This window comes from Variovorax sp. HJSM1_2 (genome assembly GCF_049316285.1).
Lineage (GTDB): Bacteria > Pseudomonadota > Gammaproteobacteria > Burkholderiales > Burkholderiaceae_C > Rhodoferax_B.
In genome coordinates this window covers 1-114,006 of record NZ_JBMOXA010000005.1, presented here as the reverse complement: position 1 = coordinate 114,006, position 114,006 = coordinate 1, and the positions used below count along the sequence as shown (strand labels likewise).

Here is a 114,006-nt window from a genome sequence, read left to right as displayed (position 1 = left end):
GGCAGGTGGCATTGGCCGCGGCATCGCCGCCAACCTGTTTGGCCGGGGCTTCGACATCGTCGCCTGCGACCGCGCATTTGATGCCGACGCCCGCGATGCACTTGGCCAACTCGCCAGCCAAGCCCAGGCCAGGCTGGCCTTTGTGAGCGCAGATCTGGCGGCGCTCACCGACTTTGCGCCGCTGGTGGAGCAGATCCACGGCGCCTTCGACCGCATCGACTGCCTGGTGAACAACGCCGGTGTCTCGGTCAAGTCGCGCGGCGACCTGCTGGATGTCGCCATGGACAGCTACGACCAGAACTTTGCGGTCAACACCCGCGCCGCGTTTTTCCTGACGCAGGCCGTCACGCGGCGCATGTTGGCCGAGCAGAAACAAAGCGCAGAAGGCGCGCGTTCGGTGGTCTTCATCTCGTCGTCGAACGCGGTGATCGCGGCCATAGACCGGGGCGAATACTCCATGTCCAAGGCCTCGGTGTCGATGATGAGCAAACTTTTCGCGCTGCGCCTGGCGCCGCACGGCATCGCCGTGTACGAGGTCCGCCCGGGCCTGATCGAAACCCCCATGACCGCCGTGGCGCAGACGCGGTTCGACCAGATGCTGGCGGACGGCTTCACGCCCATCAACCGCTGGGGCCAACCCCAGGACGTGGGGCGCGCCGTCGCGGCCCTGGCCGCGGGCGAGCTGCCGTTCTCGACCGGCGTGGCCGTACAGATCGACGGCGGCATGCACATCCACCAGTACTGATCGCCCACCGGACACCACACCATGAACGCCAAGCCCCACGCCTCTGCCCCCGCCCATGACCAGGACCAGTCCAGAAAAGCCACCGCCAGCGGCTGGATAGGCTCGGTCCTGGAGTACTACGACTTCTTCATCTACGCCACCGCGGCAGCCTTGATCTTTCCGCAGATCTTCTTTCCCAAGGGTGATCCGCAAACCGCCATCATCGCCTCGCTGGCAACCTATGGCGCCGGTTATGTGGCGCGGCCCATAGGCGCCATCGTGCTCGGCCATTGGGGCGACACCCATGGCCGCAAGTTCGTGCTGCTGGTGTGTATGTTCCTCATGGGCTTTTCCACCGTGGCGGTGGGCTTGCTGCCCACCTACGAACAGGTGGGTCTGTGGGCACCGGCGCTGCTGGTGGCCATGCGCCTGGTCCAGGGTTTTGCCGTGGCCGGCGAGATTTCGGGCGCCAGTTCCATGATCCTGGAACACGCACCTTTTGGCCGCCGTGGCTTCTTTGCCAGCTTCGCGCTCCAGGGTGTGCAGGCCGGGCAGATTCTGGCCGCTGGCGTGTTTCTGCCCCTGGTGCATTTCCTGCCGGAAGAGGACTTCAACAGCTGGGGCTGGCGCATCCCGTTTCTGCTGAGCTTTCTGGTGATCATTGTGGGCTACATCATCCGCCGCGAAGTCCACGAAACACCGGCGTTCACCGAAGCCGACAACAATGGCGCCATTCCCAAGGCGCCGGTGCTGCAAGCCATTGCGGAAAGCTGGCGCGACATGCTGCGCGTGATGGTCTGCTCGCTGATGAACGTGATCCCGGTGGTCGCCACCATCTTCGGCGCGGCCTACGCCGTGCAGCCGGGCTACGGCATCAACTTCAACAAAGACATCTATCTGTGGATTCCGGTGCTCGGCAACTTTGTCGCCGTGTGTGTGATCCCCATGGTTGGCCACCTCTCCGACAAGATAGGCCGCCGCCCGCCCATCATGGTCGGCGCTATCGCTGCCGGGCTGATGTCGTTCGGCTACCTGTATGCCATCAGCATCCACAACGTGCCGCTGGCCATCGTGATGTCGCTGCTGATGTGGGGCGTGGCGTTCCAGGGCTACAACGGTTCGTTTCCGAGCTTCTTCCCGGAGATGTTCCCCACCCGCACCCGCGTGTCAGGCATGGCCATCTCGCAAAACATCGGCACGGCCATCACCGCCATGCTGCCGGCCTTGTTCGTCGCCGTGGCGCCACCCGGCACCGCCCATATCCCGCTGATCGTGGGCGGCATCACCTTTGCCATCACCATCCTGGTGGCGATGGCGGCCTGGGGCTCGCGCGAGACCTACCGCATCCCCATGAAGGACCTCGGCAACCCACATGCCGTGCCCCTGTCCGAGGCCGAATACAAGCGCCTGCGCGCCGAGCACATGGCCGCCAGACGTGGCGCCAAGACATCGGAGCCAAGCCGAGGCGCGGCCACCAAATAACACACAGGCAGCACCCCGCAAACCAACCACGGGCACCCAAACCCTCTCTTGAACATGAACAACACCCAACCCGCCTCTCTCATCCTGCTCGGCTACGGCGCCATGGCGCGCGGGCTGCACGCCGCGCTGCGCGAGCGGCCCACGGCTGCGCGTGTCGCGGCCGTCGTGGTGCCCGCCTCGGCGCTACACGACACCCAGGCCGAATTAAGCGCCATGGGCGCGGCAGACATTCGCGTGGCGACCGAGCTGCCTGCCGTGCTCGCGCCACACACCAGCATGGTCGTGGAATGCGCCGGCCATGCGGCTTTGCAGATACACGCCCCGCATGCCCTGCAGTCCGGTGTCGATGTGCTGGTGGCCTCGGTTGGTGCGCTGGCCAACCCAACCATTGAAGCAGAACTACGCCGCGCAGCCAGTGCCGGCGGCGCACGGGTATTGATTCCGTCGGGCGCGCTGGGCGGGCTGGACGCGTTGGCCGCCGCAGCGCTGGCGGGCCTGGACGAGGTCACCTGCAGCTCGACCAAGGCCCCCGCCGCCTGGCGTGGCACGGCTGCGGAAAGCATGGTTGATCTGGCCGCGTTGACACAAGCCACCACGTTTTTCCGCGGCACCGCCCGCGAGGCGGCCCTGAGCTTTCCGCAGAACGCCAACGTGGCGGCGGCGCTGGCGCTGGCCGGCGTGGGCTTCGAGCGCACACATATCGAACTGCGCGCCGACCCTGCAGCACAAGGCAACACACACCGCGTGCGCGCCAAAGGCGCCTTTGGGCATCTGGACAGCACGGTGCAGGCGCTGACCCTGGCCGCCAACCCCAAAACCTCGATGCTGGCGCCCATGAGCCTGCTGCAGGCCATCCTCAAGCGCAGCTGCGTCGTCGGCATGTCCTAGGGCAACACACACGCCCGACCTGATTCATCCCTCACTTCAAGGAACCACTCCATGGCAATCACCGGCTTGGACCACTTCGCCATTCTTTCATCCGACGCGGAGCGTACAACCCGCTTCTATACCGACATCGTCGGCCTGCGCGTGGGCTTTCGCCCCAGCGACTTGAGCTTTCCGGGCATCTGGCTCTACGCCGAAGAAACGCCCATCGTGCACGTGGTGTTCGAGCGCGAGATCCCGTCCTTCACCACCGGCGCGGTAGACCACCTGTCGTTCCGCGCCAGCGGCAGCGCCGACGACATGGCGGCCCTGCTGACCGAGCGCGGCATCGAATTCAGCAAACGCACACTGGTGCGCACCGGCATCACGCAAATCTTCTGCCGCGACCCGGACAACGTGGGTGTGGAGTTCAACTACCCGCCGGCCGCCAAAGCCGGCACACCGGAAAGCCCAGCCAATGCCTAGCCCACCCGCCATCCCGCCCAGCCTGCGCCAGTTGATGGCCGAGGTCGGCCCGATCTGGGGCAGCGCCGTCCAGGCACACGTGAAGCTGATGACGCAGGAATTCAGCGCAGTGTTACGCAGTGCCTCGCGGCCCACCTGTGCCGTCAGCCGCAACATCGCCTACGGCGAACATGCGCGGCAAGTGCTCGATGTTTATACCCCCGAGCCCTCGCAAAGCGCGGCCCCGGTGCTGATGTTTGTGCATGGCGGCGCCTTCGTCGACGGCGACAAAGACCGCACCGACGAGGTCTACTCCAATGTCTGCCGTTACTTCGCCCGCCACGGCGTCGTCGGCATCAACGTGGAATTCCGCCTGGCCCCGGAGAGCATGTTTCCCGGTGGCACCCAGGACATGGCAGCCGCCGTGGCTTGGGCGCGATCCCAGGTCAAGGCTTTCGGCGGCGACCCCGAGCGGATCTTTCTCATGGGCCATTCGGCCGGCGCAGCACACGCCGCGCACTATGCCTACGACCAGGCCTTTCACCCGCCCGAGGGCTCGGGCCTGGCGGGTCTGGTCGTGGTCTCGGGCCGTGTGCGGTCCGAGAACAGCGCTGCCAACCCCAACGCCAGCCGCGTCGAAGCCTATTACGGCAAAGACCTGGACAAGATGAACCAGGGTTCGGCCGTCAACCATGTGGGGCCGCATTGTGTGCCAACACTGATCGCCATCGCCGAGTTCGAAAACCCCTTGCTGGACGTGCATTGCAGCGAGCTGTTCCACAAGCTCTCGGCCCTGCGCCAAAAGGCGCCGCGTTTCCTGCAGCTCAAGGGGCACAACCACACGTCCATGGTGGCGCACTTCGACACTGCAGAAGACACTCTGGGCCGCGAAATCCTGGCCTTCATGGAAGGCGACTGAAGCCCCGGCCCGGCTCTCAGGCAGCGCCCAGATAAGCCTTTACCAGGGCCCCATCCGCCGCCAGCGCCTGCGCCGAACCCTGCGCCACCACTTCACCGGCCTCCAGCACATAGGCATGGTCGGCCAGCGACAAGGCCAGCGCGGCCATCTGGTCGACCAGCAGCACGGTCATGGATTCAGCGCGCAGGGCATCCAGCGTGGCAAACAGCTCCTCGATGATCTTGGGCGCCAGGCCCAGCGAAGGTTCGTCTAGCAGCAGCACTTGCGGGCGGCTCATCAGGCCGCGCGCCACGGCCAGCATTTGTTGTTCGCCGCCAGACAGCAGCCCGGCGCGTTGGTGCAGGCGTTCACGCAGGCGCGGAAAACGTTGCAGCATCTGCTCCAGCCCGGCCTTGGCTTCAGCCGGGTGCAAAAACGCACCGAGCAGGATGTTGTCGCGCACACTCAGCTCGGGGAATACCTGCCGGCCCTCGGGCACCAGCACCAGGCCGCGCGCGACGATTTGCTCGGCCTCCAGCCCGCCAAGTTCCTGCCCTTGCAAGTGAATGCCGCCCTGCACCGGGCGCTGCAGCCCGGCCAGCGCGCGCATGAGGGTGGACTTGCCTGCACCGTTGGCGCCCAGCAGCGCCACCAGCTCACCACGGCGCACCTGTATGCTCACACCCTTGAGCACCGGTGCGGCGCCATAGCCGGTCTGCAACTGGCCCACGCCCAGCCATTCGGCCGCAGCCGGGTTGCGCACACGGGTGTTGACGGGCTGGTCCGCCGCTTCGGCTTCACCCCCGGAATCACCCAGGTAAGCGCGCCGCACCACCGGGTTGGCGCGCACTTCGGCGGGGCTGCCCACGGCCAGCAATTGGCCGGCGTCAATCACCACAATGCGATCGGACACGGCCATCACCAGGCTCATGTCGTGCTCGACCACCACCACACCAATGCCAGACGCGGCGATGCTGCGCAGCAGGCCGCCCAGGCGTTCCTTGTCTTCCGTGGACAAGCCAGCGGCGGGCTCATCCAGCAGCAGCACCTGCGGCTGTGTGGCAAGCGCGCGGGCGATCTCCACCAGGCGGCGGTCTACGTGTGGCAGGTCGGCGGCCAGCGCATCCGGCGCACCGCTGTAGCCGCAGCGTGCCAGCAGCACACGGGCGGCCTGGCGTAGCGCGGGGGCGTGAAAGTGTGCCGCCTGCAGCAGGCCACCAAGCTTGCCGCCGCCGAGTGCCAGGGCGACGTTGTCCTCCACACTCAGCGCGCCAAACAGCTGCGAGGTTTGGTAGGTGCGTGCCACGCCCGCGCGGGCAATCTGCCAGGCGGCCTGGCGCAACGCTTTGTCGTTGACCTCACCCGCCAAGGGCTTGCCTTCCAGCGCAAACGAGCCAGTGGTGGGTTGGTAAAAGCCGCTCAGCATGTTGAGCACCGTGGTTTTGCCGGCGCCGTTGGGACCGATCAAACTGGTGACGCCACCGGCCAGGGTGTCGAAGCTCAGGTCGTGCACCGCACGCACGCCACCGAACACCCGGCCCAGGCCACGCACCGACAAGGCGCCGCGTGCTGCGGCTGGTGTGGTGGAGGCTGCAGCGGGCAGCACATCGGCAGGTGTTGCAGACGGTTTTGCGGCGGGGCGCAAACGACGCATAACACCCGCCCCCAAACCCGCCACCCCTTGCGGAGCGGCCCACAACACCACCAGCAGCATGCAGCCGAAAAACAGCAGGCGGTACTCTTCCAGGCTGGCCAGCAGCTCGGGCAAGACCCCCACCACCAGCGCGCCAATCAAGGGCCCAACAATGCTGCCCGCGCCGCCAATCATCACCACCAGCACAAACAGAATCGACTGCAACATGCCAAAACCCTGCGGTGTGACAAAGCCCGAGAGCGGCGCAAACAAGCCCCCGGCGAGTCCGGCAAATGCGGCCGAGATGGCAAACGCCACGGCCTTGATGCGCACCGGATTCACACCAATCGATTCACAGGCGGTTTCGCTGTCCTTGACGGCACGCATGGCCGCACCCCAGGCGCTGCGCGACAGCCAGGTGTAGAGCACCAGGCCAACCCCGCACGCCAGCAACGCCAGCGAGGCCACACCACGTTCGCCCAAGGCCAGGCCAATGAGCTTGGGCGAGGGCACACCCATGATGCCGTTTTGCCCGCCGGTCAGGCTGCGCCATTCCACAATGCCGTGCTCCACGATGAAGCCGAAGGCGATGGTGACCATGGCCAGGTAAGGCCCTTTCACACGCATGGCCGGCAGCGCCAGGAAGAAACCCAGCACGGCGCTCAGCGCCACGCCTATGGGCCAGGCCAGCCAGAAGCTCAGTCCAAAACTGGTGCTGAGCACGGCCACCACATAAGCGCCCAATGCATAAAAGCCGGCGTGGCCAAACGACACCTGGCCGGTCAGGCCGAGCAAGACATTGAGCCCAATGCCTACCAGCGCCAGCAGCGCCACGTTGGCCAACACGTAGACAAAGTAGCCGTTGACCAACCAGGCCAGGCCCAGCGCGGCCAGCAGCGTGGCCGCTACCAGGGCGATGGCCGTGGGCGAGCCCAGCGACAGAAACGGTGCGCCGGATACCGTCGTCTGAACTGGTGGCGTCAACTTTGGGGAAACGATGGCCTGCGGCATATCGATGCTCTCGCGCTTCATACCTTCTTCACCTCCATGCGGCCAAACAAACCATTCGGCCGCAGTGCCAGCACCAGAATCACCAGCGAGAACATGATGATCTGGGTGTAGCTGGACCCCAAGGTAGACGTGATCAAGGCCTCGCCAATGCCAAACAAGAACCCGGCCAGCACCACACCCCAGGCGCTGGTGATGCCGCCCAGAATCGCCACGGCAAAAGCCTTGAGGCCAAACAAGGTGCCCATGTCGGAATGCACGTTGAACAGCGGCGCCACCAGCGCCCCGGCCACACCGGCCAATACGGTGGACAACGCAAACGCACACAGCACCACACGTTTCACCGGAATGCCCATGAGCCGCGCCGCATCGCGGTTTTGCTGCGTGGCCAACAGCGCCACGCCCCAGCGCGTATGCCGCGCCACAAAATGCAGGGTGGCGGCCAACGCCAGCCCCACCAGCGGAATCAACAACTGCAGCGGGTACACACCGAGGCCAATGTCACCCAACTGAATCGGCGTCACGGCCAAGGGCGAGGTGAGATTGCGTGGCTCTTTGCCAAAACCAAACATCACCAGGTTGTCGAGCACAATGCCCAGCGCCACCGTGGCCATGAGCCAGGCGTTGGAGCCACGTTTCACAAACGGCCGCACGGCCAGAAATTCCACCAGCACGCCATACAGCGCACACAACGCCAACGCACAGGGCAGGCCCACCAGCCAAGGCCAGCCCATGGTTTGCACAAAGGTGAAGGTGAGCACGGCGCCCAGCATCATCGAGCTGCCCTGCGCAAAGTTCACCGTGGCCGACACGGCATAGGTGATGTGAAAGCCCAGGGCCATGAGCCCATACATACTGCCCAGCCCCAGGCCGCTGATCAGCGCCGACATCAATAACATCAGATTCTCCAGAGTCGTCTACACGGCCGGTGGAACAACCTGGCGCTGTGCGTTAAATCATCAGCCCGGGCTAACAACAGCCCGGGCATCACTTCAGCAGGGACGCTTAGTTGGTGGCCATGCCCACCGGCAGGATGCGGTTGTCGATGAACTGCGCCCAGACATAGTCGTTTTCGGTCACAGCGTCGTGCACTTCTGCGGTGAAGGGTTTGACGTAGGTCTTGATCAGGCCTTCATAACGGTCGATCTTGTAGAAGCCTTCGCGCACGGCGTCGCCGTTGGTGCTGCCGGCCTTGCTGATGGCCAGGGCCGCCAGTTGCATGGCGTCGTAGGCGTTGGCCACACCCACGGCGGGGGTCACGTCGTCGGCGCCCTTCACGTCGGGGTACTTGGCGACCAGCGCCTTCATCACCTTCTCGCCCACCGGGCCTTGTTTGCCGAAGAAGCTATAGGTCTGCACAAAGTGCACGGTCTTGGCGTTGGGGCCGGCCAGCTCGGTGAAGCGACCACCTGCTGGGCCCCAATGCGACACCACGGGCACCTTCCAACCCATGCGGTCCAGCGACTTCACCACTTGTGCGGATGGGCCTACGTTGCCCACCAGGAACAGGGTGTCGGCACCAGCCGCCTTAAGCTTGGTGAGCTGCGGCACCACATCCAGGTCGTTAGCTTCGAACTTCTCTATACCGGCGGGTGTCATCTTCTGCGCGGCCAGCGCGGCGCTCAGGCCTTTTTCATTCGACTCGCCCCAAGGGTTGTTCACCAGAATCATGCCGGGCTTGGTCGACTTGAAGGTCTTCTGCGCGTACTGCAACATGGCCTTGTTGACGATTTCATCGACGGCCGAGACACGGAACACGTAGTTCGGGTTGGCACCGTTTTTGGTGATCGGTGTGCCTGCGGCCCAGGGCCCGACAAACGGCACTTTCTCCTGGTTGGCCAGGGGCACGATGGCCATGGACACCGGGGTGTCGAGCCCGCCCACCAGCACCGCCACCTTTTCCTTGAAGATCAGTTCACGTGCGGCCACCACACCTTTGGCCGGACTGCCTTCGTCGTCACGGCGCACCAGTTCCAGCTTCTTGCCGCCAAGCAGGCCGCCCTTGGCGTTGATCTCATCAATGGCCACCACCAGGCCACGCGTGATGGCTTCACCGGCCTTGGCCGACTGGCCCGACATGGCGGTGACCAGGCCTATGCGTATGGTGTCTTGGGCCTGGGCCGAGAAAGAGGTGAGTGTCAGCGTGCTGGCCAGCGCTGCGGCGGCGACTAAAGTTTTTTGAAGCAGGGACATGGGGATCTCCGGTCAATGGGTTGAGGTTGAAACAGGCGACAGATCAAACCCGCTGCACAACGCAATCTCCATGCCAATTGTTAAGTTTTGCAAACAAGCACTGAAATTTATTGATAACAAAGTGAATTTAAAGTTGTCAACAATCTTGATTCACGATTGTTTGGCACAGGCACCAAAATTGCTCATCAGCAGTACGCTGCATCGTTGTGCAGCAAGCCCCTGAAAACCGCACCAACAACATACAGGCCTCGCACAAAAAAAGTGCACGCAACCCGTCATGAACTTCCAAGCCTCGCACGGCCATGCCTCGCGCCCCCTTGCCCACCACGGCTTGTTTCCGTATAGCGCCATCACCGACAAGGCCCAGCGGCCGGACTACCACTGGCCCGGCGGCGCCAGGCTGGCGGTCTACATAGGTTTTAATCTGGAGCACTTTGCGTTTGCTGAAGGCCTGGGCGCCAACTTGGGTCCGGTGTCGCCGCACCCCGACGTGCTGAACTACGCCTGGCGCGAATACGGCAACCGCGTGGGCGCCTGGCGCTGCCTTGAATTGTTTGACGAACTGCGCCTGCCGGCCGCCACCCTGCTCAACACCGCCTTGTTGGACCACTGCCCCGAATTGGTGGACGCCTGCATGGCGCGCGGCGACGAAATCGTCGGCCACGGCCACACCAACGCCGAGCGCCAGGGCGACATGCCCGCCCAGCAGGAGCACGACTTGCTGACCGACTGCGCGCGTCGCATCGCCCACACCACCGGCCGTGCACCGGCGGGCTGGTTGTCGCCGTGGATCTCGGAGAGCCGTGACACCCCGCACCTGCTGGCCCGCACCGGCTACCGCTACACGCTGAACTGGTGCCACGACGACCAGCCCGTGCGCATGCAAACCCAAAACGGTCCGTTGTGGGCCGTGCCCTATCCGCAGGAGTTGAATGACATTCCCATGATCATGGGCCGCCAGCTCGACGCCAAGGACTTCGCGCAGATGATCGTGGACAACACCGACGAGATGCTGGCCCAGTCGGCGCGCCAGCCGCTGGTGATGGGCATTGCGCTGCACCCCTACATCGTGGGCCAACCCTATCGGCTGCGCCACCTGCGCCGCGCCCTGGCTTACCTGGCGCAACTGCGCGACGCGGGGCAGATATGGTTCACCACGCCGGGCGCCATTTGCGAGCACATGGAACAATTGGGCCATCCGGCTTAAGCACAATCCCCATCCATGAGCACACGCAAACGCAACCTTCCGGCAACCGCCTCGGCCGCAGCCGTAGACACCAGCGCCGAGTTGATCACCGGCCTGAACGACAACGAAAGCCGCATCTACCGCTCGGTGTTCGAGAGCGTGATGAACCAGCGCATCGCCCCCGGCACCAAGCTGCCCGAGCAGGCGCTGTGCGCGCTGTTCGACGTGAACCGCGCCACCGTGCGCAAGGTGCTGCAACGCCTGGCGCACGACCATATTGTGGACCTGCGGCCCAACCGTGGCGCCGTGGTGGCCGCGCCCACGCCCGAGGAAACCCGGCAGATTTTTGAGGCGCGCCAGCAACTGGAGGCCGCCGTGGTGCCGCTGGTGGCGCAGCGCATCACCAAGGCCGAGATTGGCCAGCTGCGCAAACAACTGCGCGAGGAACATGCCGCCCTGCACCGCGCCGACCAGCCGGCCTGGGCGCGCCTGGCCAGCGGCTTTCATCTGCGGCTGGCCGAGCTGTCGGGCAACGCCATCCTGCACCGCTACCTGCATGAGCTGATCTCGCGCTGCTCACTCATCGTGGCGCTGTATGAACCACCGGGCAATGCCGCCTGTGAACACGAAGAACACGCACGCATCGTCGACCACATTGAAAACGGCGAGCCGGCCAAGGCGGTGAAAGTGATGCAGGAACACTTGCTCGACCTGGAGCAACGCATCTGCCTGGACAAACCGCAATCCGAGAAGAGCCTGGCGCAAATGCTGGGCTTAGTTTGAAGAGTATTGAATGGACATCGACTTCACCCAGATCACCGAATACCAGCGCTACAAACTCATGGCGAGTTTGATCGTGCCGCGGCCGATTGCGTTGATCACCACGGTCAACGAAGACGGCGTGGTCAACGCTGCGCCTTTCAGCATGTTCAACATGCTGGGTGAAGAACCGCCGATTGTCATGGTCAGCATCAACCGCCTGCAGGACGGGCTGATGAAACACACGGCCGCCAACATCGTGCGCAGCCGCGAGTTTGTGGTGCACCTGCCCGACGAAGCCATGGCCGAACAAATGCACCGCTGCGGCGATAACTTTCCGGCCGACGTGAGTGAGCTGGCCGCCGTGGGGCTGACGCCTGTGCCGTCCAAACAGGTGGCGCCGCCGCGCATTGCCGAAGCGCCGGTGGCGTTTGAATGCACCTTGTATGAGCTGCTGGAGACCACCAGCCGGCAGATCTTCATCGGCCAGGTGCGCTCGCTGCACGCGCGCGAAGGGCTGATAGACACCGCGTCGTGGCGCGTGCGGCTGCAGAATTATTTTCCGGTGGGGCGGTTTGGCGCGAGCTTTTATGTGAACACACGCGATCGTTTTTCGATTGATGGCAAGGGCAGCGAAACGGCGTCGGCGCATTCCACCGCCATAGACGAAATTTGAGAACCCACCCGAGACATACTCTGACCAAAGGGATATTCGCGGGCGTGCTGTAATTCACGCATGGTTCGACCCACCCAACGCATCCATTCCCTCGCCGCTTCCAGCCCGGCCGCCACGTCACAGCACACACTTGTCGGCAGCCTTGGCGGCACCGAGGCAAGCTTCCAAGAACACGAACAGCCCTACGGTGAACTGGCCCTGGTGGGCTCGAGCCGCGAGTCGCTGCACCCGCTCGACTGGCAAACCGAGCACCCGGTTGCGCTGACAAAAAACGTGTTGCGCCTGACCGCGCCCAACCCCGGCATGATGACCGGCCCCGGCACCAACAGCTACCTGGTGGGTGATGCCGACAGCGGCTACATCGGCATAGACCCCGGCCCCAACGACCCCGCGCATCTGCAGCGCCTGTGGCAAGCGGCGGGTGGCGACATCCGCAGCATCGTCTGCAGCCACTCACACCCCGACCACTCGCCCGGTGCCCGTCCGCTGCAGGCACTGGTGGCCGAGGCGGGCCGTCCCACGCCGCCGATTCTGGGGCTGCCTTCAGCCGCCACCGCGCGCGCCGACAGCCAGTTCACGCCCGATCACATCCTGCAACACCAGGAGCAACTCACACTCCAAAGCCCAACCACCGAACACAGCCTGCTGGCCCTCCACACACCCGGCCACGCGGCCAACCATGTGTGCCTGGTGCTGCTGCAGGACGGCCTGCTGTTTTCGGGCGACCACGTGCTCAACGGCAGCACCACCGTCATCAGCCCGCCCGACGGCAACATGGCCGCCTACCTGGACTCACTCGACCTGCTGACTGCCAGCTGTGCGGCGCACAACATTGCGTTCATCCTGCCCGCACACGGCTACGTGCTGGGTGCGGCCACCCGGGCGATTGCACAACTCAAAAACCACCGGCTGCAACGCGAAGCCAAGGTCCTGGCCGCCATGCAGGCCGCGCCAAACGCCACGCCGCGCGAGTGGGTGGCACAGGTCTATGGCGACGTGCCCGAGCGCCTGTGGCCGGTGGCCGAGCGCTCGCTGATGGCGCACTTGGAGCGCATCCACACGCTGAATCTTTTGCGAACCTAGGACAAGGTCAACACACTGCATGCTCAACGCCACAGCCAACCCAACATCACCCCGCCCCCGCGTCGTCATCATTGGTTGCGGATTTGGCGGCTTGGAAGCCACGCGCAAATTGCAGCACGCGGACGTGGATGTCACCGTCATAGACCGCACCAACCACCATTTGTTCCAGCCCCTGCTCTACCAGGTGGCCACCTCGGGCCTGGCCGCGCCCTCCATCGCCGCGCCCACACGCTCCCTGTTCCGCAACCTGCCACGTGTGACCACGCTGATGGCCGAGGTCACGGGTGTGGACGTGCAGGCCCGCAGCGTGCAGTTGAAAGACGCCGCAGCCGTGCCCTACGACCATTTGATCGTGGCGGCTGGCGCCACCCACAGCTACTTTGGCCGTGACGAATGGGCGCCCATGGCGCCGGGCCTGAAGACCTTGGCCGATGCCTTCGACATCCGGGGCCGCACCCTGATGGCGTTTGAAGCCGCCGAGAAAGAAACCGACCCGGCGCGCATCAAGGCCCTGCTGACCTTTGTGGTGATAGGCGCCGGACCCACGGGTGTGGAAATGGCCGGCACCCTGATAGAGATTGCGCGCCACAGCCTCAAGGGTGAGTTCCGCCACATCGACCCGGCACACGCCCAGGTGTTGCTGATCGAAGGCAGCCCGCGTGTGCTGCAGGCCATGCCGGAAAGTTTGAGCCACAAGGCGCAAGTGCAGCTGGAACAACTGGGTGTGCAGGTGCGCGTGAACGCCCGCGTGGTGCACATAGACGCCACCGGCCTGCAAGTCGAAACGCCCTCCAGCACACCCGGGGCGGGCGCAGAAAGCTACCGAATCGATAGCAGCTGCATCGTCTGGGCGGCGGGCGTGGCAGCGTCCCCCCTGGGCAAGTTGATCGCCACCGCTACCGGCGCCACGGTAGACCGCGCCGGCCGCGTCAGCGTAGCGCCCGACCTGAGCCTGCCCGGCCACCCCGAGATCAGCGTCATCGGCGACCTGGCTGCCGCCCAGAGCCACGTGCCCGGCCAGCCCCCCAAGCCCGTGCCCGGCGTGTCGCCCGGCGCCAAACAAATGGGCCGCACCGCCGCCGAGAACATCCTGCACCGCATCGCCGGGCGGAGCACCCAGGCTTTTCGCTACCGCGACTACGGCAACCTGGCCACCATAGGCCGCAACTCCGCCGTGGTCGACCTGCCCACACCCTTGGGTCCGCTGCGCTTTTCCGGGCGCGTGGCGTGGTTGTTCTGGTTGTTTGTGCACGTCTACTTCCTGATCGGCTTCCGCAACCGCCTCATCGTGCTGATGGACTGGGCCAGTGCCTACCTGCACTTCCGCCGCAACGCACGTGTGGTGGTGGGCAATAAAACCGATGAGGGCAGGCAAACGCCCGCTGCGCGCACACCGTAGCTCAAATGCTGAGGGCTGGAGCCAACGGACCATTCCGTTGGCGAAGTGAATAGTGTGAAGCTCACCTATAAGCCGGATTCTGTGCACCCACGCCGCCTTGCGGCTGCGTGGGCGTGACCGCCATTAATCTTGGCCGAGAGTCGCCCCTCGGCTCAGTGCTACCTACCCGCCAACTCCGGGGGCCCCGTCAACGTTGGCCTACTTGGTATTGCTGCGCGTAGAGATTGCCCGTTTCACCTTGGGCGGTTTCACCGCCCAAGGTGGCTGTGGACATCACGCTCACGCGTGGGCCGCATGGCTTGCACCATGCGGCGACGGCTTGCGCCGCCTCCACAGAACACCCGTCATTGGACAGATCTTCCGCTCAAACTCGTCTCTGTTGCTCTAATCCTCACCTCACGGTGGACAGCCGTTAGCTGCTACGCTGCCCTATGCAGTCCGGACGTTCCTCCAGTGCCATGTTTCCATGATTGCACCAGCGGCGGTCTGGCGAGCTTCACGGGCTGGATTATCGTGCATTGGCGGCCGCAAATCGGCTCACCCAAAATCTAAGCTTATGGACGACAGCACCGCTGGCTTCCCTTATGCTGTGGGCCAGATATTTCACCCGCCCAGGAGACCTGCACCATGAAAGCCGACAACGTTCTGCAAACCATAGGCAACACGCCGCATATCCGCATCAACCGCCTGTTTGGCGCCGGGGCGCAGGTGTGGATCAAGTCGGAGCGCAGCAACCCCGGCGGCTCGATCAAAGACCGGATCGCGCTCTCCATGGTCGAGGCCGCTGAAAAATCAGGCGCCTTGCAGCCGGGTGGCACCATCATCGAACCGACCTCGGGCAACACCGGCATAGGCCTGGCGATGGTGGCCGCCGTCAAGGGTTACAAGCTAGTGCTGGTCATGCCCGACAGCATGTCGATCGAGCGCCGCCGCCTGATGCTGGCTTACGGCGCCAGCTTCGACCTAACGCCGCGCGAGAAGGGCATGAAAGGCTCCATCGCCCGCGCCGAAGAATTGGTGAAAAACACGCCCGGTGCGTGGATGCCGCAGCAGTTTGAAAACCCGGCCAACATCGACGTGCACGTGCGCACCACGGCGCAGGAAATCATCGCCGACTTTCCCGACGGGCTGGACGCGCTGATCACCGGCGTGGGCACAGGCGGGCATATCACCGGCTGTGCGCGGGTGTTGAAGGAACGCTTCCCCAAACTCAAAGTGTTTGCCGTCGAGCCTGTGGCGTCGCCAGTGATTTCTGGCGGTGCGCCGGCGCCGCACCCTATACAGGGTATTGGTGCCGGTTTTATCCCCAAGAACCTGGACACCGCGCTGCTCGACGGCGTGATCCAGGTCGATGCCGAACCGGCGCGCGAAATGGCACGCCGTGCGGCGCGCGAAGAGGGCTTGCTGGTCGGTATTTCATCGGGTGCCACGCTGGCCGCGATTGCGCAGAAACTGCCCGAGCTAGGCGCGGGCGCACGGGTGCTGGGTTTCAACTACGACACCGGCGAACGTTACCTGTCGATCGACGGCTTCCTGCCGCTCTGATCCAGCCACAGCGCACTGCCGGCATGCGCCGACAGTGCACAGCGGAATGGCCACCCGTCCTACAGGCGGGCCCAGGGCCGACTCGGACAATCCATTCATTGCCACGCTTCATGTGCCATCATGAATCACCGTGAACACCGATTGCCTTTCATGACCCATTCCGCTCCAGCCGGCGTCTCGCTCAAGGTTTTGACCGTGAACGTGCACAAGGGCTTTACCTCGTTCAACCGCCGCTTCATGCTGCACGACCTGCGCGAAGCCGTGCGCAGTGTTGGTGCCGACCTGGTGTTTTTGCAGGAAGTGCTGGGCACGCACCAGCGCCACATGGCACGTGTGGAAAACTTTCCGCAAGAGCCGCACTACGAGTTTTTGGCCGACACCCTGTGGTCGCAATACGCCTATGGCCGCAATGCCGTGTACGACCACGGCCACCACGGCAATGCGCTGCTGTCCAAGTTTCCCATCGTGAAAGCGGAAAACCACGACATTTCCATCAGCGGCCCGGAGCGCCGCGGCATGTTGCATTGCATTGTGCAGCCGCCCGGCGAACATCCGCCCATCCATGCGATTTGTGTGCACCTGGGGCTGCGCGAGTCACACCGCCAGCGCCAGCTGCACAAGGTGGCGGCGCTGGTCAGAACCTTTCCGGCACACGAACCGGTGGTGCTGGCCGGCGACTTCAACGACTGGCGTGGCCACGCCCACGGCATACTGCACCGGGAGGCCGGCTTGCACGAGATCTTTCTGCAGGCCGGTGGACGCGCCATCCGCACCTTCCCCGCCGCCCTGCCCATGCTGGCGCTGGACCGCATCTATGTGCGCAACACCCGCACCCATGTGCCGCTGCCACTGCCGCGCCACCCCTGGCACAAGCTGTCAGACCACGCTCCCCTCGCTGCGGAGATCGCCTTGTGAAACCCTTGCGCCGCACCAACCGCTGGACCCGGGGCAACCGGTTCACCTTGCTGGAAAACGGCGAGGCGTTTTTCCCACGCGTGTTTGAAGCGATTGCGGCGGCGCGCCACGAGGTGATGCTGGAGACCTTCATCCTGTTCGACGACAAGGTAGGCCAGGGTTTACACGCCGCGTTATTGCAGGCCGCGCAGCGTGGTGTGAGGGTGCATGTCCTGGTCGATGGCTTCGGTTCGCCCGATCTGCCGCCCGCCTTCGTCGACCCGCTGGTGCAGGCCGGCGTGTTCTTTCGCATGTTCGACCCCGGCCGTGCCATCCTCGGCCAAAGGCTGAATGTGCTGCGCCGTATGCACCGCAAAATTGTGGTGGTCGACGGCACGATTGGCTTCATTGGCGGCATCAATTATTCGGCCGACCACCTGGCCGACTTTGGCCCGGAAGCCAAGCAGGATTATTCGGTAGAAGTGCGCGGCCCCATCGTGGCGCAACTGCACCAGTTCACCCACGCGGTGGTGGCCTCAGCCAACTCCGCCAGTACCCACAGCCGCAGCAAAGCGGCCCGTAACAAGGCCGCCAGCACACCTGCCGAAGCCGCCGAAGCTGGTCCAGCCCAAGCGCTGTTTGTCACACGCGACAACCACCGCCACCGCAACGACATCGAGCGCCACTACCGCCTGGCCCTGCGTGCCGCGCGCCATCGCGTGGTGATTGCCAACGCCTATTTCTTCCCCGGCTACCGCCTGATCCGCGAAATGCGCCGCGCCGCCAAACGTGGCGTGGACGTGCGCCTGGTGCTGCAGGGTCAACCCGACATGGCGATTGTGCGCACGGCGGCCGAACTGCTCTACGACCATCTCTTGCGCGCCGGGGTGCGCATCTTTGAGTATTGCGACCGTCCGCTGCACGGCAAGGTGGCCTTGATGGACCAGGAGTGGTCCACCGTGGGGTCGAGCAATCTAGACCCCTTGAGCCTGTCGCTCAACCTCGAGGCCAACGTCATCATTCGCGACCGCGAATTCAACCAGCACTTGTTTGAACGCCTGTCGCACTTGATGGAAAACAGTTGCCGCCAGGTAGAGGCCCCAGAGCCTAGCCGCTGGGACAGCCTACGTGTGGCCCGCAGTGTGCTGGTGTTTCACTTGATGCGCTGGTTCCCGACTTGGGCCGGATGGTTGCCCAAACATGCGCCGGTGATCACCAAGCTTGGACCTCAAGCACAGGCGCCAGAGCCCACACAGCGCTTGACGCCCAGCGCCTGATCCAATGCCCGCCAACATGCAGCCGCGCCATGCCTAGCTCCACCGCCAGCCCCGCAAACACGGCGCCGCCCCACCGCACACCGTGGCAACGCCTGCAGCAGTTGCGCCGCCACCCCGCCGGCCCCTGGCTGGCAAGTGGCTTGGGTGCTGTGTTTGCGTTGTTTATCGTCTACCTGCTGGTGCAGAACGCACGCAGCATAGACTGGGCTGCGGTATGGTCGGCTTGCCTGGCTCTGCCGGTGCCCGCATTGGTCGCCGGTGGTGTGCTGGCGCTGGCCAGTCACCTGGTCTACAGCAGCTTCGACCTGTTTGGCCGCAAATACACCAACACCGGCCTCAGCGTGAGCCGCACTGTGGCCATCACGCTGGTGGCCTATCCTTTCGCACTCAACATAGGCTCGATTCTGGGTGGCGCAGCGGTGCGCCTGCGTCTTTATGGGCGCCAGGGCATAGGGGCGTTGCAACTCGGGCAGATCCTGGGCTTGTCCATCATCACCAACTGGCTGGGCTATTTGTTGTTGGCCGGCGCACTGTTGTGGGCCTGGACACCTCAGCTGCCAGAAGCCTGGGGGCTGAGCACCAGCGCATTGCCATGGACAGGTGTGGTCCTCTTCACATTACCCCTGCTGTACATCGCGGCCTGCCAGCGGCGCGGGGGCCGCGCGCTGCAATGGCGCGATCACCATTTCCCTCTGCCCCATGCGCCGGGCGGCGCGCTGCAGGTGCTGCTATCAGCGGTGAACTGGGCGTTGATGGGTGGTGCCGTGTGGCTGCTTTGTGGCCAAGAGGTGCCCTACGCTGCAGCCCTGGCGGCCGTGCTGCTGGGTGCGGTCGCGGGCTTGATTTCGCGCATCCCAGCCGGGCTGGGTGTGCTGGAAACCGTGGGGGTGGCCGTGCTGTCGCCCTACATGCCGCAGCCCGAGGCGCTGGCCGCCATCTTGGCCTACCGCTTGTTGTACTTCTTCCTGCCGCTGGGGCTGGCCATCATGGCCTTTGGCATCAGTGAAATTCTGAATAAAAATGGCAGTTCAGGGAAGCAGGACGAGCGGCAGACGCTCTCTAATCAATAGCAGAAGAAACCCTCTGCCTTGCGCAATCCAGTTGCATCCAGTTGCATGTCGTTGCGCCAAATCAACGTTCACATTGAGAGCCTGAAGTCTTAGATGCGCGCAGGCCGTGCGCTGTATAGTTGACTCAATGTTGCAGCGCAACATAAAACCGTGCAAGCTTTCACCCTTCACACGCCGAGGACACGCCATGCTGAATTTTGAAAACATCGCCGCCCACCAGAAATCCGCCGCCAACAACTTGTTCGCCCTGTCAAACAGCCTGTTCGACAGTGCCCAGTCGCTGGTGCAGTTGAACCTGCAAGTGGCCAAAACCACGCTGCAGGAAGCCCATGCCACAAGCACCGCCGCTTTGGCCGCCACGACCCCCAACGACCTGATAGAACTGGTGACCAGCGCCGCCAAGGCCGCGCCTGAAAAAGCCGCCGCCTACCTGCAGCACGTGCAAACCATTGCCACGGCCAGCAGCACTGACGTGCGCAGCTTTGCCGAGACGGCCGCCAGCGGCGCCAAAGCCGAGTTCGCAGCCATTGTCGAAGCCGCCGCGAAGAGCGCCCCGGCCGGCAGCGAAAACGGCCTGGCCCTGGTGAAGTCCCTGGTGACCGCCGCCAGCACCGCGTTTGAAACCGCCCAGGCCTCGGCCAAGGAAGCCACCGACAAGGCGCTGCAGACCGTGACTTCCCGCTTGGAAGCCAAGGCTTAAATCAACGGCAAAGCCCCGCCCAGCACAGCCCCGACTGCGCATCGGGGACAATAGCGACAATATCGCCTCACGGCCTGGTTTTACCGGGCCGTTTGTCTTTGTAGAAAGCCAACCACATGACCACCTCCCCCTCCTTCTTCGCGCGCCTGGCCCTGGGTTTTGCCGTGATCGCCAACGCCCGCCTGGCCGCGCAGGTACAAGACGTGCGCGACGGTGTTTTGCCCGCCGCACCGGCACCCGTTGCTGCTCCGGCCCCGGCACCCGTTGCCGCTCCAGCTCCAGCCCCCGTGGCCCCACCGCCCGCGCCCGTGTTGAAAGTCGCCACGCCCGATGCGGCCCTGCAACTGCTGGGCCTGCTGCAACGCGAAGCCCGTTTTGTCGACTTCATCCAGGAAGACGTGGCCAGCTACTCGGATGCCGACATCGGCGGCGCCGCGCGCCAGGTGCACGCCGGCTGCCGCAAGGTACTGCAAGAGCACTTCACCCTGGCACCCGCACGCACTGAAGCCGAAGGCAGCCGCGTGGTGCTGGAAGCCGGTTTCGACACCAGCGCCAACCGCCTCACCGGCAACGTTGTCGGCCAGGCACCGTTCCGTGGCACGCTGCGCCACCCCGGCTGGAAGGCCACCGACGTGCGCCTGCCGCGCACCAGCGAAGGCCACAACCCGAACATCATCGCCGCCGCCGAGGTGGAGCTATGAGCACGATAGACGCGACCAGCCCGCCGCCGGGCCGCCCCGAGGCGGGCGACGCCCCCGCGGGGGGCAGCGCAGCACACGCAGTGGCAGGCGTGGGGGCCAAATTCTCCATTGGCATCGACCTGGGCACCACACATTGCGCGCTGTCGTGGGTAGACCTGGCCAGCCCAGAAGCCACACCGCAAATCCTGCCCATTGCGCAGCAAAGCGCCCCCGGCGCAGTGCAGGACTACGCGCTGCTGCCGTCCTTCATCTACCTGCCACATGCCAGCGAGTTTGCCGAGGGCGACCTGGCCCTGCCCTGGAACGGCCAACCCGGCGCCGTGGTTGGTGAATGGGCGCGCAGCCACGGCGCACAAACACCGATTCGCCTGGTGTCCAGCGCCAAAAGCTGGCTGGGCCACGCCGGGGTGGACCGTCGCGCCGGCATCCTGCCCGCCGATGTGCCGGGCGCTGCCGCAGACGACGTCACACGCATCTCCCCGCTGGAAGCCAGCACACGTTACCTGGCGCACCTGCGCGATGCGTGGAACCACAGCCACCCCGATGCGCCGTTTGGCCAGCAGGCGCTGACGGTCACCATCCCCGCCTCGTTCGATCCGGCCGCGCGCGAACTCACGGCCGAGGCCGCACAGGCCGCTGGCTACAGCGGCGTGACCCTGCTCGAAGAACCCCAGGCCGCGCTCTACAGCTGGATCGCTCAAAGTGATGGCGGCTGGCGCAAGCAGGTCAAGGTGGGCGACGTGATCCTGGTGGTCGACGTGGGCGGCGGCACCAGCGACTTCTCGCTCATCGCCGTGGTCGAGCAGGAAGGCAATCTGCAATTGCACCGTGTGGCCGTGGGGGAGCACATTCTGCTGGGCGGCGACAACATGGACCTGGCGCTGGCCCATATGGTGGCGCGCCAACTTGCGGCCGAGGGCAAGACGCTGGACGCCTGGCAGATGCGCGCCCTGACCTATGCCTGCCGCCTCGCCAAGGAAAAGCTGCTGAGCGACGCCGAGGTGCAAACCGTGCCGCTGACCATTCCGAGCCGGGGCACACGCCTGATCGGTGGATCGCTACACGCCGAACTCACGCGCGAAGTGCTTTCCACGACCATTCTGGAAGGCTTTTTTCCGCAGGTGGAAAGCCATGCCCGCCCCGTGAGCCGAGCCCGCGCGGGCCTCACACAACTCGGCCTGCCCTACGCGCAAGACGCGGCCATCACGCGCCACCTGGCCGCGCTGCTGGGTCGCCAGGTGGGGGCCACGGCTGCATTGCAAGGTTTCGCAGCGCCAGCAGACGCGCGTTTCCTGCACCCCACCGCCGTGTTGTTCAACGGTGGTGTGTTCAAGTCCGAGCTGCTGGTGCAACGCACCCTGGCCACACTCAATAGCTGGCTGCAGGCCGATGGCGCACCCGCAGCCCGCCTGCTCGACGGCGCCGACCTCGATTTTGCGGTGGCCCGCGGCGCGGCCTACTACGGTAGCGTGCGCGGCGGCCAGGGCATTCGCATCCGTGGCGGCACCGCCATGGCTTACTACGTGGGCGTGGAGTCCGCCATGCCCGCCGTCCCCGGCCTGGAGCCGCCCATCCAGGCCCTGTGTGTAGCGCCCTTTGGCATGGAAGAAGGCACCGAGGCCAAGTTGCCACCGCAGGAGTTCGGCCTGGTGGTGGGCGAGGCCGTGCGTTTTCGCTTCTTCGGCTCTAGCGTGCGCCGCGACGACAGCGTGGGCACCCTGCTCGACTTCTGGTCGGCCGACGAATTGCAGGAACTCGCCGAAATCGAAGCCACCCTGCCCGCCGAGGGCCGGTCAGTCGGTGAAGTGGTGCCGGTGAAGTTACACGCGCGGGTGTCGGAAATCGGCACGCTGGAACTGCTGGCCGTGCCACGCTCGGGCGAAGAAAGCGCTGCAGGCTGGAAGGTCGAGTTCGAGGTTCGCGCGGAAAACTGATGGCCCGTCCCAAGGCTGCCGCCGATACCGCCAACACCGCCTACACCGTTGGCATAGACCTGGGCACCACCCATACGGTTGTGGCCTACGCCCAGCGCGGGTCAGCCCAGGTGCAGGTGTTGCCGATTGCGCAGCTGATTGCGGCGGGTCAGGTGGCTGCATTGCCCATGTTGCCTTCGGTGCGGTTTCACCCTGCGCCCGGCACGCTGCGTCCCGCGGACGTGCAATTGCCCTGGCCATCCAATGAACAAGCCGTGTTGGGCCGCTTCGCACTGGAACTCGGTGCCCAGGTGCCGGGCCGTCTGGTGGCCAGCGCCAAAAGCTGGCTGTCGCACGCCGCCGTGGACCGCACCGCGCCCATATTGCCCTGGGGCGCGGCAGACGACATCGCCAAGGTTTCGCCGCTGGCCGCCAGCGCCAGTTGCCTGGCGCATGTGCGCGCCGCGTGGGATGCGCAGCACAACCACGCCCCGCTGGCGCAGCAGGAAATTGTGCTCACCGTGCCGGCCTCGTTCGACGAAGGCGCACGCGCGCTCACGCTCGAGGCGGCCAGGCTGGCCGGTCTGCCCAAGGTGCGGCTCATCGAAGAACCGCAGGCCGCGTTTTACGACTGGGTCTATGCCCATCGCGAGACACTGACCGACGATCTCCAACACACGCACCGGGTGTTGGTGGTCGACGTGGGTGGCGGCACCACCGATCTGACGCTGATCGACGTGGACATGCTGGACGCAGAGCCCAGGCTCACACGCAGCGGTGTGGGCGACCACCTGGTGCTGGGCGGCGACAACATGGACCTGGCGCTGGCGCACCTGGTGGAATCACGCCTGGGCGGCAGCGAGCGCTTGAGCGCCCCCCAGTTGGCGCAACTCACACAACGCTGCCGCGCCGCCAAAGAGCTGCTGTGGAGCCCGGGCGCGCCGGAGAGCACCAGCGTCACGCTATTGGGCAGCGGCAGCAAACTCATAGGCGGCGCGCGTTCGGCGCCGTTGTCGCGCGCCGATCTGCAACAGATTCTGGTCGACGGCTTTTTTCCATGCGTCACCGCCGACGCCGTGCCACAACGCTCACGCAGCGGCTTGCAGGCGTTTGGCCTGCCCTATGCCAGCGACGCTGCCATCACGCGCCACATCGCCGCCTTCCTGCAACGCCACCCGGGCCAACCGCCCGATGCCCTGCTGCTCAACGGCGGCGTGTTCCATGCTGAAGCGCTGGTGCAGCGCCTGCACCAGACGCTGAACCGCTGGGTCGCCAAACCCCTGCAGTTGCTGCACACACCACAACTCGATGCCGCTGTGGCACGTGGTGCCGTGGCCTATGCGTTGGCGCGTGCCGGCCAGGCCCCGCGCATAGGCGGCGGCTCGGCGCGCAGCTACAGCCTGGTGCTGGATAACGAAACCAAGAATCAACGCGGCATCTGTGTGCTGCCCCTGGGTGCGGAAGAAGGCAAGGCCGTGACCCTGGCCAAGCGCACTTTTGCGCTGCGCCTGGGCCGGCCCGTGCGCTTTTTCCTGGCCAGCAGCGTGAGCGACACACAGGCCCAGGCCGGTGACCTGGTCGACCTGTCGCAACCCGGCTTTGTGCGCCTACCGCCCATCGCCACCGTGGTGCAAGGCCAGGGCCATGCGCATGAAGTGCTGGTGCAGCTCAGCACCGCGCTCACTGAAGTCGGCACGCTGGAGATGTATTGTGTTGCCGTGGCAGACCCCAAGCAACGCTGGCAGCTTGAGTTTCAACTGCGCGGCGATGCCCCCGATGCGGAGGAAGCTGCCAGCGCCACCCACCCTCGCCTGGCGGACGCCAGTGCCGCCATCGCCCGTGTCTTTGGTGACCGGGGCCAGGCCGTGGACGCCAAAGAGGTCAAACAATTACGCGCCACGCTGGAGCGCCTGCTGGGCCCGCGCGACGGCTGGGACAGCGCGCTGCTGCGCACACTGTTCAGCCAGTTGTTAGACAGCGCAAAGCGCCGCCGCCGCACCGCACAACACGAGCGTCAGTGGTTCAACCTCACCGGCTACGCGCTGCGCCCCGGTTTCGGCCACGCGCTGGACGAATGGCGTGTACAGCAGATGTGGGAACTCTTCGGCCCCGGCATCGCCCACAGCCACGAGCCGCAGCAGTGGTCGGAGTGGTGGATTCTGTGGCGCCGCATCGCCGGTGGACTCACGGCCGAGCAGCAAGACATGGTGTTTGACGCCATCGCCTTCTACCTGCAGCCCGTGGGCGGCCAGGACATCCCCGCGCCCGAAGGCCCGCGCATGCTGGCGCTGGACGACATGCTGCGCATGGCTGCGTCGTTCGAGCGTTTATCTGTGGCCAACAAAGTGCAACTCGGCAACTGGTTGCTGCAACGCCTGCAAAAGCCCGGTGAGACCGCTCAAACCTGGGGGGCGATTTCCTGGGCGCTTGGCCGCATAGGCGCACGCCAGCCGCTGTACGCCAGCCTGCACCACGTGGTGCCGCCCGAAGTCGCCGCCATGTGGCTGCAGGCCCTGCTCGCCACCGACTGGTCACAAGCCGAACCCGCCGCCTTCGCCGCCACCCAGATCGCGCGCGCCACCGGCGACCGCGCGCGCGACATCCCCGACGCCCTGCGCCAGCAAGTGCTGGACAAGCTCACCGCCGCCCGCGTGCCAGCCGCGTGGATAACGACGGTGCGTGAAGTCACCGAACTCGACGCGGCGGACACCAAACGCGTGTTTGGTGAATCGCTGCCGGTGGGGTTGAAACTGGTGGATTAGCTGGCAGGTGAACAAGCGCATGGCATAGGCCAAGCGTTTATCCGGCGCCTCCCTTAAAATCACAGCCCCACAAATGGCATACGCCCGATAACCACGGGCCAACACACCATGATTCGCATCTCAGAAATCAAGCTGCCGCTTTCGGCCGCTGAAGCGGGCGACGACGCGCTCAACAAGTCCCTCATCGAAGCTGCGGCCGGCATACTGCATATCCCGCAAACGGCGCTTGCGTCCTTGAGCATCTTCAAGCGCAGCTTCGACGCACGCAAGGTCAACCTGCTGGCGGTCTACATCGTTGACGTGACGCTGGCAGACACCAACACCGAGCCGGCGCTGCTGGAAAAGTACGCCAGCAACTCGCATATCCAGCCCACACCCGACATGGCCTGGCACCCCATAGGCCAGGCGCCCGCAGACCTGGCCCTGCGCCCGGTGGTGGTGGGCTTCGGCCCCTGCGGCATTTTTGCGGCGCTGATGCTTGCGCGCATGGGCTTCAAGCCCATCGTGCTGGAGCGCGGCAAAACCGTGCGTGAACGCACCAAGGACACCTGGGGCCTGTGGCGCAAAAGTGAGCTGCACCCCGAGTCGAACGTGCAGTTTGGCGAAGGCGGTGCGGGCACTTTCTCCGACGGCAAGCTCTACAGCCAGATCAAGGACCCGCGTTACCTGGGCCGCACGGTGATGCGCGAGTTTGTGCAGGCCGGTGCCCCCGAAGACATTCTGATCGCCGCACATCCACACATCGGCACCTTCAAATTGGTGAAGGTGGTGGAAAACATGCGCGAACAAATCATTGCGCTGGGCGGCGAGATCCGCTTCGAGCAACGGCTCACCAATTTGCAGATCGAAGACGGTCCCAATGGCAAGGAACTGGTGCGCGCCAGCATCCACGACCAGGCCAGCGGCCAGCACTACGACATTCCGGTGCGCCACCTGGTGCTGGCCCTGGGCCACAGCTCGCGCGACACCTTTGCCATGCTGCACGCACGTGGTGTGTACCTGGAAGCCAAGCCCTTCTCCATAGGCTTCCGTGTGGAGCATCCGCAGGGCCTGATAGACCGCGCACGCTGGGGCCGCCACGCCGGGCATCCGTTGCTGGGGGCGGCCGATTACAAGCTGGTACACCACGCGCAAAACGGCCGCGCGGTCTACAGCTTTTGCATGTGCCCGGGCGGCACGGTGGTGGCCGCCACGTCGGAGCCGGGCCGCGTGGTCACCAACGGCATGAGCCAGTATTCGCGCAACGAACGCAACGCCAATGCCGGCATCGTGGTGGGCATCACCCCGGCAGACTTTCCGCAAGACGCCGAGAGCCTGCGTGTCGCCATTGGCCCCGATGTCGACGTGCGAATCCCCGAGGGGCAAAGTGTGCACCCGCTCGCCGGCATTGCGCTGCAGCGCCAGCTGGAATCGCGAGCCTATGTGCTCGGCGGCAGCAGCTACGAAGCGCCGGGCCAACTGGTCGGCGACTTTGTGGCCGGCAAACCTTCCACCGCCTTTGGCAGCGTCGAGCCTTCGTACAAACCCGGCGTGCACCTGGGCGATTTGCACCAGGCCTTGCCGGCCTATGCGATTGAAGCCATGCGCGAGGCCTTCCCCGCATTCGGCCGCAAGATCAAGGGTTTTGACCTGCACGACGCCGTGCTCACCGGTGTGGAAACACGCACCTCATCGCCACTGAAAATCAGCCGCGACGAAACCTACCAAAGCCTGAACCTGCGCGGCCTGTACCCCGCTGGCGAAGGCGCGAGTTATGCGGGCGGCATCCTGTCGGCCGGGGTGGACGGCATCAAGGTGGCCGAGGCCGTGGCCTGCAGTGTGCTCGGCTTGCCCGTGCCACCATCGCGCCAAAGCAGGGGCGAGTCCACCGGGCTTGAGGGGATGTAAGCCGGCATGTCTCACACCTCACTCCACCACCCATCCCGCGCCAGCTGGCGCGCGCTGGCACTGGCGATCTGCGCCATGGGTGTGATTGTGCTGGCGTCCAATATTCTGGTGCAGTTCCCCCTCAACGACTGGCTCACCTGGGGCGCTTTCACCTACCCTGCGGCCTTTTTGGTGAGTGAACTGATCAACCGCTGGTTTGGCCCTGGCCTGGCGCGGCGTGTGGCCTGGGCCGGTTTTGCGGTGGCGATTGTCGCCTCGCTGCTACTGGCACCAGCGCGCATTGCGCTGGCCTCGGCCTGCGCCTTTATTGCTGCGCAGTTGCTCGACATCCAGGTGTTCGACCGCCTGCGCCACGGCAGCTGGTGGCGCGCCCCGGCAGTCGCCACAGTGTTGGCGGCGGTGCTCGACACGGCGGTGTTCTGGAGCCTGGCCTTTGCCGGTGAAGACCTGCCCTGGCTCACCTGGGCCGCAGGCGACCTGAGTGTGAAGCTGGCCGTAGGCGTGGGCCTGCTGCTGCCGTTTCGCTTGCTGATGCGCCGGCACCTGGCCTTGCCCGCCTAGTCTTTCAGACCCTGTTCAGGTTCTTCCCGTCAGTCCCATACGGTGCGACTGGCGACCTACTCTTGGCCCAGTCCTTGCGTAAGCCCAGCAGCTTGCGCAAGCAGCGGCCCGGTTTGGTGCATGCCTACGGGTTGTCTTGTATATACATGTACGTTTACGCAAGCCCAAAATGCGGCGTCCGGCTGATCCAGCTGGCCCGGTCGATGACTTTCAATTTCGCTGAACTCACAGGAGTAGGACATGAGCAAGATGGGCAAGAGCTTCAAGAAGATGACTTCGCTGCTGGCCGCCACGACATTCGGTGTTTTGGCCATGGCGGGCAGCGCCCAGGCGCAGGAAACCAAGATCGTGTTGGGCATGTCGGGCTGGACCGGTTTTGCGCCGCTGTCGCTGGCCGACAAGGCCGGCATCTTCAAGAAAAACGGGCTGGACGTGGAGATCAAGTTCATTCCACAAAAAGACCGCCACCTGGCCCTGGCCTCCAAGGCCATACAGTGCGCCGCCACCACCGTGGAAACCCACGTCGCCTGGAACGCCAACGGTGTGCCCATTGTGCAGATCTTCCAGATGGACAAGTCTTACGGCGCTGACGGCCTGGCCGTGCGCGGCGACATCAAGAGTTTTGCCGACCTCAAGGGCAAAACCATTGGTGTGGACGCCCCGGGCACCGCCCCCTACTTCGGCCTGGCCTGGATGCTGAGCAAAAACGGCATGTCGCTGAAAGACGTGAAGCTCACCACGCTGGCCCCGCAAGCCGCCGCCCAGGCCTTTGTGGCCGGCCAGAACGATGCCGCCATGACCTACGAGCCCTACCTCTCGACCGTGCGTGACAACCCGGCCTCCGGCAAGATCATGGCCACCACGCTGGACTACCCCATGGTGATGGACACCGTGGGCTGCGACCCCGTTTGGCTCAAGGCCAACCCCAAGGCCGCCAAGGCGCTGACAGACTCTTACTTCGCCGCACTCGACATGATCAAGGCCGATCCGACCAAATCGAACGAACTGATGGGATCGGCCGTGAAGCAAACCGGCGAACAGTTCGCCAAGTCGGCCGCCTACCTGCGCTGGCAAGACAAGGCCGCGAACCAGAAGTTCTTCGCTGGCGAAATCACCACGTTCATGAAGGATGCCGAAAAGATCTTGCTCGAAGCCGGTGTGATCCGCAAAGCACCGGAAAACCTCGCAGTCACCTTCGACGACAGCTTCATCAAGTAAAGATTCCATTCCCAGATCAAGCGTGCACTTTGTCGGCTTAGCCAGTCGTACCGCTGGTACTGCCTGCGCTTGACCTTCGCGTTCACGGCCGATCTGGAAACGGAGTTGAGAATTTAAAGACTTCCTACACCATCACGACTTCATGAGTTCCGTACAAGTTCCGCGCCCCCTTCCGCGTCAACTGGCCGAAGCGCCGCGCCGCAAACGAAATCGCTTGTTTGCCCCGCTGCAGCCGGTGTCCAGCCAGGCCCGGTGGCTGCTCGGGCTTGCATTCTTTGTGTTGTTTGTGTTGGCGTGGGCAGGCTTCACGCTGGGCGGCTATGTGTCGCCCACCTTCCTGGCCAGCCCGGTGACCATGGCGCAGGAAGCCTGGTTGTTGTTCACCGAATACAACTTCATCCACGACATCGGCATGACCGTATGGCGCGTGCTGGGTGGTTTCATCCTGGCCAGCGTGATTGCCGTGCCGCTGGGCATCGCCATGGGCGCCTACAAGGGTGTTGAAGCCTTCTTCGAGCCCTTTGTGTCGTTCTGCCGCTACCTGCCGGCCTCGGCCTTTATTCCGCTGCTGATTTTGTGGGCGGGTATTGGCGAACTGCAAAAAGTGCTGGTGATCTTCATCGGCTCGTTCTTCCAGGTGGTGCTGATGGTCGCCGTGACCGTGGGCAGCGCCCGCCGCGACCTGGTTGAGGCCGCCTACACCCTGGGTGCAGACGACAAAGGCATCATCCGCCGCGTGCTGATTCCCGGTGCCGCCCCTGGCATTGCAGAAACACTGCGCCTGGTGCTCGGCTGGGCCTGGACTTACGTCATCGTGGCCGAGTTGATTGGCTCTTCGAGCGGCATTGGCCACATGATCACCGACAGCCAAGCGCTGCTGAACACCGGCCAGATCATCTTCGGCATCATCGTCATCGGCATCATCGGCCTAGTGTCAGACTTTGCATTCAAAGCCTTAAACAAACGCCTTTTCGCCTGGAGTTCAATATGAGTCAGTTGTCCATCCAGGGCGTATCCCGCGTTTTTGAAACCGCCAAGGGCCAGCGCACACAAGCGCTGCAGCCGATCGATTTCGACGTGCACGAAAACGATTTCGTCACCATCCTCGGCCCCTCGGGCTGTGGCAAGTCCACGCTGCTGCGCATCGTCGCCGGGCTGGAACGCCCCAGCACCGGCCGCGCCTTGCTCGACGGCCAACCCGTAGAAGGCCCGGGTGCCGACCGTGGCATGGTGTTCCAGAGCTACACACTGTTTCCGTGGCTCAACGTGCGGCAAAACATCTGCTTCGGCCTGCGTGAACGTGGCCTGCCCGAAGCCGAACAACACGAACGTGCCGACTACTTCATCGCCCAGGTGGGGCTGCGCGGCTTCGAGCAACACTTTCCCAAACAACTCTCAGGCGGCATGCAGCAACGCACGGCGATTGCACGTGCACTCGCCAACGACCCTAAGATTCTGTTGCTCGACGAACCCTTTGGCGCACTCGACAACCAAACCCGCGTGCAGATGCAGGAGCTGCTGCTGGGCATTTGGGAATCGGCCCGCAAAACGGTGTTGTTCGTCACCCACGACATAGACGAATCCATCTTCATGGCCAACCGCGTGGCGGTGTTCAGCGCGCGCCCCGGGCGCATCAAGTCGGACATCGCCGTCGACCTGCCGCACCCACGGCACTACACCATCAAGACCTCGCCCGAATTCATGGCGCTGAAGGCACGGCTGACGGAAGAGATTCGCGCCGAAGCCATGGCCAGTGTGGAACACTAAAGCCACACCAGAAATGATTTGCCATGCCGCCACGCAAGCCCTCGATACCCAATCCGCCAAAAGCCCCTTCTCGCACCAGCCGCTCCAGCGCTGCGCCCGCCCCCAGCGTGGCGCTCTACCAGCAGATCAAGGACTTCATCGCCACCCGCATCCAGAACGGCACCTGGCGCGCGGGCGACCGCCTGCCGTCGGAGCACGAGCTGGTGGCGCAGTTTGGCATGTCGCGCATGACGGTGAACCGCGCGCTGCGCGAGATGGCCGAGCAAGGGCGTATTCGGCGTGTGGCCGGTGTGGGCAGTTTTGTGGCCGATGAAAAACCGCAAGCCAACCTGCTGCAAATCGTCAGCCTGGCCGAGGACATTCGCCGCCGTGGGCACGACTACCAGTGCAAGGTGATCACCGTCGAACGCATCTCGGCCACGCTGGAGATTGGCTCGGCGCTCGGCCTGGCGACCGGCGAATCGGTATTCCACGCGGTATGTGTGCACCTGGAAGACGGAGTGCCCATGCAACTCGAAGACCGCTACGTCAACCCGCGCATCGTGCCCGGCTTTGCGCAGCAGGACTTCACACGCGAGCAACCCTCTGACTTTTTGGTGCGCACCGTTTTGCTCGATGAAATGGAACACGTGGTCGACGCCGTGTTGCCCAACCGCGACCAGGCCGCCCTGCTGCAGATAGACCCCACCGAGCCCTGCCTGCTGCTGTCGCGCCGCACCTGGGCGCGCGGTGTGCCCATCACCATCGTGCGCTGCCTGCACCCGGGTGCACGCTACCGGCTGGGCAGCCGCTTCCGTACCGACGGCAATAGCGTCACGGCCTGAGCAGGCCGCTGACGCTTAAGGGCCTAGCCTTAAAACCGTGGTGTCTTGCCGGTGAACGACGGGTCGTAACGCTGCATCTGTTTCAGGTCGTCGCGGTTGCGCACGCCGCATTCCAGATACTGCGCATGCAAGCTGGCCAGTGCCTCACGGTCCAGTTCCACACCCAGGCCAGGCGTGGTGGGCACCACCACCGAGCCCTTATCGAAGCGCACACGTCCGCCCTTGATCACCTCTTCCTCCTGCCATGGGTAATGGGTGTCGCAGGCGTAGGTCAGGTTGGGCACGCTGGCGGCCACGTGGGTCATGGCCATCAAGCTGATGCCCAGGTGCGAGTTGGAATGCATGGACATGCCCAGCCCCCACAGCCGGCACATACGCGCCAGAGTCTGGGTGACGCGCAGGCCGCCCCAGTAGTGGTGGTCGGACAGCAGCACCTTGACCGAACCCATCTCACAGCCCTTGCGGAAGTCTTCCATGGTGGTGATCACCATATTGGTCGCCAGGGGCAGTTTTGTGTGTTTGGCCAGCTCGGCCATGCCCGCGAGGCCTGGCGTCGGGTCTTCGTAATACTCCAGGATCTCGTCCAGCGCAGGGGCCGCAGCAATGCTGGCGGCCAGCGACCAGTTGGCGTTGGGGTCCAGGCGCAACGGCAGGCCGGGGAAGGCCTTGGCCAACGCCTGCATGCAGGCCACTTCGTGCGCCGGCTCGAACACACCGCCCTTGAGCTTGATACTTTGAAAGCCGTACAGCTCTATCATGCGGCGCGCCTGCGCCACGATCTGCTCGGGGCTGATGCCTTCGCCCCAGGCATCGGCTGCGTAGGGTTTGCCCACATGCTCGGCGTACTTGAAGAACAAATAGGCGCTGTAGGGCACGGCCTTGCGCACCGCGCCGCCCAGCAGGTCCACCACCGGCGCACCGACGATCTGGCCCTGCAAGTCGAGCATGCCAACTTCAAACGTGCTGATCACCTTGGGCGCATTTTTCGCGGCGTGTGAACCTGGCGCCAGTTCAAACTCCACCGCGCCGGGCACGGCCTTGATGGTGGCGCGCACCCGCTCTTCCATCTCGTTGAGCGCAAACGGCGACAGGCCTATCAGCAGCGGACGCGCCTGCTCCAGCACCTTGAGCATGGGCTCGTCGCCATAGGTTTCGGAAATGCCGACGCGGCCATCGCTGGTCTCGATCTCGACAATGGCACGCAGCGCCCAGGGTTCGTGAATGCCGGCTGCATTCAGCAGCGGGCCGTCGCGAAAGGCAATCGGTGTGATGCGTACATGGGTGATGGTGATATCGCGTGCCACGGTGGACTACTTTCTTTTCTGTTGTGATTGTTAGCTTATTCGGCGGTGGCCCCGGTCTTGCGCACCAGCTCGCCCAGACGGGCGGTGTCGGCAGCGGTAATCGCCGCCAGTTCGGCCGGGCTGCTGCCCACCACCTGCATGCCAAACTGGGTCTCCAGCTTGTTCTTCAGTTCGGGCGCCTTCAGCGACTTGACGACCTCGGCATTGAGACGCGCCACGACCTCCTTAGGCGTGCCCTTGGGCGCGTACACCGCCTGCCAGGAGACCAGGTCAAGCCCCGGGTAACCGGCCTCGGCGGTGGTGGGCACATCCGGGGCCAGCGGCGAACGGGTCTTGGTCGTCACCGCCAGAAACTTCAGCTTGCCCGCCTTCACCAGCGGCAAACCAGCGGTCAACTGGTCGAACAAAAAGGGCACATTGCCAGCGGCCACGTCCTGCAAGGCTTGTGGGCTGCCTTTGTAGGCGATGTGCTGCATAGGCACCTTGATCAAGTCGGCCATCTGCGCGCCGGTCAGGTGGGTGGAGGTGCCCGCGCCGGACGAGGCGTAAGAAGCCTTCTCCGGGTTCTTTTGAATCCAGGCCACCAGCTCTTGCACCGTGTTCACACCCAGGGCGCTATTGACCATCAACACATTCGGCACATAGGCGATCAGCGAGACTGGCTCGAAGTCCTTGGACGGATCGTAGGGCAGCTTCTTGTAGAGCGAAGCGTTGATGGCGTGTGTGCTGATGGTGCCGCCGATCAGCGTGTAGCCGTCGGCCGGTGCACGCGCCACGGCCTGCACACCAATCACGCCACCGGCACCGGGCCGGTTGTCGACCACCACCGACTGCTTCAAAGCCACCGACAAATCCTGTCCTACGGCGCGCGCCACAACATCGGTGGAGCCACCTGCGGCAAATGGCACGACCCAGGTGATGGGTTTGGCGGCAGGCCAGTCGACAGCTTGGGCGGGGGTGGCAAAGAGGCAGACGGCGCTGCAGGCGGCAGCGACCAAGGCGAAACGACGGTGCATGAAATGTCTCCTGAATTATTGAAATCGTGGCGCATTGAAGCACTAATGTATTAGTGTGTCAATGAAAGCTCGATTTAAAATCAGGTGCATACGACTACGCCCGATGAAAACACCTCACAAACTCGACCGCACACGCCAGGCCGCGCCGCAAGTCTTTGAATGGCTGCGCAAAGCCATCATTTCGCTGGAGCTCACGCCCGGCACACCGCTGGTGCGCAGCGAACTTGCCGAACGCTTTGAGCTGAGCCAGACCCCGGTGCGCGACGCGCTGATGCAACTGAGCCAGGAAGGCTTGGTGGACGTGTTCGCGCAACATGCCACCCTGGTCAGCCGCATCAACCTGCGCTCGGCCGAGCAGGCGCAGTTTCTGCGGCGCTCGATAGAACTGGAGGTGGTGCGCACCTTGGCCTTGTCGGGAAACAGCGCGCTTTACGCCCGCTTGGCGGCCATGGTGGACGTACAGGCGGCGCTGTCCAGCCATGGCACCGACGAATTCATTGCGGCAGACCAGGCGTTTCACCGCAGCATGTATGAAGCGGCTGGCGCACCCGATCTGTATGAGTTGGTGCGCCGCCGCAGCGGCCATCTGGACCGGCTGCGCCGCCTGGACCTGCCCTCCCCGGGCAACTCCGAGCGCGTGGTACGCGACCACCGCCGCATCGTCGAAGCGCTGACCATAGGTGACGCCGAAGCGGCGCAGGAGGCGCTGCGCGCACACCTCTCGGGCACGCTGGGCCGCGTGGCCGACATCCAGACGCGTTACCCCGAATACATCACCGCATAAGCTGGCCGGAGATAGGGGCGAGGATAGGGCCAGAGTAGCGCCCGGCCGTGCCACCACGTGGCATTGCGCGCGTATTTCTTTTCGCCCGGCAGGGCTGGACATCTTGCAACATTGGCCTCTCTGAACGATGATGGCGGCAACTTGTATAGACAGGATGAAAACACCATGACCACCACCTCTTTAGTGCTCCACCCCGGCGACGTCAGCCTGGCCGAATTGCGCCACATCTACAGCACCAACGCAGCTTTGACGCTGGCTCCCGAGGCCGAGGCCGGCCTGCTCAGTTCGCAGGCCGCGGTGCAGCGCATCGTGGACGAAGACCAGGTGGTCTATGGCATCAACACCGGCTTTGGCAAACTCGCCAGCACCAAGATTGCACGCGACCGGTTGGCCGATTTGCAGCGCAACCTGGTGTTGTCGCACAGCGTTGGCACGGGTGCGCCATTGGCCGCACCCGTGGTGCGTTTGATTCTGGCAACCAAGGCCGTGAGCCTGGCGCGCGGCCACTCGGGTGTGCGGCCGGCATTGGTGCACGCTTTGCTGGCGCTGGCGAATGCCGGTGTCACGCCGCACATCCCGGCCAAGGGCTCGGTGGGCGCTTCTGGCGACCTGGCGCCGTTGGCGCACCTGGCCTGTGTGTTGATTGGTGAAGGCCAGGCTTTCACCGCCGATGGCAGCCTGGTCAGCGGTGCAGAAGCCATGCAAAGCATAGGTTTGACGCCCTTTGTTCTGGGCCCGAAAGAAGGCCTGGCCTTGCTCAACGGCACGCAGGTTTCCACCTCGCTGGCCCTGGCCGGTTTATTTGGTGCCGAGCAGGTCTTGGGCGCAGGCCTGGTGGCCGGAGCCTTGTCGCTGGAAGCCATCCAGGGCTCGATCAAACCGTTTGATGCACGCGTGCATGCCGCGCGTGGCCAGCCCGGCCAGATCGCCGTGGCAGGCGCCGTGCGCGCCTTGCTCGACGGCAGTGAAATCGTGCCTTCACACCCCGATTGCGGTCGTGTGCAAGACCCCTATTCCATCCGCTGTGTGCCGCAAGTCATGGGCGCATGTCTAGACAACCTGCAACACGCCGCACGCGTGCTGCAAATCGAGGCGAACGCGGCTTCCGACAACCCACTGGTGTTCGACAACGGCGACGTGATCTCGGGCGGCAACTTCCACGCCGAGCCGGTGGCGTTTGCGGCTGACATCATTGCGCTGGCTGTGGCCGAGGTCGGTGCCATCTCCGAGCGCCGCCTGGCGCTGCTGCTGGACACCGGCCTGTCGGGCCTGCCCCCGTTCCTGGTACGCGACGGCGGCGTCAACTCCGGCTTCATGATTGCGCAGGTCACGGCCGCCGCCCTGGCATCGGAAAACAAATCCCTGGCCCACCCGGCCAGCGTGGACAGCCTGCCCACTTCGGCCAACCAGGAAGACCACGTGTCGATGGCCACGTTTGCCGCACGCCGCTTGGGCGATATGGTGAACAACACCGCCGTGGTGGTGGGCATAGAAGCCATGGCCGCGGCGCAAGGCATGGAGCTGAAGCGCGGGTTGAAAAGCTCACCGCTGGTGGAAGCCGAGTTTGCACGCCTGCGCAGCAAAGTCGCCTTCCTGGAGCAAGACCGCTATTTGGCGACTGACGTGGAAAACATGCGCCTGTGGGCACTGCAAAGTGAATGGCCGACTGCTGTGCAGCAGATCGTGCCTAGCTTCGCCTGATGGTCTAAACCGTGGTCGTCGGTGTGGTCGAGAACACACCGATCAGCCGATAACTGCTGCCGGGGTGGTAGAGCCGCGCGATCGACGCCACGCGCCCCTGCGATACCGTGCGGCGCGACACCCTCAGCAAGGCGGCGCCTTCGTCCACCCGCAGGTGGGCTGCCAACGCCGCCTCGGCGTTGACCGCTTCCACCACCTGTTCGGCGGCCGTCAGCGGTGCACGCTCAAACAGGTGGCCCGACGCAGTCTGCGCCGCGAGGTCCAGCGACAAGAAGTCTGGCACCACCTCGGGGTTGATGAAACGTTCTTCAAACTGCACCGGCACACCGTTCTCCAGGTGCAGCACCTGGCAGCAAAACACCGGGGCACCGGGTGTGCACTGCATCGCCTGGGCGATGGCGGCGCTGGCTTCTATGCTGGTTTGCAGCAACACCTGGCTGCTGTGTGTGTGGCCGCGCCCGTCGATCTCTTCGCGGATGTCCTTCACGCTCAAGATGTTGGAGATAGGCTGCAGATCGGCCACGTAAGAGCCCGAGCCGTGGCGCCGCTCTATCAAACCTTCGGCCTGCAGCTCCTGCAGCGCGCGGCGCACCGTCATGCGCGCGTATTTGAATTGTTCGACCAGTTCTCGCTCGGATGGCAGCTTGAAACCTGGCTTCCAGCCGCCTTGCTCAATCGCCTGACGGATGGCGTATTTCACATCTTCATAGCCGTTTTTGGTCGCCATGTTTCAGTTCTCCAACGCAGCGGGTGAAGCGCTGGCCAAAGCGCGCAAGGCCTCAAACCGCAAGCGGCCGGTGGTGTGCCCATTGGCATCGGTCACGGCCAACTCGGCCGCCCCCGATTCCAACAACAAGGCCAGGGCTTCACGCAGTGAGCTGGTGGCGGCAATACGCGGCGCACCGGCTGCAGGCGCATCAACCTCAAAAGCCGAGCCCACAGTGGCCAAGGCCAGGCGTTTGAGCGAGCGCCCAACGCCCAGGAATGAGGCAACAAATTCATTCGCGGGTGTGGCCAACAAGGCATCGGGCGTGTCGACCTGCAGAATACGGCCGTCGCGCAGAATCGCCACGCGGTCGCCCATCTTCAGGGCTTCGTCGATGTCGTGTGTCACAAACACAATGGTCTTCTTCAACTGCTGCAGTATGCGCAGGAATTCATCCTGCAGCGAGGCGCGGTTGATCGGGTCGATGGCGCCAAACGGCTCGTCCATCAGCATCACCGGCGGGTCGGCCGCCAGGGCACGCGCCACACCCACGCGTTGGCGCTGGCCACCCGACAGCTCGCGCGGATAACGCTGCCGGTATTGCTCGGGCACCAAGCCCACCAGCGCCAGCAGTTCATCCACGCGCGCCTGGATGCGCGGCTCGGGCCAGCCCAGCAGGCGCGGCACGGTGGCGATGTTCTCGGCGATGGTGAAGTGCGGGAACAGGCCCGTCTGCTGGATCACGTAGCCGATGTTGCGGCGCAGCGCGACGGCGTCCTGCTCGCGCACATTGCGCCCCGCCACCTCGATCAGCCCGGCGTCGGGTTCTATCATGCGGTTGATCATGCGCATGGTGGTGGTCTTGCCGCAGCCCGACGAGCCAATCAGCACACACAGCTCACCTTCGGGAATGGTCAACGACAAGCCGTCGACCGCAGGCCGCTGCGCGCCCGGGAACTGCTTGGTCAGGCCTTCGATATGGATCATGGATTGCGCAGCCCTTTGGGCGTTAAGTGTTTTTGCAGCGAGCCGAACAAGCTATCGACCGCTATGGCCAGCAGCGTGGCCGGAATGGCGCCAAGCAGCACCTGGGGCACGGCCATCATGGCCACGCCCGAAGTGATGAACTCGCCCAGGCCGCCACCACCGATGTAGGCCGCCAGCGTGGCGCCCGAGATCACCTGCACCGCTGCGATACGCAGGCCGGCAAAGATGGTCGGCTGCGCCAGCGGCAGGCGCACGCGCCAGGTGATCTGCCGCTCACGCATGCCCATGCCGCGTGCGGCATCTATCACCTCGGGGTCTATGCCGCGCACACCGGCGTAGGTGTTGAGCAGAATCGGCGGCAAGGCCAACAGCGCCAAGGCCACCAGCGATGGCAGAAAGCCCGTGCCCAGCAGCGGCATAGCCAGCGCCAGCACCGCCAGCGAAGGCAGCGTGCGCCCGGTGTTGGCCAGGTTGATGGCCAGCAGCACACCGCGTTGCGACAACGCCAGGCGCATGCCCAGCGGCACCGCCACCAGTGCACCCAGCCCCAGCGCACAGGCCGACAGCAGCACGTGTGTCCACAGCGCCGCGCCCACGCGGCTCGGGTCGGCCATGAACATGTCCCAGGCTTGCGCAAGAAGGTTCATGCCGTTCCCTTGCGCAAACGGTTTTCCACGGCGTGCAGCGACACATCCACCAGCACCGAGAGCAGGCAGGCCGCCAAGGCGCCAACCCAGATCTTGGCCGCGTGGTCGCTGGACATGCCGCTGAAGATGATGTTGCCCAGGCCACCTGCGTTCACAAAAGCCGCCACCACGGTGATGCTGATCACCGTGACAGCCGCCACACGCAAGCCGGCGACGATGATGGGCGCGGCCAGCGGCAACTCGATGCGCCGCAGGATCTGGCCGCTGTCCATGCCCATGCCACGCGCGGCGTCCACCACGTCGGCCGGCACTTCACGCAGGCCGGTAGCCACGTTGCGGATCAGGATCATCAGCGAAAACATCACCATCGCCAGGATGGCGTTGGTCTTGCCCAGGCCAACGATGGGAATCAGCAGCGCCAGCAAGGCCATGGTGGGAATGGTGTAGAGCACGCCCGAGATACCAAGCGTGATGCTCATGACGCGTTGGTTGCGCGCGGCCCAGATGCCCAGCGGCAACGACACCGCAAAGGCCAGCAACAGCGCCGAACCCGAGACGAAGATATGTTCGCCCAGGGCCTGCAACACCTGGTCCCAGTTTCTGATCAACCACTTCATGCCGCGGCACTCTCCTCAAGCCCACCCGGTTCCGGCAACGCGCCGGCCAGCCAATGCCTATGCAGCAGCTCGACCTCGGGCCCCAGCGGCCGGTCTTCGTCGAGCGGCGGCAGCAGTGCACGCACGGCGGTGTAGATGCGGCGCGCACCCGCGCCCATCTGGTCCGGCGTGATGCCACGCAGATCCACGGCCTGCGCGGCGCTGAGCAATTCAATACAGGCCAGGTAAGCCACGGCGTCGCCCAGCCGCTGCGTCTTCTCCACCACCTGCGGCGCCATCAGGGCATGGTCTTCCGAGGTTTCAGACACCGGAAAGAAATCCAGGCACGCGGGATTGGCTAGGTGGCGCACTTCGCTCCACAGCGCGGTCAGCGTTTTCTGAATGGTGGCAAAGCCGGAATGTTCGGGGCCCAGGCGTGTGAGCTGCAGAGGCAGCCCGCTGCTGCCGGGCGAATACAGGCGCTGGCAACGCTGCACCACGGCCGAGGCGGCCTGGGCGAACGCCAGGCCAACACCTTCGAGCGAGAGCACCAGGCCGGGAATATGGAAGTTGCTGGTGGAGATCAGGCGCCCTTGGCCCTGTGCAGCTTCAGTTGCAGCGCCTTCGGGCAGTACCAGCGGGCTGTCGCCCGCGCCATTAAGTTCGGCCTCTATATGCTGGCGCGCATCTTCCAGCGCCCACCAGGCCGCGCCATGGATCTGCGGCACACAGCGCAGCGACAGCGGATCCTGCACGCGCCGGGCGGCACCACTTTGCCACAGGGCGCTGCCGTCCAACAAAGCAACCAGACGCTCGGCGCTTTGCTGCACACCGGGTGTAGGCCGCGCCGCCACCGCTTCTGCGCAAAAAGGCGACAGGTTGGCGCGAAAGCCCTCCAGCGTCAGCACGGCGGCGAAATCGAGCAAATCCAGCACCCGCGCCATATGCTGCCAGGCCAGGGCCGCGCCTCCCACGGTAAAGGCATTCGAGCTGATCAGCGCCAGGCCGTCCTTTGGCCCCAACTGGGCGGGCGCCAAACCGGCGCGGCGCAGGGCCTCACCACCGGGCAGGCGTTCACCACAAAAATCAGCCTCGCCAGCCCCCAGCAGCACTTGCATGGCATGCGACATCGGCGCCAGGTCGGCCACGCCTATAGAGCCCAAGGCCGGCACCACTGGATGCACCCCGGCATTGAGCAGCGCCAGCAAGGCATCAAACACTTCGGGCGAAATGCCCGAACCACCCACAGCCAGCCCCGCCAGGCGGCTGAACAGCGTGGCACGCACACGCTCGACCCCTATCTCAGGGCCAACGCCGACACTGCGCGCCTGGATGGCACGCACCTGGTAGGCCGCCTGCTGCGCCGGATCAATGGCCTGGCCCACGTTCGCGCCCAGGGCACTGTTGAGACCGTAGATCGGTGTGCTCGACGCCGCCAGTTGATCGACCACCGCACGCGCGATGCGCAGCCGTTGCGCGACCTCGGGAGTGGCGCACACCGGCGCGCCCGCCTGCGCCACGCGCAGCAGGTGTTCTATCGTCACCGGGCCTGGGCCCAACAGCACGGCTGTGGCCGCCTGGCCGGCGGATGCGCTTGCGGCTTGCATGTCTGGCCTGGCCAACATTGCCTGCGGCGCGGCGATCAGCGAACGATGCCCTTTTCCTTCAGAAAGGCCTTGGCCACGTCCTTGGGCTCTTCCTTCTCGCCGTCCACCAGGTAATTCAGTTGCGCCATGGTGGCGTCGTCCAGCAAGGCGCTGATCTTGTTGGCCACCTCACCCACCTTGGGGTTGGCGTCCAGCACGTCCTTGCGGATCACCGGCGCCAGGTAATAAGGCGGCCAGAGGTTCTTGTCGTCCTTCAGGCGCGTGAGCTTCATGGCGGCAATCATGCCGTCGGTCGAATAACCGTTGACCACCTGCACCTGGTCGCCCTTGAGCGCCTGGTAGCGCAGGCCAATGGCCAACTGCAGGTCTTCCTTGAATTCCATGCCATAGGTGGTCTTCAGGCCAGGCAGGCCGTCCTTGCGATCGCGGAATTCGGGGCCTGCGCCCAGCTTCACTTCCTTGGCCACCTTGGCCAGATCCGACAGCGTGGCCAGCTTGTACTTGGCCGCCACCTCGGGTTTGACCACCATCACATAGGTGTTGTTCATGGGCGCCTGGTCCAGCACCACCAGCCCATTCGCGGCGTAGGCGGTCTTGACCTTGGTGTAGACCGCCTGTTTGTCGGTCATAGGCGCTTCCTTCAGCACCGCCAGCAGCATGGTGCCGGTGTACTCGGGGTAGAAATCGATCTGCTTTTCTTCCAGCGCCTTCTGGGCGATGAGCGTGCCGCCGAGGTTGACCTTGCGCTCCACCTTGATGCCATTGGCCTCGAAAGCCTGCGCATACAACTCGGCCAGAACATACTGCTCCGTGAAGTTCTTGGAGCCAACCTTGATGGTTTGGGCCGACGCCATCACCGCACACCCCATGGCCGCTGCGGCCACCAGAACGGTTTTGAGACGAGACTGCAGACGAGACGGCGAATCGACAAACGGCATGGTCATGAAAAGCTCCGGCGACAAAATCATGGTGGAAGAACGCAACCCGGCACGAGCCATGCAATTGGCGTGCCCAGGCATTCAAGTGGTCTATGCCAGTTCAGCGCACCAAAAACAAACAACTTCGCCGTGCAACAAGTTGTATGAACCACTTTAATGCAAAAGCGCCCGTTTTTGCACACCACCGAAAGTGCATAAGCTAATTCAGTGCATGCATGTTTTTTCAGCACCGGAAAGTTGACCCTATAGCCGTTTGATCCTATAGTGGTATATACCACTTAACGCCCAGCCGCCACAGAAAGCACGACCTTGAAAAACATCCACCTCACCTATCTCAACGGCCCCGACATCGCCCGCCTTGCCCTGAGCAACGACGAAATCCTGGCCGCCGTCGAGCAAGGTCTGCTGGCCCAGGGCAATGGCCAGACGGTGATAGAGCCGCGTGTGCACCTCACGCCCGATCCGGCGTTTCGCGGCCACTTCAACGTGCTGCGCGGCTACATCGCCCCCATGAACCTCGCGGGCGTGAAGATCGTCGGCGACTATGTGGACAACTACAAACAAGGCCTGCCGTCCGAGATGGCCATGCTGAACCTGTTCGACCCGCGCACCGGCATGCCTGTGGCCATGCTGGACGCCACCTTCATCACCGATGCGCGCACCGGCGCCATCACCGCACTCGGCGCCAAACACCTGGCGCGCAAGAGCAGCAAGGTGCTGGGCCACATTGGCGCGCGCGGCACGGCCTACTGGAACGTGCGCCTGCTGAACCACCTGTTCGACTTTGACGAGATCCGCATCCACTCGCGCCGCCCCGAAAGCCGCGAAAAGTTTGCCGCCAGACTCGAACAAGACCTGGGCAAAAAGATCACCATCACCGAAGACTGGGAATCGTGTGTGCGCGGCGCCGACATCGTGGTCGAAGCCTCGCGCCTGGAAGAACCTACGCCACTGCTCAAGACCGAGTGGATCAAGAAGGGCGCGTTGGTCGTGCCCTACGGCACCATGAGCGCGGTCGAGCTGTCGCTCACCGACATCATGGACAAGATGGTGGTGGACGACTGGGGCCAGTGCAAGGGTGGCCCGTTTGGCTCCTTGCGCGCGCATGTCAACGCGGGCAAACTGTCCGAGCAAACACTGCACGCCGAGTTGGGCCAGATCGTCGCCGGCCAAAAGCCCGGCCGCCAGAGCGACGATGAAACCAATCTCTTCTGGCACCGCGGCCTGTCGCTGAGCGACATTGCCATGGGCCACGCGCTGCTGCAAAAAGCCGCCGCCATGGGCATAGGCCAGCAACTGGTTTACGCCTAAATCACGTACAGCACCATGATCGCCAACGCCCGTATGTACGCCGTCACCCCCGCCGTGGCGCAGGCCTGGCGCAGCTTGTTGCTGCGTGTGGGTGAGATCGCCGGCGTGTCGTGGGACTACGTGGAACACGCCGCTCCCGCGCCCGTGGCCGCGCTGTGGGACCGTGACGATCTGGGCGCGGCCTTTATGTGTGGCCTGCCCTACATCACGCGCGCCCACAAGGCCTTGGCGATACACACCGCCCCCCCGGTGATCCTCGCCGCGCCGGTGCCAGCGCCCGCCCGTTATGCAGCGCAGCCGGTGTACTTCACCGAGTTTGTGGCACGCCGCGACGCCGGGTTTTCCGACCTCGCCGCCACCTTTGGCCACCGCCTGGCGCACATGTTGCCCGAGTCAAATTCGGGCTTCAACGCCCCGCGTCATCACTTGATGAGCTTGGCACCCGCAGGCCAAACCAGCCTGTTTGCCGCCACCGCCGCGCCCACCACCACACCCATGGCGGTGTTGCGTGCCGTGCTCGACGGCCAGGCCGAAGTGGGTGTGGTCGACAGCTACGTACTGGACCTGCTGCGCCACCACACCCCCGAGCTGATGGCGCCACTGGTCTCGCTGGAGAACACCATCGCGTCCCCCATTCCGCTGCTGGTGGCCTCGCCCAGCCAAGCCCCCGACGTCACGCAACGTGTGCGCCAAGCCCTGCTGTCAGCCCACGAGGACGCGGTTTGCGCGACCGCCATGGACAGGTTGCTGCTGCAGCGCTTCACCAGCGCCGAACCCGAGACCTATGAAGTGCTGGCCGAGCGCGAAGCCACCGCCAACCGCGCAGGGTTCGCCCTCACCACATCCCGCGACGCCTGAAGCGTCAGCCACTTTTTTTGCCCTACGCCTGGAGACAGCCATGAACGCACCCGAAACCTTCACACCACAGAATACCGATCCACGCGTAGACCCGACCCGCGTCATCCGCGCCCCGCGCGGCACCGACTTGCACTGCAAGAACTGGATTGCCGAGGCCGCCTACCGCATGATCCAGAACAACCTCGACCCCGAAGTGGCCGAAAACCCGCAAGCTCTGGTGGTTTACGGCGGCATTGGCCGCGCTGCACGCGACTGGGCCTGTTTCGACCAGATCCTGGCGTCGCTCAAAGACCTGGAAGAAGACGAGTCGCTGCTGGTGCAATCCGGCAAACCCGTGGGTGTGTTCAAGACACATTCGAACGCGCCACGGGTGTTGATCGCCAACTCCAACCTGGTGCCCAAGTGGGCCAACTGGGAACACTTCAACGAGCTCGACCGCAAGGGCTTGTTCATGTACGGCCAGATGACCGCCGGTAGCTGGATCTACATAGGCGCACAAGGCATCGTGCAGGGCACGTTTGAAACCTTTGTCGAGGCCGGCCGCCAGCACTACAACAACGACTTGTCGGGCAAGTGGATACTGACCGCCGGCCTGGGCGGCATGGGTGGCGCACAACCGCTGGCTGGTGTCTTGGCAGGGGCTTGTGTGCTGGCCATCGAATGCCAGCAGAGCAGCATCGATTTCCGTCTGCGCACGCGTTATGTGGACAAACAAGCCAAGGACATAGACGACGCGCTGGCCCTGATCCAGCAACACACGGCGGCCGGTGAGGCCGTGTCCATCGCGTTGCTGGGCAACGCCGCCGAGATCGTGCCCGAGCTGGTGCGCCGCGCCAAGGCCGGCAGCATCAAGCCCGACCTGGTGACCGACCAGACCTCGGCCCACGACCTGATCAACGGCTACCTGCCCGTGGGCTGGAGCGTGGCCGAGTGGAAGGCCGCGCAACAAGATCCGGCGCAACACGCCGCACTGACCGCCGCCGCCGCCAAGGGCTGCGCCGTGCACGTGCAGGCCATGCTCGACTTTCAGGCCATGGGCATTCCCACTGTGGACTACGGCAACAACATCCGCCAGGTGGCGTTTGACCAGGGTGTGCAAAACGCTTTTGACTTCCCCGGTTTTGTGCCGGCCTACATTCGCCCGCTGTTCTGCGAAGGCAAGGGCCCGTTCCGCTGGGTGGCCTTGTCGGGCGACCCGGAAGACATCTACAAGACCGACGCCAAGATCAAGGAGCTTTTCCCCGACAACCACCACACGCATCGCTGGCTGGACATGGCGCGCGACCGCATCGCCTTCCAGGGCCTGCCCGCACGCATCTGCTGGCTTGGCCTCGGTGAGCGCCATCTGGCCGGCCTGGCCTTCAACGAGATGGTGAAGAACGGCGAACTCAAGGCGCCCATCGTCATTGGCCGCGACCACCTGGACACCGGCTCGGTGGCCAGCCCGAACCGCGAAACCGAAAGCATGCGTGACGGAACGGACGCCGTCTCTGACTGGCCGCTGCTCAACGCCCTGCTGAACACCGCTGGTGGCGCCAGCTGGGTCAGCCTGCACCATGGCGGCGGCGTGGGCATGGGTTACTCGCAACACGCCGGCATGGTGATCGTGGCCGACGGCAGCGACGCCGCCGCCCAGCGCCTGGCCCGTGTGCTGGTGAACGACAGCGGCTCGGGCGTGATGCGCCACGCCGATGCGGGCTACGAACAAGCCATTGCCACGGCGAAGAAGCAAGGGCTGAAATTGCCGATGGTGAAGTGATCGTCAAGTGATGCTGGGGTGGTCGGCCAGGGATGGTTCTTTCATCATCCTTTAAGCCTTCCACACCGCCTTGGCAGGGTGGCGAAAATTTCGCCGCCCCATTCCCATTTCTCGGGAATGGGTTGTTCAATTTCTAAATGGCTGCGTCCATACTGCGCGGATGTCGTCCAGCAAGCCACCGCGAGCCACCCCATCAGCCGTCCCCACCGCCGACCGCGTGTTGCAGGTCTTGGCGGTGCTCGCGCAGCAAGGCCGCACCATGGCCGCGCCCGAGTTGATGGAACACACCGGCCTGGCGCGCAGCACGCTGTACCGCCAACTGGCCCGGCTCAAGCGCTGGGGCTTTGTGCTGGAGCGCGATGGCCAATATGCGCCCGGCCCGGTCAGCCTGCAACTGGCGCTGGGCTTCGACCTCGCCTCCCATTTGGTGCCCTTGGCGCGCCCGGCCATGACCGAGTTGTGCCAGCAGGCGCGTGAAAGTGTCGGCCTCATTGTGGCCGTGAACGATCAGGCGATTTGCCTGGACATGGTGGAGACCAGCCAGTCGCTGCGCTGCTCGTTTGAAAAAGGCCGCAGTGTGCCGCTGCGCCTGGGCGCCTCGGCCAAATGCCTGCTGGCCCACTTGCCCGAAGATAGGCGCGATGCGCTGCTCGACACCCACTACGGTGCCCATTCCCCGGCACGCGCCGCCGCGCTCCAGGAGCTCGTCTCCATTCGTAACACAGGTTATGCCGTTTCGCAGAGTGAGGTCGATCCCGGCGTCTGGGGCTGCAGCGTGCCGCTGTTTCGCACGCCGCGCCAGTCGGTGGGCGCCATCACCCTCATGGCCCCCATCTTGCGTGCGCAAGATCAGGCGTCGGCGCTGATCCACATGACCGTGGTCGCGGCGGCCCGCATCTCACGCGAACTCACGCCGCCCTGACCCCGGGCGCGGCTGATTCTTTTTTTGGTTTTTTCTCTCTTTCCCCCAACCGGAGCTTTTCCATGAACATCCGCCGCAGCCTCCTCCTGGCCAGCCTGACCGCCCTGACCCTCGGCGCCGCCGCCGTGCACGCGCAAGACAACGTGCTGCGCGTGGGCACCGACGCCACGTTCCCGCCCATGGAGTTTGTCGAGAACGGCAAACGCACCGGCTTCGACATCGAACTGGTGGAAGCCATAGGTAAAGCCATGGGCAAAAAGGTGGAATGGGTGGACATAGACTTCAAGGGCCTGGTCCCCGGTCTGATCTCCAAGCGTTTCGACATGGCCGTGTCGGCGATCTACATCACCGACGAACGCAAGAAGGTCGTGGACTTCACCACGCCCTACTACGCCGGCGGCCTGGTGGCCATGGTGAAAGACGGCAACACCAGCATACAGAAGCTGGCCGATCTCGACGGCAAGAAGGTCAGCGTGCAAGTGGGCACCAAGTCGGTGAGCTACCTGGAACAAAACTTCCCCAAGGTGCAGCGCGTTGAAGTGGAAAAGAACCAGGAAATGTTCAACCTGGTGGACATAGGCCGCGCCGACGCTGCCGTGACCGGCAAACCCGCCGCCTACCAATACGTGCGCACCCGTCCTGGCCTGAAGGTTCTGCAGGAGCAGATCACCACCGAGGAATACGGCATGGCCATACGCAAGGACTCGCCCGAGCTGACCAAGGCCGTGAACGCGGCGCTGGCCAAGCTCAAGGCCGATGGCAGCTACGACGCCATCGTCAAGAAGTGGTTCAGCGCCGCCAAGTAATTAAAGGATCCTCTGCATAAATCAACACGGTGCGTGGCAGCACGGCTCGGGCGGTCTGCGGCGTTGCGCTTCTTGCCAATAGCTACGGCTATTGGCTGCAAAACGCGCCTTGCATCCCATCCCTATCCGCACTCCCCGCCCTCGCGTCGATTCACGCAGAGGATCCTTAGCCCTCCCAAAAACCAACCGCGTCCTCACTCGATATGGATTTAGATTTTTCCCCCGTATGGGCCGGTTGGCCCCAACTGCTGCGCGGTGCCGCCGTGACCATAGAGGTCACCGCCGCCTCGCTGCTGCTCGGCTGCGTCATGGGCCTGCTGATCGGCATTGGCCGGCTCAACCCCAAGCGCCGCTTCATCTACAGCCTGTGCACGGCTTACGTGGCGGTGATTCGCGGCACACCTTTGCTGGTGCAGTTGTTCATTCTGTTTTTTGGCCTGCCGCAGTTCGGCATCCTGCTGCCGGCGTTTGTCTGCGGCGTGATCGGCCTGGGCATTTACTCGGGCGCCTATGTGTCTGAAGTGGTGCGCGGCGCCATCCAGTCCATAGACAAAGGCCAGATGGAAGCCGCGCGCTCCATAGGCATGTCGTCCGGCCAGGCCATGCGCGCGGTGATCTTGCCGCAAGCCTTTGTACGCATGATTCCGCCGCTGGGCAATGAATTCATCGCACTCATCAAGAACTCGGCACTGGTGTCGCTCTTGACCATACACGACGTGATGCACGAAGGGCAGAAGATCATCAGCGTGTCGTACCGCTCGCTCGAGGTCTACCTCGCGATCGCCGTGGTCTACTTTATTTTGACGGGCATCACCACCCTGGTGCTGCGCCACATTGAACTGCGCCTGCGCGCTGGAGGCATGGTGCAATGAACGCTGCATTGAAAAAAATCGAATCTGCTGCTGGTGAACCTATGGTGCGCATCCGTGGCCTGCGTAAGGCCTTTGGTGACCACGTTGTGCTCAACGGCATTGACTTCGACGTGTTGCCCTCACAAGTGGTGGTCGTCATTGGCCCCAGCGGTTCGGGCAAAAGCACCTTTCTGCGTTGCTGCAACGGGCTGGAGCAACCGCAGGGCGGCCAGATCGACATCTGCGGCCGCACGCTGGTACGAGACGGCACGATGTTGTCTGAGGCCGAGCTGAACGCGTTGCGCGAAGAAGTGGGCATGGTGTTTCAGTCGTTCAACCTGTTCCCGCATTTGAGCGTGCTCGACAACGTGACCGTGGGCCCGCGCATGCTGCGCAAGTTGTCGCGCGCAGCGGCCGAAACCGAAGCCCATGCCCTGCTCGCCAAGGTGGGCCTGGCGCACAAAGCCAGCGCCATGCCGGCCAGCTTGTCGGGTGGGCAAAAACAACGCGTGGCGATTGCGCGTGCGCTGGCCATGCATCCACGCGTGATGTTGTTCGACGAACCCACCTCCGCACTCGACCCCGAACTGGTGGGCGAAGTGCTGCAGGTCATGAAGGTCTTGGCCGCGGAAGGCATGACCATGATGGTGGTCACGCACGAAATGGATTTCGCTCGTGAAGTGGGCGACGTGGTGGTGGTGATGGACGGCGGTGGCATCATCGAGGCCGGCCCGCCGGAGACGATTTTTACCGCGCCTACCCAAGAGCGCACACGCTCGTTTTTGCAGGCGGTTTTGACTAGAACTTAAAAAAAGAGATCTGCCAATGCCCGAGACAACGTCACCCACTTTTTCTGCCGAGATCCAAGCCCGCGTTCAGGCACGCCTGACCGACACCCTGGTGCAAGACTTCGCGCGCGACGGCGCCATCTGCATCCGGCAATTGCTCTCGCCAGAAGAAGTGGCGTTGTTGCGCGATGGCATCGAAGCCAATCTGGCCCAACCCAGCCCGCGCGCCAAAGTGGCCAGCCGTCCCGATGACCCGGGGCGCTTCTTTGAAGACTTCTGCAACTGGCAAGACATTGACCAGTTTGCCCGCTTCATTCATGAAGCGCCGCTGGCCCTGGCCGCACAAAAGCTGATGGCGTCCGACACGGTACGCCTGTACCACGACCACCTGTTGGTGAAGGAACCCGGCACACGCCAGCGCACGCCCTGGCACCAGGACCAGCCCTACTACAACATCGAAGGCCAGCAGAACGTGAGCATGTGGATTCCGGTCGACCCGGTTTCGCGCGCATCGACGCTGGAATTTGTCGCCGGCTCACACAAGGGCCCGTGGCTCATGCCGCGCAGCTTCATGGACAACCAGGCCAAGTGGTTCCCCGAAGGCAGCCTGGCCGACCTGCCCGACATAGAAGCGCAGCGCGATACCTTTCCCATCATAGGCTGGCAAATTGAACCCGGCGACGTGGTGTGTTTCCACATGCTGGCCCTGCATGCGGCCGCCGGTGTGGACGGCCCGAACCGGCGGCGTGTGTTCTCGGTGCGTTTCCTGGGCGACGACGTGCGCCACGCACCACGCCCCTGGAAAACCTCGCCCGAATTTCCCGGCCTGGCCGACAGCCTGCCCGCCGGTGCGGCTATGGATCACCCCTTGTTTCCGCTGCTGCTGAGCAGCAACTGACCCTCATCAGATATGCAATTTTTTGACCTCGCCAAGATCACCCCCAGCCCCTGGAAAAACGGCGGTGGCAGCACCCGCGAGCTGGCCTGCTGGCCGCCCGGCGCGGGCATGGACAGCTTTGAGTGGCGCGTGAGTGTGGCCACCATCGCCGCCTCTGGCCCGTTCTCGGCGTTTGCCGGCGTTGACCGGCAGATCATGCTGCTCGACGGTGATGGCGTACAACTCAGCACCGCCGATGGCAGCTTGAACCACGCCTTGGTGCAACGCTGGCAACCGTTTGCTTTCTCGGGCGACGTGGCGGTGGATTGCCAGTTGCAAGGCGGCACCTCCACCGACTTCAACCTGATGCGGCGGCGCGGCGCGTGGCAGGGCGATGTTGAGGTGATCCACCAGACCTGCCAGCCCGGCAGCACACCCGCAGGCCTGTGCCTGGTGCTGGCCGGCATGTGGCAGGTCACGCCCTCGGACGAAAGCGGCCAATACATCAAGCCCGGCCAGGGTTGGTCGTGGCACGACCAAGCCCAGGCCCCGCTGCGGCTGCAACCGGTCTCCAAGCCCGGCCAACCAGCCTGCGTGGCCTGGATTGCGCTCTCACCCGCCGCCTGAGGACACCACATGCCACACACCTCTGCGATCCCGGCTTACAGCGCCGATGGCGTATGGGAGAAGCTGCAGCTCGCCGCCGAGCTGGCGCAGCCCGATGTGCCCGTGCCCGCAACCACACTCGTCAGCCTGGTGGTGCAGGACGGCCAAATCCGTTGGGTAGGCCCAAGCGACGCCCTGCCCGCCGCCTTCGCCGCACTGCCGCGCCATGCAGGCTTTGGTGCGCTGGTCACGCCGGGCTTGGTCGATTGCCACACCCACCTGGTCTACGGCGGCCAACGCGCCAACGAGTTCGCCATGCGCCTGGCCGGTGCCAGCTACGAAGACGTGGCCAAGGCCGGCGGCGGCATCGTCTCATCGGTACGAGCCACACGCAAGGCGAGTGAAGACGCCTTGTTCCAAGCCGCGCTGCCGCGTCTGCAAGCGCTGCTCGATGAAGGTGTCTGCGCCATCGAAATCAAGTCGGGCTACGGCCTGGCGCTGGAGCACGAACGCAAACAACTACGCGTGGCGCGCCGCCTGGGCGAGGCCCTGGGCGTGACGGTGCGCACCACCTTCCTGGGCGCGCACGCACTGCCACCCGAATACACGGGCCGCAGCGCCGACTACATCAAGCTGGTGTGTGAGCAGATGCTGCCCGCCCTGGCCGCCGAAGGCCTGGTCGATGCGGTAGACGTGTTCTGTGAACGCATCGCCTTCTCGCTGACCGAAACCGAGTTGGTGTTCCAGGCCGCGCAGCGCCTCGGCATTCCGGTGAAGTTACACGCCGAACAAATCTCCAACATGGGCGGCAGCGCGCTGGCCGCGCGTTACGGCGCGTTGTCGTGTGACCACATCGAACACTTGGACGCGGACGGCATCGCCGCCATGAAATCGGCTGGTACGGTGGCCGTGTTGCTGCCCGGCGCCTACTACACACTGCGCGACACGCAGTTGCCGCCCATCGCCGGCCTGCACGCCGCTGGTGTGCCCATGGCGGTGTCAACCGACCACAACCCCGGCACCTCGCCCGCACTGAGCCTGCTGCTCATGGCCAATATGGCCTGCACACTGTTTCGCCTGACCGTGCCCGAAGCGCTGGCCGGCATCACCACCCACGCCGCGCGTGCGCTGGGCCTGCAAGACAGCCACGGCCTGCTGGCCAGCGGCCGCCCGGCCAACTTCGTGTTGTGGCCTGTGGCTGAAGCGGCAGAGCTGGCCTACTGGTTCGGCCAAAAACCCGCCTGCACCATCGTGCGCCAGGGGCGCGTGGTGCGAAACGACTTGCGCAACGATTTAGCTTCGAAAGATCCATCCCATGGCGCATAGCCAACCACAAGCGCTGTTCGCCGAACACGCCCTGCTGCCCACCGGCTGGGCACAAAACGTTTTGCTGCAGTGGAACGATGCCGGTGTGTTCACCGCCGTCACACCCAACACCACTTTGCCCGCAGCTGTGCCCACCACCTCCGGCCCGCTGCTGCCCGGCCTGCCCAATCTGCACTCACACGCCTTCCAGCGTGCATTTGGCGGCCTCACCGAATTTCGGGGTGCTGCGCAAGACAGTTTCTGGAGTTGGCGAACGCTGATGTACCGCTTTGCGGCACAACTCGGCCCCGAACAGATCGAGGCCATCGCCACCTGGCTCTACATCGAAATGCTGGAGGCCGGCTACACCTCGGTGTGCGAGTTCCACTATGTGCACCACGAGCGCGACGGCCAGCCCTACGCCGACGACGCCACGCTTGCCCTGGCGCTGCTGCGCGCCGCACACACGGCAGGCATCGGCCTCACGTTGCTGCCCGTGCTGTACCAGACCAGCGGCTTTGGCGGCCTGGCGCCCACACCGGGCCAGGCACGCTTCATCCGCAGCACCGACTCGATGTTGAAGCTGCTGCAGCGCCTGCAACCACTGTGCGCAGCGCAAGGTGCCGCCCTAGGCCTGGCGCCACACTCGTTGCGCGCCGTGCCACCCGACAGCCTGGCCGCCGCCATCGAAGGGCTCAACGCCATCAACCCCCAAGCGCCGGTGCACATCCACATTGCCGAACAAACCGGCGAGGTCGACGCCTGCCTGGCCTGGAGCGGCCAGCGCCCAGTGGAATGGCTGCTGAACCACGCCGACGTCAATACACGCTGGTGCCTGGTGCACGCCACCCACATGACACCCACCGAGTACACCCGCGCCGCACAAACCGGCGCCGTGGCCGGCCTGTGCCCCAGCACTGAAGCCAACCTGGGCGACGGCCTGTTCGACCTGCCCGCCTGGCTGGCCGCCGGTGGCGCCTGGGGCGTGGGCTCGGACAGCCACGCCAGCGTCAACGCCGCTGAAGAATTGATGCTGCTGGAATACGGCCAGCGCCTGCAACTGCGCCAGCGCAACGTGCTCGCTACAGCAGCACAACCGCAGGTCGCCACCGCCATGACGCTGCAGGCCGTGGCCGGCGGCGCCCAAGCCGCTGGCCGCCCCGTGGGTGGCTTGGCCGTGGGCCAGTTGGCCGACTGTGTGGCGCTCGACGCCCAGCACATCGCGCTGCAAGGTTTGCCAGCACCCGAACAACTCTCGGCCCACGTGTTCGCCAGTCACCGCACCTCGGCCGTGGCCGACGTGTGGGTCGCCGGTGTGCCCCGTGTAAAAGCCGGGTGCCACGCCCAAAGCGCCAGCGCCGCCGCTGCATTTGTGGCCGCGCGCCGTCAACTACTGGCATCGAATTGAGGAGAGCCATCTTGAGCAACACCATCACCCAAAACACCGTCAGCGACCAGCCGGCCTTCACCTTCCACCAAGGCACGGCGCCGCTGCTGGTCTCCATGCCCCACGTCGGCACCTACGTGCCACCGGGCATCAAAGCGCGCCTGAGTGAAGAGGCGCGCCAGGTGCCCGACACCGACTGGCACCTGGAAACCCTCTACGCCTTCGCGCGTGAACTCGGCGCCTCCATCCTGGTCGCCACCCACTCACGCTACGTGGTCGACATGAACCGCCCGCCCGACGGCGCCAGCCTCTACCCCGGCCAAAGTGTCACCGGCCTGTGCCCGGTCGACACCTTTGACGACACGCCGCTTTACCCCAACGGCGATGTGCCTACGGACGAAGAAATCGCCGCGCGCCGCGACGCCATCTGGCAGCCTTACCACACACAACTCGCCAGCGAACTCGCGCGCATACGCCAACAACACGGCGTGGCCATGTTGTGGGACGCACACTCCATACGCTCGGTGCTGCCGCGCTTTTTTGAAGGCAAGCTGCCCGACCTGAACCTGGGCACAGGCAAAGGCACGAGCTGCGACCCGTCCCTGGCGCAAAGCGTGTTCGGCATTGCCCAAGCCGCGCAGGCCGACGGCTACACCTCAGTCCTGAATGGCCGCTTCACCGGCGGCTACATCACGCGCCAGTACGGCCAGCCCGCACAAAACGTACACGCCATCCAGCTGGAGATGACGCAGTCTTCGTACATGGAAGAGACGCTGCCGTTTGCCTACCGGCCCGATTTGGCGGCCAAGGTGCAACCGCATTTGCGCAAGATGCTGGAGGCGGTGTTGGCGTTTGCGTAAGCACACTTCTGCCAAAACCAAATTCACATGGCGCTGATTTTCAGCAGGCCGCCGCCAGTTGACGTGACGTCAACCCACGGTGTGCTCCAGCCACCAGCGCCGGATCTGCGCCAGCACCCAAGGCGCGTCGTCCAGCGGCAGGTCGTGCCCCGCCGTGGGATGCCGCTGCAAGTCACATTGCCAGCGCGCAGCCAGGGTCGCTGAGCATTGCGGCGACACCAGGCCATCGTGGTCGCTGGCCAGCAGCAGCATGGCTGCGCGTGGGGACGACGCAGGCGCGCGGTAACGCGTGGCGGCCAACAGTTGCCGCAATGCGTTGGCACGCGCCACGGGATGTTGTTCGCGCAGCCCTACCCAAGCCGCCAGCACAGCGGCATGCCGTGCGGGGCCGGTGTTGCTGGTGATGCGCAAAATGGTCTGCTCCCATTCTTCGGCCGTGGCACTGCGCAACACCAGGCGCAGCAGCGGTGCATAGGTGCGCGGCCGCAAGCGTTGGTAAAACGGGCTGAACGGCCGCAGGCTGGTGTTGACCAGCACCAAAGCCGAGACCTCAGACGGATAGCCGTGGGCCCAGGCCACGGCCACCATGGCGCCGAGCGACATGCCCAGCAGTGCCACTGGCTCGGTGATGCTCATCTCGGCCAACGTTGTGCGGCAATGCGCCACCATGCCTTGCACGTCGGCCGGGCTGCATTGCGCATGTAGCCTGCCATTGCCAGGCAGGTCTAGCGCGATCACACGCTGGCCGGGCAGCGCCGCTTCAAACTGCGAGACAAACGATCCCCAATGCCCGCTTTCTCGGGTCAGGCCGCGCAGCAAGATCCAGGTGCTCATGTGAGGTTGCCCATTGTTCAGTACCAACGCTGCAAAGCCAGGGCGTGCTCCGCGGCGCGGTGTTCTGCTGCCGGGCGCCACAACACATGGCCGTGGGCGGCGCGTGTCAGAAACTCCAGCAAGGCCTGGTGCTGGCGCAACACGCGCTGCTGGCGGTGCGCGATCAGCGGGTTGAAAATGCCGTGGCGCGAAAACAGTTGGCGCGGGTTTTTCTTGATCCACAACCACGAGCCCATCTCCAGCGTCAGCGGCAGGAACACGCGCTCGGGCTGTGCCGTCGATTGGCGGTAGAGGTGGTCCCACAAATCACCGTGGGCCAGATACTGCAGGCTCTGCGGCTCGAACACATAGCGGTACTGGCTCAGCGACTCCGCAAAGATGGCTTGCAGCGCGTGTATCTCGGCCAGGTGGTCTATGGGTTTGCGGGTATGGGCGTAGGGAAACCACAGCCTGTCGGTGACACCAAAGCCGGAATGGCAATCGACCGCCAGGCTGAAGCTGCGCGACAACAGTTCGGCCTGCACCACTTCACACACGGCCTGGTTCTCGGCCTCCATTTCAGCGGCATGCAGCCCCCGGTACCAAGGCAGGCGCGGGCTGTAACGCTGGCCACCGGCCAGAAACGGCACGGGCTCGAGCGCATCGACCGGTGCATTGCGCATCAGGTCCACACCACGCGGATTGGCGCGTGTGCCCAGGGCCATGCCGCCGGGGTTGATGATGGGCATGAACACCAGCCGGATGTTCTCCAACTGCTGGTGCAGGGCGCTGTCCCAGCGCAGCCGCACGGCCAGGTGGTGCAGGTAGGCGAGCACCACGCCCGCGCCTATACGCTCCAGCCCGTGCACGCCGCCAAAAAAACCCACGGCCGGCACATCGGGCGACGGGTTGCCCAGCGTGATCGCGTACACCGGATAACAACCGCCACCAGGCACCTCGACATGGCGCACCGTGCGCACCTGCAGGTGGGCTGCACCTAGTGCGATGCTGCGCTCCAGCGCCTCCAGTTCAGGCAGGTCAACAGTCGGCAAGATGTTTGTGGTGGTGGGTGATCAGAACGCGTTTTAAACACTAGCGTACCGCGACATCAACGCCACCGGACGATATTTCTCGCAGACACAGCAGCGTCACAAACCACGACTACCCTGGTCGTACTGACCGCTCAAAGGGGGTTCGCCATGTCCATGCGCAAAGTTGTTCTGATCCGGGCCGTCGCCATCCCCGCATGCCTGCTGATGGGCTGCCTGGAGTTCTTTGCGCTGCTGCGTGCGCAGGCCTGGCGGCGCCTGCACTGAGCCCCCGCTAGGCAGGGTGCACACACCGCGTCACCTGCGCCATACTGGAAAGCCACCACGTTCGGAAGGCTTTCTATGCACTTGGAAGGTTCATGCCATTGCGGTGCTGTGCGCTTCAGCCTGGAGGCGCACAGCCCCGTGCCATTCCTGCACTGCCACTGTTCGATCTGCCGCAAGACGGCCGGCGGCGGCGGTTATGCGATCAACCTGGGCGGCGACGCGGCAACACTCAAGGTGAAAGGCGCCAAGCACCTGGGCTGTTACCACGCGCTGATGCGCGACACTGAAAATCCGGGCAAACGCGCCATACGCTCCAAGGCCGAACGTCGCTTCTGCCTCAAATGCGGCAGCGCGCTGTGGCTTTTTGACCCACGCTGGCCCGAGCTGGTGCACCCCCATGCCTCGGCCATAGACACCCCTTTGCCCAAACCGCCTGAAGTGGTGGAGGCCGCATTGGTCTATGCCGCCAACTGGGTGGATGTGCCCAAGGGCGAGGGCCATGTACATGAGCAGCACTGGCCCCAAGAGTCACTGGCGCAGTGGCACCAGCGGCATCAGCTTGATGGCTTGTGATGCTGATTTGTGACCATGGCTTGAGGGCGCTTACGCAGCCGAGCGCAGCTTGCCGACCAACAGGCCCAGCCAATGTGCGCGCCAGGTCAGCGTGAACGCAATCGCCAAGGCCGCGCCGGCCAAGGTCATGAACCAGACCAGAGAAGCCATGGAGGCATGGTCCACACTCAGGCACAGCAGCAGCGACGCAACCAAGCCTGCCACGCCCAGCACACGCAGCAGCTTGATGGTGGCGCCGGATGCGGGCACCGGGCCCAGCGCCTGCTCCCAGTGCACGTCCATGGCCAGGGCCAACCAACCCAGGCCGGCGATGTTGACCAGCACGGCCAAGCCAAAGAGCAATACGTCAGGCATGGGCGCCCTCTTCTGAAGTAGCCACGTTCGCCCGCGCAGCAGCCCGGGCGCCAGCGGGCACAGCAGCGGCGCGTCGACCGAGCTTGCGCGCGGCCATCACCGCGACGATGGCGCTGGCCAGCATGAACAGGTCCACACCGGCCACGGGCCAGTAGCCTGCGCCCAGCGTGCGCAACAGGTGGTCGCCGGTGCTGAACCAGTTCAGCAGCACAGCGACCACCGCCATCACCGCAACCGCCCAGCACTGTTCCATCCAGGCGGGCGCCATGCGCGCCTGGGCCACCGAAGATGTGCGCCAGATGCCGTGCACAAAAGCCAGCACCCATGCGCCCCAGAAGATGTATTGCTCCATGTCGCCCTTGCCCGGCATGCCAGGCGAAAGCTCGGACGGCAGCAGCCGGTTGGCGATCAGCATGGCGAGTGCGGCAATCAGCATGCCGGTGACGGTAGCCACCGCAAACGCATCCACCCAGCGCGCACCGGTTTTGCCCTGTTTGGCATGTTGGCGCTTGCGCTTCTCGACAAAGAAGATGAAGCCGGTGGCGATACACACACAACCCGACAAGCCGCCCAGCACATACAGCCAGCGCAGCAGCCAGTGGCGGAAGTGCTGCAGGTGCAGTCCGGTCAGGAAGGTGTTGACGCTGGCCACGGGGGTGAGCGGCGGGTCTTCACGCAGCACTTCGCCACTGGACGCCTTGAAGTGGATGCCTTCACCGGTCAGGGCAATGCGGTCGGTGCCGGCGCGGTACACGCTGACATAACTGTTGGCGTCGCCCACGTGCTGCACATTGAGGAAGCCCACGTCGCCCGCCATGCCCTTGGCGGCCCAGCGGCGTTGGGCTTCGGCCACCATGGCGTCAACCGAGGCCAGCGGCGCAGCCACGCCCGCGCGCTCGTGTGGCAGGCCGGTTTCCAGCGCCTCGTGTTTTTCATGCAGTTCGTGCAGCGGCTCCAACTGCGTGTGTGTCACCGGGAAGTAGATGCCGCCAAAAATCACCAGGCCCGAGAACGCAAAGATGAAGTGGAACGGCAGCGCCACCACACCCGTGAGGTTGTGCAGGTCGAGCGCGCTGCGCTGGGTGTGCTTCTTCGGCCGGAAGGTGAACAGCTCACGGAAGATCTTGCGGTGCATCACCACACCGCTGACCAGCGCCACCAGCATGATGAGTGCCGCAAAGCCGACGATCCAGTAGCCCAGGTTCAGCCATTCAAGATGCAGGCTGTAATGCAGCGGGTAGAAGAACTGGCTGCCGATTTTCAGGTGGTCGTCGGGCAGCGACTTGCCGCTGCGCGGGTCAATGGTGCGTGTGCCCCATACGCTGTCTTCGGGGTCTTTGGCATTGGGCAACTCGTAGCTGCTGAACATGCCCAGCACCGGATCGCGGTGGGTGGTGTAGGCGCCCCAGCTTTTGATCACCGGGAAACTCTCGGCCATGGGGCCGCTGCCCTCTTTGAGGCGGCTGCGTGCCAGCTCGATGTTCTGCGGCGTCGGCTTCATCTCCTGGAACACCGGCAGCAGCACCTTGTCGAACGAGGGCATGGGCTGCGGCGCAAAGCGCGATTCAGGAATGGCCCAGCGGTCGATCTCGCGGTCGAACACCGACAACGAGCCGAAGAAAAACACCACCATCAACACAAAGCCCAGCACCAGGCCAAACCAGGTGTGCAGCCAGGCCATGGCCAGTCGGAAGTTCTGAAACACGGTAGGAATCCTCTACGACATCAAAGCAGCGAACGCTGCACCAACCAGGCGGCGCCGGTCATCAGCGCACCGCCACCGGCCAGCACCAGCCAGACACGCGCCAGGCTGGGCGCGACAAAGGCCCATAGAAAAGCCACCAGAAAAACAATAAAGCCGAGGATGTAGCCCAGGGCTTCGGCGTCGTGGAACTCCATGTCAGCGGCAAATGTGACGCCTATGAGCAAGGCAATAAAGCCCCAGGTGAAGGCGTAGCCGCCGAGCATGCCGGCGGCAATGCGCCCCACGACGCGGCCAGCGGTGTGCGGAGTAGCACTCATGAAGATCAAAATGTGCTGCGCTGGAGAGCGCAGGTGATGGAATAAGAGAGGGTTGGAGAATAATTATAAATGCGAATTATTCTCATGCAATCGCAAACCCTGTCAAACCTGGGGCCTTGTGGGAGCGTTTGCTGGCGCAGTGTCCAGCGGCGCCCGCAGGGCCGCCCATGGCGTCGGGGCCGTGCGTCCGGCACGCGCGAGTGCGTCGGCACCCGTGCCGCCACGTGTCATTTACCGGGCTTTACCGCGCTCTACCGGGCGATAGCTGGCCGCAGCATCTCGATGTGCGGAATGTCGTCTTCGAGGTAGACATCAGACACCGGCTCGAAGCCAAAGCCCTGGTAGAACTTCAGCAGGTAGTGCTGCGCACCAATGCGGTTGGCATGAGCAGGCCAGGTTTGTTCGCAGCGCACCAGGGCTTCGGTCAACAGCAGTTGGCCCAGGCCTTTGCCGCGATAAGCCGGGTTGGTGAGCACACGGCCCAGCGAGGGCTCGGGGTATTTGCTGCCGGGGTCGGTCACGCGCAGGTAGGCGGCAAGATCATGGCCAGCCCAGGCCAGCAAGTGCCAGCATTGCAGGTCGTAGGCATCGGCATCGGGAAAGATGCACTTTTGTTCGATGATGAACACCGCCTCGCGCTGCACCATGGCGGCATGGAAAGCGGGCGCGCTCAGGTCTCCCAAGCGCGCCCATTCAAAACGCAAATCCACGGACAAGACGGCTTAGCCTTGCGCGTTTTGCAGCGCGGCAATACGCTGCTCGATAGGCGGGTGCGTGGAGAACAGTTGGCCAATGCCGCCGGCAATGCCCATGGCGGCCACGCTCTTGGGCAACTCGGCCGGATGCATGCCGCCCAGACGGGCCAGCGCATTGATCATGGGCTGCTTGCGGCCCATCAGTTGCGCGGCACCGGCGTCGGCGCGGAATTCGCGTTGGCGCGAGAACCAAGCGACGATGATGGCAGCAGCAAAGCCGAGCACGATGTCGAGCACGATGGTGGTGACCATGTAGCCAATGCCGGGGCCGCTGTCGCGATCGTCACCCTTGCGCAGAAAGCTGTCTACCGCGTAGCCGATGACGCGGCTCAAGAACACCACAAAGGTGTTCATCACGCCCTGTATCAGCGTCATGGTGACCATGTCGCCGTTGGCAATGTGCGCCACTTCGTGGCCGATCACGGCTTCGATTTCTTCACGTGTCATGCCTTGCAGCAAGCCGGTGGACACCGCCACCAGGGCCGAGTTCTTGAACGCGCCGGTAGCGAAGGCGTTGGGGTCGCCTTCAAAAACACCGACTTCAGGCATGCCGATGCCGGCCTTGTCGGCGAAGCGGCGCACCGTTTCGACGATCCAGGCTTCATCCGCGTTCTGCGGCTGGTTGATGACGCGCACACCCGAGCTCCACTTGGCCATGGGCTTGCTGATGAGCAGCGAAATGATGGCGCCGCCAAAACCCATCACCAGCGCAAAGCCGAGCAAGGCGCCGAGGTTGAGGCCGTTGGCGGTGAGGTAGCGGTTCACACCCAACAGGCTAGCCACAATGCCGAGCACTGCGACAACGGCAATGTTGGTCAGCAAAAACAAAACAATACGTTTCATGGATTCTCCGTGGGGTCGAGACGTGGGAACAAGAAAAAGCTCTTTGGTCTGCCAGATGCGGGCTTTACGCGCCAAATCAAGCCAACCAGAGCGGTCTTAGGCTGCCACGTGTTGCGTTGTTATGTCGGTTTTTGTGGCGCGGCGTGGCCTGAAAACAGTGGCGTCATCATAGAAGGAAACCACCGAATTTCCTTGCCACCAGCCGGGTACGCCCAGAACTGGCAAGGGGATAAACGGCTTGCCCGCGAGCCAATCGGGCGCCAGCTCAGCGCTGATATGGCCGTCAATGCTTGCTACTGATTCAATAGCTGACTGCGCTACATAGACATGCGCCGTGATCGATTTACGCGGAAACACCAACTGCTCCATCAGCGCATGGCCAAACAATTGCACCCGCACCTCGGCCCAGGCCGGGCGCAGCGTGCAAAACGCGGTGTGCCAGGCACGCTCGGTCAGCGCCTGCCAGATGGCCGACGGCGCCAGCAATACGGCGGCGTTTTCGTCGAACAGCGTGAGCGCGTCACGCACCGGCCCGCGCACCGGGCCGATGCCGCGCAGCGCGATCTGCTCGGCCTGCAATTGGTTGAGCCGCGCCTTGGTTTGCGGATAGTGCAGCCAGCACAGGCCGTTGAAGAAGTCGTGCAGGTTGTCGCGCGTGGGCACGTTGCCCGTCTCGAAGATGTAGCGCTCGTAGGGCTCCCCCTCGGGCAGCGCGGTTTGCGGGACGAAACGCCGCACGCCGCCAGTAGGCAAGGTGGCAGCCACGGCGTTCAGCGCTTCGGCCACCGTATGGCCCTGCTGCAGCAGCGCTGCGGCCGCTTGGCCTAGGGGGCGCAAGGGCTGCAGCCAAGGGCGCGTCCAGTCGATGGACGCGCTGAAACTCAGCCTACCAGCTTCCAAGACAAGGCTTCCCCGGCGGCCAGAGGCTTGAGTTCGGCTTCGCCAAAGGCAAAGCTGGGCGGTGGCGTCCAGCTTTCGCGCTGCAGCGTGACCTTGTCGGTGTTGCGCGGCAGCTTGTAGAAGTCGGGGCCGTTGAAGCTGGCAAAGGCTTCGAGCTGATGAATAGCCCCCACGCGGTCGAAGGCTTCGGCGTACAGCTCAATCGCGGCGTGGGCGGTGTAGCAACCGGCGCAACCCGTGGCGTGTTCCTTCAGATGCGCCGCGTGTGGCGCGCTGTCGGTGCCAAGGAAGAAGCGGCCGGCGCCGCTGATGGCGGCTTCGACCAGCGCCAGGCGGTGGGTTTCGCGCTTCAGCACCGGCAGGCAGTAGTAGTGCGGGCGGATGCCGCCGGTGAAGATGGCATTGCGGTTGTACAGCAGGTGGTGGGCGGTGATGGTAGCGCCCAGGTACTGGTCGGCCTCGCCCACGTATTGCGCGGCTTCTTTGGTGGTGATGTGTTCCATCACGATCTTCAGCTCGGGAAAGTCGCGGCGCAGCGGTATCAGTTGCTGGTCGATGAACACCGCTTCACGGTCGAACAGGTCTATGCTTTGGTCGGTGACTTCACCGTGCACCAGCAGCAGCATGCCTGCACGTTGCATGGCTTCAAGCGTAGGGTAGATCTTCTTCAGGCTGGTCACACCCGCGTCGCTATTGGTGGTGGCGCCAGCGGGGTAAAGCTTGGCGGCCACCACACCGGCAGCTTTGGCACGGGCGATCTCTTCCGGGGCCAGATTGTCGGTGAGGTACAGCGACATCAGTGGGTTGAACGCCGCACCACCAGAGGCACGTGCCGGTGTGGCCGCCAGAATGCGCTCGCGGTAGGCCTGAGCCAACGCCGCCGTGGTGACCGGCGGGCGCAGATTCGGCATGATCAGTGCACGACCCATTTGCACGGCCGAATGTGGCACGGTGGTGTGCAGGGCGTCACCGTCGCGCACGTGCAGGTGCCAGTCGTCCGGGCGGGCGACGGTGATGCTGTTGACGGGGGAGCGCAGGCTGGCGCTCAGGGCTTCAGGGGCGGTGGTGGTCGTCATGCGTAGGATTGTCGCACCGCCAATGTGCCCGGCTCACTGCCCGGCTCAAACCTCGCTGTATCCCCAGGAAAATCCCCATGCTTCGTGGGGTGACCCAAAGATATGATGTTTGGCCGGGCTGCCGCGGATTCGCCTGTAGGCAGGCTATCCCATCCCAAGCGCCCAAACCGCCTCAATCGCCCTCTTCCAGGTCTTACGTCATTTTTTTGTCACCGATGTCTTCCCCTTCAAGCCCTGGCACCCCTCCCCCCGATCCCAACCTCGAAGTTGCAGCCGAAGCAGATCCCGCCACCCGCGTGCCGCTGAAGATTGAAGACTGGGCCACCGTGGTCATCATGGCCCTGCTGGCCTTGATCACCTTTGCCAACGTGCTGGTGCGCTATTTCACTGACAGCTCTTTTGCCTGGACCGAAGAGTTCTCGGTTTTCCTGATGATTTTGCTGGCCATGGTGGCCGGTTCGGCGGCCGTGGCGCGCGACCGGCACATCCGCATCGAGTACTTTTCGGAAAGCGGCTCTATGGCGCGGCGCAAGCGGCTGTCGCAGTTTGGCGCGGTCATGGTGGCGGCGTTGTTCTTCCTGATCGCAGGCTTGAGCCTGCGCATGGTCTACGACGACTATACCTTTGAAGAAACCTCACCCGGCATTGGTGTGCCGCAGTGGTGGTATTCGATCTGGCTGCCGATTGTGTCGACGGCCATAGGCCTGCGCGCCGTGGGTTTGTTCATTCGCCGTGGCCGCCAGGTGGACGCAGCAGCAGGGGACGCCGAATGATCGCCACCCTGCTCTTCGTCGCCTTTGTGCTGATGATGCTGGTCGGTGTGCCGATCGGCGCCGCGCTCGGCCTGGCCGGCGCGGCCTGTATTGCCTTGGCCAATGCCGATGCGCAATGGTTTGGCCTGCTGGCCGTGCCGCAGAACTTCTATGCCGGCCTGGGCAAGTACCCGCTGCTGGCCATTCCCATGTTTGTGCTGGTCGGCTCGATCTTCGACCGTTCGGGTGTGGCCCTGAGGCTGGTGAACTTTGCGATTGCCATCGTCGGGCGCGGCCCCGGCATGTTGCCCATGGTGGCCATTCTGGTGGCCATGTTCCTGGGCGGCATCTCGGGCTCGGGCCCGGCCAACGCGGCGGCCGTGGGCGCGGTGATGATTGCGGCCATGTCGCGTGCGGGTTATCCGGCCGCGTTCTCGGCCAGCGTGGTGGGCGCGGCGGCGGCGACCGATATCTTGATTCCGCCCTCGGTAGCGTTCATCGTCTACTCGGTGCTGGTGCCAGGCGCCTCGGTGCCGGCGCTGTTTGCGGCGGGCATGATCCCGGGCATCTTGGCCGGTTTGGCACTGATCATTCCGGCGGTGTGGATGTCGCGCTCACACAAAATGGGCGCGTTGGAGGCGACGCTGCCCAAGCCCGAATTCTGGAAGAGCTTTCGCGAAGCCACCTGGGGCCTGGCCGCGCCGGTGCTGATTCTGGGCGGCATGCGCGCGGGCTGGTTCACGCCCACCGAGGCAGCCGTGGTGGCGGTGTTCTACGGCTTGTTTGTTGGCATGGCGATCTACCGCACCATCGAGGTTCGCGACCTGTTTGTGATCTTGCGTGAGTCGGGCGAGTTGTCGGCGGTGATCTTGCTGGTGGTGTCGCTGGCCGGCATCTTTGCGTATTCACTCTCCACGCTGGGCGTGATCGACCCCGTGGCCAAGGCCATCGTCAACTCGGGCCTGGGTGAATACGGCGTGTTGGCCTTGCTGATCGTGATGCTGATCACCGTGGGCATGTTCCTCGACGGTGTGTCCATCTTCCTGATCTTTGTGCCGCTGCTGTGGCCCATCGTGCAGTACTACAAGTGGGACCCGGTGTGGTTTGGTGTCATCCTGACGCTGAAGGTGGCACTGGGCCAATTCACGCCGCCGCTGGCCGTGAACCTGATGGTGTCGTGCCGCATCGCCAACGTGCGCATGGAAGAAACCGTGCGCTGGGTCGGCTGGATGTTGTTTGCCATGTTCCTGGTGATGGTGGCCGTGATCGCCTGGCCACAACTGGCGCTGTGGCTGCCCGCGCGCCTCGGTTACTAAAACTTTAAACCTCGATTTACCCAAGGAGACAAAGCATGAAATTCCGCAGAACCCTGCTGACCGTCGTAGCCGCCGCAGCCGCACTGGCCGCCTTCTCTGGCACGGCTTTGGCGCAGGCCGCCTACAAGGCCGAATACAAGATGTCGCTGGTGCTGGGCCCGCCCACACCCTGGGGCCAGGCCGGCAAGATCTGGGCAGACCTGGTGAAAGAGCGCACCCAAGGCCGTATCAACATCAAGCTGTACCCCGGCGTGTCGCTGATCCAGGGCGACCAGACGCGTGAGTTCAGCGCACTGCGCCAGGGTGTGATCGACATGGCGGTGGGCTCCACCATCAACTGGTCGCCGCAGGTGAAGCAGTTGAACCTGTTCTCCATGCCGTTCCTGATGCCCGACTACGCCGCGCTGGACGCGCTGACGCAGGGCGATGTGGGCAAAGACCTGTTCAAGACGATTGAAAAAGCCGGCGTAGTGCCACTCGCCTGGGGCGAAAACGGCTACCGCGAAATCACCAACTCGAAACACGCCATCAAGTCGCCGGCCGATTTAAAGGGCATGAAGATTCGTGTGGTGGGCTCGCCGCTGTTTGCCGATGTGTTTACCGCGCTGGGCGCCAACCCCACACAAATGAGCTGGGCCGATGCCCAACCTGCGTTGGCCAGCGGCGCGGTCGACGGACAGGAGAACCCGTTGTTCCTGTTCACCGTGCTGAAGATGCACAACGTAGGCCAGAAGTTTGTGACCACCTGGGGCTACGTGGCAGACCCGTTGATCTTTGTGGTCAACAAGGAAATCTGGTCGTCGTGGACACCTGCCGACCAAGCCATTGTCAAACAAGCCGCACTCGACGCCGGCCAGCAAGAAATCGTCATCGCGCGCAAAGGCCTGGTGGAAGCCGATAAACCGCTGCTGAAAGACATTGCCAGCATGGGTGTGACGGTGACCCAGTTGACCCCCGCCGAACGCGGCGAGTTCGTCAAGGCCACGCGCCCGGTGTACGACAAATGGAAGTCGCAGATCGGTGCCGACCTGGTGACGCGCGCCGAGAAGGCAATCGCAGCACGCCCGGTGAAGTAAGCACCGCGCTCCACATATCAAAAAGCCCCACAGTTTGCACTGCGGGGCTTTTTGTTTGGACTAAGCCGTTGGGCCGGCGGCTCAGTGCTGCAGGATCTTGTTCAAGAAATCCTTGGTGCGCGGCTGGCGGTTTTCCGGGTGGCCGAAGAACTCTTCCTTTGAGCAGTCTTCCAGAATACGCCCACCCACGTCAATGAAGATCACGCGGCTGGCCACTTTGCGCGCAAAGCCCATTTCGTGGGTCACACACATCATGGTCATGCCTTCCTTGGCCAAGGTGACCATCACGTCCAGCACTTCGCCGACCATTTCCGGGTCGAGTGCAGAGGTCGGTTCGTCAAACAACATCACCATGGGGTCCATGCTCAAGGCACGGGCGATGGCCACGCGTTGCTGCTGGCCGCCGGAGAGCTGGCCAGGGAACTTGTCCTTGTGCGCCATCAGGCCCACGCGGTCCAGCATCTTCAGGCCACGCACCTTGGCGTCATCAGCCGAGCGGCCTAACACCTTGATCTGCGCCAACGTGAGGTTCTCGGTGACCGACAAATGCGGGAACAGTTCAAAGTGCTGGAACACCATGCCAACACGGCTACGCAGCTTGGGCAGGTCGGTCTTGGGGTCGTGCAGTGGCACGCCGTCGACAAAAATCTCGCCCTTTTGGAAGGGTTCGAGTGCGTTCACGGTTTTGATTAGAGTCGACTTGCCAGAACCCGACGGGCCGCAGACCACCACCACATCACCCTTGGAGATGCTCACATTGCAGTCGTTCAGCACCTGAACCGGGCCATACCATTTGGATACGTTCTTAATTTCAATCATGTTTTCTCCACGAATCTAGTTCAGCTGGTTCAGCGAATGATGGCAATCTTGGCCTGCAACTTCTTGACCGAATAGGACAACAAGTAGCAAAGAATAAAGTACACCACAGCGGCCAGCAGGTAAGCCTCTTCAGGGCGGCCGTAAATTTTGCCTGCCGTTGAGAAGCCCTTGAGCAGGTCATACGCACCAATGGCATACACCAGCGAGGTATCTTGGAACAAGATGATGGTCTGCGTCAGCAGCACCGGCAGCATGTTGCGAAACGCCTGCGGCAGCACCACCAGCTTCATGTTCTGCGAATAGGTCATACCCAGCGCCTGGCCAGCATGCACCTGCCCACGCGGGATGGACTGGATACCGGCACGCATGATCTCGCTGAAATAAGCCGCCTCAAAGGCAATGAAGGTGATGATGGCCGAAATCTCCGAGCGGTAGTCCACACCGGTAGAACCAAACAGCGCGTAGAACGAACTGGGCACCAACAGGAAGAACCACAAGATCACCATCACCAGCGGAATGGAGCGCATGCCGTTGACGTAGATGGTGGCAGGCACCATCAGAAACTTCTTACCCGATAAACGCATCAGCGCCAGGATGGTGCCAAAGATGATGCCGCCAACGGTGGCGATGGCCGTGAGTTCCAGACTGAAGATGAAGCCCTTCAGCACGAACTTGCTGAGCATCTCCCAGGTAAAAAAGGAAAGGTCAAAATCGCCCATATCAGTGTCCCCCTCCGGTGCCGCCAGCCACAATGAAGCCAGGGATCTGCAATCGTTTTTCCACAAACGCCATGACGCGGTTCACCGCAAAGGCCGAGATGGCGTACAAAACCGTTACCGCCAAATAGACTTCGACACCGCGCGAGGTTTCTTCCTGCGCTTGCATGGCGAAGGTGGTGAGTTCGGCGATAGACACCGCGAACGCCACCGAAGAGTTCTTCAGCAAATTCATCGATTCGCTGGTCAGCGGCGGGAAGATGATGCGCACCGCCATTGGCAGAATCACATAACGATAAGTCTGCGCCGTGCTGAAACCCATGGCCATGCCGGCGTAACGCTGACCCTTGGGCAAGGCCTGGATACCGGCACGCACCTGCTCGGCAATACGCGCAGAGGTAAAAAAGCCAAGTGCAACAACCACCAACGCAAAGCCAGGAACCTGCTGCATCGCCGGAAACAACTTCGGCAACACAAAATACCAAATAAAGATCTGCACCAGCAAGGGCACATTGCGGAAAATTTCAACCCAGACGTTGGCAAGCCGCACGGCCCACGGACTGTTGGGCAAGGTGCGCACGGTACCGATCAAGGCGCCCACCACAATGGCGACCACCCAAGCGCAACCGGCGACGGAAAGCGTCCATCCCCAGGCATTGATCATCCACTCGAGGTAGGTGCGCCCACCCCCGTCGTCGTTCAGGAATACCTGCCAATCCATAAATTTCTCCCAAGAAAACGAGATGCCGTTTATTTTTGATTGACCGCATCACGCGGCCCATTTACGGCAAACCCCGTCCGGAATCGAACGGGGTTACACGCTTAAGCCACTAAGTGTGCTTATTTTTTAGCGTAGTCTTCCATGGGCTTGTCATTGGGGTTGGCCCAGGCAGCCTTCAGCGTGTCGGAGGCAGCCAAGCCCACACGTGCGTTCTTTGGTGGGATGGGTTGCATGAACCACTTGTCATACAGCTTGGCGAGTTCACCGGTCTTGATCAGATCACGAATGGTGTCATCAGCCAGCTTCTTGAAAGCCGGGTCGTCCTTGTGCAGCATGATGGCGATGGGTTCCACGCTCAACACTTCACCCACGATCTTGAAGTCGGCGGGGTTCTTGGCGTTGGCAATGTTGCCGGCCAGGATGGAGCCGTCCATCACGAACGCATCGGCGCGGCCGGATTCGAGCAGCAAGAAGCTGTCGGCGTGGTCTTTGCCCAGCAATTCCTTGAAGTCCATGCCCGAAGCGCGTTCGTTACGGCGCAAGGTTTGCACGGAGGTGGTACCCGTGGTGGTCGCCACGGTCTTGCCATTCAACTGTGCGATCGAGGTGATGCCGGAGCTGGCTTTGACCGCGATGCGGACTTCTTCTACAAAGGTCGTCAACGCGAACGAAACGTCCTTCTGGCGCGTGGCGTTGTTGGTGGTCGAGCCGCATTCCAGATCAACCGTTCCGTTCTGGATCAAAGGCACGCGGTTCTGCGACGTCACGGGCTGGTACTTGACCGTCAGCGATTTGCCAGCAGCCTTTTCCAGATTGGCGATGATGCGTTGGCACACTTCGACGTGATAGCCAGCGTACTTGCCATCACCCAAGGTGTACGACAGAGCGCCGGAGGAATCACGCACACCCATGGTCACGGAACCAGATGCCTTGACCTTCGCGAGAGTGTCGGTAGCTTGTGCAAACGCACCGGTGGCAACCAGAGCAGTGACCGCAATGGCGAGCAGTTGTTTCTTCATGAAAAAGACTCCAAGGTAAAAATAGGAACTACGCAAAAAAATTCTAAGAACTCAGACTCGAGGGATAACCCTTGCGCCTGAAGCCCGAAATTGGTGCGTAAGAATGCATCGAAACAGTCCGATATCAGTCTATATGCAGACTCTATGCCTGATCTCGGCATTTGCCCCAAGAACAGGCCAAAGGTCACATTCTCGCCGCATCACTCTGGCTTCTGCACCATCATTTGAATGATCGTGCCTAATTGCGGGCTCATCGGCAAATCTATGCTGACGCCAGAAGGCAGCCGCTTCAAAAACCAGCGAGTGTATAAGCGCTCCAGCTCGCCTTCTTCGGCCAGCGTGCTGAAGGTTTTGGCTACCAGTGCCGCCATTGGGGGGTCCCCCTTGCGGTACATGATGCCGTAGGGGTCATACGATAAAAACTCCCCCACCACCGTGTAGTTGGCCTGGGCTTTGTTCTGCGCCAGCAGGCCATACAACAACACATCGTCTGTCGCAAAGGCGTCTGCCTTGTCGGCAGCCAATGCGGCAAAGGCTTCGGCGTAGTCGGTCGCCACGACAAAATTCAGCTTGAGCTTGAATTTTTCCGACAGGCTGCGCATGGCCTTCTCGCCAGTGGTTCCGCCCGCCACCACAACACGTTGGCCCACCAGGTCGCGGAACGACTTGATGGCCGAACCCTTCTTCACCATCAGTTTGGAGCCGGACACAAAAGTGGTGGGCGAAAACGCCACCTGCTTCTGCCGCTCCAAATTGCTCGTGGTGGAGCCACACTCCAGATCAATCTCACCGGAGGTCACGGCCGTTATGCGCGACTCGGCCGTGACCGGACGCCATTTGATCAACAGTTCACGGTCTACCGCCACCCCCATGGCATCGACGATGGCACGGCAGATGTCTATGGCATAACCCATGGGCTCGCCGCGCGCCGAGATGTAGGAGAACGGGATCGACGCCTCGCGGTAGCCAAGGGTCACCGCGCCCGAATCAAAGGCCTTTTTCAGGGTGCCGGTGAGGCCGGTCGCGGCTGACTGCGCCAGTACTCCCACACTGAATGCCAACACCAGCAAGCCAGCAAGCCCGCGTTTGAGGCACAAGGGTCGCAAGAAGGCAAACATGGCGGCCTCGCTTAAGCGCGCACTTGGCCAGCCATGTTCGTGGCCGCTTCCGCGTCCAGGAGCTTGGCATAACGCTCGGCTTCGGCCTCGGGCGCCAACTCACCTTCCCACTTGGCGACCACCGCCGTCGCGATGGAGTTACCCACGGCATTGGTGGCGGAGCGGCCCATGTCCAGGAAGGTATCCACACCCAGAATCAGCAGCAGGCCGGCTTCAGGAATGTTGAACTGGTTCAGCGTCGCGGCGATCACCACCAGCGATGCGCGTGGCACACCAGCCATGCCCTTGGAGGTGAGCATCAAGATCAACAACATGGTCAGTTGCGTGGACAGCGACAGATGGATGTCGTACGCCTGAGCAATGAACAGCACGGCAAAGGTGCAGTACATCATGGAGCCATCGAGGTTGAACGAGTAGCCCATGGGCATCACAAAGCTGGAAATCTTGCGTTTGACCCCAAAGCGGTCGAGCGCATCCAGAATCTTAGGGTAGGCCGCTTCAGAGCTGGCCGTCGCAAACGACAGCATGAAGGCCTCCTTGATCAGCACCAGCAGCTTGAGGATACGTGGCCCCAAGAACACAAAGCCAGCAAACACCAGAATGCCCCACAACAGGAACAGGCTGATATAGAAGTCGCGCATGAAAACGGCGAACTTGACCAGAATCTCCAGGCCATTCACCGCCACGGTCGCGGCCATGGCAGCGAGCACCGCCAACGGCGCCAACTTCATGACGTAGCCGGTGATCTTCAGCATGACGTGAGAAAGCTCGTCGATGGCGGAGACCAGGGTTTTGCCCTTTTCCCCCATAGACGCCAAGGCCACACCAAAAAACATAGAGAACACAACAATCTGCAGGATCTCGTTGTTGGCCATGGCTTCGGCAAAAGACTTGGGCACCAGATGGCTGACAAAGTCCTTTAGCGTGAACTTGGATGTGGCCAGGCCGGCCGAGGCCCCAATGTCAGGCAGCGGCAGCCCCAGATTGGCCCCGGGCTTGAGCCAATTGGCCATGATCATCCCCAGCACCAGCGAGATCAGCGATGCCGTGACGAACCAGCCCAGCGCCTTGGCAAAAACCCGGCCCACGGACGAGGCATCCCCCATGTGCGCAATGCCCACCACCAGGGTGGAAAACACCAGCGGCGCGATCAGCATCTTGATCAGACGCAGAAAGATGTCGGAAATGATGGAGATGTAGCCTGCGATCTCCGTGGCCGCTTTGCGCTCAGGAAAACTGGTGAACACCATGTATCCCAGGATGATGCCAAGCACCATGGCGATCAGGATGATGGTCGCCTGAGGCATTTTTTTCTTCATTTGTCGTCCTCTCCAATCGATTCAGGTGAATGTTTCGCTCGGAACAAAATACAAACCTTGAATCTATTTATATAGTTTTTCTTGTTCAAATGAAATCACTCCGTATTCCATCAAGGTGCACTTTTTCGCACCAAGGAAACAGGTTGTGTCAGCCTCTCCGGCACCAGCAAGGCCTCGAGTTCAGTGCGCGTCATGATGCCCAGCGACTCGGCGACTTCGCCAATGGCTGCACCGGATTTCATGGCGGTTTTGGCAATCAGCGCGGCCTTCTCGTAACCAATGATGGGGTTCAGCGCGGTAACCAGCGTGACCGACTCGCGCACCCGTTTCGCCAGCAGTTCGTGGTTGGGCTCAATACCGGCCACGCAGTTGGTTTGCAGCGTGCGGCAAGCCTGGCTCAGGTGCTCTATGCTTTTGAACAGGCTCCAGCCCATGATGGGCTCAAACGCGTTGAGCTGCAATTGCCCGGCCTCGGAGGCCATGGTCACGGTGATGTCGTTGCCTATGACTTCAAACGCCACCTGGTTCATCACCTCGGGGATCACCGGGTTGACCTTGCCGGGCATGATGCTCGAGCCCGCCTGGCGTGCAGGCAAACGGATGTCGCCAAAGCCGGCCTGCGGGCCGCTGGAAAGCAGGCGCAAGTCGTTGCAAATTTTGCTGAGCTTGCAGGCCACGCGTTTGAGCACACCCGACAGTTGCACAAAGGCGCCCGTATCTTGCGTGGCCTCGATCAGGTTGCTGGCCTTTTCTACCGGCACGCCGCTGATTTCGGCCAGCAGTTTGCAGGCCCGATCAGCGTAGCCGCCCGGCGCGTTGATGCCGGTGCCTATGGCCGTGGCGCCGAGATTGATTTCCTGGATCAGCGCGCGCGCTTCGCGCAACCGGGACTCGTCCTCACCCATCATCACCGCATAGGTCTGGAACTCCTGGCCCAGCGTCATGGGCACGGCATCCTGCAACTGCGTGCGGCCGATTTTCAGCACGTTTTTGAACTCGTCGGCCTTGGCCTCGAAGCCTGCGCGCAGAAAGGCCATCGATGCCAGCAAACGCTCTATGCCCAACCACAGCGCAATCCGCACGGCTGTGGGGTAGACATCGTTGGTGCTTTGCGAGGCGTTGACGTGGTCGTTAGGGTGCAATACGTCATAACGGCCTTTTTCCAGACCGAGCTTTTCCAGCGCGCGGTTGGCGATCACCTCGTTGGCATTCATATTGGTGGATGTGCCGGCTCCACCCTGGATCACGTCGACCACGAACTCGGCATGCAACTCCCCCGCCACCAGGTCGTGGCAGGCGGCGACAATGGCGTCGGCCAGCTTGGCGTCGAGCACGCCCAACTCCAGATTGGTGCGGGCCGCCGCTTGCTTGACGAAAGCCAGGGCGCGAATCAGGTCGGGCATGGCCGAGATGCGGGTGCCCGAGATCGGAAAGTTCTCTACCGCACGCGCCGTGTGCACACCCCAATAGGCTGCGACAGGAATCTCTTTTTCACCCAGAAAGTCGTGTTCGACGCGCACTTGGTTTGACATATAGGCCCTTGGCATTAGAGGAGGTGGCGAACTGTAAATGTGCGCTTCACCAAACTCCAATGCTGAATGCGGACTGCTTTATGCATAACCGTCATAGATAGCGACAAGCCGGGTCGGCCGCTACCGCACCGTAGCGAAGCAACGGCCAACCACTGCTTGATTTGCGCGCTTAGTTGGCGCTATCTCGCACCACTCCAGGGGAAAACCCCTAGCAAAAGACTAGCCCGCCAAATAGGCCCAGAGCGCCTGGGCTGTGCTTTTGGCCGCTGCCGGGCCACTAGGTTTTTCGCGGTAGGCCCGGATGTCGAGCACGATCTCCATGCCGCCCAGGGTGGACGGCGCAGCCGGCACCAGGCGCCGCGCACGCAGTTCACGCTTGACCGCGCTGCTGGGTAAAAAGGCGATGCCATGGCCTTCCAGCGCCATGGCTTTCAGGCCCTCTGCCATGTCGGTCTCGTACACCCGGTCGAGGTGGATGGCCGTGGCCGACTGCTGCAGGATCATGTCCACCGTCTGGCCCAGGTAAGCACCGGGCGCATAACCCAGGTAGGGCAGCAATTGGCCGGGATGGCCGGGCAATTGGTACATGGGTGAACCATCGGCATTGGCGCGCACGTAGGGGGCGATCACCTCCTGGCCCAGCGTCACCATCTCGTAGCGGTCGGCCGGCAACTGGATAGGCAGCGAGCTGTGGTGGTAGGCGATGAGCAGGTCACAGCCACCTTCGACCAGGCGCACCATGGCGTCGTGCACGTTGGCGGCAATCAGCCGGCTCTTGAAGTGGCCAAACTTCTCTTTGAGCTGCGTGACCCAGGGCGGAAAAAAAGTGAACGCCAGTGTGTGTGGCACGGCAAAGTCAACCACGTCTTTGCCCGCCGACTGGTGGCCGCGCAGCATGGCGCGTGTACTCTGCAACGCCTGCAGCATCTCCAGCGCCTGGGCGTAAAGGGTTTCACCTGCGGCGGTCAGGCGTGTGGGATAGGAGGTGCGATCGACCAGATCGGTACCGGCCCAGCCTTCCAGCGCCTGTATGCGCCGCGAGAACGCCGGTTGTGTGACGTGGCGCAGCTGCGCCGAGCGGCTGAAACTGCGCGTTTCGGCAAGGCTTACAAAATCTTCCAGCCACTTGGTTTCCATGCTGCGGCTCCGTCAGGTCAAAGAGGGGTGATCATCGGCTGGCCTGCAAAGTACAGGTTGGCGTTGTCCACAAAGCGCACCACCGAGGCCTGCATCGCCTCGGGCGACCAGCCACCCAGGTGCGGGGTGAGCACCAGGTTGTCGAAACCCAGCAGCTCGGCGGGCGGTGCCGGCTCGCTCTCGTACACATCAAGCCCCGCGCCATGGATCACGCCATCACGCAAGGCTTGCGCCAAGGCGGCGGTGTCGACCACGCTGCCGCGCGCAATGTTCACCAACACGCCCTTAGGCCCCAGCGCACGCAGCACGTCCGCGTTGACCAGGTGGCGCGTCGCCGCACCACCGGGCGTGGCCACCACCAGGAAGTCGGCCCAGCTGGCCAGCGCCGACACATCGGCAAAGTAGCTGTAGGGCACGTCTTGTTTGTTGCGGCCGCAGTAGCCGATCTCGATGTCGAAGCCCTGCGCGCGGCGCGCCAGCTTGCGGCCAATGGCGCCCAAGCCGAGTATGCCCAGGCGCCGGCCCGATACATTGGGCGGCATGGGTACGGCGTTGCGCCACACACCGGCACGGCATTGCTGGTCGAGCGAGCGCAGGTCGCGCACGGCGGCCAGCAACAGCATCATGGCGTGGTCGGCCACACAGTCATCGTTGGTGCCAGCACCATTGGCCAGGGCAATGCCGCGTTGGCGCGCGTGGGCCAGGTTGATGTTTTCATAACCCACCCCCAGGGCCGAGACGAATTCCAGCTTGGGCATGGCGTCGATCTGTGCAGCGCTCAGGCCCACAGCACCGTTGGTCAACACCGCGCGTACGCTGGCGCCGTGGCTGGCCAGGGCCTCGGGCCACTGCGCCGGTTCGGGCGCGTAGACCAGATCAAAATGCTCCGAGAGCAATGTGCGGTGGTGTTCCGCCATGTAGATGAGACAGAGAAGCTGAGGATGCATCTGGCGCTGGACCTTTAACCTTGAAACACCGCCATTGTGCTTCAAGCCGCGCCCCGAAAACCCGACAAAACTACATCTTTAATAGCGCCGTACGCAGGACAGAACTACGCAAACGACCTAAAAAGCTCAAGCAGTCTCAACCACCTCTTCCGTGCCCTGGCTGGCCTGCTGCATCTCCCACATGCTGGCGTAGCGCTGCCCCAGCGCCAGCAATTCGTTGTGTGTGCCACGTTCGACAATACGGCCGGCGTCCATCACCAGGATCTCGTGCGCATCGACCACCGTGGACAGACGGTGTGCAATCACCAGCGTGGTTTTGTTGCGCGCGGCGGTGTGCAGCTCACCCTGAATGGCACGCTCGTTGGCCGAGTCGAGCGCCGAAGTGGCCTCGTCAAAAATCATGATGGGTGGGTCTTTGAGCAACGTGCGCGCAATCGCCACACGCTGCTTTTCACCGCCCGACAATTTCAGCCCACGCTCACCCACCGCCGTGTCATAACCCTTGGGCGTGCCGGCAATGAAGTCGTGGATGCGTGCCGCACGCGCCGCCTGCTCCACCTGCTGGCGATTGGCGCCGGGGCGGCCATAGGCAATGTTGTATTCCACGGTGTCGTTGAACAGTACGGTGTCTTGCGGCACGATGCCAATCGCCTGGCGCAGGCTGGTTTGTGTGACCTGCCGAATGTCTTGCCCGGCAATGCGTATGCTGCCCTGCTGCACGTCATAAAAACGGTAGAGCAAACGCGCCAGTGTGGACTTGCCCGAGCCCGAGGGCCCCACCACCGCCACCGTTTTGCCGGCGGGGATGTGCAGGCTCACGTCGTGCAAGATGGGCCGCGCCGGGTCGTAGGCAAAGTGCACGTGTTCAAAGGCCACATCGGCGTGGCTCACGGCGTGCACCAAGCCTTCGGCGGTGCATTCCTCCTGGTCTGCCGAGCCAACCGAGGTGGGCAGGCGCAGTGCCGGCGCGCCCGGCGCATCGGCCACTTCGCGCGGCTGCTCCAGCAGGGTGAACATCTTTTCCAGGTCGGTCAGGCTTTGCTTCAGCTCGCGGTAGATCACCCCCAGAAAACCCAGCGGAATATAGAGCTGGATCATGAAGGCGTTGACCATTACCAGATCGCCCAGCGACATGCTGCCGGCCACCACACCCAAGGTGGCGCGCCACAACATCACCACCAGACCGGTGGCAATGATGAACTGCTGGCCGGCGTTCAGAAAGCTCAGCGTGCGCTGGCTCTTGATGGCGGCGCGGCGATAGCGGTCCAGGTTTTCGTCGTAGCGCCTGGCTTCAAAGGCTTCGTTGTTGAAGTACTTGACGGTCTCGAAGTTCAGCAGCGAATCGATGGCGCGGCTTTGTGCCGTGGAGTCGAGCTCGTTCATCTGCTTGCGGAACTGCGTGCGCCACTCGGTGACCACCACCGTAAAGATGATGTAGACCACCAGCGCCACCAGCGTGATCCAGGCAAACCAGGCGTCGAACTTCAGCGCCAGGAAGCCCAGCACCAGGCCAACTTCGATCAGCGTGGGGATGATGCTGTAGAGCGAATACGAGATCAGCGAATTGACCGCGCGTGTGCCGCGCTCGATGTCGCGCGTCAGCCCGCCGGTTTGTCGCTCCAGGTGAAAGCGCAGGCTCAGGCCGTGTAAATGCTCGAACACTTCCAGCGAAATGCGCCGCGAGGCCCCGGCCGTGGCCTTGGCAAACACCAGTTCGCGCAACTCGGCAAACAGCGAGGTCGACAAACGCAGCAAGCCGTAACCCAGCAGCAGCGCCACCGGCACCACCAGCACGGCCTCGGGACGCAAGCCGCCGCCGGCCGTGACGGCACCCGGCGTCATCGCATCGACCAGGTTTTTCAGCAGCACCGGCACCCCGACGTTGGCCACCTTGGCGGCAACCATGCAGCCCAGCGCGATCAAGACGCGCCACTTGTACTCCCACAGATAGGGGAACAGGCGGCGCAGCGTGCGCCAGTCGGAGGTGGCGGTTTTCGGGCTGGCTGCGGCTGCGCCTTCGCCGGTAGACGCGGGCAAAGGGACTCTGGAGGGGGCGGTTTCGCCTGATCGGCGCATGGGGGAGAATCTCGGCTTGTTGTTATCCCGCAGATTGTCCCTCATGACCGAAACCCCCAACCCCCTGCATGTCGAATTACCCACAGACATGGAGCTGGTGCTCAAAGTGATTCCCATGCCCGCCGACTGCAACGCCAACGGCGACATCTTCGGCGGCTGGGTGATGGCCCAGGTCGACCTGGCCGGTTCGGTGCTGCCCGCGCGCCGCGCCCAGGGGCGTATTGCCACCGTGGCAGTGAACGAGTTCATCTTCAAGCAGCCCGTGCGGATTGGTGACTTGCTGTCGTTCTTCGCCAAGATCACGCGTGTGGGGCGCACCTCCATCTCCGTCAAGGTGGAAGTGTTTGCCGAGCGTATACGCTCCCAAGGCTGCCACATCAAAGTCACCGAAGCCTCGCTGACCTATGTGGCCATAGACGACAACGGCCAGCCGCGTGTGGTCGACGCAGCGCCAGAGTTTTAGGCACTTGCGTCAGCCTGGCGCGCCGTTCAGCCCAGGCCCACAAAATCAAAATTGATAGCAGCTCGCGCTATTTCTATGCGCGATAGCGCGGCACACGACACTTAGTTTTTACCCTAGTCACTTTCGCGTCACACCTGCATCTGTTTCCAGGTCCGATGCGGGCCAACCCTGAAGACATGCCCTAGAGCCGCCGCTATAACCGAGGCCACCCTATTCACAAGGACGGCGCGGCAGGCATGGTTCAAATCATCCAACTGTTGATCAGCGGTGTTGCACAAGGCTGCATCTATGGGCTGATTGCGCTGGGATTTGTGCTGATCTACAAAGCCACCGAAACCGTCAGCTTCGCCCAAGGTGAACTGATGATGTTAGGCGCGTTTGCCGGGCTGGCGTGTATGGGTTTGTTCGACCTGCCCTTCTGGCTCGCCGCCTTGTGTGCGGTGCTTGGCATGGCAGTCTTCGGCATGCTGCTGGAGCGCCTGGTGATACGCCCCATCCTGGGCCAGCCGGCGTTCTCCATCGTCATGCTGACCATAGGCATTGGCTACGTGGCGCGCGGCGTGATCACCATGCTGCCCGGTATTGGCACCGAAACCCATTTGCTGCCCGTGCCCTACAAAGACCTGGTGTGGCGCCTGGGCGCGCTGGTGCTCAACGCCGAGCAACTGGTGGTGATCGCGGCCACCGCCGTGTTGTGCGGCCTGTTGTTTGCGCTGTTTCGCTACAGCAAGCTCGGCATCGCCATGCAGGCCGCATCGCAAAACCAATTGGCCGCCTACTACATGGGCATTCCGGTGCAGCAGTTGAACGGCCTGGTCTGGGGCCTGGCCGCGGCCGTGGCCGCCATCGCCGGCTTGCTGCTCGCACCCATCACCTTTGTGCACGCCAACATGGGTGTGATAGGGCTCAAGGCCTTTCCGGCTGCCGTGGTCGGTGGCTTTGGCAGCCTGCCCGGCGCCATCGTCGGCGGGCTGGTGATTGGTTGTGTGGAATCGTTCTCGGGCTTTTACCTGCCCGAAGGTTTCAAAGACATTGCGGCCTACATCGTGGTGCTGCTGATGTTGATGCTCAAGCCGAATGGCTTGTTTGGTTCGACCATGCGGAAAAAAGTTTAAGGCCGCCGCCCCATGCGCTTCGAGTTCAAAACCAGCTACGCCCAAGACATTGGCCTGGTGCGCCACAGCGGTTACGCCTTTTGGTACGGCCTGCTGATGCTGGCCCTGCTGCTTGCTCCATGGCTGCTGCAAGAGTATTGGCTGGCACAACTCACGTTTGTGTTGATCTACGCGCTGGTCGGTTTGGGGCTGATGCTGCTGGCCGGCTTCACCGGGCAGTTCTCCATAGGCCATGCCGCCTTCCTGGGCGTGGGCGCCTACACCCAAGGGGTGTTGACCAATATGGGTTGGCCGTTTCCCTTGGCGCTGGCAGTGGCAGCCGTGCTGTCTGCCGTGGTCGGTGTCTTGGTGGGCGTACCGGCCTTGCGTGTCAAAGGCATCTACCTGGGTATTGCCACGCTGTCGTTTGGCTTCATCGTGGAAGAAGTTTTGGCGCGCTGGGAATCGGTCACCGGCGGCAATGCCGGCCTGCATGTGAAGCCGCCACAAATCGGCACATGGAAGCTCGACAGCGAGCCCGAATTTTATTACCTGTGCCTGCTGCTCGCGGTGCTCGCCACGCTGGGCATTTTGAACCTGCTGCGCTCACCCACCGGCCGCGCATTTGTGGCGATACGCGACTCCGAGGTCTCGGCACAAAGCATGGGCATACACCTGGCGCGCTACAAAACACTGGCGTTTGCCCTGTCCGCCGCGCTTGCCGGTCTGGGCGGTGCCTTGTACGCACACCGGCTGCAATTCATCTCGCCCGACCAGTTCAATGTGCTGCAGTCCATCGATCTGCTGCTGATGGTGGTGGTGGGTGGCCTGGGCTCGGTACATGGTGCATTTCTGGGAGCCATGTTTCTCATCGCCATGCCACAACTCATCTCGCAAACCAAAGACTTCCTGCCCGAAGCCATTGGCCAGGCTCCGGGCTTGCAGGGCCTGGTGTATGGCCTGGTGCTGATTGTGTTTGTGTTGTTTGAACCGCTGGGCCTGTATGGCCGCTGGCTCAAGCTGCGGACTTACTTCCAGCTGTTTCCGTTCTACCGCAAGGGTATGTTCAAACGCCAGAAGTCCTTCCAGAAGTCAGACCGCCTCAAATGACGAACGCCACCATACCCCTGCTGTCGGCGCGCAATCTGAGTGTGCGTTTTGGCGGGCTGCTGGCCGTCAACAACGTGAGCTTTGACGTCATGCCCGGCGAGGTGTTCACCCTCATAGGCCCGAATGGCGCGGGCAAGACCACGGTGTTCAACCTGATCAGCCGCCTCTACGCGCCCACTGCGGGCGAAATCCTGTTTGGCGGCGAGTCGCTCACCGTGCGCGCGCCACACGCCATTGCCGCGGCAGGCATTGCGCGCACCTTCCAGAACATCGAGCTGTTTGAACATGCCACCGTGCTGCAAAACCTGCTGGTGGGCCGGCACATCCACCGGCAAACCGGGCTGTGGGGCGACCTGTTTTTCCCCGCTCGCGCTCTCGCTGCCGAAATCGCCGCACGCGAAAAGGTGGAGCAGGTCATAGACTTCCTGCACCTGCAACACCACCGCGACGCACTGGTGGCCGGCCTGCCCTATGGCGTGCGCAAAGTGGTGGAATTGGCGCGGGCCTTGTGCACCGAGCCCAAGCTGCTGCTGCTCGACGAGCCCTCTTCCGGCCTGAACGTGGAAGAGACCGATGACATGGCGTTCTGGATACAGGACATCCAGCAGGAACTCGGCATCACCGTGTTGATGGTGGAGCACGACATGTCACTCGTGGCCAAGGTATCGACGCGTGTGTTGGCGATGAACCAGGGCGAAGTGTTGGCCCAGGGCACAACACGTGAAGTGCAATCACACCCGGCAGTGATGGAAGCCTATCTGGGCTCTATCGAAGACGTGTCTTCGCTGCACCGCAAGCCACGCATCGAGCTGCCCGAGAGGAAGGTCGCATGAGCGAAACGCCGCCCCCGGTCAGCGACCAGCCGGTCCTGCGGCTGTCGAATGTGGAGAGCGCCTATGGCCCGATCAAGGCCATTCGCGGCGTCAGCCTGCAGGTGCGGCGCGGCGAAATTGCCACGGTGCTGGGTGCCAACGGTGCGGGCAAAACCACCATTCTGAAAACCATCTCCGGCATCATCGACCCGCGCAAGGGCACGGTGGAATTCAAAGGTGAAGACATCACCGCACAAGACCCGGCGCACATCGTGCGCGAAGGCCTGAGCCATGTGCCCGAGGGGCGCGAAGTGTTCCCGCTGCTCAGCGTACGCGACAACCTGATGATGGGCGCCTACACGCGCAACGACCAGGACGCCGTGATGCGTGACCTGGAAACGGTATTCGGCTACTTCCCGATTCTGCGCGAGCGCGCAACGCAGGACGCCGGTCTGCTGTCGGGCGGACAGCAGCAGATGCTGGCGATCTCGCGTGCCCTCATGGCCAGCCCCGATTTGATCCTGCTGGACGAACCCAGCCTGGGCCTGAGCCCCAAACTCACCAAGGACATTTTCGAGATTGTGGTGCGCATCAACCGCGAGCACGGCACGACCATTCTGCTGGTGGAGCAGAACGCCAACATGGCGCTCAACGCCTCCGACTTTGGCTACGTGCTGGAGAACGGCCGCATCGTGATGGAAGACACCTGCGCCCACCTGCGCGAAAAAGACGACATCAAAGAGTTTTACCTCGGCATCAAAGAAGACAGCGTGCGTGGCGAGCGCCGCTGGAAGAAGAAGAAAAACTGGCGCTGAGCCCGATCTCTCAACACAGGAGCCGACCCCGTCCATGCGAGGCCTTTGGGACACCACCCACATCCAACCACAAATCGCCAGCGTGCTGCCCGGCGACACCATTCCCGCCATGTTCTGGAATGCCGTGCGCCAACGCAGCGACGCCGTCTGGCTGCGGCAGAAGAAGCTGGGCATCTGGCACAGCTGGCGCTGGCGCGATGCCGGCACGGCGGTACGCGAGATTGCCGCCGGTTTGCTGAGCCTGGGCCTACAACGCGGCGACTGCGCCTCCATCGCCGCCAACACCACCGTCGACTGGGTGTTTGCCGACCTGGCCGTGCTGAGCTGCGGCGGCGTGAGCAACGGCATCTACCCCACCGACGCGCCAGCGCAGATGCAATTCCTGTGCGCCGATTCGAGCACCAAGCTGCTGTTTGTCGAGAACGACGAGCAACTCGACAAAGCACTCGAAGTGCGCGCCGAATTGCCGCTGCTGCACACCATTGTGGTGTTCGACATGCGTGGCCTGCGCCAGTTGAACGAGCCCGGCGTGATCAGCCTGGAGGCGCTGCGCGACGCCGGCCGCGCCTATCTGGAACAACACCCTACGGCGGTAGAGGCCTGCGCCACCGACTGCCGCCCCAAAGACCTGGCCATTCTGGTCTACACCTCGGGCACCACCGGCAAACCCAAGGGCGCCATGCACACCCACAGCGGGTTGGTCTACACCGTGCGCGGCTACAACACACTGATCGCACAAACCGAAGACGACGAGCGCATCTGCTTTCTGCCGCTGTGCCATATTGCCGAGCGCATGGGGGGAGAGTACTTTGCGCTCTACACCGGCACCAAACTCAATTTTGTTGAAAACCCCGAGACCGTGCCGGAGAACGTGCGTGAAATCGCCCCCACCGTGTTCACCGCCGTGCCGCGTGTGTGGGAGAAGTTTTATTCGGGCGTGATGATAGGCCTGAAGGAAGCTGGCCGCATACAACAATGGGCCTATGCCTGGAGCATTGGCGTGGGCCACGCCGTGGCCGACCGTGTGCTGGCCGGCCAGGCGGTGGGCGCCGCGCTGCGCTTCAAATTTGCGGTCGCGCGCGGGCTGGCGTTGAACAACACACGCAAGCTCATCGGCATCCACCGGGCGCGTTTTTGCGTCACGGGTGCGGCACCGATTTCCCCCGAGCTGGTGCGCTGGTATCTGGCACTGGGCGTGCCCATGCTGGAGGTGTGGGGCATGACGGAGACCTGTGGTGCCGCCACCGGCGTGCCCGCCAAACGCATGCGCCCGGGCTCGATTGGGCCGGCTGCGGGCTACAACGAAATGCGCCTGGACCCGGCCACAGGCGAAATCCTGGTGCGTGGCCCCAATGTGTTTGCCGGCTATCTGAACCTGCCCGAAAAAACCGCCGAAGCCCTGGACGCCGATGGCTGGCTGCATACCGGCGATGTGGGTGTGGTCGACGGTGAAGGGTATTACCGCATCACCGACCGCATCAAGGACATCATCATCACCGCTGGTGGCAAAAACGTGACGCCGAGCGAGCTGGAAAACGAGTTGAAGTTTTCGCCCTACGTCACCGACGCGGTGGTCATCGGTGACAAGCGGCCCTACCTCACCGTGATCATCATGATCGACCAGGACAACGTGGAGAAGTTTGCCCAGGACGCCGATATTCCCTTCAGCAACTACGGCAGCCTGACACGCAGCGCCGAAGTGCAGCAGCTGATCCAAAGCGAACTCGACCGCGTGAACAAGAAGTTTGCGCGGGTGGAGCAGATCAAGAAGTTCTATCTGCTGGAAACCCAACTCTCGGCCGAAGACGAGGAACTCACGCCGACCATGAAGCTCAAGCGCCGCCTGATAGAGAGCAAATACGCCTCACAAATTGAAAACATGTACCACTGAAACCCTGTTGTCAAAAAAGGAGACTGCCATGAAACCCAAGTTGTTAGGCACCGCCGCCCTGCTGGCGGCCACGGTTGCCACACCCATGGCCCTGGCGCAATCGCAGGGTGTGAGCAAGAGCGAAATCACGCTGGGCTCGATTCAGGATTTGTCGGGCCCGCTGGCGGGCTTTGGCAAGCAGATCCGCGCCGGCATGATGCTGCGCGTGGACGAGATCAACGAGCAAGGCGGCATCAATGGCCGCAAGTTGGTGCTGAAAGTTGAAGACTCGGGCTACGACCCGAAGAAGGCCGTGCTGGCCGCGCAAAAGCTGGTCAACCAGGAGAAGATTTTCATCATGCTGGGCCACCTGGGCACAGCGCAAAACATGGCGGCCATGCCGGTGCAGTTCGACAAGGGGGTGATCAACTTCTTTCCGGTGACGGCAGCGCGCGAGATGTATGAGCCGTTCCATAAACTCAAATATTCTTTTGCCGCCACCTACTACGACCAGATCCGCCTGATGGCGCCCAAGCTGATCAAGGACAAGGGTGCAAAAAAGGCCTGTGTGCTGTACCAGGACGACGAGTTTGGCCTCGAGGTTGTGCGCGGCGCCGAGGCCGGACTGAAAACCGTCAACATGGAGCTGGCGGAAAAAGCCTCGTACAAACGCGGCGCCACCGACTTCTCTTCGCAGGTGGCCAAGCTCAAGGCCAGCGAGTGCGACTTTGTGGTGCTGGGCACCATCATCCGCGAAACCATTGGCGCAATTGGCGAGTCGCGCAAGACCGGCTTCAATCCGACCTTTCTGGGCTCTAGCGCGGCCTACACCGACCTGATCCACAAACTCGGCGGTAAACCCATGGACGGCCTGTATGCCGCCATGACGGTGCAGCACCCCTACCTGGACGAAGCCTCGCAGCCGCTGCGTTTCTGGGCCAACAAATACAAAACCAAGTTCAACGAAGACCCGACCGTGTTCTCGGTCTACGGCTACAACGTGGTGGACTCGTTTGCCAAGGCCGCCGAAAAAACCGGCGCCAACCTGAGCACTGACAGCTTCATCAAGGTGATGGACAGCATGGTCTACCCGCCCGACATGTTTGGCGCCCCCGAAGGCCGTTACAGCCCGACCAAGCGGCTGGGCAACGAGGTATCACGCCTGTCGCAATTGCAGGATGGACGTTGGAAGGTGGTATCCGACTACGTCAAGCCCTGAACCAGGCTTTAAGCAAAAGAAGCTGTTGACGCTCAGGAAACAAGCGTCAGCAGCTTCTTTTTTTATAGCGACTACGAAACGATGTAAGCCGCAGCCCCGGTGGCCAGCAGGCGGCCATTGGCATCCATGAACTCCATGCGTGTGCTGGCCACACGCGAGCCCAGGCGCAGGACTTCGGCCTGCAGTGTGAAACCGTCGCCAATACCGGGCCGCAGATAGTCGATGCGCAGGTCTATGGTGCCCAGCTTGCCAAAGCGTTGCAGGCGCTGCAGCGGCGGCTCGTCCAGGTGGCGCGCACCGATGGCAGCCATCACGGCCAGGCCGCCCAAGCCGTCCAGCGCGGCGCTGATCACACCGCCGTGGATGCGGTTGTGCGAAAAATGCCCCACCAGTTCGGGCCGCATGGCGATGGCGCCGGTCACCCGCTCGGCCGTCAAGGCGGTGATCTTCAAACCAAGCACTTGGTTGAAGACGATTTTTTCTTCGAAAATATCGCGCAGGGCAGCCTCAAATTCGGGCTCGAATACAACCGGGGAGTGTGGGGTTTGGCTCATGCCGTTTATTGTGTCGTGCCCCGCTTTGCTTAGCCCTGTAAGCTCGCCCTCTTTTGTTGGACGTTTTCCCTCATTGATTGCCTTCAAGATGCCGCTGACCACAGACAACCCCCTCACCCTGGAATGGACCACGCTGCAGAACAACTTTGAGCAGTACGAGCGCAGCGCCCTGTGGGTCAAGCTGGTCACGGTAGCGCTGTTTGTGGTGGGCCTGCTGTACGGCATGCCAAGCGAGACCGCCATCACCTTGATGCTGGTGCTGTGGCTGCAAGAGGCCATCAACCGCACCAGCCAGGCCCGGCTGGGCACGCGCCTGCGGCACATTGAGTTGATGTTGCGCCGTGGCGACGACGACAACGGCTCCGCCTGCCAACTACACACCGACTTTGAAACCAGCCGCGGCGGCGCGGGCGCGCTGCTGTCGGAGTATTTCCACAACGCATTGCGGCCGACCGTGGCGTTTCCGTACGTGGTGTTGGTGGTGGCGCAGCTGGTGCTGGGCGCGGGCTAGGCCCCAACAGGCTTTGCCAAATGAAAAAAGCCCTGGTGTCTTGCGACCCAGGGCTTGGGGTTTGGCCGCTTGCGTGCTCAGTGCTCGACCACGCGGCGAATGGTGTCGGCCAGTTCGGCAGCGACAAACTTGCCTACATAGGCGTCCGCCCCCGAGCTGGTGACGTGTGACTCGTTTGCCGTGCCCGACAGCGAAGAGTGGATCACCACCGGCATGGACTTGAAGCGTGGGTCCTGCTTGATCTTGCGCGTCAGCGTGAAACCGTCCATCTCTGGCATTTCCAGATCGGTCAGCACCATGGCAACCTTGTCGCGGGCGGTCTTTCCTTCGGCGACGGCCGCCTTGTCCAGCGCCAGCAGACGGTCCCAGGCTTCCTTGCCGGTTTTCGTCATGATGTAGGGCACGCCCATCGCCGACAGGCCCTCTTCTATGAGTTTGCGCGCCAGCAAGGAGTCGTCCGCCGCCAGCACAATCGTGCCCGGAGGAATCTTCACCTTGGGCCCCATCACGGCCGGATCCACATCCGGGCCAACCGGCGGCACCACGTTGCGCAGAATCGATTCCACATCCAGCACCTGGGCCAGGCGCGAGTTGTCCACATCACCGTCGAGCCGCGCGATGCTGGTGATCATGCCGCCCGCCGTGCTCGACTCGGCCGACAACACCTGGCGCCATTCCAGGCGCACGATCTGGTCCACCTCTTCCACCGCAAAGCCCTGAGTGGAGCGTGCGTATTCGGTCACCATCAGGATGTTCAGTCCGTTTTTCGGCACGCAGCCCACGGCGCCCGCCAGATCGATCACCGGGATGACCTGGCCACGGATATTGGCCATGCCCAGCAAATGGGCGGGTGCTCCGGCTACGGCCGTCACCGGTGGCATGACCATGATTTCACGTACCTTGAACACATTGATACCAAACAGCTCACGCTGCTGCGAGGCCCCGGCTTCGCCCAGACGGAACAGCAATAGTTCAAACTTGTTGCTGCTGGTCAGGTTTGTTCTCTCGTCAACTTCCTGCTGCACGGTGCTCATAGTGTTCCCCTGTTGTGCTCGCCATTAGAACCGTAATTTGCTTTTTTTTACAAGCAAGCCCATAGGTTTTGCCGTGGGGTCATTCACGCGGTGCCGGCAAGGCCGCCAGAGCGCTGGAACCGGGGCGAACCTTGAAGACCGCAACCGCGGCCACCAGCTGGTCGGCCTGCGATCGCAAGCTGGCAGCAGCCGCGGCGGACTGCTCCACCAGGGCGGCATTCTGCTGTGTGGCCTGGTCCATCTGAGTGACGGCTTCGCTGATCTGCGACACACCGGCGTTTTGTTCGGAACTGGCCGCGCTGATCTCGGCCATGATGTCGGTCACGCGGCGTATGGACTGCACCAGTTCGGTCATGGTGCTGCCCGCCTGGTCCACCAGCTGTGTGCCCTGCTCGACACGGCCCACGCTGTCGGAGATCAGCGCCTTGATCTCCTTGGCCGCATCGGCGGAGCGACCCGCCAGGCTGCGCACCTCGGAGGCGACCACCGCAAAGCCCCGGCCTTGCTCACCAGCGCGCGCGGCTTCCACAGCGGCATTCAGCGCCAGGATATTGGTCTGGAAGGCGATGCCGTCGATCACGCCAATGATGTCGACAATCTTCTTCGAGCTGTCGTTGATGCCCTTCATGGTGTCCACCACCTCACTCACCACCTTGCCGCCCTGCTGCGCCACGGTGGAGGCCTGCACCGCCAACTGGTTCGCCTGCTGGGCATTGCCCGCATTCTGCTGAACCGTGGAACTGAGTTCCTCCATCGATGCCGCCGTTTCCTCCAGCGCCGAGGCCTGATGCTCGGTGCGTGCGCTCAGGTCGTGGTTGCCTTGGGCAATCTCTCCGCTGGCAGAAGCCACACTCTCAGAGCCTTGACGCACCGTGGACACCAAGGACACCAGGTTGCTCTGCATCAAGCGGAAGGCTTGCTGCAAATCGGTGGCTTCGTCGCGGCCTTCAACTCGCACGGTCTCGGTCAGGTCACCGTCGGCAATACGACCGGCACTTTGCGCCGCGCGGCGCAAAGGATCGACAATGGAATGGGTCAGCACATAGGCCAGTGCCGCACCCAACAGAACCGCCACAACCGCACAGCCCATCAACACCTGCTGGCCCAGCAGCGCGTTGTCCTTGGCGTCCTGCACGGAATCGTCATACAGCTTGCGCTGGTAGTCGGCCAACACACCAATCGAGGCGCTATAGGCCTTGGCCAGCGGTTCGAGCTCACTTTCCACACGCTCAAACACGTCCTGGCCTTCCTGTTTGCGTTGCAGCAGGTCCACACGTGCGGCGGAATATTTGGCGCGCGCCGCCTGGATATTGGCCAAGAATTTCTGCCCCTGCTCAGAAGTCACCAACTCCGCGACGCGTTTGGCCACGACCGAGGTTTCCTCCGAAGTTTTAGCCATCTCGGTTTGCCAGCCCTCCATACGCAGCGCGTCGCTTTCCATTGCCATGGCGCGGGTGCGCACCCAGTTCAGGTCAATGAATTGGCGCCATTGGGTCGCCAGACGCAGGCGCTCTGTGTCGGTGGTGGCGACGGCTTCCGTGGTTTTAGCCAGTTCACCCAGGCGCCACACCCCCACGCCGGCGCACGCCGCCAAGATCACCAAAATGGCGGCAAACGCCAAGGCCAAACGCATGCCGATACGCATGCTTCGCAACACACTCATTCTTGCTCCTGCTTTTCTTGTTGGACTAAGGTTGAACGCCCCATGGCCGGTCAGCACTAACCGGAGTCAGCGTTGAATAGTCAACCAAACGCCTATTAAAACCCAAATGCAACAATCTGTTAGCCGAATCAAGGCTGCGTTTGACCAGAAACAAGCAGCGGGGCGGCACCGCAGCGGGCACAAATCCAACAATCCGCCGCATAGGGCTTCACTTCGACACAAAGGCTTTGCTACACTGGCCCGCTATGTTCATCCAAAGCACGATCGTTGCAGGCATCCCCGGCCAGGGAGCCTGGTCTTGGCGCAAGCCACTTATCGCGCGCACCTGATCTGCACGGGCCACCCCGTGCGCCCACGCCTAGCCCCTCGTCCAACGTGACCCAAGGCAAGGCATTGCTTGAATGAACGCAGCACTCCGTGCTGTTGGCCCGGCTCTTACACAGCTCCGCCGGGCCTACTCTCAAAAGGTATTTCCGTGATTACCGAACTCGAATTCAAAAGCCTGGCCCAGGACGGGTACAACCGCATCCCCTTGATCGCCGAGGCGTTTGCCGACCTGGAAACCCCGCTCTCGCTCTACCTGAAACTGGCCTACGCCAAAGACGGCGGCAAATACAGCTTCCTGCTGGAATCGGTGGTGGGTGGCGAGCGTTTTGGCCGCTACAGCTTCATCGGCCTGCCGGCGCGCACCTTTGTGCGCTGCCAGGGTTTTGGCGCCGACGCCACATCCGAAGTGGTGCAGGACGGCGTGGTGATCGAAACCGCCACCACCGCCGACTACCCCACGCCACTCGAATTCATTGCCGCCTACCAAAAGCGCTTCAAGGTGGCGATACGCCCCGGCATGCCGCGTTTCTGCGGTGGCCTGGCGGGCTACTTTGGTTACGACGCGGTGCGCTACATCGAGAAGAAGCTGGAGAACTCATGCCCGCCCGACAGCCTGGGCTGCCCCGACATCATGCTGCTGCTGTGTGAAGAGGTGGCGGTGATCGACAACCTCTCGGGCAAGCTCTACCTCATCGTCTACGCCGACCCGACGCAGCCCGAGGCCTATGCCAACGGCAAGAAGCGCCTGCGCGCGCTGAAAGAGCAGTTGAAGTATTCGGTCAGCGCACCCAGCGTCAAAGCCACGCAAAGTTACCCCGCCGAGCGCGACTTTGCCAAGGCCGACTACATCGCGGCCGTGGAACGCGCCAAGGAGTTGATCGCCGGTGGCGACTTCATGCAGGTGCAGATTGGCCAGCGCATCAAGAAGCGGTTTACCGAGTCACCGCTGTCGCTGTACCGCGCGCTGCGCGCGCTGAACCCCTCGCCCTACATGTTTTATTACCACATGGGCGACTTCCACATCGTCGCCGCGTCGCCCGAAATCCTGGTGCGCCAGGAGGCCACGAGCGAAGGCCAGAAGGTCACCATCCGCCCCTTGGCCGGCACGCGCCCACGCGCCGCCGACCCGGTGCGCGACCTCGAAGTTGAAAAAGAGCTGATCAACGACCCTAAGGAACGCGCCGAACACGTGATGCTGATCGACCTGGCGCGCAACGACATCGGCCGCATCGCCAAGATCGGCAGCGTGAAGGTGACCGAAGCCTTTGCCGTGGAGCGCTACAGCCACGTGATGCACATCGTGAGCAACGTCGAAGGCCTGCTCAAAGACGGCATGAGCAATATCGACGTGCTGAAAGCCACCTTCCCTGCCGGCACACTGACCGGTGCACCCAAGGTGCACGCCATGGAACTGATAGACCAGCTTGAGCCCACCAAGCGCAACCACTACGGCGGCGCCTGCGGCTACCTGAGCTACGCGGGCGACATGGATGTGGCCATCACCATACGCACCGGCATCATCAAGGACCAGACGCTGTACGTGCAGGCGGCAGCCGGCGTGGTCGCCGATTCGGTGCCCGAACTGGAATGGAAAGAAACCGAGCACAAGGCGCGCGCGTTGTTGCGTGCCTCGGAGCTGGTCGAAGAAGGTCTGGAATAAGCGGTAAGGACACACATCATGGCAAAGAAAACCAAACTGCTGATGGTCGACAACTACGACAGCTTCACCTTCAACATCGTCCAATACTTTGGCGAGTTGGGAGCCGAGGTCGAGGTCTACCGCAACGACGAAATCACCATAGAACAAATCGCCGCGCGCCAACCCGATCGGCTGGTGATTTCGCCAGGGCCCTGCTCGCCCAAAGAGGCCGGTGTGTCGGTGGCAGCCATCGAACACTTTGCTGGCAAGCTGCCGATTTTGGGTGTGTGCCTGGGCCACCAAGCGATTGGTGCGGCCTTTGGCGGGCGCATCATCCGTGCGCAGCAATTGATGCACGGCAAGACCAGCCGCATCACCACCACGCAGCAAGGCGTTTTTGCCAATCTGCCGGAGCAATTTGTGGTGAACCGTTACCACTCGCTGGCGATTGAGCGCGCCACCTGCCCCGAGGTGCTGGCCGTCACGGCGTGGACCGATGATGGCGAGATCATGGGTGTGCGCCACAAGACGCTGGACATCGAGGGTGTGCAGTTCCACCCCGAATCCATACTCACAGAACACGGCCACGCCCTGCTGAAGAACTTTCTGGAACGCCCGGCTGCATAAGCCGCTGCTCTACAAAATACATAGCTGCTCACGCCCGACCACCCTGCCCAGGAGCCACTTTTAATGCACAAGCTCGCCGAGAAGATTGTTGACCTGCGCAGCGACACCGTGACCCGTCCCAGCGCCGCCATGCAAGCCGCCATGGCCGACGCGCCGCTGGGCGACGACGTGTTTGGCGACGACCCTACGGTCAACACGCTGCAGCACACGCTGGCCGAACAACTGGGTTTTGAGGCCGCGCTGTTGGTGCCCACAGGCACACAAAGCAACCTGTGCGCCATCATGGCGCACTGCCAGCGCGGCGACGAATACATCGTTGGCCAGATGGCGCACTGCTACCGCTGGGAAGGTGGTGGCGCGGCGGTGCTGGGCAGTGTGCAACCCCAACCCCTGACGCACCAGGCCGACGGCATGCTGGCCCTGGCCGATATCGAAGCCGCGATCAAACCCGACGACGCACACTTTGCGCGCACACGTTTGCTGGCACTGGAGAACACCATAGGCGGCAAGCTGCTGCCATTCGATGCGCTGCAGCAAGCCACGGAGTTGGCGCAGACACGTGGCCTGGCGCGCCACCTGGATGGCGCACGTTTGTTCAATGCCGCCACAGCGCAAGCCGCGTTGACCGGCGCCTCCGTGCGCACCGAGGCCAGGCGCATCGTCGGCAACTTCGACAGTGTTTCGGTCTGCTTCAGCAAAGGCTTGGGCGCACCTGTGGGCTCGGTGTTGTGCGGCAGCCGCGACTTCATACAGCGCGCACACCGCATCCGCAAGATGGTCGGCGGCGGCATGCGCCAGGCCGGTGTATTGGCCGCGGCGGCGCTGCACGCGCTGGAGTATCACGTCGACCGTTTGGCTATTGACCACGCCAACGCCAAAAGACTGGCCGAGGGCCTGGCGGGCATCACCGGGCTGGAGGTGCAGGCACCACAGAGCAATATGGTGTTTGTGCAGTTGACCGGTGCGGCGCGGACACGTGGACCTGAACTTTTAGAGCATCTCAAAACCCAGGGTGTGTTGGCCCTGGGCTTGTATGAGCTGCGCTTCGTCACGCACCTGGATGTGGACAGCGCCGGTATAGACCGCGCAACCCAGGCCATTAGGAGCTTCTTCCATGCCTGACCTGCAACACCTGCTGCTGTTCATTGCCAGCGGTCTTTTGCTCAACCTGACACCCGGGCCCGACGTGCTCTACATCGTGACGCACAGCCTGCGCTCGGGTGCACGTGCGGGCATTGTCGCGGGCCTGGGCATTACCGCTGGCTGCTTTGTGCACATCTTCGCCGCAGCGCTGGGGGTAAGCGCCTTGATGGCCGCGTCGGCCACGGCGTTCACGGTCTTGAAATGGGTGGGTGCGGCTTACCTGCTGTGGGTAGGCGTGCGCATGTTGTTCAGCCGCGCGCCCGCAGCCCAGTCTGCAAACGCAGATTTGAGAACAACCGCCGCAAAACCAACCAGCGCAACAGCCCTCAAGCCCATTTTCATGGGCGGCTTCTGGACCAATGCCTCCAACCCCAAGGTGGCGCTGTTCTTCCTGGCTTTTGTGCCGCAGTTCATCGCCCCGGGCACGACCAACACCTCGCTGGTGTTTTTGCTGCTGGGCAGCTTGTTCAACTTCAACGGCATGTTCATCAACGTGGGCTGGGCGCTCACCGCCGCCTGGATGGCCAAACGTTCCGGCGTGATGCAGCGCGGCATGCATTGGCTGGACCGCGCCGCCGGCGCCATGTTTATTGGCTTTGGCCTGAAGCTGGCCTTCACCGACCAGCCCACCCGTTAAAAATCAAGGAGACCCGCATGTCCAACAGCCACAAGATCACGCCGCAGGAAGCACTGCAGCGCACCATAGAACACCGCGAAATCTTCCACGACGAGATGCTGCACATCATGCGCATGATCATGAGCGGCGAGATGTCGCCGGTGATGACGGCCGCCCTCGTGACCGGCCTGCGCGTGAAGAAGGAAACCATTGGCGAGATCACCGCCGCCGCGCAAGTGATGCGTGAATACTCCACCAAGGTGCATGTGGCCGATACACGTAACCTGGTCGACATCGTGGGCACCGGCGGCGACGGCTCGCATACCTTCAACATCAGCACCTGCAGCATGTTTGTCGCAGCGGCCGCGGGCGCCAAGGTCAGCAAACATGGCGGGCGCAGCGTCAGCAGCAAAAGCGGTAGTGCCGACGTGATGGAAAGCCTGGGCGTGAACATCAACCTCTCGCCCGAACGTATTGCGCAATGTATTGCCGAGGTCGGCGTGGGCTTTATGTTTGCCCCCAACCACCACCCCGCCATGAAAAACGTGGCGCCGGTGCGCAAGGAAATGGGTGTGCGCACCCTGTTCAACATCCTGGGCCCGCTGACCAACCCGGCCGGCGCGCCGAACATCTTGATGGGTGTGTTCCACCAGGACTTGGTGGGCATTCAGGTGCGCGCGCTGCAGCGCCTGGGCGCCGAACACGCACTGGTGGTCTACGGCAAAGACGGCATGGACGAAGTCAGCCTGGGGGCCGGCACCATCGTCGGTGAACTGAAAGACGGTGAGATTTCCGAATACGAAATCCACCCCGAAGACTTTGGCATGACCATGGCCAGCAACCGTGCGTTGCGCGTGGAGACACCCGAGCAATCACGTGCCATGCTGATGGACGTGCTGGAGGACACCCATGGCGCCGCACGCGACATCGTGATCCTGAACGCCGGTGCCGCGCTCTACGCGGCCAACGTGGCCGACTCCATGGCCGCTGGTTTTGCGCTGGCGCGCAAGGCCATCGAATCGGGCGCGGCCCGCGCCAAGCTGGCGGCGCTGGTCGAGGCCAGCCAGCGCTAAGACCCGATGGCGCTTAGACAGCGCTATCTGGCGGTGATACGCGCATCAGCAGGCGCGAAATGCACACCTACCTTTTGCCCTGGGCCGGCCACGGCTTGCAGCGCATCACTGAACACCAGTAGCTCACCCAAGGGTGTGGCCACCAGGCTTTCCATGCGGCTGCCGAGGTAGGCTTGGCGCAGCACCTGGCCGGGCAACACGGCGCCCTCGCTTTCGCCCAGGCGGATGCGGTGCGGCCGTATGGCCAGCGCCACCGGGCCGCTGGCCATGCCATTGGGCGGCAACACCGGCACATCGACGTTTTCGGCGCGGAAAAAATGCTGGCCATTGGCCACCACCAACTCGCCGTTGATCAGGTTGGCGTCACCAATGAAGTCGGCGATGAAGCGCGTGGACGGCGCTTCGTACAAATCGCGCGGGCCGCCCATCGCGGCGATGCGGCCCTTCTCCATCACCAGGATGCGGTCGGACACGGCCAGCGCTTCTTCCTGGTCGTGTGTGACGTAGACCACGGTGAGGTTCAGGTTCTGCTGCAGGTCGCGAATATCCTGGCGCACTTTGCGGCGCAGCTTGGCATCCAGGTTGGACAGTGGCTCGTCAAACATCAGCACCGCCGGCTCCAGCACCAGCGAACGCGCCACGGCCACGCGCTGTTGCTGCCCGCCCGAGAGCTGCGACGACAGGCGCCCGCCCAGATCGGCAATGCCCAGCAGCTCCATCTTGGCTTGCGCCTGTTCAATCGCTTGCGGCTTTTTCATGCCCGAGGCCAGCAGGCCGTAACAGACGTTCTCCAGCGCCGTCATGTGCGGGAACAGCGCGTACGACTGGAACACCAGGCTCACGTCGCGCTGGTTGGCCGAGACTCCGGTCACATCACGCCCGTTGATGCGAATATTGCCTTCTGAGGGAAGCTCCAGTCCGGCGATCAGCCGCAGCAGCGTGGTCTTGCCGCAGCCCGAGGGGCCAAGCAGCGTGACCAACTCACCCTTGGCGATGCTCAGGTCGAGTGCGGGCAGCACCACCACCTTGCCGAAGCGTTTAACGACCTGCTTGAACTCTACGGCTACCGGTGCTTGGCTCATGTCTCTGTCTTTCTTCTTTTCAATCACGCTAAAGCTAAGCTGCCGCAACAGGCCGCCGCCCAATGTTGGCCGTACCCACCAGCCGCTGGATCATCAACACGCAGAACAGCATGATCACGATCAGCACGGATGAGTAAGCAATCGCCAACGCGTATTCGCCGACCTCCACCCGACCCGCGATGTAGACCGTGGCCAGGTTGTGTTTGGCCGTGGCCAGGAAGATCACCGCACTCACTGCCGTGATGGCGTGGGTGAAACTGAACACCAGGCTGGCGATGATAGCCGGGCGCAGCAGCGGGATCACCACACGCAAGAAGGTGCGCGAAGTGCTCGCGCGCAGCGTGCTGGAGGCTTCGTCCAGTGAGCGGTCTAGCTGCGACAAGGCCGACACCGTGGCGCGCACACCCACGGGCATGTTGCGGAACACCAGGCACAACACAATGATGGCGAAGGTGCCGGTGAATTCCAGCGGCGGCACGTTGAAGGCCACGATGTAGGCCACACCAATCACCGTGCCGGGCACGGCGAAGTTCACCATGGTCAAGAACTCGAAGGTGCGTCGACCGGCAAAAACATGCCGGCTCACCACATAACCGCCGAGCACCCCCAGCGCGGTGGTGACGGGTGCGGCCACGGCCGCCACGCCTAGCGTGGTGAACAGGCTGTCCCAGGCCGAGCCGGTGAACACCAGCCCGCCCACACCCCAGTCAATGCCAAAGCCGGTGGCAAAGTGCGCCAGCGAAGGTGTGAGGTCAAACCGGCCAATGTCCTTGACCACACCACCGAGCAGGATGATGCCGTAGGACACCACGGTGAGCAGCGCCCATGGCGCCACCAAGGCGATGGCGGCCCACTTCACACCCGTGGGCAATGGCGCGGGCACACCGCTGTCGCCCTTGCCGCCGACCGAGGTGTAAGAGGCCGTGCCCAGCCAACGCTGCTGCAAGGCAAACACACTGACCGTGAGCAACAACAGGGTCAACGCCAGAATGGCCGCACGTGAAGCATCGTGCTGTGCCCCGGCAATGGCGAAGAAGATCTTGGTCGACAACACTTCAAAGTTGCCCGAGAGCACCAGCGGGTTGGCAAAGTCGGCCAGGCTTTCCACAAAGCCCAGCAGGAAGGCGTTGGCAATCGCCGGGCGCACCAGCGGCCACGTCACCGTGCGGAACACATGCCAGCGTGTGCCGCGCAGTACCTGCCCGGCCTCTTCGAGCGTTGGGCTGACCAAGCGCAAAGCACCACTGATGAGCAGGAACGCCAGCGGCGTGAAACACACGACCTGCGCCAGCCAGACACCCGGCAAGCCGTAGATCCAGCGTGAACGCGGAATCGCAAACCAGTCGCTGAGCAACTGCGTGACCACACCCGTGCGGCCAAACAAAATGATGATGGCCAGGCCAATGACGAACGGCGGCGTGACCACCGGCAGGATGGACAGGATGCGCAGCGACGACTGAAACCTCTGGCCACCACGCTCGGCCAGCAGCGCCAGCGCAAAACCAAACAAGGTGCTGCCCAGCCCGGCCAGAATCGCCAACACCATGGAGTTGATGGCCACACCACAGCGCACATTGCCTGCCAGACAGCCCACACCCCACACGTCTTCGTTCAAAAAACGCGACATGGCCGTGCCCAGCACCCATGCGCCTTGTTCGTTGACAAACGCGGCCATCAACATGCGGCCTATGGGGTAGACCACAAAGATGAGCAGCAACAGCGACATCACACACACCGTGCCGGCAATGGTGGCGTCGCTTTTAAAGGCGCCATTACGCGTGGCGTACCAGCTGGCCACACCCGCCAGCAGACAGGCGGCGGCCACATACCCGGACGAGGACGTCCAGGGCAGCAACAGGAATCCGGTGCCGACGGCAAGCAGCGTCAACAACCAGCCATAGGGGTCGGAAAACGACCGCTCACCCGCCGCAGCGGGAGATGTCAGAGTACGCACTTAATGGGCGTGGTAGGCGTCAGGGAAACCAAGCGCGGCGCTTATTTAGGCAGCGCGCCAACGTCTTTGTCCCACTTGGTCAGCAGGCGTGTGCGCTCGGCCGAAGCACCGTATTTGGCGAAGTTGTAGTCGATCAGCTTGATGTCCTGCAGCTTTGGCGCCTGTGGTGGCGAGCTGGCGCTTTTGTTCGATGGCACCTGGTAAGAGTTGGCCTGCACCGCAATCGCCTGGGCCTCGGGCGTCAGCGCCCAGTCGTACCACTTCTTGGCGTTGGCCATGTTCTTCGCACCCTTGATGATGCTCATGCTGCCAATCTCGTAACCCGTGCCTTCGCAGGGCGCCACCACCTTCACAGGGGCGCCCGCCACGGCGTGGGTCACGGCATCGTGCAGGAAGGTGATGCCGATCAGGCTCTCGCCCGTGGCTGCGGCGCGCGCCGGGGCGGCACCCGACTTGGTGTACTGGTTGATGTTGCGGTGCAGTGCCTTCATGTAGTCGAAGGCCTTGTCTTCACCCATGATCTGCACCAGCGTGGCCAGCATGGTGTACGAGGTGCCAGAAGAATTGGGGTTGGCCACCTGCACTTCGTCTTTGAACTCGGGCTTGGTCAGGTCAGCCCAGCACTTGGGCTCGGACAGCTTGCGTTTCTTCAACTCGTCGGTGTTGTAGCTGAAGCCCAGCGCACCGGCGTAGATGCCCACGGTGCGGAACTTCGAGGCCTCGGCCTGCTTCACGGCCCAAGGTTGCAAATCAGCCAGCTTGGGCGATTTGTAGGCTTCGGTCAGGTTCTCCTCAGCGGCTTGTAAATGCGGGTCGCCCGTGCCGCCCCACCAGATGTCGCCACGCGGATTGGCGGCCTCGGCCTTGATTTGTGCGTAGGTCTCGCCCGAGCTCTTGCGCGTCATCGACACCTTGATGCCGGTGGCCTTCTCGAACGCTGCCACCATGGGGCGGCACCACTCCTCCTGCACATTGCAGTAGACCACCAGCTCTTCTGCCGCATAGGCAGAGGGGGCGGCAAACGTGCCCGCCGCCACAGCAGCAAGCGCCAGCATTTTGATGTTCAGAATCTTCATGGTTTTGTCTCTTTCTCTTTTGAATTTATCCACGACCCACTCACCCGAACGCACCACACCAGCGTAGTCCTATGTTCGCAAGTCAACACCCGTTAAAACACTGATTTCCTTGGCCAATGCCGCATTGGTGGCCAGCACGGCATTGCCTTGGCTCACGGCGTTGGCTGTCCAGAAGTTGTTGACATGGCCACCGGCTTCGGTCACCAGCAACAGACCGGCCGCCACGTCCCAGGCGTTGATATGGCCTTCGACATAAGCCTCGGAGCGGCCCGCCGCCACGTAGGCCAAACCCAGGGCACCCGAGCCCGCGCGGCGCACCGAGCAGCCCGCGTCCATGGCGTGTTGCACATAATCCATGAACACCGATGCGGGTTGCCGTGCCGACCAGCCGACCTCGATAGACGACTCGCTCATCTTCGCTACCGGGCTGACCTGCATGCGTTTGCCATTGCACCAGGCGCCCTGGCCGCGCTGGGCGATGAACAGCTCATCGGCCATGGGCGCGTAGATGGCACCGGCCTCCAACTGACCATCCACCAACAGGCCCAGCGAGATGCAGAAGTGTGGCATCTGGCGCGCGAAGTTGGCCGTGCCGTCTATGGGGTCGACGATCCACAGCCGCGTGGCGCTGACGTCGCCACCGTCTTCTTCGCCCAGCACCGCCTCGCCGGGAAAGTGTTTTTCTATCTGCGCGCGCACATAACGCTCTACCGCACCATCGGTTTCGGTCAGGTAGTCCTGCCGGCCTTTGAGGGAATACGCCGGGCGGTCGGGGGCATTAAACGCCTCACGCATCAACGCGCCAGCGCCGCGCACGATGTCTTCAATGGATTGGAGTAGCTTGTTCATTTTTTAAAAGGCAAAGGTGGGTTGGCCAGCATCCATTCATGTGCCGGGTCGTTCTTGAAGACCCAGAACCGATTCGGCCCGGCCATCACATTGAGGTAGTACAGGTCGTAGCCGTGCGGCGCCACCACCGGGTGGTAACCACGCGGCACCATCACCACGTCGTGGTCTTCCACGGCGCAGGCTTCGTCCAGGCTGCGGTCGTCGGTGTAGACACGCTGGAACGCAAAGCCTTGCGGCGGGTTCAGGCGGTGGTAGTAGGTCTCTTCCAGCTGCGTCTCGGTGGGCGGGGTTTCCTGGTCGTGTTTGTGTGGCGGGTAGCTGGACGAATGGCCGGCCGGCGTGATCACTTCCACCACCAGCAGATGGGCGGCACCGGGGTCGTCGTGCGGCAAGATGTCGCACACATAACGCGTGTTGCTGCCCGCGCCGCGCACGCTGCGGCGCATCCCGGCCGAATCGATAAGGCGGGCTTGGCGCGGCTGATCATCGGCCGGGGCGGTGCACAGCGCCACCTCGGCATCACGCTCGGCGGTGATACACACCGTTTGTTCGCGCGGCACAAACACGGCGGCGGGCGGCAGGTCGTCGAACACGCTGTTGCGTTGGCCCAGATGTTCAAACCTCTGGCCGTCCACGGCCACCTGCACCGTGCCCGTGAGCACCACGATGCACAACTCGTCGGCACCGGTTAACAGCGTCTCCACTTCACCGGCTTTCAAACGCAGGGCGCGGAAACCCACGTAGTGCCAACCGGCGCGCGCTGGTGTCACATTGACAATCTCGCGCCCTTCGCGGGCGGCTTTGGCGAGCAAGGGGCTGACCATCTCAGGCTCCTTTCGAAGATGCGTTGATGCCGTCGACCAAGGCACGCAGGGTGTCGAAACCCTTCTTTGCGTAGGCGTAGCTGGGTGCCACCGCCGGGTCTTGCTCGGCTTCGACCACCAGCCAGCCCTCGTAGCCAGCGGCGTGCAAGCTGCGCAACACCGCTTGGTAGTCGATCACACCATCACCCGGCACGGTGAAGCCGCCGTACAACACGCTGTTCAAAAAACTCCAGCCGTCGTTGCGCGCCTGGCTGATGACCTTGGGGCGTACATCTTTGCAGTGCACGTGCACCACACGTTTGACGTGGCGCTGCAGCAAACTGTTGGCGTCTACAGCGCCGCCGAAGTAGGCATGGCCGGTGTCAAACAGCAGGCCCACTTTGGCGGGGTCGGTCAGTTCCATCAAACGGTCCACGTCTTCGGGCGACTCGACGTACGCGCCCATGTGGTGGTGGTAGGCCAGCTTGATGCCGTAGGTGGACAGCAGGTGGGCGCCAAAGGCATTCAAGCGCTCGGCATAGGCCTGCCAAGCAGCATCACTGGCGAAGCGTGGGCGTTTGTGCAGAGGTGTGTCGATGTTGCCCTGTATGGTGCCGGCGCATTCGCCGTAGACCACCACCTTGACGTCGTTGTACTGCAGCTTTTCCATGTGGGCGCGGCAGCGTTGCACTTCGGCTTCGACCGTGTCTTCGCCCAGAAAGCCCGAGTACCAGCCAGACACACAGGCCAGACCAAACGCGTCGAGCTTGGCTTTCAGGCCCGGGCCGTCTTTGGGAAATTTATTGCCCAGCTCAAAACCTTCGTAGCCGATTTCCTTGCCTTCAGACAACGCCGTCTCTAGCGGTGTTTCGCCGCCGAGCGACGGCAGGTCGTCGTTCATCCAGCTCAAGGGGTTGACGCCAATGCGCACGTTCCAGGTCATGAGAGATCTTTCAAGAATGGATTCAAAGCCGTTGTTCTTTTTTGGCGGTCAGATAGTGGTCCAGGGCGCGTGCCACCTCGGCACGCTCCGACACCTCGGGTATCGCCACCTCCCACCAGCAACCGCCGTCTTCGGTGGTGCGGGTGTGTGTGGTGTCTATCACCAGCACCTGGGTTTTGCTGGCGGCGCGTGCGGCCGCCATGGCGGTCTTCAACTCGGCGACGTTGGCTACATACACGGCATCCGCGCCCAGGCTACGCGCGTGCATGGCGAAATCTATGCGTGGCGCGGGCGTAGCTTCGGGTGTGCAGTCGTCCAGCATGTTGTTGAAGCGGGCACCGCCCGAGGCCAGTTGCAGCCGCTGTATGCAGCCGAAGCCCTGGTTGTCTAGCACCACGATGATGAGCTTTTGCTGCAGCATCACCGAGGTGGCAATCTCGGAGTTCATCATCAGGTAGGAGCCATCACCCACCATCACAATCACTTCTTGCTGCGGCCGCGCCAGTTTCACGCCCAGGCCACCGGCAATCTCGTAACCCATACACGAGTAGCCGTATTCCATGTGGTAGTTGCCGGGGCCAGCGGCGCGCCAGAGCTTTTGCAGCTCGGCCGGCAAGGTGCCAGCGGCGCAGACCACCACGTCCTGGGTGTCGCTGCTGGGTGATGAATCACGCACGGCGCCAATCACTTCGGCGTCATAAGGCAGCAAGCTCTTGTCCTTTTCCAGCAGCGTGGTGCTGGTGATCTGCGTCACACGCTCGCGCCACTGCTGGCCACGCACTTTTGCCAGTTGTGTCCACGCGGCATCGGCGCGCCAGCCCTTCAGCGCTTCGAACAGTTGAGCCAGGCCCACACGCGCATCGGCCACCAGGCTGGTGCCGCCCCACTTGGCCGCATCCACAGGCTGCACGTTGAGGCCAATAATGCGCGCGGCGCTGAACAGGCTGTGCGAGCCCGTGGTGAAGTCTTGCAAACGTGTGCCAATCGCCAGCACCACATCGGCCTCACGCGCCAGCGCATTGGCACTGGGCGCACCACAGACACCAATGGCCCCCACGTTGAGCGGGTGATCCCAGGCCAGGCTGCTTTTGCCGCCCTGGGTTTCGACCACCGGCACACCAAATACTTCGGCCCACTGGCGCAGCCCATCCCAGGCCTGGCTGTAGAGCACACCACCACCGACCACCATCAACGGGCGCTGCGCGCTGCGCAGCAAGCTGGCCGCCGCCTGCAACTCGCGTACATCGGCAGGCGGACGGCGGAAGTAGACGGTGCTGGGCGCCAGGAAGGACGTGGGGCAATCAAATGCCTGGGTCTGCACGTCTTGCGGCAAAGCCAGGCAGACCGGGCCACAGTTGGCGGGGTCGGTCATCACCTGGATGGCGCGCGGCAGCGCGCTGAGGATTTGCTCGGGGCGCTGGATGCGGTCGAAGTAACGCGTGACGGGGCGGAAGGCATCGTTCACGCTCACGTCGCCGTGTTGAAAGTCTTCCAGTTGCTGCAGCACCGGGTCTGGCGCGCGCGAGCTGAAGCTGTCACCCGGCAGCAGCAACACCGGCAGGCGGTTGACATGGGCCAGCGCGGCCGCTGTCACCAGGTTGGTGGCGCCCGGACCTATGGAGGTGGTGACGGCCATGATGCGCTGACGAAACTGCGCTTTGGCGTAGGCGATGGCCGCATGCGCCATGGCCTGCTCGTTGTGCGCGCGCAGCGTGGGCAGTGCGGCGCGCTCGGCCCACAGGGCTTCGCCAATACCGGCCACATTGCCGTGGCCAAAAATCGAAAACACACCGGCGCAATAGGGCTGCAGGCTGCCGTCGGCCATTTCGATCTGCAGCGCGCTGAGGTGTTTCACCAGCGCCTGGGCCATGGTCAGGCGCTGCGTGGGGCTTTTGGTTTGCATGCTCTTACTCACCTTTAGTCGCCTTTACGCACCTTGGTGTGGGCGGCTGGCACGCCAGGCATCGACCAGCATTTCAAAATTACGCGCCACCTGCGACACCAGGCCGGCATCGTCCAGCGTGCCGGCAAGCCATTGCTGCGCGGGTGCGGCCCAGAGCGAGCGGCCCACCATAAAGCCTTTGACTATGGGGTTTTGCGCTTGGCTAAAACTCGCCGCCAACTCCTGCAGCGGCTGGTTCAACCCGAGGATGACCGCGCCACGGCATTGGGGGTCACGCGCGGTCACCAGTTGCGCCAAGGCCGCCCAGCCGGGCTCGCTCATGGGCGAGAGTTTCCACCATTCGGGCCGAATGCCCAGGTTGTAGATGCGTTGCACCGAGCGCAGCACGGCCGCGTCTTCGGTGCCGGCTGGCGTCATGGCCTTGGGGCAGATCACTTCCAGCAGCAACTCGTGGCCGCTGGTGCGTGTGGCCTCCCACAGCTCGGCCAGCTTCAGCTCCTGCTCCAGCCGCAGCTCGGGGGCGTCGTCGGGGTGGTAGTGCACCAGGCACTTCACCACCTGCTCGGCCGGCCACTGGTGCAGCGTGCTGCCTATGGAGCGTGTGCCGTCAAAACGCAGCGGGCGCGAGCTGGGCAGCTCCACCGGACGGCCCACCCACCAGCCGCGCCCGGTGGCGCTGGCCAGTGCATCGGCGCCGTAGTCGCCACCGTCGACCAGCACACCACCACGGCCCTGCAATTGGCGCGCGTGCTCCACCTGCGCGTAGGCTTTGACCAGCAGCTTCTTCAACGCTGGGATGCGGGTTTCACTCACACCGGCATGACGCGCCATGTCAAAAAACTGGCTGCGGTGGTCAAACGCCATCACATTGACCGACGGCCAGGCCTGCCGCGCGGCGGTAGTGCGGTGCAGGTGCGCCAGTTGGCGGTCGGCATCAACCTTGGGGTTGCGCTGGCCGCTGAGCCAATGCGCAATTTCTTCGGGTGTGGGCATGGCCGGTGCACAGGCGTGGCGCGACACCACGATGGCGCCGCACACATTGGCGGTGGCGGCGGCTTCGGCAAACGGCTGGCCGCGCAAGAAGCCGCTCATCAGCCCCGCAGCAAACGCATCGCCCGCGCCCAAGACGTTCATCACCTCGATGCGCTCGCCGCGCACGGTCTCGGCCTCTTCAATGCTGGCCGGCACGGCGCCAGGGATAAAACAGCAGCCCGCCGCACCGAGCTTCACCACCAGTGCGGCGGGCGTGACCTGGCGCACGGCGCGCAGCGAGGCCATCAGGTCGCCGGCCACACCACCGGCTATCAAAAACTCTTCTTCTGTGCCGATCAGCAGGTCAAACTGGGGCAACATGGCCTGCAGTTGCGCGGTGACCGCCGCGTCGGCCACAAAACGGTTGGCGCCTTCGCCGCGTTTGGTCAGCCCCCACAGCACCGGACGATAGTCGATGTCCAGCACACGCAAAACGCCATGTTTCTGCGCGTATTGCAGCGCCACCGTGGACGCCTCGCGCACCGTGGGCGCGCTGAGGTGTGTGCCGGTGATGAGCAAGGCGCGGCATTGGGCGATAAAAGCCTGGTCCAGCTGCTGGGCGTCTATGGCCATGTCGGCACAGTTTTCGCGGTAAAACAGCAGCGGGAAGGTATCGCGGTCTTTGAGGCCCAGCAACACCAGGCCGGTGAGGCGCTGCGGGTCAAGCTGGATTTGCGAGATGTCGCAGCCCTCACGCGCCAGTGTCTCTTGCAGAAAACGGCCCATCTGCTCGTCGCCGACACGCGAGATCATCGCGGCGCGCAAGCCCAGGCGCGCCACACCAAACGCAATATTGGCCGAACTGCCACCCAGGTATTTGGCAAAGCTGGACACATCTTCCAGCCGGGCACCCACTTGCTGCGCATACAGGTCGACCGCCAGGCGGCCCAGGCAGGCCAGATCGAAACGGCGGCCGGAGGGGATGGACAGGTTTGCGGTCATGAGGGTGAAATGGTGGAAGGTTGAGGCGGCTTGGCCTACAGCTTACCGAACACGCATGCAATTTTTCATCGTGTTTTCCATTAGAAAATATATTCTAATTTTGAAAAAATGACAGCCCACCTGGGTGACCCGTCTCAGAGATGGGCCAGGGGCGCGTCGAACACACAGCGCCAGTCGGCAATCGGTGTGTCTTTGGACGACAGGCAAACCGAGAGATGGTCGAAGTGGATGCTGCGGCCCATAAAACGCGCGCGCAGCGTATCGACCAGGGCCAGTTGTTGCGGCTGCACCTGGCCGTAAGCCAGGCTGATGTGTGGATAAGGCGACAAGCCCTGTGCCGTGCCAGACAAGTCTTGCGACTGTTGCTGCAGTCCGTCAAAAACGGCCTGGTCGGCAAAACGCAAAAACAGGCAGCGAAAGAAAAAGTCGCTGCGCTGCACGTCTAACACCGGCCAGGTTTGCGCCGAGCACGTGGCGGCCAGTTGGCGCGTGTGCGCCACCACCGTCTCCAGCGGTAACTCCAGGTCGCCCTGGATGGTGATGTGGGGCACAAAGCTGGGCTGGCCAAACTGCGGCGCCAGTTCGTGCACCAGCGCCTGCAGCATGGCCGCATCTGCAGCGCCGGGCATGAGCCAGATGGAATAGGCCGGCGTCATTTGCCCACACCCGACAACACGTCAGCCTTCAAAAAGCGCTCGACAAACAACATGAACAACACCGATGGCACCAATAACAAAAGCGCGGTGATCGAGGCGATCTGGTAGTTGCCTTCCAGCGCGGCGTTGAGCATGGTGAGTGGCAGCGTGCGCACATTGGGCACACCCACAAAAAAGGTGCCGGAGAACTCATCGAGCGAGATCAGGAACACAAAGATGGCGCTGGCCATCAGGCCCGGCGCGGCCAGCGGCAGCGACACCGTCAAAAACGCGCGCAAGGGTGATGCGCCGAGGTTGCGCGCAGCCTCCACCTGCTCGGTGCCTATGGCGGCAAAGGTGGCGGAAGCGATCCACACCGCAAACACCAGGCCCTGGATGGCGTGCACCAGCATCACCCCCGGAATGGTGCCGGTAAGCCCCAGGCCGTAGAAGATGCGCGCGATGTTGAGGTGCACCGCAATGGTGGGGAAGGCCTGCGGCAGCAGGAAGAACAGCAGGAACAGGCTGCGCAGCGGCAGGTCGCGTTTGGAAAGCGCGTAACCGGCCGGAATGGCGATGGCCAGGCTCAGCAGCACGGTGAGCACGGCAATCACCAGGCTGGTCCACAAGGCCTGCATGGCACCGGCTTCGGGCCGGAACACCTTGGTCCAGAACGCAAAACCCCAGCGCACCGGCAGCTTGGCCGGGAAGTACCAGGCTTCGGCCACGGTCCAGATCAGCATATTCAGCAGCGGGCCGAAGATGGCCACCGCCAGCAGGCCAATCAACAGGCCACGGAAGATGCCGCCCAGCGCTGGCGGCAAACGGAACCTGTGCCTATGCAAAGGGGGCAAGGAAGAAAGTGCGGTCGACAAACTCATCGCGGCTTGCCTCCTTCACGTATACCTTGGCGCAGGTAAAACCAGGCCGCCACACCACTCATGGCAAACGACACAAAACCCAGCGCGTTGGCCACGCCGTAGTCGCCATAGGAGTTGACGCGCCAGGCCATGTCCACGGTCAGCAAGGTGGGTGAACCGGCGACCAGCATCATGGGCACAGACAGCGCAGAAAGCATGGTGACAAACGACAGAATCAAGGCCACAAACACGGTGGACTGCACTTGCGGCACCACGATCTCCAACAAAATGCGCAAGCGCCCCGCGCCCAGGCCACGCGCGGACTCGATCATCGAGCGGTCCATGGAAGCCATGGCGCCACTGATCAACAACGCGGCAAACGGCAGTTGCTTCCACACAAAAGTGATGACCACACCGCGCCAATCAAGCAGGCTGATGGCGTGCAGGGGGTCGACCACACCTAGCGACATCAAGGCGTTGTTGAGCATGCCGTTTTTCGCCAGGAAGGTACGCATCAACTGCGCCGCCACCACAAACGGAATAAACAGCGGCCAGCGGTAGATCCAGCGCAGCAGCGACACGGCGCGCGGGTTCTCGCCCAGCGTGAGGTAGCCCGCAATGGCAATCGCCAACACACCGACCAGCGCCGTCGACAACACGGTGACACCCGCGGTCAAGGCGATGTCGCCGCCATACAGCGCGAAGGCTTTGTTGAAGTTGCTCAGGTCCCAGGTGCCGGTGGACTCGTTGCGGAACGCAAAGGCGAGTGACACCAGCAAAGGGTAGACAAACAGCAGGCCAACCATGACCACGGCCGGCGCCATCAGAAGCAGCGCCAGACCCAGCCTGCGCATGGGGGTGTCCCCGCTAGGCTTGATCACAATCAATTCTGAACTTGTGCTTCGTATTGTTCGCGCAGGTCTTTGAAGTAAGGCGCGAGTGGGAAGGGCTTGCCGTTCTTTGCCAGTTCAGCCGGTGTAATGTCAACAAACAGCGCGTTCCACACCTTGGGGTCGAGTGCGGGCTTGACCACGTTGGCATCGATGCCGGGGTACCAGTTGAAACGCTTGACTATGCCTTCTGCCTGCACTTCGGGGCTGGTGGCCAGCGCAATGAACTTCTTGGCCAGGTCAACATTCTTCGCCTTGGCGGGAATGGCGTAGTAATAAGGCTGGCCAGGCATGCCGGGCGACAAGATCTTCAGGCGCAGATTCGGCGCCAGGCGGCCTTCGGCCTTCCAGCTTTGGAACATGTCGACCCACACCGGGCCCATGGCGATTTCGCCACGGTTCAGCATGTCGAGTGTGCCGGCGTTGCCTGGGGTGAAGACAACTTGCTGGTTGAAGGTTTTGAGGTCGGCAAAGGCCTTCTTCCAACCAGCCGAGTTCTTCGCGTCGTACGGCCCCTGCTGCACCACGTCGGGGTTGCCGCCGTAGGCGTACATCCAGCCCACGATAAAGGCCACACCCGACATGCCGTTCTTCAAACCGTTGTAGCCAAAGGCCTTGGGGTTCTTGGCCACGAAGGCGCGCATTTCGTCGTACGAGCTGGGTGGGTTCTTCACCAGGTCGGGGTTGTAGGCGATGGCGGTTTGGCTCTCGAACATAGGCATCACGTAGCCATCGACGTTCACACCCAGCGCTTGTTTGGCCGACTGGCTGACCGCATATTTGCCGGTGGCAATGCTGTCGCGGTATTTCATCAGCAGGCCTTCCTGCACCATCTCGCCGGTTTTCTGCTGGTTGGGGATGACCACATCGGTGTCCCATGTGGCCACACCCGCGCTTTTTTGCGCCTGCAGCTTCTCCAACATCTTTTGCGAGCCCGCGTCATCCGGGCCGGTGCCGACCACACTGACCTTCACACCGGGATTCTGCTTTTCAAACAGCGGGCCCAGGTAGTCGGTGATGTAGTCGACCATGTTCTGCGAGCCACCGCTGATCACGTTCAGCGTGGTTTGCGCCTGGGCCAGGCCGCCCCAGGAACCCAGGGCAATGGCGATGGACATCGCCACGGAACGGTGCATCTTCTTCATGAAAACTCCTTCAGGAAATAAGTCAGTCAAAAAGTTTCGAAAATCAAACCTGGATCAAACGTGTGCCGCCGCCACACGTTGCGGATCGCGCGGGTAGACGTGCAAGGCGTCTGCGGGCACACATACGGTGACCTCGGCGCCGTGTGGTACGGCGCTGGGGTGATCGATAAAAAAGCTGCCGCTGGACGTGGCCACTTCGCAGCGGTAGCCACCACCCAGGTAGCTCACCTGGCTGATACGGCCCGGCAGTTGCAGAGCGCCATTCGGCTCGGATTGCTGCAATTGCAAAGAGGCGCGTTCGCTGCGGAAATGCACTTGCACCGCGCCCGAGACCACACGCTCGGCATCGGCCACGTGGACACTCTCGATACGCGTTTGAGGCACACCATCTGACGCGGGAACCTGCAACACCACACCGTCCCCCTGGCGCAAGGCCTGGCAATCGATGATGTTTTCAGCCCCCATGAACGAGGCCACGTAGGGCGAAGCGGGCCGTTGGAAAACGTCTTCGGGCGAGCCAATCTGCGCGATCTTGCCTTGGTCGAGCACCACCACCACATCGGCCATCACCATGGCTTCTTCGCGGTCGTGTGTCACCAGAATGGCGGTGAGGCCCAGGCGGCGTTGGATGGAGCGGATTTCGTGGCGCATCTGCAGGCGGATGCGCGCATCGAGGTTGGACAGAGGCTCGTCCAGCAGCAGGATTTCAGGCTCCACCGCCAGCGCGCGCCCCAGCGCCACGCGTTGGCGCTGGCCACCGGACAGGGCGGTGACCGGGCGGTCCTCAAAACCGGCCAAACCCAGCATGTCGAGCAAGGCACCGACACGGCGCCGAATCTCGGCCGGGGCCACCTTGCGCAGCTTCAGGCCGTAACCCATGTTCTGCCCCACGTTCATGTGTGACCACAGCGCGTACGACTGGAACACCATGGCCATGCCACGACGCTCGGGTGGCTCTGCCAGGATGTCGCGGCCCTTGACGGTAATGCTGCCGGCCGCTGCCGCGTTAAAACCCGACAGCGTGCGCAGCAACGTGGTCTTGCCACAACCCGAAGCCCCCAGCAGTGCAACAAAGCGGCCGGGCTCGATGTCCAGGTCAATACCCTTGAGCACTTCATTCGCGCCATAGGCCACGCGCAGGCCGCGCACGGAAATCATCGGTTGGGTGGGCATGGACTGAGGCGCCTTACTGGAATCTGCTGAACTCTGAAAAATGACACTAAGCGGTTTGCCCCATGGGCATTGCCACAGGACTGACACGTCAGCGTGGTGCAATCCTGCGGCTCGGCTATGGTCGCGAAAAATAATGTCCAAAGCGTGACAGAACCGAAAATAGTTGCATTAGAAAAAACACTTAGAATATTTTTTCTGTTTTCTAACTTCAGCAGGAGCCGCACCGTTGACCAAGCTCAAGCCTTCCAGCGCACGGCCTGCCAAGCCCACAGAGCGCAAGCGCACTGCAGCGGCCCCTAAAACCAAGCTCCCCGAGGTCTCCCCCGCCGAGCAATTGCTGCAGTCCATTCGCGAAGCGTTCGACTCGCTGAGCCGTCAGCTCAAGGTGATTGCGCGTTATGTGGAACAGCACCGCGACCACATCGGACTGGACCGCATCCAGGATGTGGCCGAGCGCTGCGGTGTGCAGCCCTCGGCGGTGATCCGGTTTGCCAAACACTTCGGCTTCTCGGGCTATACCGAGATGCAGAAGATCTTTCGCGATGGCATTGCCAAACAGATTGCGCCCAACCGCGACTACCAGGCCCGCATCCGCAGCCTGATTGAGGCCGCGCAAGGACAGTTGTCCAGCGCCGACATTGCGCACGAGTTCATAGGCGGCAGCATCGCCGGCATGCAGGAGTTGCAACGCGACCTGCACAGCACGGTGTTCGACGAAGCGGTGGCCATGCTGGTCGAGGCGCCCACCATCTGGGTGGCTGGCTCGCGCCGATCGTTTCCTGTGGCGACCTATCTGGTGTACGCACTGCAGCACACCGATAAACGTATTGAACTGCTGTCCGGCCTGGGCGGCATGAGCGAAGGCCAGCTACGTGGCCTGGGGCCGGACGATGTGATGGTGGTGGTGAGCTTCTCGCCCTATGCCGAAGAGTCTATGCAGTGCGCCCAAGCGGCCGTGGCCGCGGGTGCGCGCCTGATCGCCATCACCGACAGCCAGATGAGCCCACTGGCCGATCTGTCCAGCGCCACGCTGGTGGTGCCCGAGAGCGCTACGTTTGGCTTTCGCGCACTGACCAACACCATGTGCCTGGCGCAGAGCCTGTTCATCGCGCTGGCCTACCAGACCGAACTGGCCTACACCCCTGTTCCCCCCATCGCGGGTGGCCCGGTTCGTGAACTCTAAATTTCCAACAACAAACACATCAACGGAGACAAAAGAAATGAAAAACGTCGCACTGTTTGGCGCAGGCCGTATCGGCCGCATCCACGCGGGCAACCTCGCCGCCCTGCCGGGCATTCAACTCAAATATGTGTGCGACCCTGCTACGGCTGCAGCGGCAGACCTGGCGGGCCAACACGGCGCGCAGGTCAGCAGCGTAGACGCGGCGTTTGCCGACCCGTCGATTGACGTGGTGGCCATCGCTTCGTCCACCGACACCCACAGCGACCTGATCACCCGCGCCGCCCACGCCGGCAAACACATCTTTTGCGAGAAGCCGGTGGACTTGTCCGTCGCTCGCGCACAGGCCTGTGCCGACACGGTGAAAGCCGCTGGCGTGGCCTGCATGATTGGCTTTCAGCGACGCTTTGATCCCACCTTCAACGAAGCCCGCAGCCGTTTGGACCGGGGCGAGATTGGCACGCCCGAGATGCTGGTCGTCACCAGCCGCGACCCCGGTGCACCTCCAGCGGAATATCTGAAGGCCTCGGGCGGCATCTTCCGCGACATGTTGATCCACGACTTCGACATCTTCCGCTGGATTCTGTGTGTGGACGGCGACGAGGCTGACACCCTGCACGCCACCGGCTCGTGCCTGACCGACCCGGCCATCGCTGCCGTCGGCGACATCGATTGCACCGCCGTCACCATCCGCACCAAGGCCGGCCGCCTGGCGCAAATCAACACCTCGCGCCGCGCCGCCTACGGCTACGACCAGCGTTTTGAGGTGCTGGGCTCCACCGGCATGCTGCAATGCGGCAACCACCGCCCCAGCGAGGTGGTGCAGTCCGACGCCAAGGGTGTGCGCGCCGACACGCCGGAAAACTTCTTCCTGCAGCGCTACCGCGATGCCTACCGGCTGGAGATCACACACTTCTTTGAGTGCCTGCAGTCCGGCGCGCCGTTTCGCACCAGCATTGCCGATGGCGTGGCGGCGCAAAAGCTGGCGGACGCGGCGGCGCAATCACTGGCGCTAGGGCAGGTCGTCAAACTGAGTTGATCTCAGGCTCTCGGGCAATGATCTAATTGGGGCATCTGCCGTACCCTACGGCCTCCTCTGCCGAACGCCCCAATAGATCCAGAACCATGTCCGACATCCTGAACCAAATCGTTGAAGTCAAGCGCCAAGAGCTTGCCGCCGCCCAGAAACGCACCTCCCTCGCGGCCATGCGTGCCGACGCCGAATCGCGTGTGTTGACGCGCGATTTCGTCGGCGCCATCCGCAGCAAAATCGCTGCAGGCCAGGCGGCGGTGATTGCCGAAGTCAAAAAAGCCAGCCCCTCCAAAGGTGTGCTGCGCACCGGCGAGTTCATTCCGGCCGACATCGCGCAAAGCTACGCCGAGGGTGGCGCGGCCTGTTTGTCGGTGCTGACGGACCGCCAGTTCTTCCAAGGCCAGGTCGACTATTTGAAGCAAGCGCGCGCCTCGTGCCAACTGCCGGTGCTGCGCAAGGACTTCATGATCGACGCCTACCAAATCTACGAGTCGCGCGCCATGGGCGCTGACTGCATCTTGCTGATCGCCGCCATCCTGGACGACGCCCAAATGGCCGAGATGGAAGCCATCGCACGTACGCTGGACATGGCGGTGCTGGTGGAAGTGCACGACGGCGCGGAGCTGCAACGCGCGCTGAAACTGAAGACACCGCTGATAGGCATCAACAACCGCAACCTGCGCACCTTTGACGTCACGCTGGACACCACCCTCGCCCTGCGCAAGGAAGTTCCAGCGGAACGCATCCTGGTCACCGAAAGTGGCATCTTGGGTGCGGCTGATGTGCAGCGCATGCGCGAAGCCGACGTACACGCCTTCCTGGTGGGCGAGGCGTTTATGCGCGTGGCCGAGCCAGGCGAGGCCCTGGCCGAGATGTTTGGCACAAACTGATCTTTCGATCTTTGAAATTGTGAGCATGCCCCACTGATGCAGACTGCCCCACAGGCCAATTTGGCTTTTGACTTTCCTGAAGCCGAAAAACCGTCGTCAACACCGCGGCTCAGCACCTGGGCGCCGGAACAATGGCCAGTTGCCGCCGACTGGCAAGCTGCGGTTGACGCCTTTTTCAGCAGCCCCACCGGGCGCCAACTGGGCGCGTTTGTAAGCCAGCGCTTGACCGACGGCGCTGTGGTGTACCCACCCAGCCCGCTGCGTGCACTGGCGCTCACGCCGTTGCACAAGGTGCGCGTGGTCATCCTCGGCCAAGACCCATACCACGGACCGGGTCAGGCCGAAGGCTTGGCGTTCTCGGTGGCACCAGGCGTCAAAACACCGCCATCGCTGCGCAACATCTTCAAAGAGCTGCAAAAAGAAGCGCTGCTGCCCGCACTACCCGCCACCGGCTCACTCAAGGCCTGGGCCGAAGCTGGCGTGCTACTGCTCAACACCAGCCTGACAGTGGAAGATGGGCAGCCCGCAAGCCACGCAAAACGAGGCTGGGAAATCTTCACCGACAGCATTCTGGCGGCCGTCGCAGCCCAGGCGCCGGCTTGCGTCTATCTGCTGTGGGGCGCACACGCACAAGCCAAAGCGCCGCTGATAGAGCAAACCGCCAAGCAACATGGGCGCAAAGCCCTGTTACTGCAATCCAACCACCCCTCACCACTGTCGGCCAGCCGCCCACCCGTGCCTTTTCTCGGCTGCGGTCACTTCCTGCAGGCACAAGCCTGGCTGCAGGAGCAGAGCATCACCATGGACTGGCGGCTTTGATGCGCAGATGAATGTGAAGATGGTTGAGAAGACAAGAAGAAATCAACTTAGTTGAGCGCTCAGCCAGAAACGGCTCCGAAATCGCCTAGAATGGCGCCAATCGAAATGAAGTCATTTTGGCAATTCACCAAAATGTGCTATATTTCGAGGTTCGCTGGAGAGGTGGCCGAGTGGTTAATGGCAGCAGACTGTAAATCTGCCCTCTTACGAGTACGCTGGTTCGAATCCAGCCCTCTCCACCATCAACCTGGTTGATGAATGCGAAAGAATTGAAAGTATCGGCGGCGCTTGGATGCAACGCTTGGAGGCTACTCATTGTGGTACTTCTTTGCGGGAGTAGTTCAATGGTAGAACCCTAGCCTTCCAAGCTAATGACGCGGGTTCGATTCCCGTCTCCCGCTCCATGAGCGCCGAGCGATACGAAGAATGCAGGGTTTGTGCAAGCGGTTTGCACAAAGTACTTGTAAGTGCCCTTTTGGCTCAGTGGTAGAGCACTCCCTTGGTAAGGGAGAGGTCGCGGGTCCGATTCCCGCAAAGGGCACCAAATTTATTCCGCTTTGGTGTGCCGCACACAGACACCAGCGTTTGGTTGTTTGATTTAAGTTGTTTTTTTCGGAGCCGAAAAAATGGGAAAAGAAAAGTTTGAACGTACCAAGCCGCACGTCAACGTTGGCACGATTGGCCACGTCGACCACGGCAAGACCACGCTGACCGCAGCCATCACCACCGTTTTGGCGGCCAAGTTCGGCGGCCAAGCCAAGGCTTACGATCAGATCGACGCAGCTCCTGAAGAAAAGGCACGCGGCATCACGATCAACACCGCTCACGTGGAATACGAAACCGCCACGCGTCACTACGCTCACGTGGACTGCCCTGGCCACGCTGACTATGTGAAGAACATGATCACCGGCGCTGCCCAGAT

106 protein-coding genes, 3 tRNA genes, 1 other RNA gene and 1 pseudogene (1 of these 111 only partly in view) are annotated in these 114,006 nt (G+C 63.0%); 64 read left to right on the top strand and 47 right to left on the bottom strand.

The annotated features are described in order from the left end of the window. The 5 genes in view from ACFQ95_RS07395 to ACFQ95_RS07375 are tightly spaced (at most 54 nt apart) and all read left to right on the top strand, a layout consistent with a single transcriptional unit that may run on beyond the window. Positions 1-745 carry the 3' portion of a 3-ketoacyl-ACP reductase gene (locus tag ACFQ95_RS07395; protein ID WP_422830201.1) on the top strand. Its footprint begins 44 nt before the window's first position, so 745 of the gene's 789 nt are visible here — the last part of the coding sequence; its start codon lies off the left edge, out of view; the stop codon is at positions 743-745. A gap of 21 nt (positions 746-766) precedes the next feature. Then, complete coding sequence (locus ACFQ95_RS07390; RefSeq protein ID WP_422830200.1) at positions 767-2,206, top strand: MFS transporter; 1,440 nt, start codon at positions 767-769, stop codon at positions 2,204-2,206. A gap of 54 nt (positions 2,207-2,260) precedes the next feature. Further along, entirely contained in the window at positions 2,261-3,094 is an 834-nt protein-coding gene (locus ACFQ95_RS07385) for an aspartate dehydrogenase (protein WP_422830199.1), read from the top strand. A 51-nt stretch (positions 3,095-3,145) separates the two neighbouring features. Continuing rightward, entirely contained in the window at positions 3,146-3,556 is a 411-nt protein-coding gene (locus ACFQ95_RS07380; protein WP_422830198.1) for a VOC family protein, read from the top strand. Next, positions 3,549-4,454, top strand: a complete 906-nt coding sequence (locus ACFQ95_RS07375) for an alpha/beta hydrolase (protein WP_422830197.1) — start codon at positions 3,549-3,551, stop codon at positions 4,452-4,454. Before ACFQ95_RS07380 ends, ACFQ95_RS07375 begins: the two co-directional genes overlap by 8 nt. A gap of 16 nt (positions 4,455-4,470) precedes the next feature. Here the strand turns inward: ACFQ95_RS07375 and ACFQ95_RS07370 are convergent, their stop codons facing one another. The 3 genes from ACFQ95_RS07370 to ACFQ95_RS07360 all read right to left on the bottom strand — a co-directional run bounded on the left by ACFQ95_RS07370 (position 4,471) and on the right by ACFQ95_RS07360 (position 9,267). Further along, the gene (locus tag ACFQ95_RS07370; protein WP_422830196.1) at positions 4,471-7,098 is read right to left on the bottom strand and encodes an ATP-binding cassette domain-containing protein; all 2,628 of its coding nucleotides are present in this window, start codon (positions 7,096-7,098) and stop codon (positions 4,471-4,473) included. Further along, positions 7,095-7,973, bottom strand: coding sequence for a branched-chain amino acid ABC transporter permease (locus ACFQ95_RS07365; protein ID WP_422830195.1), 879 nt, complete (start codon positions 7,971-7,973; stop codon positions 7,095-7,097). Before ACFQ95_RS07365 ends, ACFQ95_RS07370 begins: the two co-directional genes overlap by 4 nt. Positions 7,974-8,079: 106 nt before the next feature. Next, a complete protein-coding gene (locus ACFQ95_RS07360; protein WP_422830194.1) occupies positions 8,080-9,267 on the bottom strand; it encodes an ABC transporter substrate-binding protein in 1,188 nt (395 codons plus the stop codon). On the opposite strand from ACFQ95_RS07360, the gene ACFQ95_RS07355 reads away from it, so the two are divergent. The 6 genes and pseudogenes from ACFQ95_RS07355 to ACFQ95_RS07330 all read left to right on the top strand — a co-directional run bounded on the left by ACFQ95_RS07355 (position 9,266) and on the right by ACFQ95_RS07330 (position 14,370). Beyond that, a complete protein-coding gene (locus ACFQ95_RS07355; RefSeq protein ID WP_422830193.1) occupies positions 9,266-9,490 on the top strand; it encodes a hypothetical protein in 225 nt (74 codons plus the stop codon). The genes ACFQ95_RS07360 and ACFQ95_RS07355 overlap by 2 nt on opposite strands. Positions 9,491-9,544: 54 nt before the next feature. Then, positions 9,545-10,474 (top strand): polysaccharide deacetylase family protein, encoded by a 930-nt coding sequence (locus ACFQ95_RS07350; protein ID WP_422830192.1) that lies wholly within the window; start codon positions 9,545-9,547, stop codon positions 10,472-10,474. A 15-nt stretch (positions 10,475-10,489) separates the two neighbouring features. Beyond that, the gene (locus ACFQ95_RS07345; RefSeq protein ID WP_422830191.1) at positions 10,490-11,236 is read left to right on the top strand and encodes a GntR family transcriptional regulator; all 747 of its coding nucleotides are present in this window, start codon (positions 10,490-10,492) and stop codon (positions 11,234-11,236) included. A gap of 10 nt (positions 11,237-11,246) precedes the next feature. Beyond that, positions 11,247-11,888 carry a flavin reductase family protein gene (locus tag ACFQ95_RS07340; RefSeq protein WP_422830190.1) on the top strand — a complete coding sequence of 214 codons (642 nt, stop codon included), beginning with the start codon at positions 11,247-11,249 and terminating at the stop codon, positions 11,886-11,888. A gap of 135 nt (positions 11,889-12,023) precedes the next feature. Further along, positions 12,024-12,971: pseudogene (locus ACFQ95_RS07335) on the top strand (MBL fold metallo-hydrolase); the annotation flags it as partial. Between the two features lie 19 nt (positions 12,972-12,990). Next, the gene (locus tag ACFQ95_RS07330) at positions 12,991-14,370 is read left to right on the top strand and encodes an NAD(P)/FAD-dependent oxidoreductase (protein ID WP_422830189.1); all 1,380 of its coding nucleotides are present in this window, start codon (positions 12,991-12,993) and stop codon (positions 14,368-14,370) included. 52 nt (positions 14,371-14,422) lie between these two features. On the opposite strand, the gene rnpB is transcribed toward ACFQ95_RS07330, so the two are convergent. After that, positions 14,423-14,868, bottom strand: an RNA gene (gene rnpB / locus ACFQ95_RS07325) — RNase P RNA component class A. A gap of 129 nt (positions 14,869-14,997) precedes the next feature. Between rnpB and cysK the strand changes: the two genes are divergently transcribed. The 14 genes from cysK (at position 14,998) to hutC (ending at position 31,489) form a co-directional block, all read left to right on the top strand. Further along, positions 14,998-15,915 (top strand): cysteine synthase A, encoded by a 918-nt coding sequence (gene cysK / locus ACFQ95_RS07320; protein WP_422830188.1) that lies wholly within the window; start codon positions 14,998-15,000, stop codon positions 15,913-15,915. A 150-nt stretch (positions 15,916-16,065) separates the two neighbouring features. Next, positions 16,066-16,830: an endonuclease/exonuclease/phosphatase family protein gene (locus tag ACFQ95_RS07315; RefSeq protein ID WP_422830187.1), complete on the top strand. Its 765-nt coding sequence runs from the start codon at positions 16,066-16,068 to the stop codon at positions 16,828-16,830. Then, positions 16,827-18,086: a cardiolipin synthase ClsB gene (gene clsB / locus ACFQ95_RS07310; protein WP_422830186.1), complete on the top strand. Its 1,260-nt coding sequence runs from the start codon at positions 16,827-16,829 to the stop codon at positions 18,084-18,086. Before ACFQ95_RS07315 ends, clsB begins: the two co-directional genes overlap by 4 nt. A gap of 29 nt (positions 18,087-18,115) precedes the next feature. Continuing rightward, positions 18,116-19,156 (top strand): lysylphosphatidylglycerol synthase transmembrane domain-containing protein, encoded by a 1,041-nt coding sequence (locus ACFQ95_RS07305; RefSeq protein ID WP_422830185.1) that lies wholly within the window; start codon positions 18,116-18,118, stop codon positions 19,154-19,156. A 187-nt stretch (positions 19,157-19,343) separates the two neighbouring features. After that, positions 19,344-19,856, top strand: a complete 513-nt coding sequence (gene phaP / locus ACFQ95_RS07300; RefSeq protein WP_422830184.1) for a TIGR01841 family phasin — start codon at positions 19,344-19,346, stop codon at positions 19,854-19,856. 116 nt (positions 19,857-19,972) lie between these two features. Continuing rightward, on the top strand, positions 19,973-20,557 hold the full coding sequence (locus ACFQ95_RS07295; RefSeq protein ID WP_422830183.1) for a DUF2760 domain-containing protein: 585 nt from the start codon (positions 19,973-19,975) through the stop codon (positions 20,555-20,557). Then, positions 20,554-22,491: an Hsp70 family protein gene (locus ACFQ95_RS07290; protein WP_422830182.1), complete on the top strand. Its 1,938-nt coding sequence runs from the start codon at positions 20,554-20,556 to the stop codon at positions 22,489-22,491. The genes ACFQ95_RS07295 and ACFQ95_RS07290 overlap by 4 nt, the downstream gene beginning before the upstream one ends. Beyond that, entirely contained in the window at positions 22,491-25,232 is a 2,742-nt protein-coding gene (locus ACFQ95_RS07285; protein ID WP_422830181.1) for an Hsp70 family protein, read from the top strand. Before ACFQ95_RS07290 ends, ACFQ95_RS07285 begins: the two co-directional genes overlap by 1 nt. 108 nt (positions 25,233-25,340) lie before the next feature. Next, a complete protein-coding gene (locus ACFQ95_RS07280; protein WP_422830180.1) occupies positions 25,341-27,119 on the top strand; it encodes an NAD(P)/FAD-dependent oxidoreductase in 1,779 nt (592 codons plus the stop codon). A 6-nt stretch (positions 27,120-27,125) separates the two neighbouring features. Beyond that, positions 27,126-27,680, top strand: coding sequence for a VUT family protein (locus ACFQ95_RS07275; protein ID WP_422830179.1), 555 nt, complete (start codon positions 27,126-27,128; stop codon positions 27,678-27,680). Positions 27,681-27,929: 249 nt separating this feature from the next. Next, complete coding sequence (locus ACFQ95_RS07270; RefSeq protein WP_422830343.1) at positions 27,930-28,898, top strand: ABC transporter substrate-binding protein; 969 nt, start codon at positions 27,930-27,932, stop codon at positions 28,896-28,898. A 142-nt stretch (positions 28,899-29,040) separates the two neighbouring features. Further along, a complete protein-coding gene (locus tag ACFQ95_RS07265; protein ID WP_422830178.1) occupies positions 29,041-29,889 on the top strand; it encodes an ABC transporter permease in 849 nt (282 codons plus the stop codon). Continuing rightward, positions 29,886-30,665: an ABC transporter ATP-binding protein gene (locus ACFQ95_RS07260; RefSeq protein WP_422830177.1), complete on the top strand. Its 780-nt coding sequence runs from the start codon at positions 29,886-29,888 to the stop codon at positions 30,663-30,665. The genes ACFQ95_RS07265 and ACFQ95_RS07260 overlap by 4 nt, the downstream gene beginning before the upstream one ends. A 23-nt stretch (positions 30,666-30,688) precedes the next feature. Then, entirely contained in the window at positions 30,689-31,489 is an 801-nt protein-coding gene (hutC, locus tag ACFQ95_RS07255) for a histidine utilization repressor (protein ID WP_422830176.1), read from the top strand. Between the two features lie 29 nt (positions 31,490-31,518). Here hutC and ACFQ95_RS07250 read toward each other — a convergent pair whose 3' ends face one another. Continuing rightward, a complete protein-coding gene (locus ACFQ95_RS07250; RefSeq protein WP_422830175.1) occupies positions 31,519-32,793 on the bottom strand; it encodes a glucarate dehydratase family protein in 1,275 nt (424 codons plus the stop codon). Positions 32,794-32,828: 35 nt separating this feature from the next. Beyond that, positions 32,829-33,809, bottom strand: a complete 981-nt coding sequence (locus tag ACFQ95_RS07245) for a Bug family tripartite tricarboxylate transporter substrate binding protein (RefSeq protein WP_422830174.1) — start codon at positions 33,807-33,809, stop codon at positions 32,829-32,831. 103 nt (positions 33,810-33,912) lie between these two features. Here ACFQ95_RS07245 and ACFQ95_RS07240 point away from each other — a divergent pair, with 103 nt between their 5' ends. Further along, positions 33,913-34,593, top strand: a complete 681-nt coding sequence (locus ACFQ95_RS07240; RefSeq protein WP_422830173.1) for a GntR family transcriptional regulator — start codon at positions 33,913-33,915, stop codon at positions 34,591-34,593. Positions 34,594-34,758: 165 nt separating this feature from the next. Further along, complete coding sequence (gene hutH, locus ACFQ95_RS07235; protein ID WP_422830172.1) at positions 34,759-36,294, top strand: histidine ammonia-lyase; 1,536 nt, start codon at positions 34,759-34,761, stop codon at positions 36,292-36,294. 4 nt (positions 36,295-36,298) lie between these two features. Here hutH and ACFQ95_RS07230 read toward each other — a convergent pair whose 3' ends face one another. From ACFQ95_RS07230 to ACFQ95_RS07205, 6 genes are read right to left on the bottom strand one after another with little or no spacing between them, the layout of a single operon-like run. Beyond that, complete coding sequence (locus ACFQ95_RS07230; RefSeq protein ID WP_422830171.1) at positions 36,299-37,021, bottom strand: UTRA domain-containing protein; 723 nt, start codon at positions 37,019-37,021, stop codon at positions 36,299-36,301. 3 nt (positions 37,022-37,024) lie between these two features. After that, positions 37,025-37,987 carry an ABC transporter ATP-binding protein gene (locus ACFQ95_RS07225; protein WP_422830170.1) on the bottom strand — a complete coding sequence of 321 codons (963 nt, stop codon included), beginning with the start codon at positions 37,985-37,987 and terminating at the stop codon, positions 37,025-37,027. Beyond that, a complete protein-coding gene (locus ACFQ95_RS07220; RefSeq protein ID WP_422830169.1) occupies positions 37,984-38,634 on the bottom strand; it encodes an ABC transporter permease in 651 nt (216 codons plus the stop codon). The genes ACFQ95_RS07225 and ACFQ95_RS07220 overlap by 4 nt, the downstream gene beginning before the upstream one ends. Continuing rightward, positions 38,631-39,251: an ABC transporter permease gene (locus tag ACFQ95_RS07215; RefSeq protein WP_422830168.1), complete on the bottom strand. Its 621-nt coding sequence runs from the start codon at positions 39,249-39,251 to the stop codon at positions 38,631-38,633. The genes ACFQ95_RS07220 and ACFQ95_RS07215 overlap by 4 nt, the downstream gene beginning before the upstream one ends. Beyond that, positions 39,248-40,837: an HAL/PAL/TAL family ammonia-lyase gene (locus ACFQ95_RS07210; RefSeq protein WP_422830167.1), complete on the bottom strand. Its 1,590-nt coding sequence runs from the start codon at positions 40,835-40,837 to the stop codon at positions 39,248-39,250. The genes ACFQ95_RS07215 and ACFQ95_RS07210 overlap by 4 nt, the downstream gene beginning before the upstream one ends. A 35-nt stretch (positions 40,838-40,872) precedes the next feature. After that, the gene (locus ACFQ95_RS07205; protein ID WP_422830166.1) at positions 40,873-41,781 is read right to left on the bottom strand and encodes a glycine betaine ABC transporter substrate-binding protein; all 909 of its coding nucleotides are present in this window, start codon (positions 41,779-41,781) and stop codon (positions 40,873-40,875) included. A 303-nt stretch (positions 41,782-42,084) separates the two neighbouring features. On the opposite strand from ACFQ95_RS07205, the gene ACFQ95_RS07200 reads away from it, so the two are divergent. The 12 genes from ACFQ95_RS07200 to hutG all read left to right on the top strand — a co-directional run bounded on the left by ACFQ95_RS07200 (position 42,085) and on the right by hutG (position 54,105). Further along, the gene (locus ACFQ95_RS07200) at positions 42,085-43,086 is read left to right on the top strand and encodes an ornithine cyclodeaminase family protein (RefSeq protein ID WP_422830165.1); all 1,002 of its coding nucleotides are present in this window, start codon (positions 42,085-42,087) and stop codon (positions 43,084-43,086) included. A 15-nt stretch (positions 43,087-43,101) separates the two neighbouring features. Then, positions 43,102-43,944, top strand: a complete 843-nt coding sequence (locus ACFQ95_RS07195) for a phosphate/phosphite/phosphonate ABC transporter substrate-binding protein (protein ID WP_422830164.1) — start codon at positions 43,102-43,104, stop codon at positions 43,942-43,944. A gap of 40 nt (positions 43,945-43,984) precedes the next feature. Further along, on the top strand, positions 43,985-45,703 hold the full coding sequence (gene hutU / locus ACFQ95_RS07190; protein WP_422830163.1) for a urocanate hydratase: 1,719 nt from the start codon (positions 43,985-43,987) through the stop codon (positions 45,701-45,703). Between the two features lie 160 nt (positions 45,704-45,863). Then, positions 45,864-46,625 (top strand): IclR family transcriptional regulator, encoded by a 762-nt coding sequence (locus ACFQ95_RS07185; protein WP_422830162.1) that lies wholly within the window; start codon positions 45,864-45,866, stop codon positions 46,623-46,625. Between the two features lie 62 nt (positions 46,626-46,687). After that, the gene (locus ACFQ95_RS07180) at positions 46,688-47,431 is read left to right on the top strand and encodes a glutamine ABC transporter substrate-binding protein (RefSeq protein WP_422830161.1); all 744 of its coding nucleotides are present in this window, start codon (positions 46,688-46,690) and stop codon (positions 47,429-47,431) included. A 203-nt stretch (positions 47,432-47,634) separates the two neighbouring features. Next, positions 47,635-48,303 carry an amino acid ABC transporter permease gene (locus ACFQ95_RS07175; protein ID WP_422830160.1) on the top strand — a complete coding sequence of 223 codons (669 nt, stop codon included), beginning with the start codon at positions 47,635-47,637 and terminating at the stop codon, positions 48,301-48,303. Continuing rightward, positions 48,300-49,091 (top strand): amino acid ABC transporter ATP-binding protein, encoded by a 792-nt coding sequence (locus tag ACFQ95_RS07170; protein ID WP_422830159.1) that lies wholly within the window; start codon positions 48,300-48,302, stop codon positions 49,089-49,091. Before ACFQ95_RS07175 ends, ACFQ95_RS07170 begins: the two co-directional genes overlap by 4 nt. Positions 49,092-49,107: 16 nt before the next feature. Then, positions 49,108-49,968, top strand: a complete 861-nt coding sequence (locus ACFQ95_RS07165; RefSeq protein ID WP_422830158.1) for a phytanoyl-CoA dioxygenase family protein — start codon at positions 49,108-49,110, stop codon at positions 49,966-49,968. 12 nt (positions 49,969-49,980) lie between these two features. After that, a complete protein-coding gene (locus tag ACFQ95_RS07160; RefSeq protein ID WP_422830157.1) occupies positions 49,981-50,574 on the top strand; it encodes a HutD family protein in 594 nt (197 codons plus the stop codon). A 9-nt stretch (positions 50,575-50,583) separates the two neighbouring features. Then, entirely contained in the window at positions 50,584-51,879 is a 1,296-nt protein-coding gene (gene hutI, locus ACFQ95_RS07155) for an imidazolonepropionase (RefSeq protein WP_422830156.1), read from the top strand. Further along, complete coding sequence (locus ACFQ95_RS07150) at positions 51,869-53,266, top strand: formimidoylglutamate deiminase (RefSeq protein WP_422830155.1); 1,398 nt, start codon at positions 51,869-51,871, stop codon at positions 53,264-53,266. The genes hutI and ACFQ95_RS07150 overlap by 11 nt, the downstream gene beginning before the upstream one ends. 11 nt (positions 53,267-53,277) lie before the next feature. Next, the gene (gene hutG, locus ACFQ95_RS07145) at positions 53,278-54,105 is read left to right on the top strand and encodes an N-formylglutamate deformylase (protein WP_422830154.1); all 828 of its coding nucleotides are present in this window, start codon (positions 53,278-53,280) and stop codon (positions 54,103-54,105) included. A gap of 69 nt (positions 54,106-54,174) precedes the next feature. On the opposite strand, the gene ACFQ95_RS07140 is transcribed toward hutG, so the two are convergent. Beyond that, complete coding sequence (locus ACFQ95_RS07140; RefSeq protein WP_422830153.1) at positions 54,175-54,939, bottom strand: alpha/beta fold hydrolase; 765 nt, start codon at positions 54,937-54,939, stop codon at positions 54,175-54,177. A gap of 17 nt (positions 54,940-54,956) precedes the next feature. After that, positions 54,957-55,970, bottom strand: coding sequence for a M14 family zinc carboxypeptidase (locus ACFQ95_RS07135; RefSeq protein WP_422830152.1), 1,014 nt, complete (start codon positions 55,968-55,970; stop codon positions 54,957-54,959). Between the two features lie 339 nt (positions 55,971-56,309). On the opposite strand from ACFQ95_RS07135, the gene ACFQ95_RS07130 reads away from it, so the two are divergent. After that, positions 56,310-56,807 (top strand): GFA family protein, encoded by a 498-nt coding sequence (locus ACFQ95_RS07130; RefSeq protein WP_422830151.1) that lies wholly within the window; start codon positions 56,310-56,312, stop codon positions 56,805-56,807. Positions 56,808-56,837: 30 nt separating this feature from the next. Here ACFQ95_RS07130 and ACFQ95_RS07125 read toward each other — a convergent pair whose 3' ends face one another. From ACFQ95_RS07125 to pyrC, 7 genes are all read right to left on the bottom strand, one after another. After that, entirely contained in the window at positions 56,838-57,161 is a 324-nt protein-coding gene (locus ACFQ95_RS07125; protein WP_422830150.1) for a DUF3325 domain-containing protein, read from the bottom strand. Next, complete coding sequence (locus ACFQ95_RS07120) at positions 57,154-58,866, bottom strand: PepSY-associated TM helix domain-containing protein (protein ID WP_422830149.1); 1,713 nt, start codon at positions 58,864-58,866, stop codon at positions 57,154-57,156. The genes ACFQ95_RS07125 and ACFQ95_RS07120 overlap by 8 nt, the downstream gene beginning before the upstream one ends. Positions 58,867-58,886: 20 nt before the next feature. After that, entirely contained in the window at positions 58,887-59,183 is a 297-nt protein-coding gene (locus ACFQ95_RS07115) for an iron uptake protein (RefSeq protein WP_422830148.1), read from the bottom strand. Positions 59,184-59,434: 251 nt separating this feature from the next. After that, positions 59,435-59,893, bottom strand: a complete 459-nt coding sequence (locus ACFQ95_RS07110; RefSeq protein ID WP_422830342.1) for a GNAT family N-acetyltransferase — start codon at positions 59,891-59,893, stop codon at positions 59,435-59,437. A gap of 12 nt (positions 59,894-59,905) precedes the next feature. Beyond that, the gene (htpX, locus tag ACFQ95_RS07105) at positions 59,906-60,781 is read right to left on the bottom strand and encodes a protease HtpX (protein WP_422830147.1); all 876 of its coding nucleotides are present in this window, start codon (positions 60,779-60,781) and stop codon (positions 59,906-59,908) included. Positions 60,782-60,877: 96 nt separating this feature from the next. Then, positions 60,878-61,681 (bottom strand): DUF3025 domain-containing protein, encoded by an 804-nt coding sequence (locus tag ACFQ95_RS07100; protein WP_422830146.1) that lies wholly within the window; start codon positions 61,679-61,681, stop codon positions 60,878-60,880. Further along, entirely contained in the window at positions 61,663-62,757 is a 1,095-nt protein-coding gene (pyrC, locus tag ACFQ95_RS07095; RefSeq protein ID WP_422830145.1) for a dihydroorotase, read from the bottom strand. The genes ACFQ95_RS07100 and pyrC overlap by 19 nt, the downstream gene beginning before the upstream one ends. A 215-nt stretch (positions 62,758-62,972) precedes the next feature. Between pyrC and ACFQ95_RS07090 the strand changes: the two genes are divergently transcribed. From ACFQ95_RS07090 to ACFQ95_RS07080, 3 genes are read left to right on the top strand one after another with little or no spacing between them, the layout of a single operon-like run. Then, positions 62,973-63,530, top strand: a complete 558-nt coding sequence (locus tag ACFQ95_RS07090) for a TRAP transporter small permease (RefSeq protein WP_422830144.1) — start codon at positions 62,973-62,975, stop codon at positions 63,528-63,530. After that, a complete protein-coding gene (locus ACFQ95_RS07085) occupies positions 63,527-64,825 on the top strand; it encodes a TRAP transporter large permease (protein ID WP_422830143.1) in 1,299 nt (432 codons plus the stop codon). Before ACFQ95_RS07090 ends, ACFQ95_RS07085 begins: the two co-directional genes overlap by 4 nt. Positions 64,826-64,860: 35 nt before the next feature. Beyond that, positions 64,861-65,901 (top strand): DctP family TRAP transporter solute-binding subunit, encoded by a 1,041-nt coding sequence (locus ACFQ95_RS07080; RefSeq protein WP_422830142.1) that lies wholly within the window; start codon positions 64,861-64,863, stop codon positions 65,899-65,901. A gap of 81 nt (positions 65,902-65,982) precedes the next feature. Here the strand turns inward: ACFQ95_RS07080 and ACFQ95_RS07075 are convergent, their stop codons facing one another. From ACFQ95_RS07075 to ACFQ95_RS07030, 10 genes are all read right to left on the bottom strand, one after another. Continuing rightward, complete coding sequence (locus tag ACFQ95_RS07075; RefSeq protein WP_422830141.1) at positions 65,983-66,720, bottom strand: amino acid ABC transporter ATP-binding protein; 738 nt, start codon at positions 66,718-66,720, stop codon at positions 65,983-65,985. A 29-nt stretch (positions 66,721-66,749) separates the two neighbouring features. Next, entirely contained in the window at positions 66,750-67,439 is a 690-nt protein-coding gene (locus ACFQ95_RS07070) for an amino acid ABC transporter permease (RefSeq protein WP_422830140.1), read from the bottom strand. Position 67,440: 1 nt separating this feature from the next. Continuing rightward, on the bottom strand, positions 67,441-68,157 hold the full coding sequence (locus tag ACFQ95_RS07065) for an amino acid ABC transporter permease (protein WP_422830139.1): 717 nt from the start codon (positions 68,155-68,157) through the stop codon (positions 67,441-67,443). A 119-nt stretch (positions 68,158-68,276) separates the two neighbouring features. Then, positions 68,277-69,176: a transporter substrate-binding domain-containing protein gene (locus ACFQ95_RS07060; protein ID WP_422830138.1), complete on the bottom strand. Its 900-nt coding sequence runs from the start codon at positions 69,174-69,176 to the stop codon at positions 68,277-68,279. A 200-nt stretch (positions 69,177-69,376) separates the two neighbouring features. After that, positions 69,377-70,294, bottom strand: a complete 918-nt coding sequence (locus ACFQ95_RS07055; protein WP_422830137.1) for an amino acid ABC transporter substrate-binding protein — start codon at positions 70,292-70,294, stop codon at positions 69,377-69,379. Between the two features lie 11 nt (positions 70,295-70,305). After that, the gene (locus tag ACFQ95_RS07050; protein ID WP_422830136.1) at positions 70,306-71,613 is read right to left on the bottom strand and encodes a dicarboxylate/amino acid:cation symporter; all 1,308 of its coding nucleotides are present in this window, start codon (positions 71,611-71,613) and stop codon (positions 70,306-70,308) included. Positions 71,614-71,723: 110 nt separating this feature from the next. Continuing rightward, positions 71,724-73,145, bottom strand: a complete 1,422-nt coding sequence (locus ACFQ95_RS07045; protein ID WP_422830135.1) for an aspartate ammonia-lyase — start codon at positions 73,143-73,145, stop codon at positions 71,724-71,726. A gap of 219 nt (positions 73,146-73,364) precedes the next feature. Continuing rightward, entirely contained in the window at positions 73,365-74,282 is a 918-nt protein-coding gene (locus ACFQ95_RS07040) for a LysR substrate-binding domain-containing protein (RefSeq protein WP_422830134.1), read from the bottom strand. 17 nt (positions 74,283-74,299) lie between these two features. Then, positions 74,300-75,229 (bottom strand): 2-hydroxyacid dehydrogenase, encoded by a 930-nt coding sequence (locus tag ACFQ95_RS07035; protein ID WP_422830133.1) that lies wholly within the window; start codon positions 75,227-75,229, stop codon positions 74,300-74,302. A 126-nt stretch (positions 75,230-75,355) separates the two neighbouring features. Next, positions 75,356-77,305: an ABCB family ABC transporter ATP-binding protein/permease gene (locus tag ACFQ95_RS07030; RefSeq protein ID WP_422830132.1), complete on the bottom strand. Its 1,950-nt coding sequence runs from the start codon at positions 77,303-77,305 to the stop codon at positions 75,356-75,358. A gap of 43 nt (positions 77,306-77,348) precedes the next feature. On the opposite strand from ACFQ95_RS07030, the gene ACFQ95_RS07025 reads away from it, so the two are divergent. The 7 genes from ACFQ95_RS07025 (at position 77,349) to ACFQ95_RS06995 (ending at position 84,688) form a co-directional block, all read left to right on the top strand. Next, positions 77,349-77,768 (top strand): acyl-CoA thioesterase, encoded by a 420-nt coding sequence (locus tag ACFQ95_RS07025; protein ID WP_422830131.1) that lies wholly within the window; start codon positions 77,349-77,351, stop codon positions 77,766-77,768. Between the two features lie 236 nt (positions 77,769-78,004). Next, positions 78,005-78,883: a branched-chain amino acid ABC transporter permease gene (locus ACFQ95_RS07020; protein ID WP_422830130.1), complete on the top strand. Its 879-nt coding sequence runs from the start codon at positions 78,005-78,007 to the stop codon at positions 78,881-78,883. A gap of 12 nt (positions 78,884-78,895) precedes the next feature. Continuing rightward, entirely contained in the window at positions 78,896-79,972 is a 1,077-nt protein-coding gene (locus ACFQ95_RS07015; protein ID WP_422830129.1) for a branched-chain amino acid ABC transporter permease, read from the top strand. Continuing rightward, entirely contained in the window at positions 79,969-80,805 is an 837-nt protein-coding gene (locus tag ACFQ95_RS07010) for an ABC transporter ATP-binding protein (protein ID WP_422830128.1), read from the top strand. Before ACFQ95_RS07015 ends, ACFQ95_RS07010 begins: the two co-directional genes overlap by 4 nt. Continuing rightward, positions 80,802-81,599: an ABC transporter ATP-binding protein gene (locus ACFQ95_RS07005; RefSeq protein WP_422830127.1), complete on the top strand. Its 798-nt coding sequence runs from the start codon at positions 80,802-80,804 to the stop codon at positions 81,597-81,599. Before ACFQ95_RS07010 ends, ACFQ95_RS07005 begins: the two co-directional genes overlap by 4 nt. 34 nt (positions 81,600-81,633) lie before the next feature. Continuing rightward, positions 81,634-83,490, top strand: a complete 1,857-nt coding sequence (locus tag ACFQ95_RS07000; RefSeq protein WP_422830126.1) for an AMP-dependent synthetase/ligase — start codon at positions 81,634-81,636, stop codon at positions 83,488-83,490. A gap of 28 nt (positions 83,491-83,518) precedes the next feature. After that, the gene (locus ACFQ95_RS06995; RefSeq protein WP_422830125.1) at positions 83,519-84,688 is read left to right on the top strand and encodes an ABC transporter substrate-binding protein; all 1,170 of its coding nucleotides are present in this window, start codon (positions 83,519-83,521) and stop codon (positions 84,686-84,688) included. A gap of 71 nt (positions 84,689-84,759) precedes the next feature. On the opposite strand, the gene ACFQ95_RS06990 is transcribed toward ACFQ95_RS06995, so the two are convergent. After that, positions 84,760-85,242, bottom strand: coding sequence for a thioesterase family protein (locus ACFQ95_RS06990; RefSeq protein ID WP_422830124.1), 483 nt, complete (start codon positions 85,240-85,242; stop codon positions 84,760-84,762). Between the two features lie 88 nt (positions 85,243-85,330). Here ACFQ95_RS06990 and ACFQ95_RS06985 point away from each other — a divergent pair, with 88 nt between their 5' ends. After that, positions 85,331-85,753, top strand: a complete 423-nt coding sequence (locus tag ACFQ95_RS06985; RefSeq protein WP_422830123.1) for a hypothetical protein — start codon at positions 85,331-85,333, stop codon at positions 85,751-85,753. A gap of 77 nt (positions 85,754-85,830) precedes the next feature. Here ACFQ95_RS06985 and ACFQ95_RS06980 read toward each other — a convergent pair whose 3' ends face one another. Continuing rightward, complete coding sequence (locus tag ACFQ95_RS06980; protein WP_422830122.1) at positions 85,831-86,787, bottom strand: chemotaxis protein; 957 nt, start codon at positions 86,785-86,787, stop codon at positions 85,831-85,833. 79 nt (positions 86,788-86,866) lie between these two features. Then, positions 86,867-88,450 (bottom strand): methyl-accepting chemotaxis protein, encoded by a 1,584-nt coding sequence (locus tag ACFQ95_RS06975; protein ID WP_422830121.1) that lies wholly within the window; start codon positions 88,448-88,450, stop codon positions 86,867-86,869. A gap of 475 nt (positions 88,451-88,925) precedes the next feature. Between ACFQ95_RS06975 and ACFQ95_RS06970 the strand changes: the two genes are divergently transcribed. The 5 genes from ACFQ95_RS06970 to trpD all read left to right on the top strand — a co-directional run bounded on the left by ACFQ95_RS06970 (position 88,926) and on the right by trpD (position 93,875). Continuing rightward, positions 88,926-90,437, top strand: a complete 1,512-nt coding sequence (locus ACFQ95_RS06970) for an anthranilate synthase component I family protein (RefSeq protein ID WP_422830120.1) — start codon at positions 88,926-88,928, stop codon at positions 90,435-90,437. Positions 90,438-90,455: 18 nt separating this feature from the next. Further along, positions 90,456-91,043: an anthranilate synthase component II gene (locus tag ACFQ95_RS06965; RefSeq protein ID WP_422830119.1), complete on the top strand. Its 588-nt coding sequence runs from the start codon at positions 90,456-90,458 to the stop codon at positions 91,041-91,043. 63 nt (positions 91,044-91,106) lie between these two features. Then, positions 91,107-92,165, top strand: coding sequence for a low-specificity L-threonine aldolase (gene ltaE, locus ACFQ95_RS06960; RefSeq protein WP_422830118.1), 1,059 nt, complete (start codon positions 91,107-91,109; stop codon positions 92,163-92,165). Further along, the gene (locus ACFQ95_RS06955) at positions 92,158-92,823 is read left to right on the top strand and encodes a LysE family translocator (RefSeq protein ID WP_422830117.1); all 666 of its coding nucleotides are present in this window, start codon (positions 92,158-92,160) and stop codon (positions 92,821-92,823) included. The genes ltaE and ACFQ95_RS06955 overlap by 8 nt, the downstream gene beginning before the upstream one ends. A 17-nt stretch (positions 92,824-92,840) precedes the next feature. Further along, positions 92,841-93,875, top strand: coding sequence for an anthranilate phosphoribosyltransferase (trpD, locus tag ACFQ95_RS06950; protein WP_422830116.1), 1,035 nt, complete (start codon positions 92,841-92,843; stop codon positions 93,873-93,875). Positions 93,876-93,898: 23 nt separating this feature from the next. Here trpD and ACFQ95_RS06945 read toward each other — a convergent pair whose 3' ends face one another. The 13 genes from ACFQ95_RS06945 to ACFQ95_RS06885 form a co-directional block, all read right to left on the bottom strand. Beyond that, positions 93,899-94,957 (bottom strand): ABC transporter ATP-binding protein, encoded by a 1,059-nt coding sequence (locus tag ACFQ95_RS06945; RefSeq protein WP_422830115.1) that lies wholly within the window; start codon positions 94,955-94,957, stop codon positions 93,899-93,901. A 34-nt stretch (positions 94,958-94,991) separates the two neighbouring features. After that, positions 94,992-96,911: an ABC transporter permease gene (locus ACFQ95_RS06940; protein WP_422830114.1), complete on the bottom strand. Its 1,920-nt coding sequence runs from the start codon at positions 96,909-96,911 to the stop codon at positions 94,992-94,994. 41 nt (positions 96,912-96,952) lie between these two features. Then, positions 96,953-97,987, bottom strand: a complete 1,035-nt coding sequence (locus ACFQ95_RS06935; RefSeq protein WP_422830113.1) for an ABC transporter substrate-binding protein — start codon at positions 97,985-97,987, stop codon at positions 96,953-96,955. A gap of 69 nt (positions 97,988-98,056) precedes the next feature. Continuing rightward, the gene (locus ACFQ95_RS06930) at positions 98,057-98,836 is read right to left on the bottom strand and encodes an inositol monophosphatase family protein (protein WP_422830112.1); all 780 of its coding nucleotides are present in this window, start codon (positions 98,834-98,836) and stop codon (positions 98,057-98,059) included. Beyond that, positions 98,833-99,660 (bottom strand): 5-deoxy-glucuronate isomerase, encoded by an 828-nt coding sequence (gene iolB / locus ACFQ95_RS06925; protein WP_422830111.1) that lies wholly within the window; start codon positions 99,658-99,660, stop codon positions 98,833-98,835. Before iolB ends, ACFQ95_RS06930 begins: the two co-directional genes overlap by 4 nt. Before the next feature lies 1 nt (position 99,661). Continuing rightward, on the bottom strand, positions 99,662-100,582 hold the full coding sequence (gene iolE, locus ACFQ95_RS06920; RefSeq protein ID WP_422830110.1) for a myo-inosose-2 dehydratase: 921 nt from the start codon (positions 100,580-100,582) through the stop codon (positions 99,662-99,664). A gap of 22 nt (positions 100,583-100,604) precedes the next feature. Beyond that, positions 100,605-102,485 (bottom strand): 3D-(3,5/4)-trihydroxycyclohexane-1,2-dione acylhydrolase (decyclizing), encoded by a 1,881-nt coding sequence (gene iolD, locus ACFQ95_RS06915; RefSeq protein ID WP_422830109.1) that lies wholly within the window; start codon positions 102,483-102,485, stop codon positions 100,605-100,607. A gap of 24 nt (positions 102,486-102,509) precedes the next feature. Continuing rightward, positions 102,510-104,459 (bottom strand): bifunctional 5-dehydro-2-deoxygluconokinase/5-dehydro-2-deoxyphosphogluconate aldolase, encoded by a 1,950-nt coding sequence (locus ACFQ95_RS06910; protein ID WP_422830108.1) that lies wholly within the window; start codon positions 104,457-104,459, stop codon positions 102,510-102,512. 134 nt (positions 104,460-104,593) lie between these two features. Then, entirely contained in the window at positions 104,594-105,115 is a 522-nt protein-coding gene (locus ACFQ95_RS06905) for a hypothetical protein (protein WP_422830107.1), read from the bottom strand. Then, a complete protein-coding gene (locus ACFQ95_RS06900; protein ID WP_422830106.1) occupies positions 105,112-105,975 on the bottom strand; it encodes an ABC transporter permease in 864 nt (287 codons plus the stop codon). Before ACFQ95_RS06900 ends, ACFQ95_RS06905 begins: the two co-directional genes overlap by 4 nt. Continuing rightward, positions 105,972-106,808: an ABC transporter permease gene (locus ACFQ95_RS06895; RefSeq protein WP_422830105.1), complete on the bottom strand. Its 837-nt coding sequence runs from the start codon at positions 106,806-106,808 to the stop codon at positions 105,972-105,974. Before ACFQ95_RS06895 ends, ACFQ95_RS06900 begins: the two co-directional genes overlap by 4 nt. 29 nt (positions 106,809-106,837) lie before the next feature. Beyond that, complete coding sequence (locus ACFQ95_RS06890) at positions 106,838-107,989, bottom strand: extracellular solute-binding protein (RefSeq protein WP_422830104.1); 1,152 nt, start codon at positions 107,987-107,989, stop codon at positions 106,838-106,840. Positions 107,990-108,043: 54 nt separating this feature from the next. Next, complete coding sequence (locus ACFQ95_RS06885; protein WP_422830103.1) at positions 108,044-109,162, bottom strand: ABC transporter ATP-binding protein; 1,119 nt, start codon at positions 109,160-109,162, stop codon at positions 108,044-108,046. 226 nt (positions 109,163-109,388) lie between these two features. On the opposite strand from ACFQ95_RS06885, the gene ACFQ95_RS06880 reads away from it, so the two are divergent. The 8 genes from ACFQ95_RS06880 to ACFQ95_RS06845 all read left to right on the top strand — a co-directional run. Further along, the gene (locus ACFQ95_RS06880; RefSeq protein WP_422830102.1) at positions 109,389-110,345 is read left to right on the top strand and encodes a MurR/RpiR family transcriptional regulator; all 957 of its coding nucleotides are present in this window, start codon (positions 109,389-109,391) and stop codon (positions 110,343-110,345) included. Positions 110,346-110,382: 37 nt separating this feature from the next. Continuing rightward, entirely contained in the window at positions 110,383-111,381 is a 999-nt protein-coding gene (gene iolG / locus ACFQ95_RS06875) for an inositol 2-dehydrogenase (RefSeq protein WP_422830101.1), read from the top strand. Positions 111,382-111,467: 86 nt separating this feature from the next. Then, a complete protein-coding gene (trpC, locus tag ACFQ95_RS06870; RefSeq protein ID WP_422830100.1) occupies positions 111,468-112,265 on the top strand; it encodes an indole-3-glycerol phosphate synthase TrpC in 798 nt (265 codons plus the stop codon). Between the two features lie 36 nt (positions 112,266-112,301). After that, the gene (locus ACFQ95_RS06865) at positions 112,302-113,084 is read left to right on the top strand and encodes a uracil-DNA glycosylase (protein WP_422830099.1); all 783 of its coding nucleotides are present in this window, start codon (positions 112,302-112,304) and stop codon (positions 113,082-113,084) included. A 156-nt stretch (positions 113,085-113,240) separates the two neighbouring features. Beyond that, a tRNA-Tyr gene (locus tag ACFQ95_RS06860) sits at positions 113,241-113,326 on the top strand. Between the two features lie 88 nt (positions 113,327-113,414). Continuing rightward, positions 113,415-113,488: transfer RNA gene (locus ACFQ95_RS06855), tRNA-Gly, on the top strand. 65 nt (positions 113,489-113,553) lie between these two features. After that, positions 113,554-113,628 (top strand) — tRNA-Thr (locus ACFQ95_RS06850). An 82-nt stretch (positions 113,629-113,710) separates the two neighbouring features. After that, positions 113,711-114,006, top strand: a 296-nt coding sequence (locus tag ACFQ95_RS06845; protein ID WP_422830098.1) for a GTP-binding protein, incomplete at its 3' end; no start/stop codon positions are given.

Excerpts from the sequence above, each read along its gene's own strand:
- cysK (WP_422830188.1), top strand. The coding sequence starts at position 14,998 with ATGAAAGCCGACAACGTTCTGCAAACCATAGGCAACACGCCGCATATC.
- ACFQ95_RS07010 (WP_422830128.1), top strand. The coding sequence starts at position 79,969 with ATGACGAACGCCACCATACCCCTGCTGTCGGCGCGCAATCTGAGTGTG.
- ACFQ95_RS07185 (WP_422830162.1), top strand. The coding sequence starts at position 45,864 with ATGTCGTCCAGCAAGCCACCGCGAGCCACCCCATCAGCCGTCCCCACC.
- ACFQ95_RS07345 (WP_422830191.1), top strand. The coding sequence starts at position 10,490 with ATGAGCACACGCAAACGCAACCTTCCGGCAACCGCCTCGGCCGCAGCC.
- iolB (WP_422830111.1), bottom strand. The coding sequence starts at position 99,660 with ATGGTCAGCCCCTTGCTCGCCAAAGCCGCCCGCGAAGGGCGCGAGATT.
- ACFQ95_RS06980 (WP_422830122.1), bottom strand. The coding sequence starts at position 86,787 with ATGAGCACCGTGCAGCAGGAAGTTGACGAGAGAACAAACCTGACCAGC.
- ACFQ95_RS06975 (WP_422830121.1), bottom strand. The coding sequence starts at position 88,450 with ATGAGTGTGTTGCGAAGCATGCGTATCGGCATGCGTTTGGCCTTGGCG.
- ACFQ95_RS07390 (WP_422830200.1), top strand. The coding sequence starts at position 767 with ATGAACGCCAAGCCCCACGCCTCTGCCCCCGCCCATGACCAGGACCAG.
- ACFQ95_RS07355 (WP_422830193.1), top strand. The coding sequence starts at position 9,266 with ATGGGGATCTCCGGTCAATGGGTTGAGGTTGAAACAGGCGACAGATCA.
- trpD (WP_422830116.1), top strand. The coding sequence starts at position 92,841 with ATGTCCAACAGCCACAAGATCACGCCGCAGGAAGCACTGCAGCGCACC.
- ACFQ95_RS06890 (WP_422830104.1), bottom strand. The coding sequence starts at position 107,989 with ATGAAGAAGATGCACCGTTCCGTGGCGATGTCCATCGCCATTGCCCTG.
- ACFQ95_RS07115 (WP_422830148.1), bottom strand. The coding sequence starts at position 59,183 with ATGAGTGCTACTCCGCACACCGCTGGCCGCGTCGTGGGGCGCATTGCC.
- ACFQ95_RS06895 (WP_422830105.1), bottom strand. The coding sequence starts at position 106,808 with ATGCGCAGGCTGGGTCTGGCGCTGCTTCTGATGGCGCCGGCCGTGGTC.
- pyrC (WP_422830145.1), bottom strand. The coding sequence starts at position 62,757 with ATGACGACCACCACCGCCCCTGAAGCCCTGAGCGCCAGCCTGCGCTCC.
- ACFQ95_RS07210 (WP_422830167.1), bottom strand. The coding sequence starts at position 40,837 with ATGCAAGCCGCAAGCGCATCCGCCGGCCAGGCGGCCACAGCCGTGCTG.
- ACFQ95_RS07330 (WP_422830189.1), top strand. The coding sequence starts at position 12,991 with ATGCTCAACGCCACAGCCAACCCAACATCACCCCGCCCCCGCGTCGTC.
- ACFQ95_RS07170 (WP_422830159.1), top strand. The coding sequence starts at position 48,300 with ATGAACGCTGCATTGAAAAAAATCGAATCTGCTGCTGGTGAACCTATG.
- ACFQ95_RS07315 (WP_422830187.1), top strand. The coding sequence starts at position 16,066 with ATGACCCATTCCGCTCCAGCCGGCGTCTCGCTCAAGGTTTTGACCGTG.
- ACFQ95_RS07150 (WP_422830155.1), top strand. The coding sequence starts at position 51,869 with ATGGCGCATAGCCAACCACAAGCGCTGTTCGCCGAACACGCCCTGCTG.
- ACFQ95_RS07090 (WP_422830144.1), top strand. The coding sequence starts at position 62,973 with ATGTCTTCCCCTTCAAGCCCTGGCACCCCTCCCCCCGATCCCAACCTC.
- ACFQ95_RS07285 (WP_422830181.1), top strand. The coding sequence starts at position 22,491 with ATGGCCCGTCCCAAGGCTGCCGCCGATACCGCCAACACCGCCTACACC.
- ACFQ95_RS07180 (WP_422830161.1), top strand. The coding sequence starts at position 46,688 with ATGAACATCCGCCGCAGCCTCCTCCTGGCCAGCCTGACCGCCCTGACC.
- ACFQ95_RS07140 (WP_422830153.1), bottom strand. The coding sequence starts at position 54,939 with ATGAGCACCTGGATCTTGCTGCGCGGCCTGACCCGAGAAAGCGGGCAT.
- ACFQ95_RS07060 (WP_422830138.1), bottom strand. The coding sequence starts at position 69,176 with ATGAAGAAACAACTGCTCGCCATTGCGGTCACTGCTCTGGTTGCCACC.
- ACFQ95_RS07035 (WP_422830133.1), bottom strand. The coding sequence starts at position 75,229 with ATGCATCCTCAGCTTCTCTGTCTCATCTACATGGCGGAACACCACCGC.
- ACFQ95_RS07065 (WP_422830139.1), bottom strand. The coding sequence starts at position 68,157 with ATGGATTGGCAGGTATTCCTGAACGACGACGGGGGTGGGCGCACCTAC.
- hutI (WP_422830156.1), top strand. The coding sequence starts at position 50,584 with ATGCCACACACCTCTGCGATCCCGGCTTACAGCGCCGATGGCGTATGG.
- trpC (WP_422830100.1), top strand. The coding sequence starts at position 111,468 with ATGTCCGACATCCTGAACCAAATCGTTGAAGTCAAGCGCCAAGAGCTT.
- ACFQ95_RS07175 (WP_422830160.1), top strand. The coding sequence starts at position 47,635 with ATGGATTTAGATTTTTCCCCCGTATGGGCCGGTTGGCCCCAACTGCTG.
- ACFQ95_RS07370 (WP_422830196.1), bottom strand. The coding sequence starts at position 7,098 with ATGAAGCGCGAGAGCATCGATATGCCGCAGGCCATCGTTTCCCCAAAG.
- ACFQ95_RS06930 (WP_422830112.1), bottom strand. The coding sequence starts at position 98,836 with ATGAACAAGCTACTCCAATCCATTGAAGACATCGTGCGCGGCGCTGGC.
- ACFQ95_RS06945 (WP_422830115.1), bottom strand. The coding sequence starts at position 94,957 with ATGAGCCAAGCACCGGTAGCCGTAGAGTTCAAGCAGGTCGTTAAACGC.
- ACFQ95_RS07070 (WP_422830140.1), bottom strand. The coding sequence starts at position 67,439 with ATGGGCGATTTTGACCTTTCCTTTTTTACCTGGGAGATGCTCAGCAAG.
- ACFQ95_RS07365 (WP_422830195.1), bottom strand. The coding sequence starts at position 7,973 with ATGTTATTGATGTCGGCGCTGATCAGCGGCCTGGGGCTGGGCAGTATG.
- ACFQ95_RS07305 (WP_422830185.1), top strand. The coding sequence starts at position 18,116 with ATGCCTAGCTCCACCGCCAGCCCCGCAAACACGGCGCCGCCCCACCGC.
- ACFQ95_RS07040 (WP_422830134.1), bottom strand. The coding sequence starts at position 74,282 with ATGGAAACCAAGTGGCTGGAAGATTTTGTAAGCCTTGCCGAAACGCGC.
- ACFQ95_RS07025 (WP_422830131.1), top strand. The coding sequence starts at position 77,349 with ATGACCGAAACCCCCAACCCCCTGCATGTCGAATTACCCACAGACATG.
- ACFQ95_RS07130 (WP_422830151.1), top strand. The coding sequence starts at position 56,310 with ATGCACTTGGAAGGTTCATGCCATTGCGGTGCTGTGCGCTTCAGCCTG.
- hutH (WP_422830172.1), top strand. The coding sequence starts at position 34,759 with ATGACCACCACCTCTTTAGTGCTCCACCCCGGCGACGTCAGCCTGGCC.
- ACFQ95_RS06885 (WP_422830103.1), bottom strand. The coding sequence starts at position 109,162 with ATGCCCACCCAACCGATGATTTCCGTGCGCGGCCTGCGCGTGGCCTAT.
- ACFQ95_RS07245 (WP_422830174.1), bottom strand. The coding sequence starts at position 33,809 with ATGCACCGTCGTTTCGCCTTGGTCGCTGCCGCCTGCAGCGCCGTCTGC.
- ACFQ95_RS06995 (WP_422830125.1), top strand. The coding sequence starts at position 83,519 with ATGAAACCCAAGTTGTTAGGCACCGCCGCCCTGCTGGCGGCCACGGTT.
- ACFQ95_RS06990 (WP_422830124.1), bottom strand. The coding sequence starts at position 85,242 with ATGAGCCAAACCCCACACTCCCCGGTTGTATTCGAGCCCGAATTTGAG.
- ACFQ95_RS07015 (WP_422830129.1), top strand. The coding sequence starts at position 78,896 with ATGCGCTTCGAGTTCAAAACCAGCTACGCCCAAGACATTGGCCTGGTG.
- ACFQ95_RS06865 (WP_422830099.1), top strand. The coding sequence starts at position 112,302 with ATGCAGACTGCCCCACAGGCCAATTTGGCTTTTGACTTTCCTGAAGCC.
- htpX (WP_422830147.1), bottom strand. The coding sequence starts at position 60,781 with ATGAAACGTATTGTTTTGTTTTTGCTGACCAACATTGCCGTTGTCGCA.
- ltaE (WP_422830118.1), top strand. The coding sequence starts at position 91,107 with ATGCACAAGCTCGCCGAGAAGATTGTTGACCTGCGCAGCGACACCGTG.
- ACFQ95_RS07005 (WP_422830127.1), top strand. The coding sequence starts at position 80,802 with ATGAGCGAAACGCCGCCCCCGGTCAGCGACCAGCCGGTCCTGCGGCTG.
- ACFQ95_RS07375 (WP_422830197.1), top strand. The coding sequence starts at position 3,549 with ATGCCTAGCCCACCCGCCATCCCGCCCAGCCTGCGCCAGTTGATGGCC.
- ACFQ95_RS07230 (WP_422830171.1), bottom strand. The coding sequence starts at position 37,021 with ATGGCGACCAAAAACGGCTATGAAGATGTGAAATACGCCATCCGTCAG.
- ACFQ95_RS07280 (WP_422830180.1), top strand. The coding sequence starts at position 25,341 with ATGATTCGCATCTCAGAAATCAAGCTGCCGCTTTCGGCCGCTGAAGCG.
- ACFQ95_RS06965 (WP_422830119.1), top strand. The coding sequence starts at position 90,456 with ATGGCAAAGAAAACCAAACTGCTGATGGTCGACAACTACGACAGCTTC.
- ACFQ95_RS07385 (WP_422830199.1), top strand. The coding sequence starts at position 2,261 with ATGAACAACACCCAACCCGCCTCTCTCATCCTGCTCGGCTACGGCGCC.
- ACFQ95_RS07205 (WP_422830166.1), bottom strand. The coding sequence starts at position 41,781 with ATGACCATGCCGTTTGTCGATTCGCCGTCTCGTCTGCAGTCTCGTCTC.
- ACFQ95_RS07080 (WP_422830142.1), top strand. The coding sequence starts at position 64,861 with ATGAAATTCCGCAGAACCCTGCTGACCGTCGTAGCCGCCGCAGCCGCA.
- ACFQ95_RS07085 (WP_422830143.1), top strand. The coding sequence starts at position 63,527 with ATGATCGCCACCCTGCTCTTCGTCGCCTTTGTGCTGATGATGCTGGTC.
- hutC (WP_422830176.1), top strand. The coding sequence starts at position 30,689 with ATGCCGCCACGCAAGCCCTCGATACCCAATCCGCCAAAAGCCCCTTCT.
- ACFQ95_RS07290 (WP_422830182.1), top strand. The coding sequence starts at position 20,554 with ATGAGCACGATAGACGCGACCAGCCCGCCGCCGGGCCGCCCCGAGGCG.
- ACFQ95_RS07215 (WP_422830168.1), bottom strand. The coding sequence starts at position 39,251 with ATGAAGTGGTTGATCAGAAACTGGGACCAGGTGTTGCAGGCCCTGGGC.
- ACFQ95_RS07030 (WP_422830132.1), bottom strand. The coding sequence starts at position 77,305 with ATGCGCCGATCAGGCGAAACCGCCCCCTCCAGAGTCCCTTTGCCCGCG.
- ACFQ95_RS07045 (WP_422830135.1), bottom strand. The coding sequence starts at position 73,145 with ATGTCAAACCAAGTGCGCGTCGAACACGACTTTCTGGGTGAAAAAGAG.
- ACFQ95_RS07380 (WP_422830198.1), top strand. The coding sequence starts at position 3,146 with ATGGCAATCACCGGCTTGGACCACTTCGCCATTCTTTCATCCGACGCG.
- ACFQ95_RS07240 (WP_422830173.1), top strand. The coding sequence starts at position 33,913 with ATGAAAACACCTCACAAACTCGACCGCACACGCCAGGCCGCGCCGCAA.
- iolE (WP_422830110.1), bottom strand. The coding sequence starts at position 100,582 with ATGACCTGGAACGTGCGCATTGGCGTCAACCCCTTGAGCTGGATGAAC.
- ACFQ95_RS07125 (WP_422830150.1), bottom strand. The coding sequence starts at position 57,161 with ATGCCTGACGTATTGCTCTTTGGCTTGGCCGTGCTGGTCAACATCGCC.
- ACFQ95_RS07225 (WP_422830170.1), bottom strand. The coding sequence starts at position 37,987 with ATGATCCATATCGAAGGCCTGACCAAGCAGTTCCCGGGCGCGCAGCGG.
- ACFQ95_RS06985 (WP_422830123.1), top strand. The coding sequence starts at position 85,331 with ATGCCGCTGACCACAGACAACCCCCTCACCCTGGAATGGACCACGCTG.
- ACFQ95_RS07360 (WP_422830194.1), bottom strand. The coding sequence starts at position 9,267 with ATGTCCCTGCTTCAAAAAACTTTAGTCGCCGCCGCAGCGCTGGCCAGC.
- ACFQ95_RS07220 (WP_422830169.1), bottom strand. The coding sequence starts at position 38,634 with ATGAACCTTCTTGCGCAAGCCTGGGACATGTTCATGGCCGACCCGAGC.
- ACFQ95_RS07265 (WP_422830178.1), top strand. The coding sequence starts at position 29,041 with ATGAGTTCCGTACAAGTTCCGCGCCCCCTTCCGCGTCAACTGGCCGAA.
- ACFQ95_RS07050 (WP_422830136.1), bottom strand. The coding sequence starts at position 71,613 with ATGAAGAAAAAAATGCCTCAGGCGACCATCATCCTGATCGCCATGGTG.
- iolG (WP_422830101.1), top strand. The coding sequence starts at position 110,383 with ATGAAAAACGTCGCACTGTTTGGCGCAGGCCGTATCGGCCGCATCCAC.
- ACFQ95_RS07000 (WP_422830126.1), top strand. The coding sequence starts at position 81,634 with ATGCGAGGCCTTTGGGACACCACCCACATCCAACCACAAATCGCCAGC.
- ACFQ95_RS07160 (WP_422830157.1), top strand. The coding sequence starts at position 49,981 with ATGCAATTTTTTGACCTCGCCAAGATCACCCCCAGCCCCTGGAAAAAC.
- ACFQ95_RS07350 (WP_422830192.1), top strand. The coding sequence starts at position 9,545 with ATGAACTTCCAAGCCTCGCACGGCCATGCCTCGCGCCCCCTTGCCCAC.
- ACFQ95_RS07340 (WP_422830190.1), top strand. The coding sequence starts at position 11,247 with ATGGACATCGACTTCACCCAGATCACCGAATACCAGCGCTACAAACTC.
- ACFQ95_RS07270 (WP_422830343.1), top strand. The coding sequence starts at position 27,930 with ATGGGCAAGAGCTTCAAGAAGATGACTTCGCTGCTGGCCGCCACGACA.
- ACFQ95_RS07165 (WP_422830158.1), top strand. The coding sequence starts at position 49,108 with ATGCCCGAGACAACGTCACCCACTTTTTCTGCCGAGATCCAAGCCCGC.
- iolD (WP_422830109.1), bottom strand. The coding sequence starts at position 102,485 with ATGCAAACCAAAAGCCCCACGCAGCGCCTGACCATGGCCCAGGCGCTG.
- phaP (WP_422830184.1), top strand. The coding sequence starts at position 19,344 with ATGCTGAATTTTGAAAACATCGCCGCCCACCAGAAATCCGCCGCCAAC.
- ACFQ95_RS06910 (WP_422830108.1), bottom strand. The coding sequence starts at position 104,459 with ATGACCGCAAACCTGTCCATCCCCTCCGGCCGCCGTTTCGATCTGGCC.
- ACFQ95_RS07075 (WP_422830141.1), bottom strand. The coding sequence starts at position 66,720 with ATGATTGAAATTAAGAACGTATCCAAATGGTATGGCCCGGTTCAGGTG.
- ACFQ95_RS07195 (WP_422830164.1), top strand. The coding sequence starts at position 43,102 with ATGATCGCCAACGCCCGTATGTACGCCGTCACCCCCGCCGTGGCGCAG.
- ACFQ95_RS06955 (WP_422830117.1), top strand. The coding sequence starts at position 92,158 with ATGCCTGACCTGCAACACCTGCTGCTGTTCATTGCCAGCGGTCTTTTG.
- ACFQ95_RS07260 (WP_422830177.1), top strand. The coding sequence starts at position 29,886 with ATGAGTCAGTTGTCCATCCAGGGCGTATCCCGCGTTTTTGAAACCGCC.
- ACFQ95_RS07275 (WP_422830179.1), top strand. The coding sequence starts at position 27,126 with ATGTCTCACACCTCACTCCACCACCCATCCCGCGCCAGCTGGCGCGCG.
- ACFQ95_RS07295 (WP_422830183.1), top strand. The coding sequence starts at position 19,973 with ATGACCACCTCCCCCTCCTTCTTCGCGCGCCTGGCCCTGGGTTTTGCC.
- ACFQ95_RS07055 (WP_422830137.1), bottom strand. The coding sequence starts at position 70,294 with ATGTTTGCCTTCTTGCGACCCTTGTGCCTCAAACGCGGGCTTGCTGGC.
- ACFQ95_RS06935 (WP_422830113.1), bottom strand. The coding sequence starts at position 97,987 with ATGAAGATTCTGAACATCAAAATGCTGGCGCTTGCTGCTGTGGCGGCG.
- ACFQ95_RS06900 (WP_422830106.1), bottom strand. The coding sequence starts at position 105,975 with ATGAGTTTGTCGACCGCACTTTCTTCCTTGCCCCCTTTGCATAGGCAC.
- ACFQ95_RS06905 (WP_422830107.1), bottom strand. The coding sequence starts at position 105,115 with ATGACGCCGGCCTATTCCATCTGGCTCATGCCCGGCGCTGCAGATGCG.
- ACFQ95_RS07020 (WP_422830130.1), top strand. The coding sequence starts at position 78,005 with ATGGTTCAAATCATCCAACTGTTGATCAGCGGTGTTGCACAAGGCTGC.
- hutU (WP_422830163.1), top strand. The coding sequence starts at position 43,985 with ATGAACGCACCCGAAACCTTCACACCACAGAATACCGATCCACGCGTA.